106 protein-coding genes, 5 tRNA genes and 2 pseudogenes (2 of these 113 cut by a window edge) are annotated in these 112,790 nt (G+C 70.8%); 24 read left to right on the forward strand and 89 right to left on the reverse strand.

All coding sequences use genetic code 11. The features are described from left to right. The 9 genes from ACZ32T_RS17285 to ACZ32T_RS17325 all read right to left on the reverse strand — a co-directional run. Positions 1–973, reverse strand: the 5' portion of a protein-coding gene (locus tag ACZ32T_RS17285) for a proline--tRNA ligase (RefSeq protein WP_467270662.1). 728 nt of this gene lie to the left of the window's left edge; only the first 973 of its 1,701 coding nucleotides appear in the window; it begins with the start codon at positions 971–973; the stop codon falls past the left edge of the window. Positions 974–1,045: 72 nt separating this feature from the next. Next, the gene (locus tag ACZ32T_RS17290) at positions 1,046–1,621 is read right to left on the reverse strand and encodes a GNAT family N-acetyltransferase (RefSeq protein WP_467367645.1); all 576 of its coding nucleotides are present in this window, start codon (positions 1,619–1,621) and stop codon (positions 1,046–1,048) included. Positions 1,622–1,650: 29 nt separating this feature from the next. Continuing rightward, a complete protein-coding gene (locus ACZ32T_RS17295; protein WP_467270657.1) occupies positions 1,651–2,496 on the reverse strand; it encodes a GNAT family N-acetyltransferase in 846 nt (281 codons plus the stop codon). A 144-nt stretch (positions 2,497–2,640) separates the two neighbouring features. Continuing rightward, positions 2,641–3,798, reverse strand: coding sequence for a flavodoxin-dependent (E)-4-hydroxy-3-methylbut-2-enyl-diphosphate synthase (gene ispG, locus ACZ32T_RS17300; RefSeq protein WP_404102869.1), 1,158 nt, complete (start codon positions 3,796–3,798; stop codon positions 2,641–2,643). A gap of 181 nt (positions 3,799–3,979) precedes the next feature. After that, positions 3,980–5,290 carry a M50 family metallopeptidase gene (locus ACZ32T_RS17305; protein WP_467270654.1) on the reverse strand — a complete coding sequence of 437 codons (1,311 nt, stop codon included), beginning with the start codon at positions 5,288–5,290 and terminating at the stop codon, positions 3,980–3,982. Further along, entirely contained in the window at positions 5,287–6,549 is a 1,263-nt protein-coding gene (gene dxr, locus ACZ32T_RS17310) for a 1-deoxy-D-xylulose-5-phosphate reductoisomerase (RefSeq protein ID WP_467367647.1), read from the reverse strand. Before dxr ends, ACZ32T_RS17305 begins: the two co-directional genes overlap by 4 nt. Positions 6,550–6,697: 148 nt before the next feature. Continuing rightward, positions 6,698–7,192 carry a nucleotidyltransferase domain-containing protein gene (locus ACZ32T_RS17315; RefSeq protein ID WP_467367649.1) on the reverse strand — a complete coding sequence of 165 codons (495 nt, stop codon included), beginning with the start codon at positions 7,190–7,192 and terminating at the stop codon, positions 6,698–6,700. 63 nt (positions 7,193–7,255) lie between these two features. Continuing rightward, positions 7,256–8,497 (reverse strand): 3-phosphoshikimate 1-carboxyvinyltransferase, encoded by a 1,242-nt coding sequence (gene aroA / locus ACZ32T_RS17320; RefSeq protein ID WP_467367650.1) that lies wholly within the window; start codon positions 8,495–8,497, stop codon positions 7,256–7,258. Positions 8,498–8,576: 79 nt separating this feature from the next. Further along, positions 8,577–10,523 carry an acyl-CoA dehydrogenase family protein gene (locus tag ACZ32T_RS17325; RefSeq protein ID WP_467367652.1) on the reverse strand — a complete coding sequence of 649 codons (1,947 nt, stop codon included), beginning with the start codon at positions 10,521–10,523 and terminating at the stop codon, positions 8,577–8,579. 506 nt (positions 10,524–11,029) lie between these two features. On the opposite strand from ACZ32T_RS17325, the gene ACZ32T_RS17330 reads away from it, so the two are divergent. Further along, positions 11,030–11,188 carry a hypothetical protein gene (locus ACZ32T_RS17330; protein ID WP_467367654.1) on the forward strand — a complete coding sequence of 53 codons (159 nt, stop codon included), beginning with the start codon at positions 11,030–11,032 and terminating at the stop codon, positions 11,186–11,188. Between the two features lie 7 nt (positions 11,189–11,195). Here the strand turns inward: ACZ32T_RS17330 and ACZ32T_RS17335 are convergent, their stop codons facing one another. The 6 genes from ACZ32T_RS17335 to ACZ32T_RS17360 form a co-directional block, all read right to left on the reverse strand. Then, a complete protein-coding gene (locus ACZ32T_RS17335; protein ID WP_467367656.1) occupies positions 11,196–11,681 on the reverse strand; it encodes an SUKH-3 domain-containing protein in 486 nt (161 codons plus the stop codon). A 320-nt stretch (positions 11,682–12,001) separates the two neighbouring features. Next, a complete protein-coding gene (locus tag ACZ32T_RS17340; protein ID WP_467368049.1) occupies positions 12,002–12,160 on the reverse strand; it encodes a hypothetical protein in 159 nt (52 codons plus the stop codon). 183 nt (positions 12,161–12,343) lie between these two features. Next, a complete protein-coding gene (locus tag ACZ32T_RS17345) occupies positions 12,344–13,024 on the reverse strand; it encodes a GmrSD restriction endonuclease domain-containing protein (RefSeq protein ID WP_467367658.1) in 681 nt (226 codons plus the stop codon). A gap of 209 nt (positions 13,025–13,233) precedes the next feature. After that, positions 13,234–14,679, reverse strand: coding sequence for an aldehyde dehydrogenase family protein (locus tag ACZ32T_RS17350; protein WP_467270639.1), 1,446 nt, complete (start codon positions 14,677–14,679; stop codon positions 13,234–13,236). A 164-nt stretch (positions 14,680–14,843) separates the two neighbouring features. Next, positions 14,844–16,421: a PucR family transcriptional regulator gene (locus ACZ32T_RS17355; RefSeq protein ID WP_467367660.1), complete on the reverse strand. Its 1,578-nt coding sequence runs from the start codon at positions 16,419–16,421 to the stop codon at positions 14,844–14,846. Between the two features lie 153 nt (positions 16,422–16,574). Further along, positions 16,575–18,944, reverse strand: coding sequence for an ATP/GTP-binding protein (locus ACZ32T_RS17360; protein ID WP_467367662.1), 2,370 nt, complete (start codon positions 18,942–18,944; stop codon positions 16,575–16,577). A gap of 244 nt (positions 18,945–19,188) precedes the next feature. On the opposite strand from ACZ32T_RS17360, the gene gabT reads away from it, so the two are divergent. Together gabT and ACZ32T_RS17370 are read left to right on the forward strand one after the other, a co-directional pair. Further along, the gene (gene gabT / locus ACZ32T_RS17365; RefSeq protein WP_467367664.1) at positions 19,189–20,529 is read left to right on the forward strand and encodes a 4-aminobutyrate--2-oxoglutarate transaminase; all 1,341 of its coding nucleotides are present in this window, start codon (positions 19,189–19,191) and stop codon (positions 20,527–20,529) included. 399 nt (positions 20,530–20,928) lie between these two features. Then, positions 20,929–21,465 carry a phosphatase PAP2 family protein gene (locus ACZ32T_RS17370; protein WP_467270632.1) on the forward strand — a complete coding sequence of 179 codons (537 nt, stop codon included), beginning with the start codon at positions 20,929–20,931 and terminating at the stop codon, positions 21,463–21,465. On the opposite strand, the gene ACZ32T_RS17375 is transcribed toward ACZ32T_RS17370, so the two are convergent. Both ACZ32T_RS17375 and ACZ32T_RS17380 read right to left on the reverse strand, forming a co-directional pair. Further along, positions 21,450–23,282 (reverse strand): chitinase, encoded by a 1,833-nt coding sequence (locus ACZ32T_RS17375; RefSeq protein ID WP_467367666.1) that lies wholly within the window; start codon positions 23,280–23,282, stop codon positions 21,450–21,452. The genes ACZ32T_RS17370 and ACZ32T_RS17375 overlap by 16 nt on opposite strands. Before the next feature lie 81 nt (positions 23,283–23,363). Continuing rightward, a complete protein-coding gene (locus tag ACZ32T_RS17380; RefSeq protein WP_467367668.1) occupies positions 23,364–23,825 on the reverse strand; it encodes a hypothetical protein in 462 nt (153 codons plus the stop codon). A 236-nt stretch (positions 23,826–24,061) separates the two neighbouring features. Between ACZ32T_RS17380 and ACZ32T_RS17385 the strand changes: the two genes are divergently transcribed. Beyond that, positions 24,062–24,484 (forward strand): hypothetical protein, encoded by a 423-nt coding sequence (locus ACZ32T_RS17385; RefSeq protein WP_467367670.1) that lies wholly within the window; start codon positions 24,062–24,064, stop codon positions 24,482–24,484. Here the strand turns inward: ACZ32T_RS17385 and ACZ32T_RS17390 are convergent. The 7 genes from ACZ32T_RS17390 to ACZ32T_RS17420 form a co-directional block, all read right to left on the reverse strand. Beyond that, positions 24,463–25,242: a helix-turn-helix domain-containing protein gene (locus ACZ32T_RS17390; protein WP_467367672.1), complete on the reverse strand. Its 780-nt coding sequence runs from the start codon at positions 25,240–25,242 to the stop codon at positions 24,463–24,465. The two genes, ACZ32T_RS17385 and ACZ32T_RS17390, sit on opposite strands and share 22 nt — an antisense overlap. 99 nt (positions 25,243–25,341) lie before the next feature. After that, complete coding sequence (locus ACZ32T_RS17395) at positions 25,342–26,757, reverse strand: NAD(P)/FAD-dependent oxidoreductase (RefSeq protein WP_467270622.1); 1,416 nt, start codon at positions 26,755–26,757, stop codon at positions 25,342–25,344. A gap of 20 nt (positions 26,758–26,777) precedes the next feature. After that, positions 26,778–27,581, reverse strand: coding sequence for an ABC transporter permease (locus ACZ32T_RS17400; RefSeq protein ID WP_467270620.1), 804 nt, complete (start codon positions 27,579–27,581; stop codon positions 26,778–26,780). After that, positions 27,581–28,504: an ABC transporter permease gene (locus tag ACZ32T_RS17405; protein ID WP_467270619.1), complete on the reverse strand. Its 924-nt coding sequence runs from the start codon at positions 28,502–28,504 to the stop codon at positions 27,581–27,583. The genes ACZ32T_RS17400 and ACZ32T_RS17405 overlap by 1 nt, the downstream gene beginning before the upstream one ends. Then, positions 28,501–29,652: an ABC transporter ATP-binding protein gene (locus tag ACZ32T_RS17410; RefSeq protein WP_467270617.1), complete on the reverse strand. Its 1,152-nt coding sequence runs from the start codon at positions 29,650–29,652 to the stop codon at positions 28,501–28,503. The genes ACZ32T_RS17405 and ACZ32T_RS17410 overlap by 4 nt, the downstream gene beginning before the upstream one ends. A 46-nt stretch (positions 29,653–29,698) precedes the next feature. Further along, the gene (locus tag ACZ32T_RS17415) at positions 29,699–30,946 is read right to left on the reverse strand and encodes a polyamine ABC transporter substrate-binding protein (protein WP_467270616.1); all 1,248 of its coding nucleotides are present in this window, start codon (positions 30,944–30,946) and stop codon (positions 29,699–29,701) included. A 48-nt stretch (positions 30,947–30,994) separates the two neighbouring features. Beyond that, a complete protein-coding gene (locus ACZ32T_RS17420) occupies positions 30,995–32,509 on the reverse strand; it encodes a gamma-aminobutyraldehyde dehydrogenase (protein ID WP_467270614.1) in 1,515 nt (504 codons plus the stop codon). A gap of 218 nt (positions 32,510–32,727) precedes the next feature. On the opposite strand from ACZ32T_RS17420, the gene ACZ32T_RS17425 reads away from it, so the two are divergent. Further along, positions 32,728–33,267, forward strand: a complete 540-nt coding sequence (locus ACZ32T_RS17425) for an NADAR family protein (protein WP_467368036.1) — start codon at positions 32,728–32,730, stop codon at positions 33,265–33,267. 73 nt (positions 33,268–33,340) lie between these two features. On the opposite strand, the gene ACZ32T_RS17430 is transcribed toward ACZ32T_RS17425, so the two are convergent. Then, positions 33,341–34,045, reverse strand: coding sequence for a DUF4190 domain-containing protein (locus ACZ32T_RS17430; protein WP_467270613.1), 705 nt, complete (start codon positions 34,043–34,045; stop codon positions 33,341–33,343). A gap of 118 nt (positions 34,046–34,163) precedes the next feature. Between ACZ32T_RS17430 and ACZ32T_RS17435 the strand changes: the two genes are divergently transcribed. From ACZ32T_RS17435 to ACZ32T_RS17445, 3 genes are read left to right on the forward strand one after another with little or no spacing between them, the layout of a single operon-like run. After that, positions 34,164–35,198 (forward strand): adenosine deaminase, encoded by a 1,035-nt coding sequence (locus ACZ32T_RS17435; RefSeq protein ID WP_467270611.1) that lies wholly within the window; start codon positions 34,164–34,166, stop codon positions 35,196–35,198. A 23-nt stretch (positions 35,199–35,221) separates the two neighbouring features. Continuing rightward, positions 35,222–35,926, forward strand: a complete 705-nt coding sequence (locus tag ACZ32T_RS17440) for a glycerophosphodiester phosphodiesterase (protein WP_467270609.1) — start codon at positions 35,222–35,224, stop codon at positions 35,924–35,926. 52 nt (positions 35,927–35,978) lie between these two features. Further along, on the forward strand, positions 35,979–36,785 hold the full coding sequence (locus tag ACZ32T_RS17445; protein WP_467367674.1) for an SAM-dependent methyltransferase: 807 nt from the start codon (positions 35,979–35,981) through the stop codon (positions 36,783–36,785). A gap of 63 nt (positions 36,786–36,848) precedes the next feature. Here the strand turns inward: ACZ32T_RS17445 and ACZ32T_RS17450 are convergent, their stop codons facing one another. Both ACZ32T_RS17450 and ACZ32T_RS17455 read right to left on the reverse strand, forming a co-directional pair. Beyond that, positions 36,849–37,355, reverse strand: coding sequence for a hypothetical protein (locus tag ACZ32T_RS17450; protein WP_467270606.1), 507 nt, complete (start codon positions 37,353–37,355; stop codon positions 36,849–36,851). A 147-nt stretch (positions 37,356–37,502) separates the two neighbouring features. Then, positions 37,503–38,942, reverse strand: a complete 1,440-nt coding sequence (locus ACZ32T_RS17455) for a gamma-aminobutyraldehyde dehydrogenase (protein ID WP_401619660.1) — start codon at positions 38,940–38,942, stop codon at positions 37,503–37,505. A gap of 177 nt (positions 38,943–39,119) precedes the next feature. Here ACZ32T_RS17455 and ACZ32T_RS17460 point away from each other — a divergent pair, with 177 nt between their 5' ends. The 5 genes and pseudogenes from ACZ32T_RS17460 to ACZ32T_RS17480 all read left to right on the forward strand — a co-directional run bounded on the left by ACZ32T_RS17460 (position 39,120) and on the right by ACZ32T_RS17480 (position 44,236). Beyond that, entirely contained in the window at positions 39,120–39,611 is a 492-nt protein-coding gene (locus ACZ32T_RS17460; protein ID WP_467367676.1) for an Lrp/AsnC family transcriptional regulator, read from the forward strand. Next, positions 39,596–40,975 (forward strand): aspartate aminotransferase family protein, encoded by a 1,380-nt coding sequence (locus ACZ32T_RS17465; RefSeq protein ID WP_467270601.1) that lies wholly within the window; start codon positions 39,596–39,598, stop codon positions 40,973–40,975. Before ACZ32T_RS17460 ends, ACZ32T_RS17465 begins: the two co-directional genes overlap by 16 nt. Before the next feature lie 309 nt (positions 40,976–41,284). Beyond that, a pseudogene (locus tag ACZ32T_RS17470) lies at positions 41,285–41,938 on the forward strand (ABC transporter ATP-binding protein); the annotation flags it as partial. Beyond that, entirely contained in the window at positions 41,920–43,083 is a 1,164-nt protein-coding gene (locus ACZ32T_RS17475; protein ID WP_467270600.1) for a hypothetical protein, read from the forward strand. The pseudogene ACZ32T_RS17470 and the gene ACZ32T_RS17475, both read left to right, overlap by 19 nt. Positions 43,084–43,117: 34 nt before the next feature. Next, the gene (locus tag ACZ32T_RS17480; protein ID WP_467367677.1) at positions 43,118–44,236 is read left to right on the forward strand and encodes an LOG family protein; all 1,119 of its coding nucleotides are present in this window, start codon (positions 43,118–43,120) and stop codon (positions 44,234–44,236) included. 15 nt (positions 44,237–44,251) lie between these two features. On the opposite strand, the gene ACZ32T_RS17485 is transcribed toward ACZ32T_RS17480, so the two are convergent. The 10 genes from ACZ32T_RS17485 to rpsB all read right to left on the reverse strand — a co-directional run bounded on the left by ACZ32T_RS17485 (position 44,252) and on the right by rpsB (position 54,685). Then, positions 44,252–44,704, reverse strand: a complete 453-nt coding sequence (locus ACZ32T_RS17485) for an SRPBCC family protein (protein WP_467270596.1) — start codon at positions 44,702–44,704, stop codon at positions 44,252–44,254. 72 nt (positions 44,705–44,776) lie between these two features. Beyond that, positions 44,777–45,799 carry an ABC transporter ATP-binding protein gene (locus ACZ32T_RS17490; protein WP_467270594.1) on the reverse strand — a complete coding sequence of 341 codons (1,023 nt, stop codon included), beginning with the start codon at positions 45,797–45,799 and terminating at the stop codon, positions 44,777–44,779. Between the two features lie 2 nt (positions 45,800–45,801). Next, positions 45,802–47,451, reverse strand: a complete 1,650-nt coding sequence (locus ACZ32T_RS17495; RefSeq protein ID WP_467270700.1) for an ABC transporter permease — start codon at positions 47,449–47,451, stop codon at positions 45,802–45,804. A 44-nt stretch (positions 47,452–47,495) separates the two neighbouring features. Further along, positions 47,496–48,590: a thiamine ABC transporter substrate-binding protein gene (locus ACZ32T_RS17500; RefSeq protein ID WP_467270592.1), complete on the reverse strand. Its 1,095-nt coding sequence runs from the start codon at positions 48,588–48,590 to the stop codon at positions 47,496–47,498. Positions 48,591–48,898: 308 nt separating this feature from the next. Then, positions 48,899–50,005: a dual-specificity RNA methyltransferase RlmN gene (rlmN, locus tag ACZ32T_RS17505; RefSeq protein WP_391775887.1), complete on the reverse strand. Its 1,107-nt coding sequence runs from the start codon at positions 50,003–50,005 to the stop codon at positions 48,899–48,901. A 104-nt stretch (positions 50,006–50,109) separates the two neighbouring features. Further along, positions 50,110–51,195 carry a phosphatidate cytidylyltransferase gene (locus ACZ32T_RS17510; RefSeq protein ID WP_467270588.1) on the reverse strand — a complete coding sequence of 362 codons (1,086 nt, stop codon included), beginning with the start codon at positions 51,193–51,195 and terminating at the stop codon, positions 50,110–50,112. Further along, positions 51,195–51,752 carry a ribosome recycling factor gene (gene frr / locus ACZ32T_RS17515; protein ID WP_031100531.1) on the reverse strand — a complete coding sequence of 186 codons (558 nt, stop codon included), beginning with the start codon at positions 51,750–51,752 and terminating at the stop codon, positions 51,195–51,197. The genes ACZ32T_RS17510 and frr overlap by 1 nt, the downstream gene beginning before the upstream one ends. A gap of 115 nt (positions 51,753–51,867) precedes the next feature. Beyond that, the gene (gene pyrH, locus ACZ32T_RS17520) at positions 51,868–52,641 is read right to left on the reverse strand and encodes a UMP kinase (protein ID WP_467270586.1); all 774 of its coding nucleotides are present in this window, start codon (positions 52,639–52,641) and stop codon (positions 51,868–51,870) included. Between the two features lie 158 nt (positions 52,642–52,799). Next, positions 52,800–53,636 carry a translation elongation factor Ts gene (gene tsf, locus ACZ32T_RS17525; RefSeq protein WP_356713615.1) on the reverse strand — a complete coding sequence of 279 codons (837 nt, stop codon included), beginning with the start codon at positions 53,634–53,636 and terminating at the stop codon, positions 52,800–52,802. Positions 53,637–53,740: 104 nt separating this feature from the next. After that, the gene (rpsB, locus tag ACZ32T_RS17530; protein ID WP_467270585.1) at positions 53,741–54,685 is read right to left on the reverse strand and encodes a 30S ribosomal protein S2; all 945 of its coding nucleotides are present in this window, start codon (positions 54,683–54,685) and stop codon (positions 53,741–53,743) included. A 277-nt stretch (positions 54,686–54,962) separates the two neighbouring features. Here rpsB and ACZ32T_RS17535 point away from each other — a divergent pair. Then, positions 54,963–55,415: pseudogene (locus tag ACZ32T_RS17535) on the forward strand (peptidoglycan DD-metalloendopeptidase family protein); the annotation flags it as partial. A gap of 155 nt (positions 55,416–55,570) precedes the next feature. Here ACZ32T_RS17535 and ACZ32T_RS17540 read toward each other — a convergent pair. The 17 genes from ACZ32T_RS17540 to ACZ32T_RS17620 all read right to left on the reverse strand — a co-directional run bounded on the left by ACZ32T_RS17540 (position 55,571) and on the right by ACZ32T_RS17620 (position 68,385). Then, positions 55,571–56,128, reverse strand: a complete 558-nt coding sequence (locus ACZ32T_RS17540) for a TetR/AcrR family transcriptional regulator (protein WP_398964586.1) — start codon at positions 56,126–56,128, stop codon at positions 55,571–55,573. 97 nt (positions 56,129–56,225) lie between these two features. Then, positions 56,226–57,062: an RNA polymerase sigma factor WhiG gene (whiG, locus tag ACZ32T_RS17545; protein ID WP_467270583.1), complete on the reverse strand. Its 837-nt coding sequence runs from the start codon at positions 57,060–57,062 to the stop codon at positions 56,226–56,228. Positions 57,063–57,323: 261 nt separating this feature from the next. Beyond that, positions 57,324–58,496: a DNA-processing protein DprA gene (gene dprA, locus ACZ32T_RS17550; RefSeq protein ID WP_467367679.1), complete on the reverse strand. Its 1,173-nt coding sequence runs from the start codon at positions 58,494–58,496 to the stop codon at positions 57,324–57,326. Further along, positions 58,493–60,115, reverse strand: coding sequence for a YifB family Mg chelatase-like AAA ATPase (locus ACZ32T_RS17555; protein WP_467367681.1), 1,623 nt, complete (start codon positions 60,113–60,115; stop codon positions 58,493–58,495). The genes dprA and ACZ32T_RS17555 overlap by 4 nt, the downstream gene beginning before the upstream one ends. Continuing rightward, entirely contained in the window at positions 60,115–60,474 is a 360-nt protein-coding gene (locus tag ACZ32T_RS17560) for a YraN family protein (RefSeq protein WP_467270576.1), read from the reverse strand. Before ACZ32T_RS17560 ends, ACZ32T_RS17555 begins: the two co-directional genes overlap by 1 nt. Before the next feature lie 132 nt (positions 60,475–60,606). Beyond that, positions 60,607–60,915, reverse strand: a complete 309-nt coding sequence (locus ACZ32T_RS17565) for a DUF2469 domain-containing protein (RefSeq protein ID WP_003965949.1) — start codon at positions 60,913–60,915, stop codon at positions 60,607–60,609. A gap of 63 nt (positions 60,916–60,978) precedes the next feature. Then, entirely contained in the window at positions 60,979–61,467 is a 489-nt protein-coding gene (locus ACZ32T_RS17570; protein ID WP_467270574.1) for an NUDIX hydrolase, read from the reverse strand. Beyond that, positions 61,457–62,230 carry a signal peptidase I gene (lepB, locus tag ACZ32T_RS17575; RefSeq protein WP_467367683.1) on the reverse strand — a complete coding sequence of 258 codons (774 nt, stop codon included), beginning with the start codon at positions 62,228–62,230 and terminating at the stop codon, positions 61,457–61,459. The genes ACZ32T_RS17570 and lepB (ACZ32T_RS17575) overlap by 11 nt, the downstream gene beginning before the upstream one ends. Positions 62,231–62,279: 49 nt before the next feature. Then, on the reverse strand, positions 62,280–63,161 hold the full coding sequence (gene lepB, locus ACZ32T_RS17580) for a signal peptidase I (RefSeq protein ID WP_467270697.1): 882 nt from the start codon (positions 63,159–63,161) through the stop codon (positions 62,280–62,282). After that, positions 63,079–64,137, reverse strand: coding sequence for a signal peptidase I (gene lepB / locus ACZ32T_RS17585; protein ID WP_467270571.1), 1,059 nt, complete (start codon positions 64,135–64,137; stop codon positions 63,079–63,081). The genes lepB (ACZ32T_RS17580) and lepB (ACZ32T_RS17585) overlap by 83 nt, the downstream gene beginning before the upstream one ends. Then, positions 64,130–64,903, reverse strand: coding sequence for a signal peptidase I (lepB, locus tag ACZ32T_RS17590; protein ID WP_467270569.1), 774 nt, complete (start codon positions 64,901–64,903; stop codon positions 64,130–64,132). The genes lepB (ACZ32T_RS17585) and lepB (ACZ32T_RS17590) overlap by 8 nt, the downstream gene beginning before the upstream one ends. A 45-nt stretch (positions 64,904–64,948) precedes the next feature. Beyond that, complete coding sequence (rplS, locus tag ACZ32T_RS17595) at positions 64,949–65,299, reverse strand: 50S ribosomal protein L19 (protein ID WP_033304056.1); 351 nt, start codon at positions 65,297–65,299, stop codon at positions 64,949–64,951. 124 nt (positions 65,300–65,423) lie between these two features. After that, on the reverse strand, positions 65,424–66,245 hold the full coding sequence (gene trmD / locus ACZ32T_RS17600) for a tRNA (guanosine(37)-N1)-methyltransferase TrmD (RefSeq protein WP_467367685.1): 822 nt from the start codon (positions 66,243–66,245) through the stop codon (positions 65,424–65,426). Next, on the reverse strand, positions 66,245–66,856 hold the full coding sequence (gene rimM / locus ACZ32T_RS17605; RefSeq protein ID WP_467270566.1) for a ribosome maturation factor RimM: 612 nt from the start codon (positions 66,854–66,856) through the stop codon (positions 66,245–66,247). Before rimM ends, trmD begins: the two co-directional genes overlap by 1 nt. A gap of 97 nt (positions 66,857–66,953) precedes the next feature. Next, positions 66,954–67,193, reverse strand: a complete 240-nt coding sequence (locus ACZ32T_RS17610; RefSeq protein WP_014153811.1) for an RNA-binding protein — start codon at positions 67,191–67,193, stop codon at positions 66,954–66,956. A gap of 2 nt (positions 67,194–67,195) precedes the next feature. Then, on the reverse strand, positions 67,196–67,636 hold the full coding sequence (gene rpsP / locus ACZ32T_RS17615; protein WP_356713593.1) for a 30S ribosomal protein S16: 441 nt from the start codon (positions 67,634–67,636) through the stop codon (positions 67,196–67,198). 155 nt (positions 67,637–67,791) lie between these two features. Continuing rightward, positions 67,792–68,385 carry a hypothetical protein gene (locus ACZ32T_RS17620; RefSeq protein ID WP_003965961.1) on the reverse strand — a complete coding sequence of 198 codons (594 nt, stop codon included), beginning with the start codon at positions 68,383–68,385 and terminating at the stop codon, positions 67,792–67,794. A gap of 519 nt (positions 68,386–68,904) precedes the next feature. On the opposite strand from ACZ32T_RS17620, the gene ACZ32T_RS17625 reads away from it, so the two are divergent. After that, positions 68,905–69,765, forward strand: coding sequence for an SAM-dependent methyltransferase (locus ACZ32T_RS17625; RefSeq protein WP_467270563.1), 861 nt, complete (start codon positions 68,905–68,907; stop codon positions 69,763–69,765). A 69-nt stretch (positions 69,766–69,834) separates the two neighbouring features. Here ACZ32T_RS17625 and ffh read toward each other — a convergent pair whose 3' ends face one another. The 5 genes from ffh to nsdA all read right to left on the reverse strand — a co-directional run bounded on the left by ffh (position 69,835) and on the right by nsdA (position 77,489). Further along, positions 69,835–71,382 carry a signal recognition particle protein gene (gene ffh, locus ACZ32T_RS17630; RefSeq protein ID WP_393763906.1) on the reverse strand — a complete coding sequence of 516 codons (1,548 nt, stop codon included), beginning with the start codon at positions 71,380–71,382 and terminating at the stop codon, positions 69,835–69,837. 121 nt (positions 71,383–71,503) lie between these two features. Next, the gene (locus tag ACZ32T_RS17635; protein ID WP_467270561.1) at positions 71,504–73,954 is read right to left on the reverse strand and encodes a [protein-PII] uridylyltransferase; all 2,451 of its coding nucleotides are present in this window, start codon (positions 73,952–73,954) and stop codon (positions 71,504–71,506) included. A 32-nt stretch (positions 73,955–73,986) separates the two neighbouring features. Further along, the gene (locus ACZ32T_RS17640; protein WP_014048583.1) at positions 73,987–74,325 is read right to left on the reverse strand and encodes a P-II family nitrogen regulator; all 339 of its coding nucleotides are present in this window, start codon (positions 74,323–74,325) and stop codon (positions 73,987–73,989) included. Further along, entirely contained in the window at positions 74,322–75,674 is a 1,353-nt protein-coding gene (locus ACZ32T_RS17645) for an ammonium transporter (RefSeq protein WP_467270559.1), read from the reverse strand. Before ACZ32T_RS17645 ends, ACZ32T_RS17640 begins: the two co-directional genes overlap by 4 nt. A gap of 339 nt (positions 75,675–76,013) precedes the next feature. After that, positions 76,014–77,489 (reverse strand): transcriptional repressor NsdA, encoded by a 1,476-nt coding sequence (nsdA, locus tag ACZ32T_RS17650; protein ID WP_467270557.1) that lies wholly within the window; start codon positions 77,487–77,489, stop codon positions 76,014–76,016. Between the two features lie 422 nt (positions 77,490–77,911). Between nsdA and ACZ32T_RS17655 the strand changes: the two genes are divergently transcribed. Further along, a complete protein-coding gene (locus ACZ32T_RS17655; protein WP_467270555.1) occupies positions 77,912–78,559 on the forward strand; it encodes a bifunctional DNA primase/polymerase in 648 nt (215 codons plus the stop codon). 76 nt (positions 78,560–78,635) lie between these two features. Here the strand turns inward: ACZ32T_RS17655 and ftsY are convergent, their stop codons facing one another. After that, positions 78,636–79,841, reverse strand: coding sequence for a signal recognition particle-docking protein FtsY (gene ftsY / locus ACZ32T_RS17660; RefSeq protein ID WP_360368679.1), 1,206 nt, complete (start codon positions 79,839–79,841; stop codon positions 78,636–78,638). A gap of 110 nt (positions 79,842–79,951) precedes the next feature. Between ftsY and ACZ32T_RS17665 the strand changes: the two genes are divergently transcribed. Continuing rightward, positions 79,952–81,343 (forward strand): purine-cytosine permease family protein, encoded by a 1,392-nt coding sequence (locus tag ACZ32T_RS17665; protein ID WP_467367689.1) that lies wholly within the window; start codon positions 79,952–79,954, stop codon positions 81,341–81,343. A 109-nt stretch (positions 81,344–81,452) separates the two neighbouring features. Here ACZ32T_RS17665 and ACZ32T_RS17670 read toward each other — a convergent pair whose 3' ends face one another. From ACZ32T_RS17670 to ACZ32T_RS17685, 4 genes are all read right to left on the reverse strand, one after another. Then, positions 81,453–82,871, reverse strand: coding sequence for a sugar porter family MFS transporter (locus ACZ32T_RS17670; RefSeq protein ID WP_467270549.1), 1,419 nt, complete (start codon positions 82,869–82,871; stop codon positions 81,453–81,455). Between the two features lie 253 nt (positions 82,872–83,124). Next, a complete protein-coding gene (locus tag ACZ32T_RS17675) occupies positions 83,125–86,841 on the reverse strand; it encodes an AAA family ATPase (protein ID WP_467367691.1) in 3,717 nt (1,238 codons plus the stop codon). 309 nt (positions 86,842–87,150) lie between these two features. Further along, positions 87,151–87,363 carry a hypothetical protein gene (locus ACZ32T_RS17680; RefSeq protein ID WP_033304037.1) on the reverse strand — a complete coding sequence of 71 codons (213 nt, stop codon included), beginning with the start codon at positions 87,361–87,363 and terminating at the stop codon, positions 87,151–87,153. Positions 87,364–87,799: 436 nt separating this feature from the next. After that, on the reverse strand, positions 87,800–88,081 hold the full coding sequence (locus tag ACZ32T_RS17685) for an acylphosphatase (RefSeq protein WP_073745712.1): 282 nt from the start codon (positions 88,079–88,081) through the stop codon (positions 87,800–87,802). Between the two features lie 156 nt (positions 88,082–88,237). On the opposite strand from ACZ32T_RS17685, the gene ACZ32T_RS17690 reads away from it, so the two are divergent. Further along, positions 88,238–89,182 (forward strand): CAP domain-containing protein, encoded by a 945-nt coding sequence (locus tag ACZ32T_RS17690; RefSeq protein WP_467367693.1) that lies wholly within the window; start codon positions 88,238–88,240, stop codon positions 89,180–89,182. Between the two features lie 48 nt (positions 89,183–89,230). Here the strand turns inward: ACZ32T_RS17690 and mutM are convergent, their stop codons facing one another. From mutM to ACZ32T_RS17735, 9 genes are all read right to left on the reverse strand, one after another. Further along, complete coding sequence (mutM, locus tag ACZ32T_RS17695; protein WP_467270540.1) at positions 89,231–90,088, reverse strand: bifunctional DNA-formamidopyrimidine glycosylase/DNA-(apurinic or apyrimidinic site) lyase; 858 nt, start codon at positions 90,086–90,088, stop codon at positions 89,231–89,233. Between the two features lie 74 nt (positions 90,089–90,162). After that, positions 90,163–90,984, reverse strand: coding sequence for a ribonuclease III (gene rnc / locus ACZ32T_RS17700; protein ID WP_467270538.1), 822 nt, complete (start codon positions 90,982–90,984; stop codon positions 90,163–90,165). A 19-nt stretch (positions 90,985–91,003) separates the two neighbouring features. Next, positions 91,004–91,177 (reverse strand): 50S ribosomal protein L32, encoded by a 174-nt coding sequence (gene rpmF, locus ACZ32T_RS17705; RefSeq protein WP_003965982.1) that lies wholly within the window; start codon positions 91,175–91,177, stop codon positions 91,004–91,006. 2 nt (positions 91,178–91,179) lie between these two features. Beyond that, positions 91,180–91,845, reverse strand: coding sequence for a YceD family protein (locus ACZ32T_RS17710; protein ID WP_467270536.1), 666 nt, complete (start codon positions 91,843–91,845; stop codon positions 91,180–91,182). Positions 91,846–91,982: 137 nt separating this feature from the next. Further along, complete coding sequence (locus ACZ32T_RS17715) at positions 91,983–93,089, reverse strand: ATP synthase subunit B family protein (protein WP_467367695.1); 1,107 nt, start codon at positions 93,087–93,089, stop codon at positions 91,983–91,985. 97 nt (positions 93,090–93,186) lie between these two features. After that, complete coding sequence (coaD, locus tag ACZ32T_RS17720) at positions 93,187–93,666, reverse strand: pantetheine-phosphate adenylyltransferase (protein ID WP_467270695.1); 480 nt, start codon at positions 93,664–93,666, stop codon at positions 93,187–93,189. Positions 93,667–93,692: 26 nt separating this feature from the next. Further along, complete coding sequence (gene rsmD, locus ACZ32T_RS17725) at positions 93,693–94,277, reverse strand: 16S rRNA (guanine(966)-N(2))-methyltransferase RsmD (protein WP_467270532.1); 585 nt, start codon at positions 94,275–94,277, stop codon at positions 93,693–93,695. An 87-nt stretch (positions 94,278–94,364) separates the two neighbouring features. Then, positions 94,365–97,601, reverse strand: a complete 3,237-nt coding sequence (locus ACZ32T_RS17730) for a helicase-related protein (RefSeq protein ID WP_467367697.1) — start codon at positions 97,599–97,601, stop codon at positions 94,365–94,367. Between the two features lie 51 nt (positions 97,602–97,652). Beyond that, positions 97,653–99,275, reverse strand: a complete 1,623-nt coding sequence (locus ACZ32T_RS17735; protein ID WP_467270528.1) for a DAK2 domain-containing protein — start codon at positions 99,273–99,275, stop codon at positions 97,653–97,655. Positions 99,276–99,529: 254 nt separating this feature from the next. On the opposite strand from ACZ32T_RS17735, the gene rpmB reads away from it, so the two are divergent. Next, the gene (rpmB, locus tag ACZ32T_RS17740) at positions 99,530–99,715 is read left to right on the forward strand and encodes a 50S ribosomal protein L28 (protein ID WP_003965989.1); all 186 of its coding nucleotides are present in this window, start codon (positions 99,530–99,532) and stop codon (positions 99,713–99,715) included. Positions 99,716–99,794: 79 nt separating this feature from the next. Here rpmB and thiD read toward each other — a convergent pair whose 3' ends face one another. Continuing rightward, positions 99,795–100,604 carry a bifunctional hydroxymethylpyrimidine kinase/phosphomethylpyrimidine kinase gene (thiD, locus tag ACZ32T_RS17745; protein ID WP_467367699.1) on the reverse strand — a complete coding sequence of 270 codons (810 nt, stop codon included), beginning with the start codon at positions 100,602–100,604 and terminating at the stop codon, positions 99,795–99,797. 10 nt (positions 100,605–100,614) lie between these two features. Next, positions 100,615–101,586 carry a thiamine-phosphate kinase gene (locus ACZ32T_RS17750; RefSeq protein ID WP_329233286.1) on the reverse strand — a complete coding sequence of 324 codons (972 nt, stop codon included), beginning with the start codon at positions 101,584–101,586 and terminating at the stop codon, positions 100,615–100,617. A 320-nt stretch (positions 101,587–101,906) separates the two neighbouring features. Here ACZ32T_RS17750 and ACZ32T_RS17755 point away from each other — a divergent pair, with 320 nt between their 5' ends. Further along, entirely contained in the window at positions 101,907–102,140 is a 234-nt protein-coding gene (locus tag ACZ32T_RS17755; RefSeq protein ID WP_069170487.1) for an Lrp/AsnC family transcriptional regulator, read from the forward strand. 20 nt (positions 102,141–102,160) lie between these two features. Beyond that, positions 102,161–102,646 (forward strand): DUF3515 domain-containing protein, encoded by a 486-nt coding sequence (locus ACZ32T_RS17760; RefSeq protein ID WP_467270522.1) that lies wholly within the window; start codon positions 102,161–102,163, stop codon positions 102,644–102,646. 32 nt (positions 102,647–102,678) lie between these two features. On the opposite strand, the gene ACZ32T_RS17765 is transcribed toward ACZ32T_RS17760, so the two are convergent. From ACZ32T_RS17765 to ACZ32T_RS17775, 3 genes are read right to left on the reverse strand one after another with little or no spacing between them, the layout of a single operon-like run. Further along, positions 102,679–103,863: a D-alanine--D-alanine ligase family protein gene (locus ACZ32T_RS17765; protein WP_467270521.1), complete on the reverse strand. Its 1,185-nt coding sequence runs from the start codon at positions 103,861–103,863 to the stop codon at positions 102,679–102,681. A gap of 34 nt (positions 103,864–103,897) precedes the next feature. Beyond that, positions 103,898–104,908, reverse strand: a complete 1,011-nt coding sequence (locus tag ACZ32T_RS17770) for an NAD(P)H-dependent glycerol-3-phosphate dehydrogenase (RefSeq protein ID WP_467270519.1) — start codon at positions 104,906–104,908, stop codon at positions 103,898–103,900. After that, positions 104,905–105,657 (reverse strand): lysophospholipid acyltransferase family protein, encoded by a 753-nt coding sequence (locus ACZ32T_RS17775; RefSeq protein ID WP_467270517.1) that lies wholly within the window; start codon positions 105,655–105,657, stop codon positions 104,905–104,907. The genes ACZ32T_RS17770 and ACZ32T_RS17775 overlap by 4 nt, the downstream gene beginning before the upstream one ends. A 148-nt stretch (positions 105,658–105,805) precedes the next feature. Here ACZ32T_RS17775 and cofC point away from each other — a divergent pair, with 148 nt between their 5' ends. Both cofC and ACZ32T_RS17785 read left to right on the forward strand, forming a co-directional pair. Continuing rightward, the gene (gene cofC / locus ACZ32T_RS17780) at positions 105,806–106,489 is read left to right on the forward strand and encodes a 2-phospho-L-lactate guanylyltransferase (RefSeq protein WP_467367702.1); all 684 of its coding nucleotides are present in this window, start codon (positions 105,806–105,808) and stop codon (positions 106,487–106,489) included. A gap of 10 nt (positions 106,490–106,499) precedes the next feature. Then, positions 106,500–106,703, forward strand: coding sequence for a hypothetical protein (locus ACZ32T_RS17785; protein WP_467367704.1), 204 nt, complete (start codon positions 106,500–106,502; stop codon positions 106,701–106,703). A gap of 82 nt (positions 106,704–106,785) precedes the next feature. Here the strand turns inward: ACZ32T_RS17785 and ACZ32T_RS17790 are convergent, their stop codons facing one another. The 4 genes from ACZ32T_RS17790 to leuC form a co-directional block, all read right to left on the reverse strand. Continuing rightward, on the reverse strand, positions 106,786–107,433 hold the full coding sequence (locus ACZ32T_RS17790) for an HU family DNA-binding protein (RefSeq protein ID WP_467265714.1): 648 nt from the start codon (positions 107,431–107,433) through the stop codon (positions 106,786–106,788). 142 nt (positions 107,434–107,575) lie between these two features. Beyond that, complete coding sequence (locus ACZ32T_RS17795) at positions 107,576–107,803, reverse strand: SCO5555 family protein (RefSeq protein WP_033303999.1); 228 nt, start codon at positions 107,801–107,803, stop codon at positions 107,576–107,578. A 104-nt stretch (positions 107,804–107,907) separates the two neighbouring features. Next, positions 107,908–108,501: a 3-isopropylmalate dehydratase small subunit gene (gene leuD / locus ACZ32T_RS17800; RefSeq protein WP_467265716.1), complete on the reverse strand. Its 594-nt coding sequence runs from the start codon at positions 108,499–108,501 to the stop codon at positions 107,908–107,910. A gap of 5 nt (positions 108,502–108,506) precedes the next feature. Next, positions 108,507–109,931 (reverse strand): 3-isopropylmalate dehydratase large subunit, encoded by a 1,425-nt coding sequence (gene leuC / locus ACZ32T_RS17805; RefSeq protein WP_467265718.1) that lies wholly within the window; start codon positions 109,929–109,931, stop codon positions 108,507–108,509. A 173-nt stretch (positions 109,932–110,104) separates the two neighbouring features. Between leuC and ndgR the strand changes: the two genes are divergently transcribed. Continuing rightward, complete coding sequence (gene ndgR, locus ACZ32T_RS17810) at positions 110,105–110,818, forward strand: IclR family transcriptional regulator NdgR (protein ID WP_325750019.1); 714 nt, start codon at positions 110,105–110,107, stop codon at positions 110,816–110,818. Positions 110,819–110,953: 135 nt separating this feature from the next. Here ndgR and ACZ32T_RS17815 read toward each other — a convergent pair. From ACZ32T_RS17815 to gltX, 7 genes are all read right to left on the reverse strand, one after another. Further along, positions 110,954–111,026, reverse strand: a tRNA-Glu gene (locus ACZ32T_RS17815). 20 nt (positions 111,027–111,046) lie between these two features. Then, positions 111,047–111,118 (reverse strand) — tRNA-Gln (locus ACZ32T_RS17820). A gap of 8 nt (positions 111,119–111,126) precedes the next feature. Beyond that, positions 111,127–111,199: transfer RNA gene (locus ACZ32T_RS17825), tRNA-Glu, on the reverse strand. A 60-nt stretch (positions 111,200–111,259) separates the two neighbouring features. Then, a tRNA-Glu gene (locus ACZ32T_RS17830) sits at positions 111,260–111,332 on the reverse strand. Between the two features lie 19 nt (positions 111,333–111,351). Beyond that, positions 111,352–111,423 (reverse strand) — tRNA-Gln (locus ACZ32T_RS17835). A gap of 85 nt (positions 111,424–111,508) precedes the next feature. Further along, positions 111,509–112,228 (reverse strand): HAD family hydrolase, encoded by a 720-nt coding sequence (locus tag ACZ32T_RS17840; protein WP_467265720.1) that lies wholly within the window; start codon positions 112,226–112,228, stop codon positions 111,509–111,511. 86 nt (positions 112,229–112,314) lie between these two features. Continuing rightward, a protein-coding gene (gene gltX, locus ACZ32T_RS17845) for a glutamate--tRNA ligase (protein ID WP_467265722.1) crosses the window boundary here: on the reverse strand, positions 112,315–112,790 show its final stretch. Its footprint extends 997 nt past the window's final position; 476 of the gene's 1,473 nt are visible here — the last part of the coding sequence; its start codon lies off the right edge, out of view; its stop codon occupies positions 112,315–112,317.

Genomic DNA, 112,790 nt, shown 5'->3' on the forward strand with positions numbered 1-112,790 from the left:
AGTCCTCGGCGGTGACGAGCTCGACGACGGCCGGGGCGAGGTGCTCACCGAGCTTGCCGAGGTCGACCTCGCGGTCGCCGGGCACACCCACGGCCACGATCTCGCCGTCGACCTTGACCAGGAGGTTCTTCAGGGTGGCGGAGGCCTCGACGCCGAGGTGGGCGGCGAGGGTCTCGATGGTCGGGGTGTCAGGGGTGTCCAGCTCCTCGACCGGGCCGGTCGCCGAGGCGTCGGCGGCGGTGGCCTTGAAGGTCACGGCCTCGGTGTTGGCGGCGTAGTCGCAGTTCGGGCAGTCGACGAAGGTGTCCTCGCCGGCGGGCGCGGGGGCGAGGAACTCCTCCGAGGCGGAGCCGCCCATGGCACCGGAGACGGCGGAGACGATGCGGTGGTCGAGGCCGAGGCGCTCGAAGATCCGGATGTACGCGGCGCGGTGCAGCTGGTACGCCTCGGCCAGGCCCTCGTCGGTGGTGTCGAAGGAGTACGAGTCCTTCATCTGGAACTCGCGGCCGCGCAGCACACCGGCGCGGGGACGGGCCTCGTCGCGGTACTTGGTCTGGATCTGGTACAGGATCACGGGCAGGTCCTTGTAGGACGAGCACATGTCCTTGACGACCTGGGTGAAGATCTCCTCGTGGGTCGGGCCGAGGAGGTAGTCGGCGCCCTTGCGGTCCTTGAGCCGGAACAGCAGGTCGCCGTACTCGTCGTACCGGCCGCTCGCCTCGTACGCCTCCTTGGGGAGCAGCGCGGGGAGCAGGACCTCCTGGCCGCCGATGGCGTCCATCTCCTCGCGGACGACGCGGGTGATGTTCTCCAGGACCTTCTTGCCGAGCGGCAGCCAGGACCAGATGCCGGCCGCGGTGCGGCGTACGTAACCGGCGCGGACGAGGAGCTTGTGGTTGAGCGTCTCGGCGTCCGCCGGGTCGTCGCGCAGTGTCTTGATCATCAATCGGGACATGCGCTGGACCTGGGCCATGATGAACTCCTGCTCGGAAGGGTGGTGAGCCCGAGGTTAGCCGGGGGTCCCGTGCGGGCGGAAATCCATTCCTCAGCCGCGGAGCAGCGGAAGGGGCGCGCCCATCACCGCGTACGGCTTGGGCGCGCTGGGGAAGAGCACCTGCCGGGCCAGGTCCCGGTAGCCAAGGGCGCGGTAGAGACCGCGGGCGGGGCTCTCGGTGTCGATCGCGGAGAGGATGGAACGGGGCAGGTCGACGGCGTCCGTGATGGTGGTGATCAGGCTCCGGCCGATGCCGCGCTGCTGGAACTCCGGGTGGACGTGGAGTTCGGTGATCACGAACGAGTCGTCGAGCCAGCGCTCGGAGCCGGTGGCACGCAGATACGGTTCGACGACGGTGGACCACCAGTGCGTCCGGTCGTTCGGCAGTCCGTAGACGAATCCGGCGAGCCGTCCGTCGGCGGTGGTGGCGCCGAGCGCGCGTGCCTGCGGATGGTCGAGGTGCCGCAGCACGATGTGGCGGCGTACGTCGATCTCGTCCTGGGAGAGGCCGAAGGCGAGGGCCTGCACGGCGAGGGCCTCGTCGACGCGGTCGGTGAGGTCGAGCGGTCCGACCACGATGCCGGGGGTCCCGGAGCCCCGTGGGGGCGTGGGGGTTGCTGCTGCCATGCGCGAACCCTACTGGCCGTACCGTCCGGTCAGAACAGCACGCTCATGAAGGCGCCCGTCTCGCGGAAGCCGACGCGGCTGTAGGCCCTGCGCGCGGCGGTGTTGTAGTCGTTCACGTACAGGCTGACGACGGGGGCCACGTCGCTGAGCGCGTAGCGCAGGACGGCCGCCATGCCCGTCTCGGAGAGTCCCCGGCCGCGGGCCTCGGGGGCGACCCAGACGCCCTGGATCTGGCAGGCCCGGGGGGTGGCCGCGCCGATCTCGGCCTTGAAGAGGACCTTGCCGTCCTCTATGCGTGCGAAGGACCTGCGGGTGGTGATCAGTTCGGCGACCCGGGCCTGGTAGAGGAGCCCTCCGTCGCCGGCCAGCGGGGAGACGCCGACCTCCTCGGTGAACATGGCCACGCAGGCCGGCATGAGGACGTCCATCTCCTCCTTGCGGACCCTGCGCACGAGCGGGTCGGCCGCCACCTCGGCCGAGGGGCGGTCGGTCACCATGAGCGGCTGGTTGGGCCGGACCTCGCGGGCGGGACCCCAGCTCGGTTCCAGGAGGCGCCACAGCTGGGCCGTGGGACCGGCCGGACCGACGATCGAGGAGCAGCGGCGGCCGGCCCGCCGGGCACGGTCGGCGAAGGCCCTGACGGCCTCGGGGGTGGCGCAGATGGGCACGAGATTGGCCCCGGAGTAGCAGAGCGAGCGGAGCCGGCCGTCGGCGTACCAGCCCCACATCTCGCCGCCGAGCCGCCATGGATCGAGCCCGGCGACCTGGACGCGGGAAGTCACGAAGGCGTTCTCGACGGGGGCGCTCTCAAGGATGGCGAGTGCGGCGGGGAGCTCGCCGGGGTCGAGGACCCGGGTAGTGGTCTGCGTCAACACTGGGGCCTCACCAAACGGTCTACTGATGTCCGCACTGTACCCAACAAGGCTGTGGGGTGCGCCCCGGGCAGGGAAGGCCGACGGGCGGGGAAACGCGGCTGTGCCCCGCAGGACGGAGCCTGCGGGGCACAGCGGGGTGCAAGGTCAGCCGGCGATGGAGACCTGGGGCTCGCCCGAGGCGATGCCGTCCTTCTCCATCTGCTCCGCGATCTTCATGGCTTCCTCGATGAGGGTCTCCACGATCTTCGACTCGGGGACGGTCTTGATGACCTCGCCCTTCACGAAGATCTGACCCTTGCCGTTGCCGGAGGCCACACCCAGGTCGGCCTCACGGGCCTCACCCGGGCCGTTCACGACGCAGCCCATGACCGCGACCCGCAGCGGGACCTCCATGCCCTCCAGGCCCGCGCTGACCTGGTCGGCGAGCTTGTACACGTCCACCTGCGCACGCCCGCACGACGGGCACGACACGATCTCCAGCCGGCGCTGCTTCAGGTTCAGCGCCTCAAGGATCTGCAGACCGACCTTGACCTCCTCGGCCGGCGGCGCCGACAGCGAGACCCGGATCGTGTCCCCGATGCCCTCGGAGAGCAGCGCCCCGAACGCCACCGCGGACTTGATCGTCCCCTGGAACGCCGGACCCGCCTCCGTCACACCCAGGTGCAGCGGGTAGTCGGACTGCGCGGCCAGCTGACGGTAGGCGTTCACCATCACGACCGGGTCGTTGTGCTTCACCGAGATCTTGATGTCCCGGAAGCCGTGCTCCTCGAAGAGCGAGGCCTCCCACAGCGCCGACTCCACCAGAGCCTCCGGCGTCGCCTTGCCGTACTTCTTCAGCAGCCGCGCGTCCAGCGAGCCCGCGTTCACGCCGATACGGATCGGGGTGCCCGCGTCGCCCGCCGCCTTCGCGATCTCCTTGACCTTGTCGTCGAACTGCTTGATGTTGCCGGGGTTCACCCGGACCGCCGCGCAGCCCGCGTCGATCGCGGCGAACACGTACTTCGGCTGGAAGTGGATGTCCGCGATCACCGGGATCTGCGACTTCCTCGCGATGGTCGCCAGCGCGTCCGCGTCGTCCTGGGTGGGACACGCCACCCGCACGATCTGGCAGCCCGAGGCCGTGAGCTCCGCGATCTGCTGCAGCGTCGCACCGATGTCCGACGTACGCGTCGTCGTCATCGACTGCACCGACACCGGTGCGTCCCCGCCGACCGCCACCGTCCCGACCTGGATCTGGCGGCTGACCCGCCGGTCGGCGAGCTTGGTCGGAACGTCCGGCATTCCGAGAGAAATCGCAGTCATGCGCTGAGCATCCCCAAGGTGTGGATCGGTGTGGATCGAGGTCCCGAGAACGGCGGGCTCCAGGCTTCGAGGTTACGTCACCGGAGGAGAACGGAGCGCACCCGTGCCGCCAAACCGCTCGATGGTGGGCGACCGGACACCACCTGTGTGACCGGCCGCCATCCATGGGACGTGTGTGGCGTCAGGTGATCTTCACCGGGTTCACGATGTCCGCGACCAGCACCAGCAGCGTGAAGCAGATGAAGATCCCCGCCACCACATAGGCGACCGGCATGAGCTTCGCCACGTCGAACGGCCCGGGGTCGGGCCGCTTGAAGACCTTGGCCACATTCCGGCGCAGGGCCTCCCAGAGGGCGCCCGCGATGTGTCCGCCGTCCAGCGGGAGCAGGGGCAGCATGTTGAAGAGGAAGAGCGAGAGGTTGAAGCCGGCCAGCAGGAACAGCATCATCGCGATCTGGTTCTGGGCCGGGACGTCGAGGTTCATCACCTCGCCGCCGATCCGGGCCGCGCCGACCACGCCGACCGGCGAGTCGTCCGCGCGCTCGCCGTCGCTGAACGCCGCGTTCCACAGATCGGGGATCTTGGAGGGCAGGGCGATGATCGAATCGACGCCGTTCTCGATCATGTCGCCCATGCGGACGACCGAGTCACCGAAGGAGAGCGGCAGGATCTCGGTCCTCGCGGCGAAGCCGAGGTAACCGGCGTCGACGAACTTGCCGGGTACGACCTCGCCGTCCCCGTCCTTCTGGGCGACGGCGTTCTTCTTCAGCACCGCGTTCAGGGTCTGTTCACGGCCGTCCCGCTGCACGGTGACGGTGGCGGGGCCGATGGTCTTGCGGATCTCGTCCGAGAGGGTGGCCCAGTCGTCGATCTTCTTCCCGTTGAAGGCGACGATCTTGTCGCCCTCCAGCAGGCCGGCGGCCTTCGCCGGTGAGACCGGGTCGGACGCCTTGCACGTGTCGCGCTTCTCGCTCTGCGCGATCGTGCACTTCTGGACGCCCGCGACCTCGGTGGTCTGGGTCTGGAAGCCGAAGGTCATGGCCACGCCCATGAAGATCGCGACGGCCAGCACCAGGTTCATGAAGGGGCCGGCGAACATCACGATCACGCGCTTCCACGGCTTGCGCGTGTAGAAGAGGCGCGTCTCGTCGCCCGGTTCGAGCTCCTCGAAGGCGGCGGACCTGGCGTCCTCGATCATGCCGCGCCACGGCGAGGTGGAGCGCGCTTCGATCCGGCCGTCGGGCCCCGGGGGGAACATGCCGATCATGCGGATGTAGCCGCCCGCCGGGATGGCCTTGATGCCGTACTCCGTGTCGCCCTTCTTGCGCGACCAGAGGGTCGGCCCGAAGCCGACCATGTACTGCGGCACCCTGATGCCGAAGAGCTTGGCCGTCGACAGGTGGCCCAGTTCGTGCCAGGCGATGGAGAACAGCAGACCCACGGCGAAGATGGCGATTCCGAGAATCGTCATCAGGATCGTCGTCATGCTCATGCGTGCGCCTCCGCTGTCGCTTCCGCCGAGAGTTCGCGGGCCCTGGACCGGGCCCAGGTCTCCGCTTCGAGGACGTCCGCGACCGTCAGTGAAGTTCCCGTGGCGGGGGTGCCGTGTTCGGCCACCACCGCTGTGACCGTATCCATGATGCCGTTGAAGGGCAGCCGTCCCGCCAGGAACGCCTCCACGCACTCCTCGTTGGCGGCGTTGAAGACCGCGGGCGCGGTACCGCCCAGGGTGCCCACGTGCCGGGCGAGCCCGACGGACGGGAACGCCTCCGTGTCGAGCGGGAAGAACTCCCAGCTGGAGGCCTTCTTCCAGTCGAAGGCGGGGGCCGCGTCCGGGACACGCTCGGGCCAGCCGAGACCGATGGCGATGGGGCCCCGCATGTCGGGCGGGGTCGCCTGCGCGAGGGTGGAGCCGTCGGTGAACTCCACCATCGAGTGAACGTACGACTGGGGGTGGACCACGACCTCGATCCGGTCGAACGGGATGTCGTAGAGGAGGTGCGCCTCGATGACCTCCAAGCCCTTGTTGACCAGGGTCGCGGAGTTGACCGTGATGACCGGGCCCATGGCCCAGGTCGGGTGCGCCAGGGCCTGCTCCCGCGTGACATCGGCCAGCTCCGCGCGCGTGCGCCCGCGGAACGGGCCGCCGGAGGCGGTCACGACGAGCTTGCGGACGTCGGTCCGCTTCCCCGCGGCGAGGGCCTGGAAGAGCGCGGCGTGCTCGGAGTCGACCGGGATGATCTGGCCGGGGGCCGCCAGGGCCTTCACCAGCGGGCCGCCGACGATCAGCGACTCCTTGTTCGCCAGGGCGAGCGTGCGGCCCGCCTTCAACGCGGCGAGCGTGGGGGCGAGCCCGATCGAGCCGGTGATCCCGTTCAGCACGGTGTGGCAGGCGCTCGCCGCGAGTTCCGTGGCGGCGTCGGGGCCGGCCAGGACCTCCGGGAGCGGCTCCCCCGCCCCGTAGACCTCGCCCAGGGCCTCGCGGAGCGCGGGCACCTTGTCCCCGTCGGCCACCGCGACCGTACGTACGCGAAGCTGCCGCGCCTGCTCGGCGAGGAGCCGGACCCTGCCGCCGGCCGCGGAGAGCGCGGTGACGCGGAACCGGGCGGGGTTACGCAGGACCAGGTCGATGGCCTGGGTACCGATGGACCCGGTGGAGCCGAGGATCACCAGATCCCGGCGGCCTTCCGCCGCGTCGAAGACGAGATGCGGATCGGCGAGGGGTGCGGGGCTGTCGCTCATGGCCCCCATTGTTGCCGCATCCGCTGTGCGTCGTGACAGCGCGCCCCGATCGGCGCGCGTCTCAGGCCCGCGTGGCACGGAATTTCTTCCGACGGAATTTCTTCCGGGAACCTTGTCCCGAAATCGGGCCGAGGCCCGATCGTGCGGCATCGGGAGGTCAGAAGTGCGTATCGATGCCGAACTTCTCCGCCAGCCGCCGCATGTCCGCCACATCGCGCTCGGCCGGTTCGTAGCCCTGGTGGAACAGCGCCTGCTGCTCGGCCGAGACGCAGCGGACGGTGGTCGTCCCGATGGTGCCGGTGACGAAGCAGGCGGCCGGGTAGTGGAAGGACTCCGCCGGGTCGAGCGAGGACTGGACCGCGGACCCGTCGGCGGCGAACTCCAGCGGGTGCAGGTCGATCTCGGGCCCTGCCGGATGGCTGAGCACGAAACGGGCGGGGCGCCAGTCCAGCGTCTCGGTGTATCCGGCGGTCTCCAGGGCGGCCACGACGGCGGTCTCCTGCTCACGGCGGTGCAGGAGGTCGAGATCCCGGTGCTCGCGGGTCTCCTCGCCGAGCAGGGCGTCGACGCCCCAGCCTCCGGCGATCACCACGTCGGCACCGGCCTCGCGCAGCAGGGCGAGGACGGACAGGACATCGTTCCGGGACATCATGCGGGGACCGTAGCGGGCCCTGCCGCCGGGCGCACGGCCTTTTACGGTTGCGCGGTCCTCGCCCTACGGCTGCGCGGTCCTCGCCACGAAGTCCGCGAACTCCTCGTGGAAGCGGGGGAACGTCTTCCGTACGCAGCCGGGGTCGTCGTAGCTGATCCCGGGGGTGCGCAGTCCGGCGACGGCGAACGACATCACGATGCGGTGGTCGCCGTGGGTGACTATCTCGGTGGGGCGGGGGGTGCCGGGGTGGATCTCGATCCAGTCGGGTCCGGTGTGGACGGTGACGCCCATGTTCCGCAGGTTCTCGGCGCACGCCTCCAGCCGGTCGCACTCCTTCACCCGGGTGTTGGCGACGTCCTCGATCCGCACGGGAGAGCCGGCGAACGGCGCGATGGCGGCGAGGGTCGGCATGGTGTCCGAGATGTCGCGCATGTTGACCGTCAGGCCGGAGAGCCGGCCGGAGGACCGTACGGTCGTGGCCCCGGCGGTCGTGGTGACCTCGGCTCCCATGCGGCGCAGCACGTCGGTGAAGCGCAGGTCGCCCTGGAGCGCGCCGGTTCCGAGACCGGGGACGGTGACCTCACGGCCGGTGAGGGCCGCCGCGGCGAAGAAGTACGAGGCGGTGGAGGCATCGGGTTCGACGGCGTAGGTGGTGGCGCGGTAGCCGCCGGGAGGAACGGTGAAGGTGTTCCCCTCCCGGACGACCTCGGCCCCGAAGCCGCGCATCATCGCGAGGGTGATCTCGATGTACGGCGCCGAGACGAGCTCGGTGACCTCGATCCGCAGGCCCTCGGCGGTGAGCGGGCCGAGCATGAGCAGGGCGGTGAGGTACTGGGACGACTCCCCCGCGTCCAGGGTCAGTTCGCCGCCCTTGACGCCGGACGCCTCGATGGTGAGCGGGTGGTGGCCCTCCGCTCCTCCGTGGCGCAGGTCGACGCCGAGGGTCCGGAGTGCCCGGGTGAGGGGCGCGAGAGGGCGGCGGCGCATCTGCGCGGAGGCGTCGAAGCGGTACGTGCCGGAGGCCGCGGCGGCGGCCAGCGTCGGCAGGAACCGCGCGGTGGTGGCCCCGTCGCGGCAGTGGACCTCGGCGTCCGCCTCTGCGGGTCCCGAGGGGCGCCCCTCGATGTGCCATCGGTCCGCCTCGCGGGTGACCTCGTATCCGAGGCGGGTCAGTCCCTCGGTGAACCCCTCGGTGTCGTCCGAGTACAGGGGGCGCAGCAGGGTGGTGGTGCCGTCCGCGGCGGCGGCCAGGAACAGGGCGCGGGCGGTGACGGACTTGGAGCCGGGGATGTCTATGACGGTCACGGGCGCCCATTCTGCCGTGCGGCGGGCGTGCCCGCGGGGCGCGTCCAGGCAGTGGACGCGCCCCACGGGTGTGCCGGGTTCAGCGGACGGTGCGGTGGACGTCCTCCCCTGTGGCCGGGCCGGGGGTGGCGTCGGCGATCCAGGGGCCGTCGCCGCTGGGGTCGATGACCCCCTCCTCCAGCCAGGTGTAGGTCCCGGAGAGGACACCGTCGACGACACGCCTGTCGATGTCGTCGGTGTTGGACCACAGCCGGTTGAAGAGCTCCTCCACCCGGATGCGGGCCTGCCGGCAGAACACGTCGGCGAGCTGGTACGCCTCGCGGCCGTGGTCGTCGTCGGCCCGCAGGTGCTCGGCACGGACACAGGCGGCGCTCATCGCGAAGAGTTCGGCGCCGATGTCGACGATCCTGCCGAGGAAACCCTGCTTGGTCTCCATGCGGCCCTGCCAGCGGGACATCGCGTAGAAGGTGGAGCGGGCCAGCTTGCGGGACGCGCGCTCGACGTACCGCAGGTGCGCGGAGAGGTCGGGGTGTCCGGGGACGCGGAACTCCCCGTAGGCGTTGGGCAGCTGACCGGGCCCGCTGACCAGCTTGGGGAGCCAGCGTGCGTAGAACCCGGCGGCGTTGGCGCCCGCCTTCGCCTTGTCGGAGAGCGGCTTGTCGGGGTCGATGATGTCGCCGGCGACCTTGAGGTGGGCGTCGACGGCCTCACGGGCGATCAGCAGGTGCATGATCTCCGTGGAGCCCTCGAAGATCCTGTTGATCCGCATGTCGCGGAGCATCTGCTCGGCGGGCACGGCGCGTTCGCCGCGGGCCGCGAGCGAGGCCGCGGTCTCGAAGCCGCGTCCGCCGCGGATCTGGACGAGCTCGTCGGAGATCAGCCAGCCCATCTCGGAGCCGTACAGCTTGGCCAGCGCGGCCTCGATGCGGATGTCGTTGCGGCTCTCGTCGGCCATCTGCGAGGAGAGGTCCACGACCGCTTCGAGGGCGAAGGTGGTGGCGGCGATGAAGGAGATCTTCGCGCCCACCGCCTCGTGCCGGGCGACGGGCCTGCCCCACTGCTCACGGACCGCCGACCACTCGCGGGCGATCTTCAGGGACCACTTGCCGACGCCGACGCACATGGCGGGCAGCGAGAGGCGGCCGGTGTTGAGCGTGGTGAGGGCGATCTTGAGCCCTGCACCCTCGGGGCCGATCCGGTTCGCCGCGGGGACCCGGACCTGGTGGAAGCGGGTGACACCGTTCTCGATGCCGCGCAGTCCCATGAAGGCGTTGCGGTGCTCCACGGTGATGCCCGGGGAGCCGGCCTCCACGACGAAGGCGGTGATGCCGCCCTTGTGGCCCTCGGCCCCGGGGACCCGGGCCATGACGACGAGCAGGTCGGCGACGACTCCGTTGGTCGTCCAGAGCTTCACACCGTCCAGGACGTAGTCGTCGCCGTCCGGGACGGCCGCGGTCGCGAGCCGTGCCGGGTCGGAGCCGACGTCGGGTTCGGTGAGGAGGAAGGCGGAGATGTCCGTGCGTGCGAGGCGGGGCAGGAAGGTGTCCTTCTGCTCCTGCGTACCGAACATCTTCAGCGGCTGCGGTACGCCGATCGACTGGTGGGCGGAGAGCAGCGCACCGATCGAGGGACTCGCCGAACCGGCCAGCGCCAGCGCCTTGTTGTAGTAGACCTGGGTCAGTCCGAGACCGCCGTACTTGGTCTCGATCTTCATGCCGAGGGCGCCGAGCTCCTTGAGGCCGTTGATGACCTCGTCGGGGATCCTGGCCTCACGCTCGATGAGGGCGCCGTCGACGTGGGCCTCGCAGAATTCGCGCAGCCGGGCGAGGAAGGCCTCACCGCGCCGCACGTCGTCCGGGGCCGGCAGGGGGTGGGGATGGATCAGGTCCAGCCGGAAGCGTCCGAGGAAGAGTTCCTTGGCGAAGCTCGGCTTGCGCCAGTCCTGTTCACGGGCGGCCTCGGCCACCTGCCGCGCTTCGCGCTCGGTGACTTTGGGGGCCTGGGGAATGTCGGATGGGGCGGACATGAGGAGCTCACCTCGCCGCGAGTCGGGATATGGGTCGGGCCGTACGCGTTCCGATCGGTACCACTCGTCCGTATCTACCCGATCTGCGTCGACCCCACCACCCTGCGCGGGGCTCCCGGATGCGTGTGACCGGCCCTCGCCGGCTGGCGGGGGCCGGTTCACGGTGCCGTTCCCCGGCACGGGCGGGGCCCGTCCGGCTCGCATGGGGCGCTCCGGGCCGGGCGGGGGCGGCTCCGCCGGTCGGGCGACCCCGGGCGGCCGTGCCGGGCCGGATCCCCGGCGGACACGACCTGAGGGCTCTTCGCTGCTCGCGCAGGCCCTGGCCGGCCGTCCGGCCCGCGTAGCGGCCCAGATACCTGACGCACCCCTGGACGGCCTCCCATGACAGGCCGAGCGCCGTCGCCTCCCGGACCGTGTCGCCGAGCGTCACCTCGGTGCCCGCCGCGACGGGGCGCGGCGTCAGCCCGAAGTACTCCCGCAGCGCCCCAACACGGACGGGGTGGTGCGTGTTACGGGTACCCGTGCTCACGGGGCTCGCACCGGTCGACGGGCAGCGCCTCGACGAGGGCCTGCGCGGCTGGGTGGAGCTGAGGCGTCCTGTCCCCGGCCAGATCGGTATGGCTGACGGTCACCCCCTGGACGAGCAGGGAAGTCGCCACACCTGACGCCACGTCAGGCGAAGTACGCCTCCGCGTCTTCCTGGTCGCCGGTCATCAAACTGGAGAGGGCCTGGGTGGCGTTGCCGCCGAGGAAACAGGGCCCGGTGTGGTGCAGGTAGAAGAAGCGCCCCGCGTCGTCCAGCAGGACGATGCCGTTCTCGGACGTCTCCCAGCCCACGGGGAAGAGCTGGTGCCCCAGGTTCTGCGCCAGTTCGACGACGAGCTCGGCGTCCCCTTCGTAACCGAACGTGGGATCGGCTCGGAACTTCCTCTCCGGCGCCAAGGGCATGGGGAACTCAAGACCGACGTAGGACGAGACGAAACGGTGCACCTCGCCCCATGGCCGCAGCGGATGTCCCTGGCCGGCGGACCCGCTGACACGTGCCGCGATCAGCCGCTCGGCCTCCGCCTGGTTCTGGGCCTCGTCCTCTCGCCCCGGATACCAGCCGTTGTCCCGCAGCCAGGCGTCGAGCTCCTCCCCGAGGGGTGGCGGTCTCATCCTGTTCCTCGCTTCGGGGAATCGACGGTCCGCAGGTCAGCTGCACGGACCGACTCCTGGGGAGTCCAGCACGAAACCGCAACTCCGGCAGAGTGGCAGGTACGAGCCGTCGTTGTCGAACTGCTCGCCGATCGCGCCGCAGGCCGAAGGAACGATCTTGACCGGACAGCCGTCGTCAGCGTCCGGAGAAACACCGCGAGGTCCGCAGAGACACCCTCACCGGCCTGATCACCAGCATGCGCCGGCACATCGTTCCAGACACCCGAACCGCGGAGACCGCAGGCCGCCCGGGGCGTTGGCGGCCTGCGGGAGGAGGCTGCTCAGTCGAAGACGTACGTGGTGCCCAGGACCGCCGCGTGCTCCAGCACGTCCTCCAGGGGGTCGTCGATCTGCCCGGTCTGGATGAGAGCGAAGTGGGGCGCGTTGTGCGCGTCGGTGTGCGTCTCGTCGGCGTACGCCGCACCGGTGGAGAGCCCCACGGCCATGAGAGCAGCCCCGCACCCGAGGGCGCATCGCGACAGGGAACGCGTCCGGCATGACTTCACTTGGTGACCTCGTCTTCTTCTCATCGGATGTGTCCACCCGCTGATCGACTCAACGGGTGAACGGGGCCGAGGTCACGCAAGATCATCCGTACAGGTCGGACAGGCGCCGGCGCACGGTCACGAGGCGGGCTTGTACTGGACGACGGCGTCCTCGCAGGGTCCTTCGGCGAACACCTTCAACGCCTCCATCTCCGTGTTGTCGGCGGTGAGTTGCCAGCGGAGCTTCGCCGTCACCCACTCGCCCACGTAGCGGCAGTGCGCTTCCGGCACCGGCGGGAGCCACTCGGCCGGGTCCTGGTCGGCCTTCTGCCGGTTCACGCGAACCGTCACCGCGACCAGCGACGCCGACGAGCCCTGGTCGTTCGCGTACGCCTCACGGCGGGCAGCGCTCCACGCGGAGGCACCGGAAGCCCACGCCTCCGCGAGCGGCACGGTGTGGGCCACGGCCAGGGCGCCCGGACCGGTCACCTCCTGACCGTCGTAGTACGACTGCCACGTTCCGCCGGTCAGCTTGCATCCGGCCTGCACGACGGGGGCCTTGACCGCCTCGTCGAGCAGCACCTCGTTTCGGGTGTCGCACCCGTCGGAGGGGAGACCGCCCGCGTTCCAGTGCTTGAAGCGCGAGGGGGCGTAACCGGTCCGGTCCTCCTCGACGACCTTGACCAGGCCGACGGCGTCGGCGAGCGTGGTCACGACGGCGGCCTCCGGCGTCGGGGCGGCATGTGCCGCAGGGGAGTCGAGGACCGGGACGAGAGCGAGGGTGAACGCGCCGAAGGCGCGCAGCAGGTTCTTGATCACCCCCGCGTTCTACCGGGCACCCGCCCCGGGCGGGTGCCCGACGGCGGGCTCTCACCCGCACGGGCGTGGACGTTCACCGCAGGAACGATTCGCGGCGGCAGCCGGCCGGGAGCGGTGCCGGTCGGTCGTCCGCCGGACCGGTCCGGGACGGACGCGAGCGGCCGGAGCCCCCGCGCAGTGGGCTCCGGCCGTTCGTCACGGGGTCCGGGCTACAGGGCCAGGCCGGTGAGGACGAGGACCCGCTCGTAGGTGTAGTCGTCCATGGCGTAGCGCACGCCCTCGCGGCCCACTCCGGACTGCTTGGCGCCGCCGTACGGCATCTGGTCGGCGCGGTAGGAGGGCACGTCGCCGATGACCACGCCGCCCACCTCCAGGGCGCGGTGGGCCCGGAAGGCCGTCTGCAGGTCGTGGGTGAAGACGCCCGCCTGCAGCCCGTACTTGGAGGCGTTGACGGCGGCGAAGGCCTCGGCCTCGCCCTCGGTCCGCCGGACGTACAGCACCGGGCCGAAGATCTCCTCGCAGGCGAGCGTCGCGGTGTCCGGCACGTCGGTGAGGACCGTCGGGGCGTACGTGGCGCCGTCGCGCCTGCCGCCGGTCAGCAGGGTGGCGCCGGCGGTGACGGCCTCGTCGACCCAGGACTCGACACGGAGGGCGGCGTCCTCGCTGACCAGCGGGCCGACGTCGGTGGCCGCGTCGGAGGGGTCGCCGGTCACCAGGGCCTCGACGGCCGCGACGATCTTCGGGACGAGCCGGTCGTACACGGAGGCGTCGGCGATGACGCGCTGCACCGAGATGCAGGACTGGCCACCCTGGTAGTTGGAGAAGGTCGCGATGCGGCTCGCGGCGTGGTCCAGGTCCGCCTCGGAGGACCAGTCGCCGAGCACGACGGCCGCGCCGTTGCCGCCCAGCTCCAGGGTGCAGTGCTTGCGCGGCACCGACTCCATGATCGCGTAGCCGACCGGGCCGGATCCGGTGAAGGAGATCACCGGCAGCCGCTCGTCCTGGACCAGGGCGGGCATCTTGTCGTTGGGCACGGTCAGCACGGACCAGGACCCCGCCGGGAGGGCCGTCTCGGCCAGCAGCTCGCCCAGGATCAGGGACGAGATCGGCGTGGCCGGGGCCGGCTTGAGGATGATCGGCGCGCCGACGGCGATGGCCGGGGCGACCTTGTGGGCGCTGAGGTTGAGCGGGAAGTTGAAGGGCGCGATGCCGAGGACGGGACCGCGCGGGAAGCGCCGGGTCAGCCCGAGACGGCCGGTCCCGCCGGCGTCCGTGTCCAGCCGCTGGGCGTCGCCGCCGTTGAAGCGGCGCGCCTCCTCGGCGGCGAACCGGAAGACGGAGACGGCGCGGCCGACCTCGCCGCGGGCCCACTTGACCGGCTTGCCGTTCTCGGCGGAGATCAGCTGGGCTATCTCCTCGGTGCGCTCGGTGAGGCGGCGTACGACGTGGTCGAGGGCGGCGGCCCGTACGTGCGCCGGGGTCGCGGCGAACTCCTCGCGCACGGCGTACGCGGCGGCGACGGCCTCCTCGACCTGGGCGTCGGTCGGCACGGCGACCGTGCCGACGAGACGGCCGTCCCAGGGATTGGTGACGTCGAAGCTGTCCTCGCCGGTGGCCTGGCGGCCGGCCAGCCAGAAGGCGTGGGTGGAAGTCATGGCGGTACCGGCCCTTCGGGGGTGGTGAACGACGATCGCCGGGCGCCACGAGGGCACCCGTCGGCCCCACCGTAGGGCGGTCAGGCGCGGATGAGGCTTGTCCGCGGTGGAGTGGAGCGCGGGGCCGGTACGCCGGTTTGTCGTAGCCGGACGGCCGGGAGGAGTTACCGGTCCCCCGAGGAGGCGGCCGTCGCCTTGAGGGCGAGCCACAGCTCCATCCGGACGTCCGGGTCGTCGAGCGAGCGGCCCAGGATCTCCTCCACCCGTCGCATCCGGTAGCGCAGGGTGTGGCGGTGGACGCCCAGATCGGCCGCGGCGGCGTCCCACTGGCCGTGCCGGGAGAGCCAGGCGCGGAGGGAGGCGACCAGATCGCCGCGGCCCTTCGCGTCGTGTTCCTGCAGCGGCCGGAGCATCCCGTCGGCGAAGGCCCGTACGGCGTCGTCGGCGAGGAGCGGCAGGACGGAGCCGGCCGCGAGCTCCTCGTGCTCGACCATGGTCCTGCCGCGGCGGCGGGCGACCGAGAGCGCCTGTTCGGCCTGCTTGTACGCGGCGGAGACGGCGATCGGACCCGAGGGGGCGGACATGCCGACGACCACGTCGGTGTCGTCGGTGCCCGGTTCGCGGGCCGGTGCGTCGCCCGCGGCCCTGGCGTGGGCCGCGCCGGCTTCGACGGCCGCGCCACCGTCCGCGGCCAGCACCACGAGGCGTTCGCCCTCGGGCACCATCAGGAGGGTCTCGCCGGACCGGGAGGCGGCGGCCTCCATCGCCTCGGCGAGCAGCTCCGTCCCGGCGGGCGCCGGCGACTCCGCGATCAGGACCCGGAAGGGGGCGTCCAGCAGCCCGCCGTACAGGTCCCCGGCGACGGCCCGCGCGTGGTCCGGCTCCCCCGCCAGCAGCATGCGCAGGATCGCGGCGCCGAGGCGCTGCTCCGCGCCCTGGAGTGCGCGGGAGCGGGCCGTGGTCAGGGTCAGCAGGGCGACCGCGGAGTGCACCGCGTAGCGCTCGGCCGTGCCGAGCGCCGCCCCCGTACCGACGGCGAGCGCACCGCGGTTGCGGCGGCCGGCGCCGAGGGACTGGAGCTCGACCCGGTCGTCGCTCTCGCTGTCGCCGACGACCGCGCTGGCCGGGGCGGGGCGGTCCCTGAGCCGCTCCACCTCGGGGGTGAGCCGGGCGGCGCGGCGTGCCGCCCAGTCGGGCGCGGCGGCGACGACGGCGCCCGAGGAGTCGTAGAGGGCGGCCCATCCGTCGACGTGCGCGGCGAGGCGGGTGAGCAGCTCCGCGGGGCCGTCCCCGGCGACCGCGGCCCGGGTCAGCTCCCGCTGGGCGTCGAAGCCGGCCGTGACCGAGCGGTACTGGTCCGCGGCAATCGCGGCGGACACCGCCTTGCTGATGGCGAGGAACGGTGTGCGCCGGGGGACCTCCAGGAGCGGCAGGCCGGCCTCCTCGGCGGCGTCCACCAGCGCCGGCGGGATCTCGTCGTAGGTGACCCCCACGGCGAAACCGATGCCCGCGACCCCCGCGCCGGCCAGCCGCTGTACGTACCGGCGCATGGTCCCCGGGTCCCGGGCGTCGAGGTTGGTCGCCGTGACGAGGAGCAGCTCGCCGCCGTCCATGTACGGGACCGGGTCGGCGAGCTCACTGGCGTGCGCCCAGCGCACGGGGGTCGCGAGCCGGTCGGCACCGGCCCTGACGGTGAGCTTGAGGGCCGGGTGCTGGACGAGGGAGGCGAGAGTGGGTGGCATGGGACCGCCGGACCTCTGGAGTCGATGGCGCCGCCCGGGCGGGCGGCTCGCTGGCGCCGCCCTGTGCGAACGGCTCGAATGCGCCGTCCCGTACAGACGGACGGGGCCGATTCTGCCAGGGCGGCAGGGTCCCCGTAACCTCGTGGCCACCGCTCAGCCGCCCAGCTCCACCAGGAGCGGCGGCGCGTGCTCGCCGTCCACCGTCGTCAGCGAGAGGACCGCGTGGCCCGCGGGCAGCTCGTACGCCAGTTGCGAGGCGGACCAGCGCTCCCGCTCGACCCGCCGCACGGTCACGGCGTCCCTGGTCACGGCCTTGCCGGTGACGAGCTTGCGCAGTCCGTGCAGGGCGCGGGTGAACGGCTGGTCCGCGAAGACCGCGTGCTGGGCGACCTCGCGGGTCTCCACCCACTCCTTGCCCCAGGCCTCCGAGAAGCGCTTGCCGTCCCAGGTGGTGATCCCGCTGAAGGCCATGCAGCAGCCGACCGCGCCGAGGAGCGCGGTGTGCAGCCCCTCGGGGACGTCGTCGACGGTGCGCAGGGTCAGGACCGCTCCGGCGTTGACCGAGCGCAGCCGCCGGATGCCCCGGACGGTCTCCGCGGTGACGGCCTGCGTGGCGTCGTCCAGCACCAGGCAGACGAAGAGCGACCGGTCGGCGCGGGCGGCGGCGATCGCGGTGAACTGGGCGAGGACCAGCCGGGTGAGCAGCCGTGACGCCTCGGCGTGCGCCCGCTCCGGAAGGTCGATCCTGACCCGGAGGGGCAGCTGTTCGAGGGACCTGAGCGAGAAGGGCCTGGCCCCCGCACCGGTGGCGAAGAACGGTGCGAACGCGGGCCGGTCGAGGAGTGCGATCCGGTCGGCGAGCACCGGCCCGGGGTCCCCCGCTCCGCCCTTCTGCCGGGTCCGGGCCTCCAGCTCGCGCAGCATGGCCTGGTGGCCGCCTGCCCGGAGCGTCTCGCGCAGCGCGTCGACCGCGGCGGCGTCGCCGTCCAGGAGCTCGCGGAGCGCCGGCACCCCGGGGAAGTGCCCGTGGACCGCGCGGTAGGGGCCGAGGAGCTGGGCGAGCACGGTGGCGGCGCGCCTGCTGTCCAGGTGGGTCACATCGCCGACCAGCCCTTCCGCGAGCACGCTCGCGGCCTCGTCGGGGTCGGTCGTGCCGCCGTAGAGGTCGAAGTCGTGCGCGGAGGCCGGGTCACCGATCCGCACCAAGACGTCGAAGGCGTCGTCCGGACCGAGCTCGGCCCCGGCGGCTCCGACGGCGAGCACCGCGGCCCGGCCGGCGAGTGCCTGGAGGGCGAGCGACTCGACGACCGGCCGCACCAGCCGGGCGGACTTGCCCGCTCCGGGCGGCCCGACCGCGAGCAACGAGGTGCCGAGCAGCGCCGGTTCCAGGGCGAGTCCTGAGCCGCGCCTGGCGTACGGGTTGCGCGGGTCGTCGGCGCAGCAGCCGAGGCGGACCTGCCCGGTCAGCAGGTCGTGCCGGGCGGTGCGACGGGGCAGGTCCCGGGCACCCGAGGGGTGGAGCGCGGCGGCTCCGCCGGTGCGCAGGACGGCCTCGGTGAGCGCGGCGAGACGCTCCGGGTGCCCCCGGCCGACGGTCCAGGCGTGGCGCAGGCGGGCGACGTCGACGTCGTTCATACGGCCGGTGCGCACCTCGGCGGTGAGGGCGTCGGCGGCGTCCGTCCGGCCTGCGGCGCGGAGGTCGGGCCACTGCTCGGGAGAGGGGGCGTCCGGGGGTGCGGAGGGGGCCTCGGGGATCGTCGAGGTGCGCTTCCCGAACCGGTCGGCCAGGAGCCGGCGCCAGTGGCCCAGGCGGGCGAACGGCCAGAGCACCCCGATCGCGATGAGCGTGTAGATCACGTTGACGACGGCCTGGCTCTGGTAGATCTCGCCCCCCGCGACCGAGGCCACGAGGATCAGTACCGGCCGGACGAGCGGCACGGCGTCCTTCCACACGAGGAGCTCGGCCAGGGCCGCTCCGGCGGCGGTGGCCAGCCCGAGGAAGGGCTGCCCCCGGCCCGCGACGTGGCGCCGGAAGATCTCTGACCAGTTGCCCAGCCGCGCGCAGCCGTAGACCAGCAGCCCGAAGAGGACGGCCTCGTAGACCGTGAGGGCGTCGGCGCCCTCGATCGTCCGGGGCCCGCCGAACGTCCCCGCGTACCACCAGTCGCCCGGGGTGAACAGCTTGAGCGGGACGAGCCGGTAGGGGATGTACCCGTTGCGCCACAGCGACCAGAGGAGCAGTCCGCTGAGTACGGAGATGAGCACCCCGACCAGCAGCGAGCGGTCGGACACCCCTTCGGGCTTCTCGGGCGGGCGCGGGGTGTGCCCGTAACGCCATACGCCGGGTTCCCGGACGGGGCGCGGGGTGCGCAGCCATTCCTCGACACCGCCGTCCGCGGCGGGCGGGCGCCGGGGGTGCGGGGCATGGGCGGGGGGTGGTGGCGCCGTGGGTGGTGGCCCAGCCGGCCGGGGCACCCGGTCCGCGCCCGTGCCGCGTGCGTCGTACGTGCCTTCGGTGTCCATGAACCGCTGCCCCCTGACCAGCCAGGTCCCGCCTTCTGCACGGCCAATCTAGTGCCAGGGCACGGGGAGTTCAGCCATGCGGCCGGATGACCCGGTGGGGGCGTCGCCGGTGACGCCCCCGGGCCATCTGTCCGCCGCGGACAAGGACACACCCCCACCACTCCCGATCGGAGCATGACCGCTGCCCGCACCCGCCCCTAGCCTGCAGAAACAGAAGCGTCCGAAACACCCCCAGGAGCCCCGCATGTCCGACATCCCGCAGGAGCGCCGCGTCGTCACCGCCATCCCCGGCCCGAAGTCGGCCGAGCTGCAGGCCCGCCGTGTCGCGGCGGTCGCCGCAGGTGTGGGCTCCACGCTGCCGGTCTTCACCGCCCGGGCGGGCGGCGGAATCATCGAGGACGTGGACGGCAACCGGCTGATCGACTTCGGTTCCGGTATCGCCGTGACCTCGGTGGGCGCCTCCGCCGAGGCCGTCGTCCGCCGCGCGTCGGCGCAGCTCGCCGACTTCACCCACACCTGTTTCATGGTCACGCCGTACGAGGGTTACGTCGAGGTCTGCGAGCAGCTCGCCGAGCTGACGCCGGGCGACCACGCCAAGAAGTCGGCGCTCTTCAACTCGGGCGCCGAGGCCGTCGAGAACGCCGTGAAGATCGCCCGCGCGTACACCAAGCGCACCGCGGTCGTCGTCTTCGACCACGGCTACCACGGCCGGACGAACCTCACGATGGCGCTGACGGCGAAGAACATGCCGTACAAGCAGGGCTTCGGCCCGTTCGCGCCCGAGGTGTACCGGGTGCCGGTGGCGTACGGCTACCGCTGGCCGACCGGCGCCGAGAACGCCGGTGCCGAGGCGTCCGCGCAGGCCATCGACGAGATCACCAAGCAGATCGGCGCGGACAACGTCGCCGCGATCATCATCGAGCCGGTCCTCGGCGAGGGCGGCTTCATCGAGCCGGCCAAGGGCTTCCTCCCGGCGATCGCGCGGTTCGCGAAGGAGAACGGCATCGTCTTCGTCGCGGACGAGATCCAGTCGGGCTTCTGCCGCACCGGCCAGTGGTTCGCCTGCGAGGACGAGGGCATCGTGCCCGACCTGATCACCACGGCCAAGGGCATCGCGGGCGGCCTCCCGCTCTCCGCGGTGACCGGCCGCGCCGAGATCATGGACGCCGCCCACGCCGGCGGCCTCGGCGGTACCTACGGCGGCAACCCGGTGGCCTGCGCGGGCGCGCTCGGGGCCATCGAGACGATGCGTGAGCTGGACCTGAACGGGAAGGCCAGGCGCATCGAGGAGGTCATGAAGGGCCGCCTCGCCGAGATGCGGGCGAAGCTCCCGAACGGCGACGTCATCGGGGACATCCGCGGCCGTGGCGCCATGATCGCGATCGAGCTGGTGAAGTCCGGCACGAAGGACCCCGACGCGGCCGCCGCGGGGGCACTGGCCAAGGCCTGCCACGCGGAGGGCCTGCTGGTCCTGACCTGCGGCACCTACGGCAACGTCCTGCGCTTCCTGCCGCCGCTCGTCATCGGTGAGGACCTGCTGAACGAGGGCCTGGACATCATCGAGCAGGCGTTCGCGACCCTCTGACCCGTACGAAGCACGCGGGCGCCGGGGAGAGGACGACCGGCGCCCCGGTGCAGGCGTGTGAAGAAGGTGTGCGGGGGCGATGGCGGGATACCGTTGCCACTTCCGGTGCCTCCTTCCTCTGACGTACGGTTTCCCCAGATGAGAGAAACACCCCGCCCGCAGGGGACTGCGGGTGATGCCGGGCCGGGGCTCCCCCAGCGCCGTACCGGCCGTGCCATCGCGCACACCGCTGGAGCTTCGGGCTCCGGGACTCCTCACCGATCGGATGGCCGCTCGCCCCACACCCCCCGGGGCGCGCGGCAAACCGGTCCGACCGGCCACCTCGGAACAATCCCCCCTGTTCCCCGGTGGCCGGTTCTTCTCTTTCCCGCCGCCGGTGCGCTGCTGGCGCTCTTCCTGGTGATCACCTGGCAGGTGCTGGCCGACGGCCCGCTGCTCGGTCCCGACGAGCGGCTGGGTCTGGAGCTGGCCGGGCGGGGACCGGCACCGCTGACGGACCTCTTCGCCGATCTCGGCAACATGCAGGTCGCCCTTCCCGTGCTGGCGTGCGCGGTCCTCTTCGCCTGGTTCCGCCGCGCCCGGCGCGCGGCGGTGTACGCCGTGGTGACCATGGCGGCCGTCCCTGCGCTCGTCGTCCCGCTCAAGCTGTGGACGGACCGTCAGGGGCCGCTGACCGAGGCGACGGGTTACTACCCCTCGGGTCACACGACGACGGCGATGGTGGCGTACGGGGCCGCGGCCCTGCTGCTGGCCCCGCATCTGAAGCGGTCATGGGTGACGCTCGTCGCCGCCGTCCTGCTCACGGCGGCGACGAGCGTCGGTCTGGTGCTGCGCGGCTACCACTGGCCGCTGGACGTGGCGGCCGGCTGGTGCCTGAGCGGGGTGCTGCTGCTCGCCCTGTGGGCGGGCGGCAGGCGCGGTCAGCCCCCGAAGTAGGCGTCGAAGTTCTTCGAGAACTCCCAGTTGTTGAAGCGGTCCCAGTTGATGGACCAGGTCATCAGCCCGCGCAGTCCCGCCCAGGTGCCGTGCGTCCGGTACGAGCCGCAGTCGGTCTTCTTCGTCAGGCAGTTCAGCGCCTTGGTGACCTCGGCCGGTGAGGTGTGCCCGTTGCCCGCCTGGGTGGAGGCCGGGAGGCCGAAGGCGACCTGCTCGGGACGGAGCGCCGGGAAGACCTTGGCCTGGTCACCCGCGACCGGGAAGCCGGTGAGCAGCATGTCGGTCATGGCGATGTGGAAGTCGGCGCCGCCCATGGAGTGGTACTGGTTGTCCAGGCCCATGATCGAACCCGAGTTGTAGTCCTGGACGTGCAGCAGGGTGAGGTCGTCGCGCAGGGCGTGGATGACGGGCAGGTAGGCGCCGGCGCGCGGGTCCTGGCCGCCCCACGGGCCGGATCCGTAGTACTGGTAGCCGAGCTGCACGAAGAAGGTCTCGGGGGCCATGGTGAGGACGAAGTCGTCGCCGTACTTGGCCTTGAGGGACTTCACCGCGGAGATCAGGTTCACGATCACCGGGGACGTGGGGCTCCGGAAGTCGGTGTCACCGGTGTTCAGCGAGAGCGAGTGGCCCTCGAAGTCGATGTCCAGCCCGTCGAGTCCATAGGTGTCGATGATCTTGGACACGGAGGAGACGAAGGTGTCGCGGGCGGCGGTGGAGGCGAGCTGCACCTGCCCGTTCTGGCCGCCGATCGAGATCAGCACCTTCTTGCCGGCGGCCTGCTTGGCCTTGATGGCGGCCTTGAACTCCGCCTCGCTCTCCACGCCGGGGCATTCGGTCACGGGGCAGAGCGAGAAGCGGATGTCGCCGGATGTCACGGACGTCGGCTCGCCGAAGGCGAGGTTGATGACGTCCCACGAGTCGGGGACGTCGGCCATCCGCGTGTATCCGGAGCCGTTGGCGAAGCTGGAGTGGAGGTAGCCGACGAGGGCGTGGTCAGGGAGACCGGCGTCGCCTCCTCCGCCACCGCCCGCGGCCGTGGTGACACTCACGGCCGCCGACTTCGCCGACTCACCGGCGGCGTTGACGGCACTGACCTGGAAGCTGTACGCGGACGAGGCGGTCAGCCCGGTGACGGTCGCCGAGGTTCCGGTGGTGTCGAGGATCTTCGTACCGTCACGGTGGACGCGGTAGCCGGTGGCTCCCGCGGAGGGGGTCCAGGTCAGCGGGACGGAGGACGCGGTGGCCGTGCCGGCCCGCAGTCCGGTGGGGGTGGCGGGCACGGTGACGGGGTCACCGCCCGGGCCGGTCAGGGTGACGTCGTCGGCGTAGTAGGCGGGGGTGCCGTACCAGCCGTGGGTGTAGACCGTCACCGATGTGGTCGCGGGGCCGGTGCGGAAGCTGGTGGTGAGCTGCTTGTACGCACCGGCGGACTGGGTCCAGGTGGAGACGTCGGTGGTCCCGGTGCCGGACGCCCCGAGGTAGACGTAGCTGCCCTGCACCCACGCGCCCAGCGTGTAGGCGGAGTCGGGTTTCACGGTCACCGTCTGGGAGCAACGGGCGTTGTCGCTGCCCGCCGGTGTCGCCTTGAGCGCCGAAGCACCGCTGTGCACGGGGGTGCTGACGGCCGCGCCGCTGCCGCCGCTGCAGCTCCAGCCGTCCAGCCCCGCCTCGAAGCCGCCGTTGCTCGCCAGATCCACGTCGGCCGCTCCGGCGGCCGGCGCCGTGGCGACCAGGGCACCGGCGGCGAGCAGGGCGGCCGAGAGGACCGCGGTGAGCGCGGAGAGGCGGACGGGTGGTCTGGATCGGGTGCGTTCCACAACAGCCTCCGTGCAGGGGGGAATTGAGTGGTGCACAACATGGTCCAGACCAATCAGGTTGTCAAGACCTCTGGCGGCACCTCACCTTCCGCCGTCGCGCGCGCCCCTTGCCGCCGCGGCCTCGTGCAGGGCCAGCTCCAGGAGGGTCGCGTCGGTGAGCGTGCCCGAGCCGTCCGGCGGGATCAGCCATCGCACGCCGCCGACGGAGCCGCCCGGCCGGGGGACGACGATCCACGTCCCCCCGCCGACCCCGCGGATACCCGTCCCGACCCAGCGGGCCGCCGTCCCGGGCGGCACGAAGAACCCCATCCGGGACTCGCCGAAGTCCGCGAGGACGGGGCCCGGCTTGTCGAGGAGCCGGGTGAGGACATCGAGCGTCGGATAGCCGAGCTCCCCCGGGACGATCAGCACGTCCCAGCGCTTGCCTGCGGGAAGGAGCGCCATCCCCCGTGGGTCGCGCTCCCATTCCCTCCGGCAGGCCCCGGGATCCGGTGCCACCGATGCCAGCCAGACGACCGCGGCTTCCGCCCCCGTGCGGGTCATGGGCTTCCTCCTTCTCGTCGTGGACACCGGCAGGGATCCGCCGGTGCGTCCGAGGGAGAGAGCGCGCGGGAGCCGGATCATGACGCGGGTCGGGCCGACGGATGGGAGTGACCTCGGTCACGCCGGCGCATCGTCCGTGGAGGGGACGCCGCCCCCATTCCCCGGGGGGAATTGTCCGTCGCCGCCGCCCACCGCAGGATCTGGTCCCGAAGCACTCGCCCGGCAAGGAGAAGGACATGATCGAGATCGATCCGCAGCACCTGGCCGACCGCTACCTGGCCCAGTGGACCGAGCCCGACCCGGCCGTACGCCGCGCGGCCGTCGAGCGGCTGTGGGCCGAGAAGGCCACGCACATCCTCCGGCCGCCCCTGGAGATACGGGAGATCGCCGCGGAACTCGGCTTCACACACACGACACTGGAGGCACAGGGCCACGACGCGATCGAGTCCCGGGTCACCCGGAGCCACGAGCAGTTCGTCGAGAAGAAGGGGTTCACCTTCAGGCGCCGGGGCGATGCGATACGCCTCCACGAGGTCGTCAGGTTCGACTGGGAGACGGTGGCCGGCGAAACCGGCGAGATCGTGGGCGGCGGCTCGGAGTTCCTGGTCCTGGACGGTGACGGCCGGATCGAGGCCGACTACATGTTCCCCGGGGTCTGACCGGCCGCAGCCGGTTCCCTCGGCCCGGCCGCCGCCCGCAGCGCCTCGGCCGTCTCCTCGTCGGCGGGCAGGAACGCCTCGAGCTTCAGCTCGGCGAGCGTGACGTCGACGGCGGTGGCGAAGGTCGTCACCGTGGTCATCAGGCGCAGCTCACCGTGCGAGGAACGGAGCCGGAGCGGGACCGCGAAGCCGAGCTGTCCGCAGGACGGCCCGAGTGAGGGGACGTAGCCGGAGAGCTCGGCTCGCAGTTCGGGCAGATGGTCGAGGCGCGCCAGGATGTGGCGCGCCCATTCCGCCAGGTTGCGGATGCGCGGAGCCACACCGCCGGGGTGCAGTGCGAGGCGGTAGACGTTCGTCCCCGGGCCCACCAGCTCCGGCGCGGCGCCCTCGGAGATCAGGCCGAACGCGGTGTTCGCGGCGATCAGGTCACCCTTGCTGTCCACGACCAGCGCCGGATAGGGCTGATACCCGCGCAGGATGTGGTCGATGGCCGTACGGACGGGGGCGAGCACCGGGTCGTCCAACGCGCTCTCGGGGTAGACCGGTGCGTATCCGGCGGCCAGGAGCAGCTGGTTGCGCTGCCTCAGCGGCAGCTCCAGCGATTCGGCCAGGCGCACCACCATGTTCCGGCCGGGAACCGACCGGCCGGATTCGATGAAGCTGAGATGCCGCTGGGTGGTGCCCGCCCGCAGCGCCAGGTCCAGCTGGCTGACGTGCAGGCGGGTGCGGCGTTCGCGAAGCTCACGGGGAAAGTCCACGCACCTGTTGTAGCGGCGGGCGCGCCCCCGGGCCATTCCCTGCGGGGAATGACCTGCCCACCGTCCGCGGTCCCGCGGCGGTGGGGCAGGTCACCCCGCTCAGCTGTCGAAGCCGAGCCCCAGCCGGTCCATGGTCCGCAGCCACAGATTGCGGTGCCCGCCATGACTGTCCGCACGGGCCAGGGACCTCTTGGTGAGCTCGATCCCGGTCCAGGCGAACGGCTCCGGCGGGAAGGGCATCGGTCTGGTGCGGACCATACCGAGCGCGGTCCGCCCGGTCTCCCGCCCCGACAGCAGATCGAGCATGACCTCGGCCCCGAAGCGCGTGGCTCCGACGCCCAGTCCGGTGTACCCGGCGGCGTACGCGACCCGGCCGCGGTGCGCCGTGCCGAAGAAGGCGGAGAACCGGGAGCAGGTGTCGATCGCACCGCCCCAGGCATGACTGAAACGTACGCCGGACAGTTGGGGGAAGCACTCGAAGAACTGCCCGGCGAGCTTCAGGAAGGTCTCCGGCCGCTGGTCCAGCGACGCGTCCAGCCGGCCGCCGTACGGATAGACGGCGTCGTATCCGCCCCACAGGATCCGGTTGTCCGCGGAGAGCCGGAAGTAGTGGAACTGGTTGGCGCTGTCCCCCAGCCCCTGGCGGTTGTGCCAGCCGACCGAGGCGAGCTGGTCCGCGCTCAGCGGCTCCGTCATCAGCGCGTAGTCGTACACCGGGACCGTGTACGGGCGCACCCGCCTCACCAGCGACGGGAAGGCGTTCGTACCGAGCGCGACGTCCCGCGCGAACACCCTGCCGTACGGGGTGCGGACCGCCGTGGCCGCGCCCGACCGGGCGATGCCGAGGCCCGGGGTGCGCTCGTAGATCCGTACGCCGAGACCCAGGCATGCCTCCTTCAGGCCCCAGGCGAGCTTCGCCGGGTGCAGCATGGCGACGCCGCGCCGGTCCAGCAGCCCGCCCAGGAATGTCGGCGAGTCGACTTCCGCGCGCACCTGGTCGCGGTCCAGGAATTCGAGGCCGCCGAGGCCGAGGTCCCCGGCCCGGCGGTGCCATTCCCGCAGCTCGTCGAGCTGGTGGGGCCGGGTCGCCACATCGATCTCGCCGGTGCGCTCGAACTCGCAGTCCAGGGAGTAGCGGGTGACGGCCGCCTCGATGGCGTCGAGGTTGCGCGCGCCCAGCTCCTCCAGCTTCCCGATCTCGTCCGGCCAGCGCTCCAGGCCGTTGGCCAGGCCATGGGTCAGCGAGGCGGCGCAGAAACCGCCGTTACGGCCCGAAGCGGCCCAGCCCACCTCATGGCCCTCGATGAGGACGACATCGCGCCCGGGGTCCCGTTCCTTGGCGATCAGCGCGGTCCACAGTCCGCTGTAGCCGCCGCCGACGACCAGGAGATCGCACCGCTCGTCGCCGGTCAGGGCGGGTCGGGCCTCCGGCTTTCCCGGGTCGTCGAGCCAGTAGGACAGGGGGCGCGCTTCGGAGAGTGAGTGTGCGGCAGTACGCATGGCATCCGGCGCCATGGTTTCCAACTCCTTCGTTTTCACTTTCCCGCGTTGCTCCTGCGCCGGTTGGCGATGAGCTGTCCGACGAGAACGACCGCCACGGCGATGACGAACATGGCCGTGCCGATGACGTTGATCTGCACAGGCGTTCCACGCTGCGCCGAGCCCCACACGAACATGGGGAACGTCACCGTGGAGCCCGCGTTGAAATTGGTGATGATGAAATCGTCGAAGGAGAGCGCGAAGGCGAGCAGCGCTCCCGCGGCGATTCCCGGGGCGGCTATCGGGAGCGTCACCCGGACGAACGTCTGCACGGGGCCCGCGTACAGATCGCGGGCGGCTTCCTCCAGCCTCGGGTCCATCGACATCACGCGCGCCTTGACCGCGGTCACCACGAAGCTGAGGCAGAACATGATGTGGGCGATGAGGACGGTCCAGAAGCCGAGTTCGGCGCCCATGTTGAGGAAGAGCGTCAGGAGCGACGCCGCCATGACGACCTCGGGCATCGCCATCGGCAGGAAGATCAGGGAGTTGATCGCACCGCGCGCCCGGAAGCGGTAGCGCACCAGCGCGAACGCGATCATCGTGCCGAGCACGGTGGCCCCGACGGTCGCCCAGACCGCGATCCGCAGCGAGAGCGAGAGCGAACCGCAGAGGTCGGCGACGCCGCAGGGGTCCTTCCACGCGTCCAGGGAGAACTCCTGCCAGGCGTAGTTGAAACGCCCCACCGGCCGGTTGAAGGAGAAGACCATCACGACGATGTTCGGCAGGATCATGTAGGCCAGGGTCAGCAGACCCGCGATCACGACCAGGTTCCGGCGGAGCATGCGCAGTACGGACATCAGACCAGGTCCTCCGTCCCGGAGCGGCGGATGTAGACGGTGACCACGAGCAGGACGACCGCCATGAGGATGAAGGAGAGCGCGGCCGCCGTCGGGTAGTCCAGGACCCGCAGGAACTGGGTCTGGATGACGCTGCCGACCATCTTGGTGTCGGTGGAGCCGAGCAGTTCCGCGTTGACGTAGTCACCGCTGGCCGGGATGAACGTCAGCAGGGTGCCGGAGACGACACCGGGCATGGACAGGGGCAGCGTCACCTTGCGGAAGGTGGTGGCGGGGGTGGCGTACAGGTCGCCGGCGGCCTCGTGGAGCCGGCCGTCGATCCGTTCCAGCGACGTGTAGAGCGGAAGGATCATGAACGGGAGGAAGTTGTACGTCAGACCGCAGACGACGGCCATGGGGGTGGCCAGGACCCGGTTGTTCTCGGTCCAGCCGAGCCAGGCGGTGACGTCCAGGACGTGCAGGCTGTCGAGCACGCCGACGACCGCGCCGCCGTCCGCGAGGATCGTCTTCCAGGCCAGCGTCCGGATCAGGAAGCTGGTGAAGAACGGCGCGACGACCAGGACGAGCACCAGGTTGCGCCAGCGGCCCGCCTTGAACGCGATCAGGTAGGCGAGCGGGTAGCCGAGCAGCAGGCACAGGAGCGTGGCGGTGCCGGCGTAGAGCAGGGACCGGACGAACTGCGGGTAGTAGTCGGCCAGGGCGTCCCAGTACGTCCGGAAGTGCCAGGTGACCTCGAAGCCCTTCTCCAGGGATCCCGTCTGGACGGAGGTCGACGCCTGGTAGACCATCGGCAGCGCGAAGAACACGACCAGCCACAGGATGCCGGGGAGCAGCAGCCAGTAGGGGACGAGCCGCCTGCGGGTGGACGGCTTGCGGACCTCGGCCTCCGCGGCGGGCGCGGGTGGCGCCTTCGTGACGCTCACGCCACCTCCTCCAGGCCTTCCGTGCCGGCGTCGATGGCCTGGTCCGCGTCGAGTCCGAAGGTGTGCTCGGGGTTCCAGTGCAGGACGACGTCGGCGCCGGGTACGAGCCGGCTGTCGCGCTCGATGTTCTGCTCGTAGACCTGGAGCGCCGTGCCGGCCGGGCTCTCGACGACGTACTGCGTGGAGACTCCGATGAAGCTGGAGTCGGTGATGCGGCCGGTGACCTGGTTGCGGCCGTCGGGTATCGCGGCCGCGTCGGCGGTGTGGGTGAGGGAGATCTTCTCGGGGCGGACGCCCACGAGCAGCTTGTCCCCGCTCCGGGCGGAGGACGCGCACCGCCCGCCGGGCAGTCCGAGCTTCCCGCCGCCGGCCGTGACGACGACGTCCGTGCCCGTGGAGACGACCACCCCCTCGATGAGGTTGGAGGTGCCGAGGAAGTTCGCCACGAAGGTGGTCCGGGGGTTCTCGTAGAGGTCGGCGGGGGCGCCGAGCTGTTCGACCCGGCCGCCGTTCATCACCGCGACGGTGTCGGCCATGGTCATGGCTTCCTCCTGGTCGTGGGTGACGTGGACGAACGTGATGCCGACCTCGGTCTGGATCCGCTTGAGTTCGAGCTGCATCTGGCGCCGCAGCTTGAGGTCGAGGGCGCCCAGGGGCTCGTCGAGGAGGAGGACCTGGGGGTGGTTGATGAGCGCGCGGGCCACGGCGACGCGCTGCTGCTGCCCGCCGGAGAGCTGGTGCGGCTTGCGGTGGGCGAAGTCGCCGAGCTGGACGAGTTCGAGCATCTCGCCGACCTGCTTCTTCACGGACCTGATGCCGCGGCGGCGCAGTCCGAAGGCGACGTTCTCGCTGACGTCGAGGTGCGGGAAGAGCGCGTAGCTCTGGAAGACGGTGTTGACGGGCCGCTTGTAGGGGGGCAGGCCGGTGATGTCGCGGCCGCCGAGCGAGACCGTGCCGGTGGTCGCCTCCTCGAGGCCCGCGATCATGCGCAGGGTGGTGGTCTTGCCGCAGCCGGACGCGCCGAGCAGCGCGAAGAAGGAGCCCTGCGGGACGGTGAGGTCGAGGGGGTGCACTGCGGTGAAGGAGCCGTAGGTCTTGCTGATCCCGGTGAGACGGACGTCGCCGCCCTCTGTCTGCTGCTGTGTCATGGGTCGCGGTCCCAGTGGTGTCGGGGGAGAACGGGGGGCGGGCCGGTCAGGCGCCGATGAGCTTGGCGAACTTCTCCTCGTACGCCGTCTCTTCCTCGGAGCTGAGGGAGCGGAAGGCCCGCGACTTCGCGGCCATCGCCTTGTCGGGGAGGATCAGCGTGTTGGAGGCCATCGACTCGTCGATCTTCGCCAGTTCGCCGGCGACTCCGTCCACCGGGCAGACGTAGTTGATGTAGGCGGCGAGCTGGGCCGCGACGGGGAGCTCGTAGTAGTAGTCCATGAGCTTCTCGGCGTTCGTCTTGTGACGGGCCTGGGCCGGGACCAGCATGTTGTCGCTCGACGTGATGTAACCGGCGGACGGGATGGAGAACTTGATCGCCGGGTTGTCCGCCTGGAGCTGGATGATGTCGCCCGCCCAGGCGACGCAGGCCGCGATGTCGCCCTTGCTCAGGTCCGCGGTGTAGTCGTTGCCGGTGAAGCGGCGTATCTGCTTCGTGTCGACACCCTTCTGCATCCGGCCGATCGCCGCGTCGAAGTCGGCGTCGGTGAAGGCGCCCGGGTCCTTGCCCATGTCGAGGAGCGTCATGCCGACCGAGTCGCGCATCTCGGAGAGGAAGGAGACCTTGCCCTTGAGCCGGGGGTCGTCGAGCAGTTGGGTGACGGAGTCGACCTTCCGGCCGCCGGTCGCCTTCTCGTTGTAGGCGATGACGGTCGGGATGCCGGTCCACGGATAGGAGTAGGCGCGTCCCGGGTCCCAGTCGGGCCTGCGGAACTGGGCCGACAGGTTGGCGAAGGCGTGCGGGAGGTTCGCGTGGTCGAGCTTCTGCGCCCAGCCGAGCCGGATGATGCGTGCGGCCAGCCAGTCCGTCACGATGATCAGGTCACGGCCGGTGTCCTGGCCCGCCGCGAGCTGCGGCTTGATCTTCCCGAAGAACTCGACGTTGTCGTTGATGTCCTCGGTGTACTTGACCTTGATCCCGGTGCGTTTCGTGAACGCGGCCAGGGTCGGACGGCTCTTCTCGTCCTCGCCGACGTCCATGTACTCGGTCCAGTTGGAGAAGTTGATCTGTTTCTCCGCCGCCGAGTGGTCGTCGGAGGCCGCGGCGTCCCCTTCCCGCTCGGCGGGCGGGATGCCGCACGCGCTCAGCGCCCCGAGGCCGCCGAGTGCGAGGGCTGCCGTGCCCGACGCCCGGAGGAGGGAACGGCGGGTGAGGGCGCCCCTGCCGTCTCTGAGGCTGCGCCTCATGGCGGCCAGCTGGGGCGCGGAGAGGCGCTCGGGCTCGTACTGCTCCATACGCGTGTGCCCTTCCGGGTGGGTGGGACCGCCGGCCGGCGGCCGCTGCTATCGGTCCCCGAAGACGGTGCGGTGCCAGTCCTTCCCGGCCGCCGCGGTGTTGTCGTACATGACGTGCTTGACCTGCGTGTACTCCTCGAAGGAGTACGACGACATGTCCTTGCCGAAGCCGCTGGCGCCGTAGCCGCCGTGCGGCATCTCGCTGATGATCGGGATGTGGTCGTTGATCCACACGCAGCCCGCCCTGAGCTCACGGGTGGCGCGGTTGGCCCGGTACAGCCCGGTGCTCCAGGCGGAGGCGGCCAGGCCGTACGGGGTGTCGTTGGCGAGGCGGATTCCCTCGTCGTCGGTGTCGAAGGGCAGCACGACCAGGACGGGGCCGAAGATCTCCGAGGTGACGATCTCGCTGTCCTGGGCCGCGCCGGTGATCAGGGTCGGCCGGTAGTAGGCGCCGTCGGCGAGTCCGCCTCCGGGAGCCTCGCCACCCGTGACGACGGTGGCGTAGGCACGGGCCCTTTCGACGAATCCGGCGACCCGGTCACGCTGCTGATGACTGATCAGTGGCCCGAGGTCGGTCGCCGGGTCGAAGGGGTCACCGAGCCGCACGCTCTCCATCAGGGTGGCGACCCCGCTCACGAACGCGTCGTAGAGGGGACGCTGGACGTAGGCGCGGGTGGCGGCCGTGCAGTCCTGGCCGGTGTTGATGAGGGCTGCGGCGACCGCTCCGTGGACGGCGGCTTCGAGGTCGGCGTCGTCGAAGACGAGGAAGGGCGCCTTGCCTCCGAGTTCCAGGTGGAGGCGCTTGACGGTGGAGACGGCGAGCGCGGCGACCCGCTTGCCCACGGCGGTGGAGCCGGTGAAGGAGGTCATCACGACGTCGGGGTGGCTCACGAGGTGCTCTCCCGCGTCCCGGCCGGCGCCGGAGACGATGTTGATCACACCGTCGGGGACGCCCGCCTCCGTGGCGGCCTGGGCGAACATCAGCGAGGTCAGCGGCGTGATCTCGGCGGGCTTCAGCACGATGGTGTTGCCCGCCGCGACGGCCGGGAGGATCTTCCAGGCGGCCATCTGGAGCGGGTAGTTCCAGGGCGCGATCGAGCCGATGACGCCGAGCGCCTCCCGGCGCACGTAGGAGGTGTGGTCGCCGCTGTACTCCCCGGCCGACTTCCCTTCGAGGTGGCGGGCGGCCCCGGCGAAGAACGAGGCGTTGTCGACCGTGCCCGGGACGTCGAACTCGGTGGAGAGCTTGACCGGTTTTCCGCACTGCAGGGATTCGGCGTACGCGAACTCGTCGGCCTGCCCGTCGAGTACGGCGGCGAAGCGGTGCAGCGCCTTCGACCGCTCGCCCGGGGTCAGCCCGGACCAGCCGGGGAACGCGTCCCGGGCGGCGGCCACGGCCGCGTCGACGTCGTCGGTGCCCGCGAGTTCGTAGCGCAGGACCGTGCTGCCCGTCGCGGGGTCCACCACGTCCTGATGGCGTCCCGAGGTCCCGGGACGCAGCCGTCCGCCGATGTACTGCGCACCCTCGGCGAAGCGGTCCCGCACCTGGAAAGCGTTGCCCATGACGTTCTCCTCCGCTGCCCCCGTGACCAGGGGCGGCGTAGCTTCTTGTCGAATTGAGTGCCGATCCTGACAGAGAGCACCTCCACCAACAAGTGATTCCGTTGTTTCCTTTTGGTTACGCGACGGAATCTGTCGACGATGTGTCTCGTGCGTACGGAAATCCCTGTACGGGCTGTCAGTGGCGGATGCCAGACTCGGCTGCCATGGGACAGGAACACATGGACGACCTCCTGGCGCGCACGGCCCGCGGGGAGAGCGTGAAGTACCTGCCGTTCTGGGGGCATCGGCCCCGCTCGGACGGCAGGCTGGGGGAGAGCTGCCTCAGCCAGTGGTGGCCCGCGCCGTTCACGGTCGACGCGGTCACCTACGCCTCGGCCGAGCACTGGATGATGGCCGGCAAGGCGAGGCTCTTCGGGGATGCCGGGGCCGAGGCCCTGGCCGTGTCCGCGAGCAGCCCGGGGGCGGCGAAGAAGGTGGGCCGGCTGGTCAAGGGCTTCGACGACGGCGTATGGGCGCGGGAGAGATTCGCCCTGGTCGTGGAGGGAAGCGTCCACAAGTTCGGCCAGGACCCGGCGCTGCGGGCGTATCTGCTGGGGACCGGTGAGCGCGTCCTCGTCGAGGCCAGTCCGATGGACCGGATATGGGGCATCGGGCTCACCAAGGACGATCCGCGCACCGCGGACCCGGCTTCCTGGCGAGGTCTGAATCTGCTGGGCTTCGCCCTGATGGAGGCCCGGACGCGGCTGCGAGCGGAGTGATACGGCGCGTGGCCGGGCCCCGGGACACCTGTCCGGTCCCCGGGCCCGGCCACGGACAGCCGTGCGCCGCCGGTCAGCGGGAGGTGCCGACGACCAGGGACGTGGCGTAGGGGTCGTCGTAGTCGTAGCTGCTGCCCGACTCGTCGTTGGCGACGGCCCAGATCAGGAATCCCAGGAAGACCGCGCTGACGACGATCGAGACCGATCCCAGGATGATCCCGGCGAGGGCCATGCCCCCGTTGGTCGCCTCACCGCGCTTGGCGCGGCCCCGGCCGATGATTCCGAAGATGAGGGCGAGGATGCCCAGGATGATGCCGAACCCCCACATGCAGAAGCCGGCCACCGCGATGATGCCGAGGACCATCGCCGCGGTCCCCAGCCCGTTCGCGGGCGACGGGCCCCAGGGCGGCTGGCCGCCGTAGCCGGGGTATCCCGGGTAGCCGTACGAGGGCGCGGGGGGAGCGGCCGGGTAGCCGTACGCCGCGGACGGCGCGGCGGGGGCGGCCGGATAGCCGTACTGCCCGGGTTCCCCCGGCCCGTTCGGTCCGACCGGCGGGGCCGGGACGGGGGGCTGCTGGGGGCCGAAGGTGCCGGCCGGGCCGGGTATGGGCCCGGTGCCCGGGTCGGCGCCCGGCATGGACGTGACCGTGGGCTGGTTGTGCACAGCGGGCGGAACGGCGTCCGCGGGCTGCTTGCCGAGCTCGACCCTGCTGTCCGGCGGAGCCCACGGATCGCGCGGCGCGCCCTCGCCCCCGGGCTGCTGTGTGTTGTCTGACATGGGCCTCCCCCATCGTGGTCCCGCCATGCTACGGCCCGGCATCCGCCCGCAGGGCCCCGCCTACGATGATCGGTGCAGCCGGTACGCCCGGCCCACATCAGAGATCCGGGAGTATCCGATGAACGACCTGCATCCCTTCATCGCGGGGCTGCCCAAGGCCGAGCTCCACGTCCACCACGTGGGGTCGGCCTCGCCGCGCATCGTGGCCGAACTGGCGGCCCACCACCCCGACTCCAAGGTCCCCACGGATCCGGAGGCGCTGGCGGACTTCTTCACCTTCACCGACTTCGGGCACTTCATCGACGTCTATCTCTCGGTCGTGGACCTGGTGCGCACCCCGGAGGACGTCCGGCTGCTGACCTTCGAGATCGCCAGGGACATGGCACGGCAGAACATCCGGTACGCGGAGCTGACCGTGACCCCGTTCAGCTCGACCCGCCGGGGTATCCCTGAGCAGGGCTTCATGGAGGCCATCGAGGACGCCCGCAAGGCGGCCGAGTCCGAGCTCGGCACCGTGCTGCGCTGGTGCTTCGACATTCCGGGCGAGGCCGGTCTGGAGGCGGCAGAGGAGACCACCCGGCTCGCTGTCGACCTGCGGCCCGAGGGGCTGGTCTCCTTCGGCCTGGGCGGGCCCGAGGTCGGCGTGGAACGCCCGCAGTTCAAACCGTACTTCGACCGGGCGATCGCCGAGGGCCTGCACTCCGTTCCGCACGCCGGGGAGACCACGGGCCCGGGAACCGTCTGGGACGCGCTGACCGCGCTGCGCGCGGAGCGCATCGGCCACGGCACCAGCTCGACGCAGGATCCGGAGCTGCTGGCGCATCTCGCCGAGCACCGCATCGCCCTGGAGGTCTGTCCGACGTCGAACATCGCCACCCGGGCCGTCGCGGACATCGACCGGCACCCGATAAGGGAGATGGCCGAGGCGGGCGTCCTCGTCACGGTGAACAGCGACGACCCGCCGATGTTCGGCACCGACCTCAACAACGAGTACGGGGTGGCGGCCAGGCTCCTCGGCCTGGACGAGCGCGGAGTGGCCGATCTGGCGAAGAACGCCGTGGAGGCATCCTTCCTGGACCCGGCCGGCAAGCGGACGCTGGCCGCCGAGATCGACACGTACACGACGAACTGGCTGGGGGCTCCCGGCCGGTGACCCCGGCCGGACACAATGACCCCATGACCACCACCGTCACCGCCGTGGCACACCGCGGCGATCCTTACCGTGCCCGCGAGAACACCCTCCCCTCGATCCGGTCCGCCGTGGAACGGGGGGCGGACGCGGTCGAGATCGATGTCCGCGTCACCCGGGACAGGGTGCCCGTGCTGCTCCACGACTCCACGCTGGAACGGCTGTGGGGCCACGACGTCCGCCTCGACCGGCTGGACCAGCGGGAGCTGAAGGAGAGGACCGGCGGCGGGGTGCCCGCCCTGCGCGAGGCGCTGTCCGCCGCCGGCGACCGGCGGATCATGGTCGACCTGCCCGGCGCGACCGACGCCTCCGTGAAGGAGGTCGTCGGTGTCGTGCGGGAGTGCGGGGCGCAGGACCGCGTGTACTACTGCGCGGACACGCACGCGATGCTGAAGGTGCGAGCGGCCGATCCGTCGGCCGAGATCGCCCTGACCTGGACGACGTCGGCGCCCCCGCGCGCCGTACTGCTGGAGGCGGTGCGGCCGCGCTGGCTGAACTACCGGTTCGGGCTGCTGAGCCGCGAGCTGGCCGACCGTGTCCACGCCGACGGGCTGCTGGTCTCCGCCTGGACGGCGGACACCCGGCGCACCATGCGCCGGCTGCTCGCGTGCGGGGTCGACTCCATCACCACCAACCGGATCGATACACTCCGGTCCCAACTGGCGAACTCCCCTCGCTCCGGCGCTTCTTGATCGGTCCGGCATCATGGGCGGGTCCGTACCGTCCGTGATCCCAGGAGCAGACGTGACCGAGCCCGGCCGCCCCACCGCACCCCCCCGTGTACGTTCCGACATCGCCCACAACGCCCGGGTGTGGAACCACTGGCTGGGTGGCGGCGACAACTACCCCGTCGACCGCGCGGTGGGCGACCGGGTCACCGGCATGTATCCGAGCATCGGCGAAGTGGCGCGCGCCGACCGGGCGTTCCTGGGCCGGGTGGTGCGCCATCTGGCCGGTGACGCGGGGATCGGCCAGTTCCTGGACATAGGCACCGGGCTGCCGACCGCGGACAACACCCATGAGGTCGCCCAGCACACCGCGCCCGACGCACGCGTCGTCTATGTCGACAACGACCCGATCGTCCTGGCGCACGCGCGCTCCCTGCTCAGCAGTTCGCCGGAGGGCGCCACCGAGTACGTCGACGCGGACGCCCGGGATCCGGAGCACATCCTGCGCGCGGCCGGACGGACCCTGGACCTGAAGCGCCCGGTCGCGGTGATGATGCTGGGCATCCTCAACTTCGTCCTGGACACGGACGAGGCGAAGGGCATCGTGACCCAGCTGATGGACGCCCTGCCGTCCGGCAGCCATCTGGTGCTCACCCATCCCACACTGGAGCTGGGCGGCGAGGGCAACGAGGCCGCGATGCGCTTCTGGAACGAGAACGCCACCCCGCCGATCACGGCCCGCAGCCGTTTCGAGTTCGCCTCGTTCCTCGACGGCCTGGACATCCTGGAGCCGGGCATCGTGTCCTGCTCCCGCTGGCGGGCGGGCCCCGCGGGCCGGAATCCGGAGGTCGCCCAGTTCGGCGCGGTGGGCCGCAAGCCCTGACGAGCGCCACGGGGCGGCGGACATCGCGGCGGCGGTCCTCGGGGGTCCGCCGGCCGGTGGGCGTCACGCCGTCGCGGTCGCCGTCTCCAGACGCTTGATCAGGCGGCGGACGACGAACAGCGGGATGATCCCGAAGACCCCGAAGGACATGTCGATGACGGACCACCAGAAGGGGATGTCCCGGATGGGCCCGCAGATCAGGGCGAGCGGGATGATCCCGGCACAGGCGATCATCCCGAACTCGATCACCCAGATGTTGCGGACCGGGTCGCGGTAGGGGCCGTAGAAGGCGACCGCGATGACGAGGTGGGCGAAGGCCAGCCAGTCGGTGCCGTACAGCACGAAGGGGTGGTTCGCGTCGGCCTCGTCGAGGCCGGTCCGGACCCGGGTGACCCACTCCGCCAGGGCCGGGAAGTGCTCAGGGACGGGAGAGGCGGAGGACTGCAACAGGTCCTCCGCCCAGCGGAGTTCGGTGACCAGCGGGAAGGCGGTCAGCCCGCTCAGCACCAGACAGACGATGAAGACGACCAACCACACGCGTATGCGCCGCAAGAGGGCTCGCTCGCTCATGGCCGCAGCGTACGCCCATCATGAACACGTTCAAAAAGCGGGGCGCGGGTGCGCTTCCCCCGGAGGCGCTGGCACCCGGGCGGAGGGACGCGGCACGCGAACGGCCCCGGGTGAGGGCCCGGGGCCGTGGTCGTCGACGTACGCGGATCAGTCGTCCAGCGACGTCATGACGTGCTTGATCCGGGTGTAGTCCTCGAAGCCGTACGCGGAGAGGTCCTTGCCGTAGCCGGACTTCTTGAATCCGCCGTGCGGCATCTCGGCGACGAGCGGGATGTGGGTGTTGATCCACACGCAGCCGAAGTCGAGCTTCTTGGACATCCGCATCGCACGGGAGTGGTCCTTGGTCCACACCGAGGAGGCCAGGGCGTATTCCACGCCGTTGGCGTACTCGACGGCCTGGGCCTCGTCCGTGAAGGACTGGACGGTGATGACGGGCCCGAAGACCTCGTGCTGGACGATCTCGTCGTCCTGCCGGAGGCCCGAGACGACGGTCGGGGCGTAGAAGTAGCCCTTGTCGCCGACCCGGTGGCCGCCCGCCTCGACCTTGGCGTGCGCGGGGAGCCGCTCGATGAACCCGCTGACCTGCGCCAGCTGGTTGGCGTTGTTGAGCGGGCCGTACAGCACGTCCTCGTCGTCCGGGAGCCCGGTCTTCGTGTCGGCCGCGGCCTTGGCGAGTGCGGTGACGAACTCGTCGTGGACGGACTCGTGGACCATGACGCGGGTCGCGGCCGTGCAGTCCTGGCCGGCGTTGAAGTAGCCCGCGACGGAGATGCCCTCGACGGCCTTGGCGATGTCGGTGTCCTCGAACACGACGACGGGCGCCTTGCCGCCGAGCTCCAGGTGGACCCGCTTGACGTCCTTGGCCGCGGACTCGGCGACCTGCATGCCGGCCCGCACCGAGCCGGTGATGGAGGCCATCGCCGGGGTGGGGTGCTCGACCATCGCGCGGCCGGTCTCGCGGTCACCGCAGATGACGTTGAAGACGCCCTTGGGCAGGATCTGCCCGATGATCTCGGCGATCAGCACGGTCGAGGCCGGAGTGGTGTCGGACGGCTTGATGACGACGGTGTTCCCCGCCGCGAGCGCCGGGGCGAACTTCCACACGGCCATCATCAGCGGGTAGTTCCACGGCGCGACCTGGGCGCAGACGCCCACCGGCTCGCGGCGGACGATGGAGGTGAGGCCCTCCATGTACTCACCGGCCGAACGGCCTTCGAGCAGCCGGGCGGCACCCGCGAAGAAGCGGATCTGGTCGACCGCCGGCGGGATCTCCTCCGTACGCGTGAGCCCCAGCGGCTTGCCGGTGTTCTCGGACTCCGCCGCGATCAGGTCCTCGGCCCGCTCCTCGAAGGCGTCCGCGATCTTCAGCAGTGCCTTCTGGCGCTCGGCGGGCGTCACGTCGCGCCAGGCGGGGAACGCGGCGGCGGCCGCGGCCATGGCGGCGTCGACGTCGGCCTGCCCGGAGAGCGGCGAGGTCGCGTAGACCTCTTCCGTCACCGGGTTGACCACGTCGATCGTCCGCCCGTCCGCGGCGTCCCGGAACTCTCCGTCGATGTAGTTGCGCAGACGGCGCACCTCGGTGGTCACAACCACCCCTCCTGTCGGCTGTCCGATGGGTGAGACTCCCACACTAGACGGTTGGGTGACGCTTTCGGCATACCCACCCGCCACGAACTTCGGATTCAGTGAGATTGAGACTCCCAGACAACGAATTTCATCGGTTCGGGCTTGCCAGACAGACGAGGCGCGGTGCAGAGTGGAGATGTGGCCAGTCGCAGCGCAGACTCCAGGACCGGGAACGGATCGGCACCAGCGGTCGATGCCGTCTCCCTCGCAATCATCGAGCAGCTCCAGGAGGACGGACGCCGGCCGTACGCCGCGATCGGCAAGGCCGTGGGCCTCTCCGAAGCCGCCGTACGCCAGCGCGTCCAGAAGCTGCTGGACCAGGGCGTGATGCAGATCGTCGCCGTCACGGACCCGCTCACCGTGGGTCTGCGGCGTCAGGCGATGGTCGGGATCAACGTCGAGGGCGACCTCGACCCCGTGGCCGAGGCCCTGTCGGCCATGGCCGAGTGCGAGTACGTGGTGATGACCGCGGGCTCCTTCGACCTCATGGTGGAGATCGTCTGCGAGGACGACGACCACCTGCTGGAGACGATCAACAAACGCATCCGGGCCATTGCCGGAGTGCGCTCCACCGAGAGCTTCGTCTACCTCAAGCTCAAGAAGCAGACCTATATGTGGGGAACCCGATAGCCGTGAGCAAGGACCTCAGCCGGACCGCGTACGACCACCTGTGGATGCACTTCACCCGCATGTCGGACTACGAGAACGCGCCCGTTCCCACCATCGTGCGTGGCGAGGGCACCTACATCTACGACGACAAGGGCAAGCGCTACCTCGACGGCCTCTCCGGCCTGTTCGTCGTCAACGCCGGACACGGCCGCCACGAGCTCGCCGAGACGGCGTACAAGCAGGCGCAGGAACTGGCCTTCTTCCCGGTGTGGTCCTACGCCCACCCCAAGGCCGTCGAGCTCGCCGAGCGGCTCGCCGACTACGCCCCGGGCGACCTCAACAAGGTCTTCTTCACCACCGGCGGCGGTGAGGCGGTGGAGACGGCCTGGAAGCTGGCCAAGCAGTACTTCAAGCTCAAGGGCAAGCCGACCAAGTACAAGGTCATCTCGCGTGCGGTCGCCTACCACGGCACCCCGCAGGGCGCCCTGTCGATCACCGGACTGCCCGCGCTCAAGGCCCCGTTCGAACCGCTGGTGCCGGGCGCGCACAAGGTGCCGAACACCAACATCTACCGCGCGCCGCTCTTCGGTGACGACCCGGAGGCCTTCGGCCGCTGGGCCGCCGACCAGATCGAGCAGGAGATCCTCTTCGAGGGCCCGGACACCGTCGCCGCGGTCTTCCTGGAGCCCGTGCAGAACGCCGGCGGCTGCTTCCCGCCCCCGCCCGGCTACTTCCAGCGGGTCCGCGAGATCTGCGACAAGTACGACGTGCTGCTCGTCTCCGACGAGGTCATCTGCGCCTTCGGCCGCCTCGGCACGATGTTCGCCTGCGACAAGTTCGGCTACGTGCCGGACATGATCACCTGCGCCAAGGGCATGACCTCGGGCTACTCCCCCATCGGTGCCTGCATCATCTCCGACCGGCTGGCCGAGCCGTTCTACGAGGGCGACAACACCTTCCTGCACGGCTACACCTTCGGCGGCCACCCGGTCTCCGCCGCGGTCGGGCTCGCCAACCTCGACATCTTCGAGCGCGAGGGTCTCAACCAGCACGTCCTGGACAACGAGAACGCGTTCCTGACTACGCTGCAGAAGCTGCTCGACCTGCCGATCGTCGGCGACGTCCGCGGCAACGGCTTCTTCTACGGCATCGAGCTGGTGAAGGACAAGGCCACCAAGGAGACGTTCACCGACGAGGAGACCGAGCGCGTCCTGTACGGCTTCCTCTCCAAGGCGCTGTACGAGAACGGCCTCTACTGCCGGGCCGACGACCGCGGCGACCCGGTCGTCCAGCTCGCTCCTCCGCTGATCTCCGACCAGTCGACCTTCGACGAGATCGAGGGCATTCTGCGCGGCGTCCTGACGGAGGCCTGGGCGAAGCTCTGACCGACACCGGCTGCCACTCCCAGAGCTTCCGGCAGTCATTTCATACGGACCACACGCGGCCCGGATGCACCCGTTCGAGTGAGAAGCGGGGCGTCCGGGCCGCGTACTGTCCCGACACCTCGCTCCGGCTGCCTAGCGTGCCGGGTGACCGATCGGCTTTTTTCTCGTTGTATTCGTCCCCCGTTACCGGGGACAGGAAATCTGATCCGAACCGAGGTGTACGCCATGGTGGCCCCGCCCGACAACGACGTGATCTGGGCACGTTCCCTGCACCACTCCCACAACGGATCACCGGGGCTCGGCGGTGTCTCCCTCGGTGTCCGCGACGGCGAGGTCCTCGCCGTGTCCGGGCCTCGCGGGTGCGGGAAGTCCACGCTGCTGCACTGCCTCTCCGGACAGCTGGTGCCCGAGCAGGGCGAGGTCTGGTTCAACAGCGTGCCCGTGCACACCATGGGCCCCAGGATGCGCGAACGGCTCCGCCGGGAGAGATTCGGCTGGATCGCGGCCGAGCCGCAGCTCGTGCCCGAGCTCAGCACCTGGGAGAACGCCGCCCTGCCGCTGCTGCTGCGGGGCGTCTCGCACCGGGCGGCGAAGAAGGCCGCCATGGAGTGGCTGGAGCGCCTGGACATCGGGCCGCTCGCCAGGAAGCGGCCGCACACCCTGCTCCAGGCACAGCGTCAGCGGATCTCCGTGGCCCGCGCGCTCGCCGGGTCGCCGTCCGTGATCTTCGCGGACGAGCCGACCGCGACGCTGCACCACGCCGAGCGCACCCAGCTCCTGCGCACCCTCACCACGGCGGCACGGTCGCACGGGATCACCGTCGTGCTCGCCACCCACGACGCGGAGATCGCCCGGCTCGCCGACCGTGTGGTCGGCCTGCTGGACGGCCGCCGCGTCACCACCGTCTCCCTGCCCGCCGCGTCCGATACGGAAGGCCGCTCGGCGTGCTCGCTCTCCGTCTGACCCGCGGCTCGCACCCCCTGGTCCTGATGCGGCGGCTGCTCCTCGCCGCCGCGTCGGCGGGGGTGGGCTTCCTGCTCCTGTGCACCCTGGGGTACGCCTCCGGGCATCCGGCGCACACGTCGAGCTCCGTGCTGCGGCTGCTGTGGTGCGCCGTTCCCCTCGCGGCGACCGTGCAGTTCGCGGTGGCGGTCGCGCGTACGGACCCGAGCACCCGCCCTCGGCCCGGGCTCTTCGCCGCGGGCCTCGGACCGGCGCGGCTGGCCCTGCTGGCGGCGATCTCGACGGCGGTGTCCACCACGCTGGGTTCGGTGGTGGCGCTGCTCTTCTTCCTCCACCTGCGCGGCGACCTGACCGGCCTGCCGTTCGACGGCGGCGCGGCCGAGTTCCTGGGCGCGGGCACCCCGCTGCCCCTCGCCGCGGCCCTCACCCTGCTGGCCCTGGTGCCGCTGGCCTCGTCCGCGGCAGGTGGGCTCGCGCTCCGCTCCAGGCCGGTCGCCCCGTCCGACGCCCAGGAGGCCGAGGAGGACCTCGCGCCCGCCCCGGTGCCGAAGGGGCTGCCGTGGGGGGTCGCGCTCACCGCGGCCGGGCTCGCGGTCGAGGCGTACGCGAGCCGGGGCTCGGCGGGCAGCCCGTTTCCGCTGCCGGGCCGGCTCGACTCCACCCCCGCGGCCGTGCTCGCGGGCTGGATCCTCACCGCGATCGGCCTGGCCATGGCGGGGCCCGGTCTCACCCATCTGTGCGGGCGGCTGCTCCAGGCGGTGCGCCCGGGTGCCGTACGGCTGCTGGCGGGCCGGGTCCTGATGGACGAGGCGGGCAGGATCGGCCGCCCGCTGGGAATCGTCTGCGCGGTGCTGTCCGGGGTGATCGCGGCCTCCGTGCTCTACACCGACGGGCCCCGCCCCTTCGGTCCGCTCACCGCGCTCGGCGCCGTACTCGTCATCGGCTGCACCGTGGCGACCCTGCTGACCACCGCGCTCGAAGCACGGCAGGCCCGTGCCCGTACGGCCAGGACCCTGCTGCGGCTCGGCGCCCCGGCCTCCTCGCTCCGCCTGGCCGCCGCCCTGCGGGCGCTGGTGCTGCTGGCCGTCTTCGCCCCGCTGACCTGGGCGATCGCGGAGCTGGCGGCACTGCCTCTGACGGAGTGACCCCGGCCGCCGGAGCGGTACGTAGCATGGCGGCGTGGAGAAACCGGACGAGTACACCTACGCACCCGGCGTCGAGATCGAGACGCTCACCGCATTCGACCAGGCAGTCGCGGCAGGAACCCTGGCCGGCCACCGGGTCCAGGCCGTCGACCTGACGGACCGGAGCGACGCGCTGCTCGCGACCGGCACCCGGGGCGCCGTCTTCCTCGGCTGTCGCATGGAGCCGCGCGCCGACGCGAAGATACGCGCCGACGGAGCCTTCGTCTTCCCGCCGGTGCCCGGCCTCCCCTTCGACCCGTACCGCGGGCTGCTCTACACCCCCGACGCCCTGTACGAGGGCCTGGCGGAGGGGGCTTACGCCGCGACCCCCGACGCGCGGGCGTACGGCTGGTTCCAGCTGACCAAGGCCAACGGCGACGTCTTCGCCTCGATGCTGCGGGCGCTCCACGACGACGCGGTCTCCGACGCGCTGGACGAACACCTCGCCGGCGCCCGTGTGGTGGGCGTGATGGGCGGCCACGCGATGGCCCGCGGCTCCGAGGAGTACCGCGGCGCGGCCACCCTCGGCAGGGATCTGGCGCGCAGCGGTCTGACCGTGGCGACGGGCGGCGGGCCCGGCGCCATGGAGGCCGCCAACCTCGGCGCGTACGCGGCTCCGCACTCCGACGCCATGCTGGTGAAGGCCTGCGAACTCCTCGCCTCGGCGCCGTCGTTCAGCCCGTCGGTCACCGACTGGGCCATGGCCGCCTTCGCCGTGAGGGAGCGCTGGCCGGACGGAGGGTCCTCGGTCGCGATCCCCACCTGGTTCTACGGCCACGAGCCGCCGAACGCCTTCGCCGACCACGTCGCCAAGTACTTCGCGAACGCGGTGCGTGAGGACGGGCTGCTGGCCCGCTCGACCGCGGGTGTGATCTTCCTGCCGGGGGCCGCCGGGACGGTGCAGGAGATCTTAGACAACGCGACGCCGAACTACTACGAGTCGCGTTCCGCGCCCACGCCGATGGTCCTGGTCGACCGTGCGCACTGGACGGAGAAACTGCCCGCCTGGCCACTGCTGAGCGCGCTCGCGGCGGGCCGGGCGATGGAGTCCCGCATCGCGCTCGTCGACACGGTGGAGGAGGCGGCCGGGGCGCTCGCCCGGCTGACGGGCTGAGCCGCTCCGAGGGGCTCAGCGGGCGGCGAGCCGGACGTCGAGCGCGTCGAAGAACGCCTCCCAGCCGTCCTCGGCCGCCGCGTACTGCTCGGGGGTGAGATGGCCGCCCCGTTGCCGGAAGACCATCTCGGTGGACTTCCGGCTCCTCTCCGTGAGAGTGACCGTGACGGTCTCCCCTTCGGTGTCCGCGGGCGCGCTCCTGTCCTTCAGCGTGAAGACGAGCCGCTCGGGGGCGGCCACCTCCTGGTAGACGCCGTGGAAGGGCATCTCCGCACCGGGCACCACGATGACCAGGCTCCATTCGCCGCCGGGCGTGACATCCATCGACACCCGGTCGAGCGGCACGTCCGCGTCGCCCCCGTACCAGGCGGCGAAGTCCTCGGGGTCCGTCCAGGCCTCGAACACACGGTCGCGGGGCGCCGCGACGACGCGGGTGATGTCGATGCCCTCGCGCGCTGAGTCAGCCATGGCCCCTGGTTCCTTTCCCGGATGTCCCTGTCCAGAGGATCAGGCTCCGGGAGTGCCCGCCACCCGGAGGGTTCAGGCCGGGGGAAGGACCACCGTCTCCGCCGGATCGAAGGTCACGCCCACGGCGGCTCCCTCCTCCGGGGTGTCCCGCAGGGAGCACTCCGCCTCCAGGGGCGGCCCGTCGTCGGGGTGCAGGGTGACGCTGACATGGTGGCCGCGGAAGGTGCGTACGCCCACCGTGCAGCGCAGGCCTTCCTCGGGGCCGCCGGTCCGGACGCCGCCCGGCCGCACGAGCAGCTCGCACGCGCCTTGGGGGGAATCCTCGGGCACCGGGACCTTGCCCCAGACGGTGTCGGCGGCCGTGCCCGTGACCGTGGCGTCCACCAGGTTGTCGAAGCCGAGGAAGCGGGCGACGAACGCCGACGCGGGCTGCTGCCAGACCTCCAGCGGGGTGCCCGCCTGGGCGATCCGGCCGTCCCGCATGACCACGACCCGGTCGGCGAGCGCGAAGGCCTCGCCCTGGTCGTGGGTGACGGCGAGCACCGTGGTGCCCAGTCGGCCGAAGAGGGTGCGCAGTTCGCCGACGAGCCGTTCGCGCAGGCTCCGGTCCAGCTGGCCCAGCGGTTCGTCCAGCATCAGCAGCTTCGGGCGTGGTGCCAGGGCCCGGGCGAGGGCCACCCGCTGCTGTTCGCCGCCGGACAGGGCGGCGACGGCCCGCCGCCCGGCCCCGGGCAGGCCGACCAGGTCCAGGAGCTCACCAGCTCTGCGGTCGCGCTCCTGGCGGGGGACGCCGTGCATCCGCAGTCCGAAGGCGACGTTGGCGCCGACGTCCCGGTGGGGGAAGAGCTGGTGGTCCTGGAACATCAGGCCGAGCCCGCGCCGGTGCACCGGGAGCCGTGCCTGGTCCGCGCCGTCCAGGAACACCCGCCCGCCGTCCAGGGGCTGGAGCCCGGCCACGGCCCGCAGCAGCGTCGACTTGCCGCTGCCGCTCGGGCCCAGCACGCAGACGATCTCGTGGTCGGCGACCTCCAGGTCCACCGCGTCCAGAGCGGTCCGCTTCCCGAACCGCACCGTGGCCGACTCCACTGTCAGCATCTCTAGAACTCCCCGGATCGGTCGGTACGGATACGTTCGAGCAGGAGCAGCGACACCGCGCAGACCAGCATCAGGATCGTGCTGAGGGCCATCGCCTGCCCGTAGTTGAGCTCGCCCGACCGCCCCAGCAGCCGGGCGACGGCGACCGGCAGGGTGGGGTTGTCGGGGCGTGCGATGAACACGGTCGCGCCGAACTCACCGAGCGACACGGCGAAGGCGAAGCCTGCGGCCACCAGCACCGCCCGCCGCACCAGCGGCAGGTCGACCTCCCGCCAGGCCCGCAGTGGCGAAGCGCCGAGCACCGCCGCGGCCTCCCGCAGCCGGTCGTCCACCGCACGCAGGACGGGCAGCATGGTCCGTACGACGAAGGGGACGCCCACCAGCGCCTGGGCGAGCGGCACGAGGATCCAGGACGTACGCAGATCGAGCGGCGGCTCGTCGAGCGTGATGAGGAAGCCGAAGCCGACGGTGACGGCGGACACTCCGAGCGGCAGCATCAGCAGGGCGTCGAAGCCACGCACCAGGGGACCCGCGTGCGGGTACCGCCCGCTCGAGCGAAGCCGAGAGTGGGGGAGGGTCAGGGCCGCCGCGGCGAGGCCCCCGACCACGAGCGCGATCAGGGTGGCGACCAGCGCGTAACGCAGGGAGTTGCCGATGGCGTCGAGCGGCGGGACCAGGAAGGTGGAGCCGCTCGCGTCGGCCGACTGCAACGCGCGGTAGAAGCCGAAGCCGTAGCCGCCCGCGGTGTCCAGAGAGCGTTCGACCAGCACCCCGAGCGGCACCACGATCAGCAGCAGGACGGTCATCAGCACCCCGCCGAGCAGCGCCCACTGCCCTGCTCCGTGCGGGCGGCGGGAGGTCTGCGCAGGATCGACGAGCTTCAGCGCGGTCTCACGGCGCCGTACGGTCCACGCGTGGACGGCGAGGATCCCGCCGACTGCGGCGAACTGCACCAGCGTCAGCACGGCGGCCGTCGGCAGGTCGAGCAGCTGGGCGGTCTGCCGGTAGATCTCCACCTCCAGCGTGGAGTAGGCCGGACCGCCGAGGATCTGGACGACCCCGAAGGAGGTGAAGGTGAAGAGGAAGACCATCAGGGCCGCCGCGGCCACGGCCGGGGCGAGCGCGGGCAGGGTCACGCGCAGCCAGGCGGCGAGGCGGCCGGCCCCGAGCACCCGGGCTGCCTCCTCCTGGCGGGGGTCGAGCTGGGACCACAGGCCGCCGACGGTCCGTACGACGACCGCGTAGTTGAAGAACACATGGGCGAGCAGGATCGCCCACACGGTCGTGTCGAGGCGGACCCCCCAGAGCTCGTCGAGGAACCCGCCGCGTCCCAGCAGCGCCAGGAACGCCGTGCCCACGACGACGGTGGGCAGGACGAACGGCACGGTCACGAGGGCACGCAGCAGTTGCTTGCCGGGGAAGTCGAAGCGGGCGAAGACATAGGCGCCGGGCAGCGCGACCAGCAGGGTGAGAGCGGTCGAGGCGAGGGCCTGCCAGGTGGTGAACCAGAGGACGTCGATGATGTCCGGCCGGCTCAGCACCGTGCCGATCCGGCCGAACTGCCAGCCGCCGTCCGTCTTCAGGCCCCGGCCGACGATCGCGACGACCGGGTAGGCGAAGAACAGCGCGAAGAACGCGACGGGCACGGCCATGAGACCGAGCCGCACCGCGTTCCCCCTCCACGGGGACCGCGCGACTACTTCACGACGAGCGAGGACCACGACTGGACCCACTGCTCACGGTTCTTGGCGATCTTCTCCGGGGCCACGGTCGCCGGCTCGTCGACGACCGCGCCGAACTTCGTGAAGAGCTCCGGCAGCTTCGCGTCCTTCACCACCGGGTTCACGAACATGTTCAGCGGCATGTCCTCCTGGAACCGCTTGCTGATCAGGAAGTCCAGCAGTGCCTTGCCGCCGGCCTCGTTCTTAGCACCGTCCAGCAGACCGGCGAACTCGATCTGGCGGAAGCAGGTACCGGTGGCGACACCGGTCGGGGCCTCGCTGGGCTGCGGATCCGCGTACAGCACCTCGACGGGCGGGCTGGAGGCGTAGGAGACGACGAGCGGGCGGTCGGCCTTGGCCTTCCTGCCGCCCGCGGAGCCGGAGAACTCCTCGTTGTAGGCCTGCTCCCAGCCGTCGACGACCTTGACGCCGTTGCTCTTCAGCTTCTTCCAGTAGTCCTGGTACCCGGTCTCGCCCTGGCTGGCGACGGTGCCGAGGAGGAAGCCGAGGCCCGGCGACGACGTCGCGGCGTTCTCGGTGACGAGGAGGTTCTTGTACGCGGGCTTCAGCAGGTCGTCGAAGGAGTTCGGCGGGTCGAGCTTCTTGTCGGCGAAGTACTTCTTGTCGTAGTTGACGCAGATGTCGCCCGTGTCGACGGGCGTGACCCGGTGCTTGTCCGCGTCGAGCTGCGTGTCGGCCGCGACGCGGTCCAGGCCCTTCGCCTCGTACGGCGTGAACAGGCCGTTGTCCAGGGCTCGGGAGAGCAGGGTGTTGTCGGCGCCGAAGAACACGTCGCCGCGCGGGGAACCCTTGGTCAGGATCTCCTGGTTGAGCGCTGCCCCGGCGTCACCGCTCTTGAGTACCTTGACCTTGTAGCCGGTCTCCTCGGTGAACGCCTTCAGGACGGCGTCCGAGGCGTTGAACGAGTCATGGCTGACGAGGGTGACGGTCTTGGAGCCGGCTCCCGTGTCGTCGGAAGCCTCGCCCTCGGAGCCGCCGCAGCCCGCGAGCGCGGTGACGCCGAGTGCGGCGGCGAGCGCGGTCGCCGCGTACTTCGTCGTGGTGTTCATGATGATGTCCTCCTGGAGGTGACCAGGAAGAGACGCGGCCCTGCCCGCTCGGCGAGCGGGCAGGGCGCAACAGCTTGAGTAAGGTCCGAACTTCCTACCCGGAATGACCCGGGCGAGGTTCAGAGGGTCTGCGGCCGACCTGTCCTCGGTGCCGCACTCTCAGCGCTGTGGCGCTCCCCTGTCGGAATATGAAGTTGATTTCCCGGCCAGGCTACACCGGCCGGATCACGCCGGACCGGCCGGATCCTGCCCGTACGCGCCCGTACGCGCCCGTACGCGGTCAGGATCCCGGCCTTGCGCCGACCGCCTCAGCGCTCGGACGCCGCCAGCTGCCCGCAGGCGCCGTCGATCTCCTGGCCGCGGGTGTCCCGGACGGTGACCGGCACACCATGGGCGGCGATCGCCTCGACGAACGCCTTCTCGTCCTCGGGCCGCGAGGCGGTCCACTTGGACCCGGGCGTCGGGTTCAGCGGGATGAGGTTGACGTGGACCCGCTTGCCCTTGAGCAGCCGGCCCAGCCGGTCGCCCCGCCAGGCCTGGTCGTTGATGTCGCGGATGAGCGCGTACTCGATGGAGATGCGGCGGCCCGACTTCTCCGCGTACTCCCACGCGGCGTCCAGGACCTCACGGACCTTCCAGCGGGTGTTCACGGGGACGAGGGTGTCGCGCAGCTCGTCGTCCGGGGCGTGCAGCGAGACCGCGAGGCGGCACTTGAAGCCCTCGTCGGCGAAGCGCAGCATCGCCGGCACCAGACCCACCGTGGACACGGTGATCCCGCGCTGCGACAGCCCGAGGCCGTCCGGCTCCGGGTCGGTCAGCCGGCGGATCGCCCCGACCACGCGCTTGTAGTTGGCCAGCGGCTCGCCCATGCCCATGAAGACGATGTTGGACAGCCGGGCAGGCCCGCCCGGGACCTCGCCGTCGCGCAGGGCCCGCATGCCGTCCACGATCTGGTGCACGATCTCGGCGGTCGACAGATTGCGGTCGAGCCCCGCCTGCCCGGTGGCGCAGAACGGGCAGTTCATCCCGCAGCCGGCCTGTGACGAGATGCACATGGTCACCCGGTCCGGGTAGCGCATGAGGACGGACTCGACGAGCGTGCCGTCGTGCAGCTTCCAGAGCGTCTTGCGGGTGGTGTCGTCGTCACAGCTGATGTGGCGCATCACCGACATCAGGTCGGGGAACATCGCCTCGGCGAGCTTGTCCCGTGAGGCGGACGGGATGTTGGTCCACTCCGCCGGGTCGTGCGCGTACCGCGTGAAGTAGTGCTGCGACAGCTGCTTGGCACGGAAGGGCTTCTCGCCGGTCGCGGCGACTGCTTCCTTGCGCTCGTCGGGGGTGAGGTCGGCGAGGTGCCGCGGCGGCCGCTTGGCTCCACGGGGCGCGACGAAAGTGAGTTCTCCGGGCTTAGGCATGGTTCTTCCAGTGTCGCAGACATACGAGCGAGGGCCCGCCGCCCTGTGGACAACGGACCCTCGCTCGAAAAGACGCAGGTCAAGCGGTGTGGGTGGAGACCTGATCAGCCGGATCCGACGAACAGCACCAGCAGCAGCCAGACGACCGGGGCGCTCGGCAGCAGGGAGTCGAGCCGGTCCATGATGCCGCCGTGGCCGGGCAGCAGCGTGCCCATGTCCTTGATCCCCAGGTCCCGCTTGATCATGGACTCGCCGAGGTCCCCCAGCGTGGCGCTGGCGGCGACGGCGAGGCCCATCAGCAGGCCCTGCCACCAGCTGCCGCCGTCGATCAGGAACTCCATACACAGGGCGCCGGCCACCATCGCGAAGCCGACCGCGCCGAACAGGCCCTCGCGGGTCTTCCCGGGGCTGATGCGGGGGGCCAGCTTGTGGGTGCCGAAGCGCCAGCCGACGGCGTACGCGCCGGTGTCGCTGACCACGGTCAGCAGGAGGAAGGTCAGCACGCGCCAGGCACCGTCGTCCGCGGTGAGCATCATCGCGACGAACGTCGCGAGGAACGGCACGTAGAACACGGCGAAGACGCCCGCCGTGACGTCCTTGAGGTACCCCTCGGGCGGCTCCGTCATCCGCCACACGAGCACCGCGAGCGCGGTGAGCGCCATCGCGACCCAGGCGCCCTCCGCCTCCCGCACATAACCGGCGACCACCATCGCGGCACCGCCCACGGCGAGCGGCACGAGCGGAGCGTTGATGCCCTTGCGCTCCTTGAGGCGGGACGTGAGCTCCCAGAGGCCGACCACCACCGCCAGCACGACCACGCCGACGAAGACCGCCTTCACGATGAACAGTGAGCCGACCACGAGGGCACCGAGCCCGAGACCGACCCCTATGGCGGCACGCAGATCACGCCCCGCACGCTTCTTGGGCGGCTGGGAGGGCAGCGGGGTGGACATGGGCTCCTGCGGCTTCTCGTCACGGAACAGGGGGCCGCTGACGCGCGCGGCGTCCCCGCTCCGGTCGTCGCGGTCGTCAGCGTCTCTACCTGCGTCGGGAACGTCCGGCACGATGGGCATGGGCCGAGTCTGCTGGGCGCCGTGCACATCGTATGCAGGACCCGCCGGAGCGCCCCCCATCTCGGGCGCGCTCCAGTAGCCGGCTCCCTGCGGGGCGCCCCAGGAAGAGTCGTTCATCAGACTTCGAGCAGCTCGGCTTCCTTGTGCTTGAGCAGCTCGTCCACCTGCGCGACGTACTTCGCGGTGGTGTCGTCGAGCTCCTTCTCCGCGCGGCGGACCTCGTCCTCGCCGGACTCCTTGTCCTTGACGAGCTTGTCGAGCGACTCCTTGGCCTTGCGGCGGATGGAGCGGATCGAGATCTTGGAGTCCTCGGCCTTGGTCTTGGCGACCTTGATGTACTCCTTGCGGCGGTCCTGCGTGAGCTCGGGGAACGTCACGCGGATGATGTTGCCGTCGTTGCTCGGGTTGACACCGAGGTCGGAGTCGCGGATCGCCTGCTCGATGTTGCGCAGTGCCGTCTTGTCGAACGGGGTCACCACGGCCATCCTCGGTTCGGGAACCGAGAACGAGGCGAGCTGGTTGATCGGGGTCAGCGCGCCGTAGTAGTCGGCGACGATCTTGTTGAACATCGCCGGGTGCGCGCGGCCGGTCCGGATCGCGGCGAAGTCCTCTTTCGCGACCACGACGGCCTTCTCCATCTTCTCCTCGGCCTCGAGGAGGATTTCTTCGATCACCACGTGCTCCTGCGTGTCTTGAGCGGACCCGGCATCGTCGGGTCCTGCGGATCCTGCGTCGCGTCCTCACCTGCACGGTGTCCGACCGGCAGGCCGTTGTCCATCTTCTGGGCCGTCAGGCCCGGGTGCTCCGGTCGCTCACCAGCGTGCCGATCTTCTCACCCTTCACCGCGCGGGCGATATTGCCCTCCGTGGTGAGCTCGAAGACCAGGATCGGGAGCTGGTTGTCACGGCAGAGTGTGATGGCGGTGGCGTCGGCGACCTTGAGGTCCCGGGCGATCACCTCGCCGTACTCCAGGGCGTCGAACTTCACCGCGTCGGGGTTGGCCTTCGGGTCGGAGTCGTAGACCCCGTCCACACCGTTCTTCCCCATCAGCAGCGCTTCGGCATCGATCTCCAGGGCGCGCTGCGCGGCGGTCGTGTCGGTGGAGAAGTACGGCATGCCCATACCTGCGCCGAAGATCACGACGCGTCCCTTCTCCAAGTGCCGCACGGCACGGAGCGGGATGTACGGCTCCGCGACCTGGCCCATGGTGATGGCCGTCTGGACGCGCGAGTCGATGCCTTCCTTCTCCAGGAAGTCCTGCAGCGCCAGGCAGTTCATGACCGTGCCGAGCATGCCCATGTAGTCGGACCGCGCCCGGTCCATGCCGCGCTGCTGGAGCTCGGCGCCACGGAAGAAGTTGCCGCCGCCGATGACGACCGCGATCTCCGCTCCGTCGCGTACGACCGCGGCGATCTCGCGGGCGATGGCGTGCACGACGTCGGGGTCGACCCCGAGTCCTCCGCCCCCGGCGAAGGCCTCGCCGGACAGCTTCAGCATGAAGCGCCCGGAAACCGCGTCGTCGCGCTTGTGGTCACCCTGTGTGGCGTCCGCGCCCTTGTTCATGGAGATTCTCCTCGTGCACATACGAAGAAGGCCATTGCCAGTGGGTCTGTTGTCCCTCAGCGGCAATGGCCTCCTCGTCAGATCTGCGGTCGTCCGGCTGAGTGCGGCCGTCGACTGCACCAGACCCTATCGGGGTCCACCGTTGTTCGCGGACGGACTCAGATGCCGACCTTGATACGCGTGAAGCGCTTCAGGGTGACACCGGCCTCGTCCAGGACCTTCTGGACGGACTTCTTGTTGTCCAGCGCGTACGGCTGGCCCAGGAGGGTGGCCTCCTTGAAGAAGCCGTTGACGCGACCCTCGACGATCTTCGGGAGCGCGGCCTCGGGCTTGCCCTCGGCACGCGTGGTCTCCTCGGCGACGCGGCGCTCGGCCTCGACGACCTCGGCCGGGACGTCCTCGCGGGAGAGGTACTTCGGGGCGAAGGCGGCGATGTGCTGGGCGATGCCCTTGGCCAGGTCGGCGTCGGCCTTGTCCAGCTCGACCAGGACACCGATCTGCGGCGGCAGGTCGGGCATGGTGCGGTGCATGTACACGGTGACGTAGTCGCCGGTGAACTGCGCGAAGCGGTCCAGGACGATCTTCTCACCGAGGTTGGCGTTGGCCTCGTCCACGTACGCCTGGACGGTCTTGCCGGCCTCGATCTCGGACGCGAGGAGCGCCTCGATGTCGGCCGGGGAGGTCGCGGCGACGTGCGCGGCCAGCGTGTTGGCGACGGCCTGGAACTTGTCGCCCTTGGCGACGAAGTCCGTCTCGCACTTCAGCTCGAGCAGGACGCCGGACGTCTTGTCCTCGGAGACGAGGGAGACGACGGCACCGTTCTCGGCAGAACGGCCTTCGCGCTTGGCGACGCCCTTCTGGCCCTTGATGCGGAGCGCCTCGACGGCACCGTCGACGTTGCCGTCGGCCTCGTCGAGCGCCTTCTTGCAGTCCATCATGCCGGCGCCGGTGAGCTCGCGGAGCTTCTTGACGTCAGCGGCGGTGTAGTTCGCCATGAGTCTGTTTCTCTCTCGAAGTCTGAAAGATCTACGGGTGAACGGCGGGGGCGGTGCCGGTGCACCGGCCCCCGCCGTCATTCAGCCGTGACTGACGGGTGTCGTCAGGCCTGCTCGGCGTCCGCGGCCGGAGCCTCGGCGGCGGGGGCCTCGGCAGCCGGGGCCTCGTCCTGCTCGGCGGCGACGGCGGCCGGCTTGGCGTCCTCGTCGGCGTCCTTCTCGGTCTCGACCGAGGACTGGACCTCGGCCGTGGCCTCGGCTTCGTCCTTCTTGTCGCCCGCGAGCAGGTCACGCTCCCACTCGGCGAGGGGCTCGCCGGCGGCCTTCTCGCCCGGCTTCGAGTCACCGGTGGCGGCACCGGAACGGGCGATGAGGCCCTCGGCGACGGCGTCGGCGATCACGCGGGTGAGCAGGGTGACGGAGCGGATCGCGTCGTCGTTGCCCGGAATCTTGTAGTCGACCTCGTCGGGGTCGCAGTTGGTGTCGAGGATCGCGACGACCGGGATGTGGAGCTTGCGCGCCTCACCGACGGCGATGTGCTCCTTCTTGGTGTCGACGATCCAGACGGCGCTCGGCACCTTCTGCATCTCGCGGATACCACCGAGGGTCTTCTCCAGCTTGGCCTTCTCGCGGGAGAGGACCAGGAGCTCCTTCTTGGTGAGGCCGGAGGCGGCCACGTCCTCGAAGTCGATGAGCTCGAGCTCCTTCAGACGCTGAAGGCGCTTGTAGACGGTGGAGAAGTTGGTGAGCATGCCACCGAGCCAACGCTGGTTGACGTACGGCATGCCGACGCGCGTCGCCTGCTCGGCGATGGCCTCCTGGGCCTGCTTCTTCGTACCCACGAACATGATGGAGCCGCCGTGGGCGACGGTCTCCTTGACGAACTCGTAGGCGCGGTCGATGTACGACAGCGACTGGAGCAGGTCGATGATGTAGATGCCGTTGCGCTCGGTGAAGATGAAGCGCTTCATCTTCGGGTTCCAGCGACGGGTCTGGTGACCGAAGTGGACGCCGCTTTCCAGCAGCTCCCGCATCGTGACGACGGCCATGGCCGTACTCCTTGAGGTACTCGGTTTTCGCGACCGCAGGATTGCTGTCGCGCCTGACGCCCCGACGCGCCGTGCCACGAGGGACCGAGGAGCGCGGCCACCGTCCGCAGAGAGGGAGGTGGCGGGGCGTGCGAAGTCGACCCGGTGACCCGGATCGCCAGAAGAAGTGTACGGGACCCGCCGGGTCCAGGGTGACGGCGATGTCCACAACCTCTCGGCCGTCCACAGATCCGGGTCATGATCCCCACGGAACGGGCCTCCGGGAGATCGTTGCGTCATGTGCCGCTCACCTGGAGGAACCACCGGCCGGCCGCGTGCCGCGCGGGTGGCCGTCCCTCTCGCCCTACTGCCCGCCGCGCTGCTCGCCGTCCTGCTGGGTCCGGCCTCCACGAGAGCCTGGGCGGCGCCGCCTCCGGGCGGCGACCGCGTCTGGCCGCTCGCGGGCCGGCCCCTGGTCGTACGGGGCTGGGAGCCGCCCGCCGGTCCGTACGCACCGGGTCACCGCGGGGTCGACCTCGCCGCCCCGCCGGGCACCCCTGTTCTGGCGGCGGCCCCTGGCCGGGTCGCCTTCGCGGGGCCGGTCGCGGGGCGCGGGGTGGTCTCCGTCGACGTGGCCGGCAGCGGGGAGCCGCCGCTGCGCTTCACCTACGAGCCGGTGCCGGCGCGGGTCTCCGAGGGCGACGAGGTGGTCGCGGGACAGGTGGTGGGGGTGGTCGGGCCGGAGCCGTCCCACTGCGCCTCCGGCTGTCTGCACTGGGGGCTGCGGCGCGGAGACGTCTATCTCGATCCGTTGTCGCTGCTTCCTCCGTCACTGCTGCGACGGGGGCCCTCCAGACTGCTGCCGGTGTTCGGCGTGCCGCTCCCGGAGGCGGACCGGAGGCGCGCTCAGCCCCGGACACCTCGCAGGACCATGGCCACGGCCGTGTCCGCCACGGTGCCCGGCTCCTCGGCCGCGCCCAGCTCGATCCTGCGAACCGCGGCGTCGACCGAGCCCTGCAGGAGCATGGCCGCGAGCCTCGGTTCGGTGTGGCCCAGGTCGGCGAGCGCCTCGACGATCATGGCGATCAGCCCGCCGTGCGCGGCACGGATCTTCTCCCGGGCTCCGGCGTCCAGTTCGCTCGCGGAGATCGCCACGACAGCGCGGTGCCGCCGGTCCCCGACGAGGTCGAGCTGCCGGCGCACATAGGCCTCGATCTTGGCCTCGGGCGTACCGGCCCGCTCCATCGCGTTCTCGACCTCGGCGGCCCAGACCGGGAAGTCGACGGCGCAGAGCTCCTCGACCACGGCCGCGCGGGAGCGGAAATACTCGTAGACGGAGGACCTGGCGAGGCCGGTGCGCTCGGCGAGGGCGGGGAAGGTCAGCGCCTCCGTACCGCCCTCGGACAGCAGGGAGCGTGCGGCGTCCAGGAGGGCGCCGCGCTGCATGGTCCGGTGCTCGGCCACGGAGGCCGCTCGAATCCTGGGCACCCCTCCACTCTACGGCGGCGGCAGTTCGAAGGGGGGTGCGCGTCGGCGGCCGGTTGGCCGAACCGGCTTCCGCTCAGCGTCCGGCGTCGGCCAGCTTCGCCCGGAGCTGCAGCACCGACTTGGTGTGGATCTGACTGACCCTGCTCTCGGTGACGCCGAGGACGTTGCCGATCTCGGCGAGGGTGAGGCCTTCGTAGTAGTAGAGCGTGACCACGGTCTTCTCCCGATCGGGGAGTGTGTTGATGGCGCGGGCGAGCAGCCGTCTGAGCTCGCGGTCCTCGGCGACCTCGACCGGGTTGTCGGCCGCGGTGTCCTCGAGGGTGTCCATCAGGCTCAGCCGGTCGCCGCCCTCCCCGCCGACATGCAGCAGCTCCTCCAGCGCCACCACGTTGGCGAGCGACAACTGGCTGAAAACCGCGTGCAGTTCCTCCAGGGCGACACCCATCTCCGCGGCGACCTCGGCCTCCGATGGGGTCCGCCGCAGCTGCGCCTCCAGCGTGGCGTAGGCGCGCTCGACGTTGCGTGCCTTCTGCCGCACGGACCGCGGAATCCAGTCCAGCGCCCGGAGTTCGTCGATCATCGCGCCGCGGATCCTGGTGATCGCATAGGTCTCGAACTTGATGGCCCGCTCGATGTCGAACTTCTCGATGGCGTCGATCAGCCCGAAGACACCGGACGAGACGAAGTCCGCCTGCTCCACGTTGGACGGCAGCCCCACGCTGACCCGGCCGGCGACGTACTTCACCAGCGGTGAGTAGTGCAGGATCAGCTGCTCCCGCAGCCTCTCGTCACCGGTGGTCTTGTACGAACGCCACAACTCGTCGAGGGAGGAGGGCGCGGGAGGACGCACAGTGCCACGCGCAGCCGGTGGTACTGCCGCGCGGTCAGACCCGGAGGTGTGCTGGGGCATGTGGTGCCTTGAGCCGTTCTGCTGTGAAGTGCTGGGACGTGTCTCTGGGGCGGAATCCTTGTGAGCGTAGCGTGACTGAAGCGTTGCGGTGTGCGCAGGACAAGGGAACCGTGTGGTGCGATTGCGTGCCAAATCCCTTGCCGTTCTCCCTCCAGCTGACAGGGGTGACGACGGGGACCGGCACCGCTCACGCCGCCCCCGGAGGCCTGACCGGGCGCCTCCGAGGTCATCTGCATCACCTTTTCACCCGAATGCTCCGGGTCAAGTACCGCCTCGCCGCGCGTCCCCATTGCGTGTCCGTCCCCGCGTCAACCGCCATCCGTCGCCCTCCCGTTCGACGAACCCCAGTGAGTGGAGTTCGTACAACCGCCCGAGGGCTTCATCCGTGGACGCTCCGGCGCTCCTGGCCACGGCGCGCCCCTCCATCGCGCCCGTCCCCGGCAGCGCGTCCAGCACCCGCGCCAAGGCGTCGTCGAGGAGGTCCCTGGGCAGGACGGGGCCGCTTCTTGCCGGGGCCAGTTCACCGATGTCCCCCACCAGTTCGGAGATCTCGGCGGCGTCGGTGACCAGGACGCCCTCACCGCGGAGGAGTTCATGCACGCCCGCCGAGAGGCCGCTCGTGGCGGGGCCGGGGACCCCCATCGTGAAACGGCCCAGCCGTTGCGCGTTCCTCGCGGTGACCAGCGAGCCGCTGCGGTATTCGGCTTCCACCACCACGGTGCCCCTGGTGAGTGCCGCGATCACCCTGTTCCGGAGGATGAATCTGCTGCGCGTCGGATGGGCCCCAGGCGGCAGCTCGCCCATGACCACGCCCTGTTCCACGATGCGTCCGATCAGCTCTGCGTGGCCCCGGGGGTAGGCCACGTCGACCCCGCAGGCCAGCACCGCCATGGTGGCGCCGCCCGCGGCCAGCGCCCCGCGATGGGCGGCTCCGTCCACCCCGAACGCCGCGCCGGAGACCACGACCCAGCCCCGCTCCGCCAGCCCTGCGGCGAGGGTCGCCGCCATGTGCGCCCCGTAGGACGTGCAGGCCCGGGCGCCCACGAGCGCGACGGAACGCAGCGCCCAGAGGCGCAGGTCGGACCGGCCGCGCACCCAGAGGCCGATCGGGCGCGCGTCCCCCAGGTCGTCGAGCTGGCTCGGCCACTCCCGGTCACCGGGACAGACGAAACGCCCTCCGATCGCGGCGATCTCCGCCAGGTCCCTTCCAGGGACGGCACTCGACGCCCGCAGGCGGTACCCGGCGAGCCGGGTCGCCGTCATCCCCTCCAGCGCCTGCGCGGTTGCGTCCGTGCCCGCCAGACGCCGTATCAGCTCGACGGAACCGATCTCACGGATCCAGCGCCCGGCGCGCTCGTCCCCGGGCTCGAACACCCTGGTGAGGGCGGCGCGTGCCAGCCGCTCGGGCTCGCCAGGGGCCGGCAGGGCGTTCACCGGGCTCCCGCCTGCATGGGGACCCCCCGCTGGATACCCGTCCGCAGCTCCAGTGCCACCGCGATGTCCGACGCGTCCGGGCGGTCGGCGGCCCTCAGGTCGGCCACGGTCCAGGCCACGCGCAGGACCCTGTCGAGGCCGCGAGCGGTGAGGATTCCCCGCTCCATGTCCCGCTCGGCCGCCATCAGGGCGCCGGGGGCCGCGACCAGTCTGGTCCGCAGTTCGTGCCCGGGCACTTCGCTGTTGGTGGTCCAGGGGGTGCCCGCGAGCCGCTCGGCGGCGCGCTCCCTTGCCGCCCGCACCCGGGCGGCCACCTCGGCGGACGACTCCCCGCGGCCGCCGCTCCCCATGAGGTCGGCCCTTCCGACGGGCTCGACCTCGACGCGCAGATCCACCCGGTCGAGCAGCGGGCCCGACAGCCGTGCCTGGTAACGGCGGACCGCCGACGGCGGGCATTCACAGCCCGCCCCGGCCAGGGTGTGCCTGCCGCACGGACAGGGGTTGGCGGCAAGGACCATCAGGAAGCGCGCGGGCAGCCGGACGACCCCGGCCGCGCGTGCGACCACCACATGTCCGGACTCCAGGGGCTGGCGCAGCGCGTCGAGGGCCCGCCCGGAGAACTCCGGGGCCTCGTCCAGGAAGAGGACGCCCCGGTGCGCCAGGGACACGGCTCCCGGCCGCGGCAGGCCGTTGCCACCGCCCACGAGTGACTGCATCGTCGCCGAGTGGTGCGGGGCGCAGTACGGCGCTCTGCTGATCAGGGGTTCGCCCGGCGGGAGGATGCCCGCGACCGAGTGCACCGCCGTCACCTCGAGGGACTCCTGCCGGGAGAGCGGCGGCAGGATCGCCGTGAGCCGCTCGGCCAGCATGGTCTTCCCCGCCCCGGGCGGGCCGGAGAGCAGCAGGTGGTGTCCCCCTGCCGCCGCCACCTCCAGGGCCTTGCGCGCCCGGCCCTGGCCCGCGACGTCGGACAGATCGGGCCGGTGCGCCGTGCCGTCGGCCGTCAGCGGGGCCAGCCCCGTGCCCAGGCCCGCTCCGGGCACCATCAGCCCGGCCAGCATCGTGTCGGGGCGCCCCCGGTCGGCGGCCGGCTCCTCGGGGACGGGTTCGTCGCCGAGGACGGCGATCAGCTGGCGCAGGCTCCGTACGCCGAGGACGGAGACGCCCGGCACGAGCGCGGCCTCCCCCGCGGTCTGCTCCGGGACGACAACGTGCCGGTACCCCGCTTCGGCCGCCGCGAGGACCGCGGGCAGCACCCCGCGCACCGGGCGCACCCTGCCGTCGAGCCCCAGCTCCCCGATCATGACCACATCGGCGATGGCCGCGGGGTCGATCCGCTCGGCCGCACCGAGGACCGCACACGCGACGGCGAGATCGAAGCCCGAACCACTTTTCGGTACCGAGGCGGGGGAGAGTCCCACCGTGAGCTTCTTCTGCGGCCACTCCGCACCGGAGTTGACGACCGCGGCCCTGACCCGGTCCCGGCTCTCCACGAGGCTCTTGTCCGGCAGCCCCACGAGCGTGAACGCCGCCACGCCTGGCTCCAGATCGGCCTGGACCTCCACCACGACGCCCTCGACGCCGACCAGCGCCACCGAGCATGCCCGCGCGAACCCCATCAGGCCACGCCCCGCACATGCTCGGCGACCGGGGCGCCACGCCTGGGCAGGATCACGCCGATCAGATCGATCCGGACCCCACCTGGCGGCGGACCGCCGTGCCGTCCGAGCCAGATCTCGGCGAGCCTGCGCAGCCGCTCCGCCTTGGCCGGTGTGACGGCTTCCATGGGATGCTCGAAGGAGCCCGCCCTGCGGGCCTTCACCTCGCAGACGACCACCGCGTCGCCGTCCCTGGCGACGATGTCGATCTCTCCCGCCCGACACCGCCAGTTGCGCTCGATCACAGTCATGCCGGCGTCGGCCAGCAGCCGTGCCGCCAGATCCTCGCCGTACCGCCCGAGTGCCCCCCGTGCGTTCATATCGGCACCACCTCCGGCACCGACTGTGACGTGCCCCGTCCGATCTATTGGATCTTGGTGGACAACCAGGCCGATGTGGATATCCCGGCCACTCGGACGAGTGAACCGGGATATCGGGGGAGCAGGCCGGGGTCAGCCGCCCGGGAGTTCGAGATCGCTCTTGTTGAGTTCCTCGATGTTCACGTCCTTGAACGTCAATACGCGGACCTGCTTGACGAACCGGGCGGGCCTGTACATGTCCCAGACCCACGCATCCGCCATGGAAACCTCGAAAAAGACCTCACCCTGGACCGAGTGCACCTGCATCTCGTAATCATTGGTGAGGTAGAAGCGCCGTTCGGTCTCGATCACATATTTGAACAGACCGACGACATCGCGGTACTCCCGGTAGAGCTTCAGCTCCATCTCGGTCTCGTACTTCTCGAGGTCCTCGGCACTCATGGCATGTTCCCCTTCAGCCGTGCGTCCCCCTATTGTGCGTCAGCCCCACGCACCCCTGGCCGATTAGACGATTTCGGGGGCGAGAACCAGCGGAACACTCGGGGGACCCTCGTCGAGCAGCGTGCGCAGCAGCCCGGCGAGCCTGGTCGGATACACCGTCTCACGCGTGGCGAGAAGTTCGGCGGAAGTCCACCACCTCAGACCGGCGACACTGCGCAGCTCCAGCTCGGTGAGCCCTTTCTGGTCGGTCGCGGTCTGTGACGTACGGGCGAGGAAGTACCACTCGTCCTGGTCCCAGCGCCGCCCGTCGAACGGAAAGGAGCAGGCCCTCGTCCACAGCAGGGGACCGAGGCAGACGTCCGTGATCCCGGTCTCCTCGGCGAGCTCCCGCAGGGCGGCCTCCTCGCGGGTCTCGTCGCCCTCCAGGCCGCCGCCCGGGGTGAACCACCAGCTCTCGGCCGGGTCGGCGGGCTCGAAGCCGTGCAGCAGCAGGATCCGGTCGTCCGGGTCGAGGAGCACCACCCGGGCGACCTTGCGTGCCTCAGTGAGCACCGGCGGACGCCTTCGGCCTCTTGCTCCCCCGGGCGGAACGCGCCGACAGCGGGCCGTAGGCGGATCCTCCCAGGATGAGCACCAACCCCACCACGAGGGCACCCACCTGCAGCGGCAGCGGGCCCTCGGACGACACGCCGCCGGGCAGGGACGCGAAGGCCTCGGGGCGGCCGATCATGCCGTTCACGGGCCAGGCGACGGCGTCCACCCGCGCCTGGACGGCACTGCGCGGCACCGAGCCCTGACCCGGGTCCTCCAGGTGCACCCGGGAGTCCAGTGAGGTGCTGCGCTCGTCGCCGAGGAGGAAGAGCTGGCCCTCGGGCACATCGGCCGTGAAGTTCTGGGGCGAGGCCGGGGCGAGGCCGTCCGCCGGGATGAGGGACGAGGCGCCCTCGGCGCGCAGATACGGTTCTTCGATCGGCTTGCCGTTGACGGTGAGCCGGCCTTCCTTGTCACAGCACGCGATCTTGTCGCCGCCGACGCCCACGACCCGCTTCACCATGGGCACGTCACCCCACGTCGAGTCGGTGAAGACGACCACGTCTCCGCGCCGCACGTCGCCGCCGTCTATCCGCTCCGCGAGGACCCGGTCGCCGGCGTTCACCGTCGGCGTCATCGAGTCGGTCGGCACGGTGTACGGCTTGTACACCAGCGCCCCCCAGGCGAAACCGCCGAGGAAGAGCACACAGCCGACGGCCACGGCCAGGTTCGACAACACGTTGCCGAGCCGGCCGCGGCCGTCGTCACGTTCTGATCCACTCATCCCAGCGCTCCCCCATCGGAGATCGACAATCGCTGATCCGAGCGGCACCCTACCCGGCGGTATGCCCGCGGGTCAGCCTGCGGCGACGCCAGAACACGAGGGGCAGCGCTCCGGCTACACCGAGTGCTCCGGGAACCGCCGCCGAGGCGACCGCGTTCAGTCCGGGCTGGTCGAACGTCTTCGGCACCGGAAGCGTCGCCCAGCGGTTGATGGGCCACGCCACGACCACGGCCCGTCCGACCACCTCGTCCGTGGAGACCGTGCCCTGGCCGGGAAGCTCCTGGTGGTAGCGGGAGTCCAGCGAATTCTGCCGGTGGTCGCCCATCACCCAGATCCGGCCCTCGGGCACATGGATCGGCCCGAACGGCTCGTCGTCACACGCGCTGTTGCCCTCGAAGATGAACGACTTGTCGTCCAGCGCCTTGCCGTTGACCGTCACCGGCCCGTTCTTCTTGCACTGGACGGTGTCACCGCCGACGGCGACGACCCTCTTGATCAGGTCCTTCTCCTCGGCGGACGGCATCAGTCCGATGAAGCTCAGGAACTTCTGCACCGCGTTGGGCTCGGGCGTCGCGGTGTCCTCCAGCCAGCCGCCCGGGTCGTGGAAGACCACCACCTCTCCACGCTCGGGCTCCGAACCGAACCACGGGGTCAGCTTGTCGACCAGCACCCGGTCACCCCGTTGCAGGGTGTTCTGCATGGAGTCCGAGGGGATCGAGAACGCCTGCACCAGGAACGTCTTGATCAACAGCGCGAGAACGAGCGCGATGCCGACGAGGAGCGGCAGCTCCTTCCAGAACGAGCGGGGTTTCTTCACCGCCGAACTGCCACCGTCCGGGGACGTGCCGTCACTCTCCGCCTCCACCGGGACCCCGTCGCTCGAAGGCCGGTCCTCGGGTTCGTCGTGTCCGGATCGTGCGCCGACCGCCAAATCCCCCACATCCACTCCTCACTCCGTGCCACCGCCCGCGCCCGATTCGGCGCAGGCCCACCACTCCCATAACGAGCGGGAGTTCCGCAGGGGTCGGGAGCAGGACCATTCCGTTGCGATCCTGGGAGGACACACTATTCGACGGGGCCTTCGCAGCGGTCGCTCCGACGCCCCCCTCAGGAACGGAGGCATACGTTCCGGGCTCTTCCAGCCTGCGCCAATGACCGAACGGCCACGCGATCACCACGGCCCGCCCCACGACCTCGTCCTCCGAGACCGTGCCGTTACCCGGCTTGTCGAGATGGAATCGCGAGTCGGCGGAATTCGACCGGTGGTCGCCCATCACGAAGATACGGCCCTCTGGAACCTCTACCTCGAATTCGAGGGTGGAGGGCACATCGCCGGGATTGAGGTACGGCTCGTCGAGCGCCACGCCGTTGACCGTGACCCTGCCGTCGGCGCCGCAGCACTTCACGGTGTCGCCCCCGACCGCCACCACGCGCTTGATCAGGTCCTGCTCGTCCTCCGAGGGCAGCAGTCCGATGAAGGTCAGCAGTTCCTTGACCTGTTTGACGCCTGCGGGCGGTTCCTCGGCGGCTGCGGCCTCCTGCTGCAGCCAGCCGCCCGGGTCCTTGAAGACGACCACGTCGCCGCGCTGCGGTTCGGAGCCGAACCAGGGCGTCAGCTTGTCCACCAGCACCCGGTCGCCGATCCGGATCGTCTGCTCCATCGACCCGGAGGGAATCACGAAGGCCTGGACGAGGAAGGTCTTGAGTACGAGCGCGATCAGCAGCGCGACCAGGACGAGGAGGGGTATCTCCTTGATCGCGGACCGGCGCCGGCGGCGTTTCACCTTGCGGGCCAGCTTGCGGCGCTCCGCCCGCGTGGGCAGTGAGCGGCTCGTGGCGGGCCTCGATCCGGTGGGCAGCGGCGCGCCGTCGTCCGGCACTCCCCGCCCTCGCCCCCTGTTACCCATGGGCCGCGTCCGCCGGCCGTATACCCGTGAAGGCGTCGGTGCCCTCCAGGGAGCCGATTCTGCCCAGCGGCCAGCCGAGCCAGTCGACCCGTCCTGTCACCCGCTCCACGGGCACCATGCCGCCCCCCGGCTCCCCCAGGTGGTCCCGGGAGTCCCGCGAGCTGCTGCGGTGGTCGCCCATCACCCACAGCCTGCCGTCGGGCACGACGATGTCGAAGGGGACGTCGGACGGATGGTCACCCGGGTGCAGATACTCCTCGTCCACCGGAGCGCCGTTCACCTCGAGCCTCCCCCGCTTGTCGCAGCAGACCACACGGTCGCCCCCCACGCCCACCACCCGCTTCACGAAGTCGGACCCGGCGGGTTCGGCCAGACCCAGGGACGCGGCCGCCCCGTGCAGCAGCGCGCCGACGGCGTTCCCGCCGGACGACGTCTCCCGCACGAAGGATCCGGTGCCGTCGAAGACCACCACGTCGCCGCGCCGGGGCTCCGAGCCGAAACGGTACGCCAGTTTGTTGACGAGGACCCGGTCCCCGACGCGCAGCGTGGGCTGCATCGAGCCGCTGGGGATGAGGAAGGGCTGCAGCACGAAGGCGCTGAAGAGCAGCAGGGCGACCGTGCAGAGCATGCCCAGAAAGACGGTCCGCCCCCAGGTGATCGACCCGGCCGGCCGGTCCCGGACATGCGTGGAGCGCGACCCCTCCTCCGCCCCTTCTGCGGGGCCGGAGGAGAGATCGCGCTCCATGTGCTGTGCTTCCGTGTCCATCGGGGCCGAATCCTATCCGGCCGCGCTGTGGACGCCGGAGGTGAATCAGCGGTCGCGCTTCTCCTTGATCTTCGCGGCCTTGCCGCGGAGCTCACGGAGGAAGTAGAGCTTGGCGCGACGGACGTCACCGCGGGTGACGAGCTCGATCTTCTCGAAGATCGGGCTGTGCACCGGGAAGGTGCGCTCGACGCCGACGCTGAAGGAGACCTTGCGGACCGTGAAGGTCTCGCTGATGCCCGAGCCCTGGCGACGGATGACAATGCCCTTGAACTGCTGGATACGGGAGCGGTTGCCCTCGATCACGCGCACGTGGACGTTGACCGTGTCACCCGGGCGGAACGCCGGGAGGTCGGTACGGAGCGAAGCGGCGTTGACGCCATCGAGCAGGGAAGTCATGTTGTCTGCTTTCTTCGCCGATGCCACAGGTCATCGACGGGAGAGAGTGAAGTTCGGATGCTGATCACGTCGGGCGGGCGTCTGTCCCCCTGTGGCAGGGGCGCACGCCGGACGTACAGCGGGCCTATTCTTCCACGGCCTCGGGCCTGCGCCAAAATCGCCCGTCGGGCCCCGGGGACCAGCCGAGGATGGAGAGCATCTCGCGGTCCTTCTTGTCGAAACCCGAGGCCTCGCATCGCTCGATCAGGTCGGGCCTGTTGGCGGCGGTACGACGGAAGGCCTCGTCCCGGCGCCAGCGCGCGATCCGGCCGTGGTGGCCGCTCAGCAGCACCTCGGGGATGCCACGTCCGCGCCACTCGGGGGGCTTCGTGTAGACCGGCCCCTCGAGCAGGTCGGCCATGGCCCCGGGCGCGAAGGAGTCGTCGCGGTGCGACTCGGCGTTGCCGAGCACCCCGGGCAGCAGCCGGGCCACGGCCTCGGTGATCACCAGGACCGCGGCTTCACCGCCCGCGAGGACGTAGTCCCCGATGGACACCTCGATGACCGGCATCCGGGTCGCGTACTCGTCCATCACCCTGCGGTCGATGCCCTCGTAGCGGGCGGGGGTGAAGATCAGCCACGGCCGTTCCGAGAGCTCGACGGCCAGTTCCTGGGTGAAGGGCCTGCCGCTGGGCGTGGGCACCACGAGCACCGGGGAGTGCGCCCCGGCCTCGTACCCGTCGGCCAGCGCGTCGTCCAGGGCGTCACCCCAGGGCTCTGTCTTCATGACCATGCCGGGGCCACCGCCGTAAGGGGTGTCGTCCACCGTGTTGTGCCGGTCGTACGTCCAGTCGCGCAGGTCGTGGACGTGTACGTCGAGGCGTCCCCGGGTGCGCGCCTTGCCGACGAGCGAGACGTTCAGGGGGTCCAGGTACTCGGGAAAGATCGTGACGACGTCGAGCCGCATCACGCGTCGCCCTTCCCGCCGCCGTCCGCCGCGTCCCTCTCGACGGCGTCCTCGTCAGGCGTGGAGCCGTCCTCGTCGCGCGTGGAGGCGATCACCGCCTCGCTCTCGTCGATCAGACCCGGCGGCGGCGTGATGACGGCCCGCTGCTCCTCCAGGTCGATCTCGGTGACGATCTCCTCGACGAACGGGATCATCACCTCGCTCCCGTCCGGCCGTTCCACGATGAACAGGTCCTGCGACGGCAGGTGCGTGATCTCGGTGATGCGGCCGATCTCCGTGCCGTCGGTGAGGACGACGTCGAGGTCCATCAGCTGGTGGTCGTAGAACTCCTCGGGATCCTCGGGCAGTTCCGCCGGGTCGACCTCGGCGATCAGCAGGATGTTGCGCAGCGCCTCGGCGGCCGTACGGTCGCGCACGCCCTCGAACCGCAGCAGCAGCCTGCCGCTGTGCACCCGGCCGGTCTCGATGGTCAGCGGCCCGGCATGGGCGGGCTCCGTGGCCAGTACGGCCCCGGGTCCGAGCCGGAGCTCGGGCTCGTCGGTGCGCACCTCGACGGTGACCTCGCCCTTGATGCCATGGGCGCGACCGATCCGCGCAACTACCAACTGCACGCTACTTCTCCCGGTGATCTCTTACTGAGGTGTACGGACGACAAAGGCCGGGGACGGCTCGAAAGCCCTCCCCGGCCCCGGCCGGTGTTCAACTCTTTCAGCGAACCTGGTCCACATCGACGAGGTCGACACGGATTCCACGGCCGCCGATGGCACCCACGACGGTACGCAGGGCGCGTGCGGTGCGGCCGTTGCGGCCGATCACCTTGCCGAGGTCGTCGGGGTGTACCCGGACCTCGAGAACGCGTCCACGGCGCAGGTCACGCGAGGCGACCTGCACATCGTCGGGGTTGTCGACGATGCCCTTCACGAGGTGCTCAAGAGCCTCCTCGAGCATGCTCAGGCCTCGGTCGACTCGGTGGACGCGGCAGCGTCAGCCGCCTCGTCCGCCTTCTTGTCCGACTTCTTGGCCTTCTGGGTGATGGCCTCACCCTTGGCCTCGTCGCCATCCGTGGCCAGGGCCTCGAACAGGGCGCGCTTGTCAGCCTTGGGCTCCGGCTGCAGCAGCGGCGCGGGGGCCGGGAGGCCCTTGTGGGCCTGCCAGTCACCGGTGAGCTTCAGGATCGCGAGGACCGGCTCGGTCGGCTGGGCGCCGACGGACAGCCAGTACTGCGCGCGCTCCGAGTTGACCTCGATGCGGGACGGGTTCTGCACCGGGTGGTACAGACCGATCTCCTCGATGGCCCGGCCGTCGCGGCGGACGCGGGAGTCGGCGACGATGATGCGGTAGTGAGGCGAACGGATCTTGCCCAGACGCTTCAGCTTGATCTTGACTGCCACGGAAGTGGTGTCTCCTGGTCTCTGACGTGGTTGGGCACAAAAGATGCCACGTGGGGTTGCGGTACTCGGGTGCCCGATGGACGCGTCAGCCGGAGGAGAGAGGGGTCCTGTGCGACTGTCGAGTACAGCGACCTATTGTGCCACACCGCGCCGGGTCACCCCACCGCGACCGCCGCTTCCGGGATGCGGAAGGGCTTGCCGCAGCCCCCGCAGACGATCGGGGCCTGCGCGAGGACTGAGGGCACGACGCGGACGTTGCGTCCGCAGTCGCAGACGGCCTTGACCCGCACCCCTCCCCCGGACGAGCCGTGCCGCGCGGCGGGACCACGGAACGAGCGCTTGGTGTCCGCCGCGGTGGCCACGGTGTGCGCCTTGAGCGCCCGCTGCAGACGTTCGGTCGTCGGGCGGTATCTGCGTTTGGCCTCGGGATTAAGCGTCACCAGCGAGAATCCGCTGCTGGGGTGGGGTTCCTCGGCATGATCGAGGCCCAGCTCCTCGGCGATCGCGAGGAAGCGTCGGTTGTGGTAGCGGCCGGCCCGGGAGGTGTCCCGGACACCTCTCGCGGCAGCGATGCCGTGGACTGCCTCGTGGAGCAGTCGTTCGAAGGAGAGCTCGGCGCCACAGGCGGACGAGGACTCTCCGATCAGGGACTCTGGCGCGGCAAGATCGGGCAGCTCGGGGTGGTACCGCTGAATGTCGGCCCACGCCTGTGCCAGCTCTGCGGCAAGTACAGGTGGTGTCGTGCTCACGTCGTGACAACGAGCCTGAGTGCTCCGGTGTTCCTATTACGGGGCATCTCAAATAATTTGCACGTACCAGTCAGTTGCCCTTGATGCGTCCGGACGAGGGCGGGTGCGCAGATCAGCGGAGAAGCCTCACAGCTCGCACCAAGCCGGTACGTAGCAACGCGTACGCACCGGCGTGGACGGGCGCCCCGCGGGTGACAGTACCCGGCACGGAGCGACGGCCGCACGCCGGTCGTGACCGGCGGCCGGGGCGCTCGACGTGCTGCGCCCCGCGTGTCGGGTAAGACTGTGAGGAAGCGAGCATCAGGCGCGCTGTTCCCGGCGCCCGCGTCCGCAAAGGCGCGCCCGGGGGCGCACGGCCGGAGCACGTGAGCAATGCCATCCCACCCCGTCCCACCTCTGGACGGGACCGCCGATGCGGAGTTCTCTGACATACGGGGGCTGTGGGCGCGCACACAGCACATAGACATGGGGGACCTCACTCGGGCACGACCGACCTCACGGCGGATTGGGGCGCATTCCATGACACCTACGCTCGTCCGGCACCACAGGTACGCGGATTCGTCCGCCCCGGTGGACGCCGGTACCCGCGCCCGTGACTGGGCCGAGATCCAGGAGCGCATGCTGGCACCGCTCTACGAGGCGGTGTACGAGCGCCTCGAAGTCGGAGGCGGTACGCGGATGCTCTCCCTCGGCTGCGGTTCCGGGCTCGCGCTGCTGATCGCGGCCTCACGCGGGGCCCGCGTCACCGGCGTCGACACCGACCACGAACGGCTCGCCCTGGCCCGCGAGCGCCTCGCCTCAGGCCCGGGGCAGGACGCGGACCGTACGGAGCCGCGGGCGAGGCTCGTCGACAGCGTCCCGGCGGCCGCCCCCGACGGCGGTGCGCCGTACAACCTGCTGACCGCCTTCCAGCCGATCGGCTGCGCGGCCGGGGACTCCGAGGGGCTCGCGCCCGCTCTCGCCTCCGCCGTACCGCTGGCCGTGCGGGGGGCCACGGTGGTGCTGGCCGGCTGGGGGCCGCCGGAGCGGTGCGCCACGGCTCCGGTGCTGAGGGTGGCGGCCCGGCTCACGGAGTCGGCGCGGGCCCCGCGCTCCGGAAGCGGCTGGCGGCCCGCGCTGCGGGACGACCTGGAAGAGGTGGCGGCGCGGGCCGGGCTCAAGCCGGACGGCTCGGGCCGGGTGTCCTGCCCGTTCGGTTACGCGGACGTGGACAGCGCGGTGCGCGGGCTGCTGTCGACCGGGCTGTTCGACACGGCCATACGGGCGACGGACCGTACCCAGGTGGAGAAGGAGGTCGCGGAGGCCCTGCATCCGCATCTGCGGCCCGACGGCACGGTGTGGATGCCGAACGTCTTCCGCTACCTGGTGTGCGTGTCGTAGCGGTCGTCACGGGACAGCGAAGGGGCGCCCCGCCGGGCGGGGCGCCCCTTCGTCCGTGTTCCTGGCCGGTCAGCCCATGAACTTCTTGAACTCGTCAGGGAGTTCGAAGTTCTTGTCCTCCTGGGCGGGCAGACCCAGCGCGCCACCCTGCGCCGCCTGCTCGCGGCGGGCCGCCGCTGCCTGCTCCTCGGCCTTGCGCTTCATCGGGTTGCCGCTCTTGCGCTTGCCCTTGGCCTGCTTGACCTGCTTCTTCTGACGGCCGGGGCCGCCGCCCATGCCGGGCATCCCCGGCATCCCGGGCATGCCACCGCCCTGCGCCATCTTCGACATCATCTTGCGGGCCTCGAAGAACCGCTCGATGAGGCCCTTGACCGCGGAGACCTCGGCACCGGAGCCCTTGGCGATACGGGCCCGGCGCGAGCCGTTGATGATCGTCGGCTCGGCGCGTTCCTTCGGGGTCATCGACTTGATGATCGCGGCCATGCGGTCGACGTCACGCTCGTCGATGTTGTTGATCTGTTCCTTGATCTGCCCCATGCCGGGCAGCATCCCGAGCAGCTTGGAGATGGAGCCCATCTTCCTGACCTGCTCCATCTGCGCCAGGAAGTCGTCGAGCGTGAAGTCCTTGCCCTTGCTCGACGCCAGCTTGGAGGCCATTTTGGCGGCCTCTTCCTGGCTGAAGGTCTTCTCCGCCTGCTCGATCAGGGTGAGCAGGTCACCCATGTCGAGGATGCGGGACGCCATGCGGTCGGGGTGGAAGGCGTCGAAGTCCTCGAGCTTCTCACCGTTCGACGCGAACATGATCTGCTTGCCCGTGACGTGGGCGATCGACAGGGCGGCACCACCGCGGGCGTCACCGTCGAGCTTGGAGAGCACCACGCCGTCGAAGCCGACGCCGTCGCGGAAGGCCTCGGCGGTGTTGACCGCGTCCTGGCCGATCATCGCGTCGACGACGAAGAGGATCTCGTCGGGGCTGACGGCGTCGCGGATGTCCGCGGCCTGCCGCATCAGTTCCTCGTCGATGCCGAGGCGGCCGGCGGTGTCGACGATCACGATGTCGTGGACCTTGGCCTTGGCGAACTCGATGGAGTCCTTGGCGACCTTGACCGGGTCCCCCACGCCGTTGCCCGGCTCCGGCGCGTACACCGCGACACCGGCGCGGTCGGCGACGACGCTGAGCTGGTTGACGGCGTTGGGGCGCTGGAGGTCACAGGCGACGAGCAGCGGGGAGTGGCCCTGGCTCTTGAGCCAGAGACCGAGCTTTCCGGCGAGGGTGGTCTTACCGGCACCCTGCAGACCCGCGAGCATGATCACGGTGGGCGGGTTCTTGGCGAACCGCAGCCGCCGTGTCTCGCCGCCCAGGATGCCGACGAGCTCCTCGTTGACGATCTTGACGACCTGCTGGGCGGGGTTCAGCGCCTGGGAGACCTCGGCGCCGCGCGCCCGCTCCTTGATGTTGGCGATGAACGCGCGGACCACGGGGAGGGCGACGTCGGCTTCGAGCAGGGCGATACGGATCTCGCGAGCCGTGGCGTCGATGTCCGCCTCGGACAAGCGGCCCTTGCCCCTGAGGTTCTTGAAAGTCGCGCTAAGGCGGTCGGAGAGAGTATCGAACACGGCGCTCGTCGGTCCTCAGGGTCGGGGGCGTGGCAGGTCAGTCGCTCTCCAGGGTATCCGGACCCCGGAGAACGCAAAGCCCTCGCCCGTTTCTCGTGACGAACGGGCCTGGGGCGGGGGCTCAGCCCAGCTCCTTCTCGACCTCCCTGGCCACCTCGGCGGCCCGCTCCGGAGCCAGCGGCTCACCGTCACCGTCCGTGACGTAGAAGGCGTCCACGGCGTTCGCTCCGAGCGTGGACACATGGGCGCTGCGCACCCGTACGGCGCTCCGCTCCAGGGCCCGGCCGATCCGGTGCAGCAGCCCGGGGGCGTCCTGGGCGCGGACCTCGATCACGGTGGCCAGGCGGGAGCCCGCCGCCGCTACGGACACCCTGGGGGGCGGGGCCTTCACCCCGCGCCTGCGCGGATAGGCGGCCTCGCGTTCGGCGAGCCTGGCCCGGATGTCCAGGGAGCCGTCCAGGGCGCGTACGAGGTCGGCGCGCAGCCGGGTGGCCTGCGGGAGCGAGCCGTACTCGGCGGCGACCCGCCAGCTGAGCACCAGCAGTCCGGCGGTCTCGTCCATCTCGGTGGGGAGCTCGACGGCGCGCAGGTCGGCGGCGCGCACGGTGAGGCGGTGCAGCGCGAGCACTCCGGCAGCGGCGGGCAGGACGCCGGGGCGGTCGGGCAGGGCGATGAGGAGTTCGACGCCGACGGGTTCCGGTCCGCCGTCCTCGGGGGCCGGCTCGGGCCGGGTGTGCAGGGAGAGGACGGGCCCACCGGTGCGGAGCGCCTCGACGGCGAGGCGTTCCTGCTCGGCGCTGGGGGCGAGCGGCTCGGGTGCGGGCGGCTCCTCCCCTGCCAGGAGCGCCGCGACGCGTTTGACCAGGTCGGCGACGAGGGAGGCGCGCCAGGAGCTCCAGGCGGCGGGCCCGGTGGCCAGGGCGTCGGCCTCGGTGAGCGCGTGGAGGAGTTCCAGGGTGGAGGCGCTGCCGACGGCCGTGGCGACGGAGCGGACGGTCGCCGGGTCGTCGAGGTCACGCCGGGTGGCGGTGTCCACGAGCAGCAGGTGGTGGCGCACCAGGGTGGCTACGACGCCCACGTCCTGCTGGTCGAAGCCGATACGGGCGGCCATGTCGCGGGCGATGACCTCGCCCGCGACGGAGTGGTCCCCCGGCCAGCCCTTGCCGATGTCGTGGAGCAGGGCGGCGATCAGCAGGAGGTCGGGGCGGCCGACGCGGCGGGTGAGGTGGGAGGCGCGGACGGCCGTCTCGACGAGATGGCGGTCGACGGTCCAGGTGTGGACGGGGTTGCGCTGCGGCCGGCAGTGGACCCGCTCCCAGTCGGGCAGCAGGCGGGTGATGATGCCTTCCGACTCGAGGGCTTCCCACACCTCCACGGTCGAGGCGCCGGCACCGAGCAGGGTGACGAGCTCCTCGCGGGCCTCGGCGGGCCAGGGCACGGGCAGCGGCTGGGCGGCGGTGCCCAGATGGCGTACGAGGTGGCGGGAGAGCGGCAGCCCGGCCTCGGCGGCTGCGGCGGCGGCCCTGAGCGTGAGCAGGGGATCGCGTTCGGGGCGGGCGGTGCGCGCGAGGACCACCTCGCCGTCGGCCTCGACCACGCCCTCGGCGAGCGGGGTGCGTTCCGGTGCGGCCTTGGCGCCGCCGAGGATCGTGCGCAGCCGTGGCCGGGCGGAGCGTGCGCGCAGGACGCGGTTGACCTCGCGCCAGGTGACGTCGGTGGCGTACGAGACGGTCCTGGCGGCCTCGTACACCTGGCGCAGCAGGGCGTCGGCGTCGAGGAGGCCGAGGGCGCCGGCGACCTGGTCCTGTTCCTGGAGGGCGAGGCGGTCGGTGGCCCGGCCGGTGGTGAGGTGGAGCGCGTCGCGTGCGTCGAGGAGCGTGCGCCGGGCCTCCGCGAGCCCTTCACGGGGCGCGTCCGCGACCCAGGACGCGGCGACGGCACGCAGGGCGGTGGCGTCGCGGAGGCCGCCGCGGGCCTCCTTGAGGTCGGGTTCCAGAAGGAACTGGAGCTCGCCCATGCGTTCGGCCCGCTCGCGGCAGAGTTCGTCGAGGGCGGGGAGGCGCTTGGGGGCCTGGTTGCGCCAGTCGGCGAGGATCGCGGTCCGCAGTCCGGCGACGAGGCCCAGGTCTCCGGTGACGGGGCGCGCGTCGAGCAGTCCGAGCTGGACCTTGAGGTCCTCCCCCGCGGTCCTGCGGGCTTCGCCGGGCGTGCGTACGGAGTGGTCGAGGGCGAGGCCGAGGTCCCAGACGGGGTACCAGATGCCGTCGGCGAGCGCGGCGACCGCTGCGGCGTCGGCGGTGCCGTCGTGCAGGAGCAGGAGGTCGAGGTCGCTGCGCGGGGAGAGCTCGCCGCGCCCGTATCCGCCGACGGCGACGAGGGCGGCGCCCCGGACACCCGCGCGCTCGGCGGCCGCGGTGAAGAGCCCGGTGAGCCAGTCGTCGGTGAGCCGGGCCAGGGCCGCACGGCGCGGCGGCCCGGACCGCGTCTTCTCCTGGAGAAGACGCAGCCGGGCCGCCGCGTAGCCGCTGGGTCCCGAGTCCTCGGATTCGGTGGTCACTTCGGTGCTCGTCACCCAGCTGCCTTTCCGTTCACAGGGACCGCGGGTCAGAGTGCGTCCGGGCCGCGTTCGCCGGTCCGTACGCGGATGGCTGTCTCGACCGGGACGCTCCAGACCTTGCCGTCACCGATCTTGCCCGTCCGGGCGGCCTTGACGACCACGTCGATGAGCTGTTCGGCGTCCTCGTCCTCGACGAGGACCTCGATACGGATCTTCGGGACGAGGTCGACGGTGTACTCGGCACCGCGGTAGACCTCGGTGTGTCCGCGCTGACGCCCGTAACCGCTGGCCTCCGTGACCGTGAGGCCCTGGACGCCGAAGGCCTGGAGGGCCTCCTTGATCTCGTCCAGCCTGTGCGGCTTCACGACTGCGGTGATGAGCTTCATGCGTCCACCTTCTTGTTCGTCGGGGCTGCCGGGGTGCCGGGGGCCGGTCCCGTGGTGCGTTGTGCCGCGCCGCCGCCGGCGCCGCTGAAGTCGTATGCGGTCTCGGCGTGCTCGACCTGGTCGATGCCGGAGATCTCGTCGTCCTCGGAGACGCGCATCCCGATCGTCCTGTCCAGGATGAGGGCGAGGACCGCGGAGACCACCAGGGAGTAGGCGAGGACCGCGAAGACTCCGACGGCCTGCTTGCCGAGCTGGTCGAGCCCGCCGCCGTAGAAGAGGCCCTTGGCGTCGGACTGCACACCGCCGGTGGCGAAGAAGCCGACGAGGAGCGAGCCGATGATGCCGCCGACGAGGTGGACGCCGACGACGTCAAGGGAGTCGTCGTAGCCGAACCTGTACTTGAGGCCGACGGCCATGGCGCACAGGACACCGGCGATCACACCGACGGCGATGGCGCCGAGCGGACTGACCGCACCGCCCGCGGGGGTGATGGCGACGAGGCCCGCGACGGCGCCGGACGCGGCGCCCAGGGTGGTGAAGGAGCCGTGGCGGATCTTCTCGTAGGCGAGCCAGCCGAGGACCGCCGCACCCGTGGCGACCTGCGTGTTGACGAACATGACGGCACCGACACCGTCATCGTTGCCGAGCCACGAGCCGGCGTTGAAGCCGAACCAGCCGAACCACAGGAGGGCGGCACCGAGCATGACGAGCGGCAGGCTGTGCGGCCGCATCGGGTCCTTCTTGAAGCCGACCCGCTTGCCGATGACGAGGATCACGCCGAGTGCCGCCGCACCCGCGTTGATGTGGACGGCCGTACCGCCGGCGAAGTCGATGACGCCCAGCTCGAAGAGCCAGCCGCCCGCGCCCCACACCCAGTGGGCGACGGGGAAGTAGACGACGGTGACCCAGAGCGTGATGAAGAGGGCCCAGGAGGTGAACTTGACCCGGTCGGCGAGGGCGCCGCTGATGAGGGCCGGGGTGAGCACGGCGAACATCAGCTGGAAGACCGCGAAGACGTAGGTCGGGATGGTGTAGCCGTCCCAGAGCTCGGTCACGCCGATTCCGCTGAGGCCGACGAAGTCCGAGCTCCAGCCGATGACGGAGCCGACGTCGGAGCCGAAGGCGAGGCTGAATCCGTAGAGCACCCAGAGGACCGTGACGATCCCGAGGCTGATGAAGCTCATCATCAGCATGTTCAGGGTGCTCTTGACGCGGACCATGCCTCCGTAGAAGAAGGCCAGACCCGGGGTCATGAGCATCACCAGCGCGGAGCAGATGAGCATGAACCCTGTGTTGGCGGCAGACAGCTCGGGGGCGTCTGCGGCAAGCGTCGTGATGCCTGGGGGCATCGGCGTCTCCTCGTCGTCGGTGCGGCCACGTGCGGGGGTGCGGGACCACGGTGAAAAGGTGCGGGCCGGTTATGCGCCATGAGATTCGCGCAGCGCGGTTTCCACGGATGCCGCACGGTGTTTCACCGCAGTGACGGCTGGGCCCCGCGTGTTACGTACCGATGAACCAGGGGTGTCGGACCCGGTGTGCTGCCTACCATGCTGCCTGCGCCGCATACGGAGCGGCCGGAGCGGCCGGGAACGTGAACCGGCCACGACGGCTCCCCGCTGACCGGGCGATGGGGGAGCCGGGTCGGGTGGTGCGGGGGCGGCCGTCGTGGCCGGTGGCAGGAGTGCCGGTCAGACCGCTTCGGCGGTCTCCGGAAGCTGCTCGGTGAGCAGGTCGGTGAGCCGGGCGACCTCGGGGATGTCACCGAAGTCCCTGGCAGCGGTGTCGACGGTCTTGCGGAGCCTCGTGTTGACGCGCTCCGACCTGACCTTCTTGGCGATCTTCAGGGCCCTGGTGGCCAGGACCGTCGACTCCTCCGGTTCGCGCTTGAGGAGGTGCACGGTGGCCATGCCGATCAGATTGAGCGCGTAGGACCGCTGGTGCTCGTCGTCCTCACCGAAGAGCTCGACGGCACGGGTCATGACGGGCTCGGCGAGCGAGGCGTAGGTGGGGCTGCGGCCGGCGACATAGGCGAGGTCACGGTAGGAGTGGGCGTTCTCGCCGTGGAGCTCGGCGTCGGAGAAGAAGCGGATCCAGTCGGGCTCGGGCTCGTCGTCGAGGACGGCGTCGGCGAAGGTGTCCTCAGCCATCCGGACCGCCCGCTTGCACTTGCTCGGCTGGCCCATGTTGGCGTAGGCGCGTGCCTCCATCGCATACAGCATGGCCTGGGTCCGGGCGGTGGCGCAGTCACGGCTGCCGTACTGGGCGAGGTGGATGAGTTCGAGTGCGTCGTCGGGCCGGCCGAGGTGGATCATCTGACGGCTCATGCTGGAGAGGATGTACGAACCCAGCGGCTTGTCCCCGGCCTCCTTGGAGGCGTGCAGGGCGAGCACGAAGTACTTCTGGGCGGTGGGCTGGAGGCCCACGTCGTAGCTCATCCAGCCCGCGAGCTCGGCCAGTTCGGCCGCGCAGCGGAACAGACGCCTGGCGGTGGCCTGGGGCTGCGGTTCCTGCAGCAGGTCGGTGACTTCGTGGAGCTGGCCGACGACGGCCTTGCGGCGCAGCCCGCCGCCGCACTGGGCGTCCCACTGACGGAACATCGCCGTGGTGGACTCCAGCAGGTCGAGCTCGGGACCGGAGAGGCGTGAGGGGCGGCTCTCCGCTGTCGGCAGCTCGGGTTCCGGCTGCCCCTGGCGGGTGACGGGCACCAGCCAGCGCTGCATGGGCTCGATGAGGGTGGGTCCGGCGGCCAGGGCGAGGGAGCTGCCGAGGAAGCCGCGCCGGGCGAGCATGAGGTCGCTGCGGGAGAACTCGCTGAGCAGTGCGACGGTCTGCGGTCCGGCCCAGGGCAGGTCGACCCCCGCCACCGAGGGCGCCTGGTGGGCGGCGCGCAGTCCGAGGTCCTCGACGGAGACGACGGTGCCGAAGCGCTCGGAGAAGAGCTCGGAGAGGATGCGCGGGATCGGCTCGCGGGGCTGCTCGCCGTCGAGCCAGCGGCGCACCCGGGAGGTGTCGGTGCTGATGTGGTGGGCACCGAGCTGGCGGGCGCGCCGGTTCACCTGGCGGGCGAGCTCGCCCTTCGACCAGCCGCTCCGCACGAACCACGATCCCAATGGCCCGTTGGGGCGCTTTCCGGCATTCGTCTCGCCTGCGCCGCTGCCACTCACTGGAACGCCCCCATCCCGCTGAAACCTGTCGCGCGAACCTCTATCAGAATGCCGCGCCTCGGTGCTGCCCGTACGCCCGTTGCGCCCCATCGAACAGATCGGCGAATTGCCATCGGCATACTCAACTGCAGATGCAATTGCAGCTTCGAGTACCCACGGTAATCCTACGATCACCGCTGCGGCGAGGGCCGTTGCAGAAACGCCACCATTCGCCACCCCTTCGGATGAACCCGTCCGGCACGGTCCGCGATTCACTTGACAGGCCACGATCAGCAGCGAGCGGAGTGAAGCATTCAGGGGCGCGCGCAGCACCTCGCGCACCCCTGTGACGCGACCCCCGCGCTCCGGCGGATCGGCGGCGACGGAGGACGTCCGGTGCTCCGGGTCGTAACCACCGGTGAGTCGGACCCGTTGGAGGGGGCATGGGCTTCACGATCGGCGGCATCCGGGAGATGCGGTCCGGCACGCGGCGGCGCGGCCGTGCGGCCGGGGCGACCGCGGTGGCCGAATACACAGGACTCTGGGGCTGGGCGGTGGCTCCGGGCGCGCGTGCCGCGGCGGGCGTCTGCTCCTGCGGCGACCCCGCGTGCGCCGCCCCCGGCGCGCATCCGCTGGACTTCGCCCGCGAGGTGCCGCCGGGCGCCACCCTGGGTATGGCCTCGGACGCCTGGGCCGAGGTGCCGGGCGCCTCGATGCTGCTCCCCGCCGGCCGTTCCTTCGACGTCCTCGATGTTCCCGAGGCGGCGGGGAGGCGCGCGCTGGTGCGGATGGAGCGGATGGGACTGCCCCTGGGCCCGGTGTCGGTGACACCGACCGGCCGTACACAGTTCTTCGTCGCGCCGGGGGCGGCGGCCGGGCTTCCCGGGCTGCTCTACCGGATGGGCTGGGACGACGCGGTTCTGGACCTGCGCGCCCTGGGCCGTGGCGCGTACGTCACCGCTCCCCCGTCGGACCTCGGAGGCCTCGGACCGGTCCGCTGGCTGCGCCCGCCGGTGCCGGACACCGCCGCCGCGCCCCCGCAGGCCCGGCTGCTGCTGGGCACGCTCGCCTACATATGCCACCGGTGGTGAACGCCGAAGGGCGGTGAACCCCTGCCGGGTCCACCGCCCTTCGCGCGTACGAGTGCGTACGCGTGCGTACGGCCGGTCAGTCGCCGATCAGCGCGTCGACGAAGGCACCCGGCTCGAACGGGGCGAGGTCGTCGGGACCCTCGCCGAGGCCGATGAGCTTCACGGGGACGCCCAGCTCACGCTGGACCGCGATCACGATGCCACCCTTGGCGGTGCCGTCCAGCTTGGTGAGCACGATGCCGGTGATGTCGACCACCTCGGCGAAGACCCGCGCCTGGACGAGGCCGTTCTGTCCGGTCGTGGCGTCGAGGACGAGCAGGATCTCGTCGAGCGGTCCGTGCTTCTCGACGACCCGCTTGACCTTGCCGAGCTCGTCCATCAGGCCGGTCTTGGTGTGCAGCCGGCCCGCGGTGTCGATGAGCACCACGTCGGCGCCCTCGGCGATGCCCTCCTTCACCGCGTCGAAGGCGATCGACGCGGGGTCGCCGCCCTCGGGGCCGCGCACCGTACGGGCGCCGACGCGCTCGCCCCAGGTCTGGAGCTGGTCGGCGGCGGCGGCGCGGAAGGTGTCCGCGGCACCGAGCACGACGCTGCGGCCGTCGGCGACGAGGACCCGGGCGAGCTTGCCCGTCGTGGTCGTCTTGCCGGTGCCGTTGACCCCGACGACCATCACGACGCCGGGGGTCGCCTCGCCGCCCTCGGTCTTCACCGTGCGGTCGAAGTCGGGCCCCAGCAGGGTGACGAGCTCTTCGCGCAGCAGGGTGCGCAGCTCGTCGGGCGTACGGGTGCCGAGGACACGGACCCGCTCACGGAGCCGCTCCACCAGCTCCTGGGTGGGGGCGACGCCGACGTCGGCGGTGAGGAGGGTGTCCTCGATCTCCTCCCAGGTGTCCTCGTCGAGGTTGTCGCGGGACAGGAGCGTGAGCAGCCCCTTGCCCAGGGAGTTCTGCGAACGGGCGAGCCGGGCGCGGAGCCGCACCAGGCGGCCCGCGGTGGGCTCGGGTACTTCGAGCTCAGGGATCTCCGGCTCGATGACGACGGGGGTTTCCTCGACGGGGGTCCCGGCGCCGGGGAGACCGACCTCCTCGATGGTGCGCCGCGCTTCGTCGCGCGGCGTCTCGGCCTCCTCGCCGACGCGGGGCTCGGCGGGAGGAGTGAGGGTCGGCGTGCTCGACGGCGCCGAGGGCGGCAGCTGCTTCTTCTTGCGGCTGCTGACCACGAGCCCGCTGATCAGGCCGACCGCGACCAGGGCGATGACTACAGCAAGGATGACGATTTCCATAACGCGTCCAGTATCGGCCACAGCCACGGTCCGGCGCGGCCCTGGCGGGCGCCGGGTGTCGACCGCATGGTCGGTATGCCACGTTTGGGGGTAAAGGTACGCTGCTGCCCGTGGAGAACCGCGGCCTGGATCCCGTCCCCGACGACGAGCGCACCGGCCGGGTCCGGGCCCTCTTCCCCACCTGGGTGACGGCGAACATGACGGTGCTGCTGCTCACCGTGGGGGCCGGGCTCACCGTCTTCAACGGGCTGAATCTCTGGCAGGTGCTGGCCGTGGCGGTGACGGCCCCCGTGATCTCGTTCGGGCTGGTCGGCCTCGTGTCGATCGCGGGCAAGCGCGGCGGGGCGCCCGGGATGGCACTGTCCAGGGCGGTTTTCGGACAGCGCGGCAACCTCCTCCCCGGAGCCCTGCTGTGGGTCGCCCGCTGGGGGTGGGAGACCGTGAACGCGGTCACCGGTTCCTACGCCCTCCTGGCCGTACTCGATCTGTTGTTCGGCATCCGGCGTACCCACGCGCTGACCCTGGTCGTCCTGACGGCCTTCGTCGCCGCGGGCTTCCTCGTCTCGGGGCTCGGGATCAGAGCGCTCCGCGTGGCCTCCTGGGTCTCCGTCCGGCTCTTCGGGGCGGCGAGCCTCCTGGTCCTGGTCCAGCTGATCGGCTCGATCCCGTGGCGGACCGTCCTGGAACGGCCGCCGGGCCCGGCGGCGGCGATGGTCGCGGGGATCGGCACCCTGGCCGCCGGGGGCATCAGCTGGGCCCCCTCCGCACCGGACTTCGCCCGCTACCTGCCGCGCTCAGCGTCCGGCCGGGCGATGGTCGGCGCGACCGTGGGCGGGGCGCTGGTCACGGTGGCGCCGCTGGTGATGACGGGTGCGCTCATGGCGGTGAGCTCACCGGACCTGGCCGTCACGAAGGATCCCGTGGCGTTCATCGGCGAGCTGCTGCCGAAGTGGATCTCGGTGCCCTGCCTCCTGACGGCCGTCGTCGGCATGGTGCTGATCAACGCGATGTCGATGTACTCCGCCGGATTCACCGCGCAGACCCTCGGCTTCGCGGTGCCCCGCGCCTGGGCCGTGGGGGTGAACGCGGCGATCAGCCTGCTCCTGGGCGGGGCCCTGATGATGGTGGCGAGGAGTTTCATCGACACCTTCCTCTCGTTCCTGACCCTGCTGGGTGTGACGTTCTCCGCCTGGATCGGGGTCTTCGGTGTCGATCTGCTGCGCGGCCGTACGTACGACGCCGAGGCCCTCATGGACACCACTCCGCGCAGCGGTTACTGGTACGCCGGGGGGTTCAGCCGACAGGCCATGGGGGCTTGGGGAGCCGCGCTGGTGACCGGGCTGCTGTTCACCGATGTCGAGTGGTTCACAGGCCCGCTCGCCGGCTGGTGGATCGGGCGTCACGGCCTGGGCTGGGCGGCCACGATCCTCGTCGCGGCGGGGGTGTACACGGCACTGCCGCGCGCGGCGGACGGGACGGACGGCGCGCCGGCGCGGTCCTGACGGCGGACCGGCGGACCGTCTCCACACATGTCCGGGCACGACAGAACGCTGCCCCGGGCCGGCATGGGCCGGACCGGGGCAGCGGGGTCGAGGAGAGGGGCAGCGGGGATCAGCCCATCTCCTCCAGCGCCTTGCCCTTGGTCTCCTTCACGAACTTGAGCACGAAGGGGATGGAGAGCACGGCGAAGCAGGTGTAGATGATGTAGGTGCCCGACAGGTTCCAGTCGGCCAGGCTCGGGAAGCTCGCGGTGATGGCCCAGTTGGCGATCCACTGTGCGGAGGCGGCGACACCGAGTGCGGCGGCGCGGAGCCGGTTCGGGAACATCTCGCCGAGGAAGACCCAGACCACGACACCCCACGACAGGGCGAAGAAGAGCACGAAGACGTGGGCCGCGACCAGCGCCACGACACCCTGCGTGCTCGGCAGCTTGCCGTCCACGAGATCCGCGGAGAAGGCCCACGCCTCGAACGCCAGGGCGATGGCCATGCCGGTGGAGCCGATGAGCGCGAGCGGCCGACGGCCCACCCGGTCCACCAGGATCATGGCGATCACCGTGCCGATGATGTTGATGATCGACGTGGTGAAGGAGTAGAAGAACGAGCCGGACGGGTCGATGCCGACGGACTGCCACAGCGTCGCCGAGTAGTAGAACGCCACGTTGATGCCGACGAGCTGCTGGAAGACCGACAGACCGATACCGACCCAGACGATCGGCAGGAAGCCGAAGCGGCTTCCGAGCAGGTCGCTGAACTTCGACTTGTGCTCACGGCGCATGGCCGTCTCGATCTCGTTCACACGCGCGTCGAGATCGACGTTCTTGCCCTCCACCTCTTCGAGGATCTTCCGGGCCCGGTCCCTCTTCCCGACGGAGATCAGGAAGCGCGGCGACTCGGGGATCGCGAAGGACAGCAGTCCGTACAGGATCGCCGGCACGACCATCACGCCGAGCATCCACTGCCAGGCCTCGAAGCCGCCGATCTTGCCGCGCTGGTCGCCGTCGGCGAGCTGCAGGATGCCGTAGTTGACCAGCTGGGAGATGGCGATGCCGATGACGATGGCGGCCTGCTGGAAGGAGCCGAGGCGGCCGCGGTAGGCGGGCGGCGAGACCTCGGCGATGTAGGCCGGGCCGATGACGGAGGCCATGCCGATCGCGAAGCCGCCGATGACCCGCCACATGGCGAGGTCCCAGAGGGCGAACGGCAGCGCGGAGCCGACGGCGCTGATGGTGAAGAGGACCGCCGCGATCTGCATGCAGCGGATACGCCCGATCCGGTCGGCGATGCGCCCCGCCGTCGCCGCGCCGATCGCACAGCCGATCAGCGCGATGGCGATCACCTGCGCGAGCGTCCCCGACCCGATCTCGTAGCGGTGCCGGATGGCCTCGACGGCGCCGTTGATCACGGAACTGTCGTAGCCGAAGAGGAAGCCGCCCATCGCTGCGGCTGCGGTGATGAAGATGACATGGCCGAGATGGTCCGGGTGGGCCTCCCGGGCTCCGGACTCCGGTCCGCGCGCTGTGCTGGTCACATGAACTCCTGGTACCTGGCCGCAACGTCAGGTGTGGGGGGTGAGCCCTCCTAGTGGCGCACAACTTTCGGCCGACCACCACTTGAAGGTAAAAACAACATTGCTGAGGTTATGCGTTCAAGTTTCGAAGTCAAGACTCGGGTTCGAGTCAAGAGGTGCCTCACGAGTACCCAGAAGTGCCCAGAAGGTGCGTTGAAGTGTCGAAGATTACGTGAAGGTGGTGTGACCACCCGTCAGCCGATGTACGCAGGCCTCAGCGAAGCCGCTGGCTGATCACCTTGGAGACTCCGTCGCCCTGCATCGAGACCCCGTACAGCGCGTCGGCGACCTCCATCGTCCGCTTCTGGTGCGTGATGACGATGAGCTGGGAGCTCTCCTGGAGCTCCACCATGATCCGGATCAGCCGCTGCAGATTGGTGTCGTCGAGCGCCGCTTCCACCTCGTCCATGACGTAGAACGGGCTCGGCCTGGCCTTGAAGATGGAGACCAGCAGGGCAACGGCCGTAAGGGATCGCTCGCCGCCGGACAGCAGGGAGAGCCGCTTGACCTTCTTGCCGGGCGGCCTGGCCTCGACGTCGAGACCGGTCGTCAGCATGTTGTCCGGGTCGGTGAGGATGAGACGGCCCTCGCCGCCGGGGAAGAGCCGGGAGAAAACGCCTTCGAACTCGCGTGCGGTGTCCCGGAACGCCTCCGTGAACACCTGCTCGACCCGCTCGTCGACCTCCTTGATCACCTGCATCAGATCGGCCCGGGTCTTCTTCAGGTCTTCGAGCTGCTCGGAGAGGAACTTGTGCCGCTCCTCCAGCGCCGAGAACTCCTCCAGGGCGAGCGGATTCACCTTCCCGAGTTGCTGATACGCCCGTTCGGCCGCCTTCAGCCGCTTCTCCTGCTCGGCCCTGACGAACGGCTTCGGCTGGTTGCGCGGGTCCTCCGGATCCGCCGGGAGCTCCTCGCCCTCCGCGGCGGGCGACGGCGGCACCAGCTGTTCCGGACCGTACTCGGCGGCCAGGCCGGCCGGCTCGACGCCGAACTCCTCCAGCGCCTTGGCCTCCACCTGCTCTATGCGCAGCCGCTTCTCCGCGCCGAGCACCTCACCCCGGTGCACCGAGTCGGTGAGCCGGTCCAGCTCGCTCTTGAGGTCACGGCCGCGGCCGCGTTCGGCCGCCAGGTCCCGCTCACGCTCGGCCTTCGCCGCCTCGGCCCGGGTCCGTTCCTCGTCCGCCCGTACGACCGAGACCTCGACGTGGGCGAGCAGCTGCCGCGCGCCCGAGGCCACGGCGGTGGCCACGGCCGCCTCGTGGCGCAGCCGGGCACGGCGCTGCTCGGCACGGGTGCGCGCCTCACGCTCGGCCCGGGCCCCGCGGTCGAGGGCGTCGGCCCGTCCGGCGAGCGCCTTGACCCGCTCCTCGTGCGTACGGGCCTGGAGGCGGGCCTCCATCTCGGTCTGGCGTGCGTTGGCCCCGTCGGCGGCGAGGCGGTCGCGTACGGAGGTGTCGGGCTCCTCCTCGACCGGGGTCTCCTCCGCGACCTGCAGTCGTTCCGCCAGCTCCTCGGCCTCCTCGGTGGCACGCTCCAGCGCCTCCTGGGCCCGGGCGGCGGACGCGGTCATCCGCTCGGCCTCTCCCGCGGCGCCACGGGCCTGCCCGGCCAGCCGCCCGAGCTGCTGAGCCACCCCCGACTTCTCCCGCTCGGCCGCCCGGCGCCGGTCCGCCAGCTCCTCCACCCGGGCGGCGGCCTCGCCGCGCCGTGCGGCCTCGGCGCGCTGGGCCGAGGCGAGTTCCTCGCAGCGCACGGCGAGCTCGGCGAGCTCGGCTGCGGCCTCGTCGACGGACGCCTGGACCTCCAGGAGGCTGGGTGCCGCGGCGGATCCGCCGTGGGCGAAGTGGGCGCCCAGCACATCGCCCTCGGCGGTGACGGCGATCAGCCCAGGGTGGGCGGCGACCAGCTCCTCGGCGTCCTCCAGGGTGCCGACGACGACCATGTCACGCACCAGCCGCCGCACGGCCGCCACCAGTTCGGCGGGCCCCCGCACCAGGCTCGCGACGGCGGGCGCGGGGGGTCCCCCGACGGCGACGGCCGGGTCCGCCGATGCCGTACCGGAGACCGCGACGGCCGTGGGGTCCTGCCCGGAGAGCGGGACGGTCCGAGGGTCCTGCTCCGGCCCGGACGTCTGCCCGGGCACCTGTACCGCGGGGCCGTCGAGGGGGTCCAGCGCCGGCTCCGTACCCTGCGCGGGCACCTGCCCGCCCGCCGCTCCGCCGGTCACCAGCGCCGCGCGCCCCGCGTCCTGCTTGCGCAGCAGGCGGATGGCGTCCGCCGCGGTGGCTGGCCCCGTCACAGCGACGGCGTCGGCGGCCGCACCCAGGGCGGCGGCCACCGCGACCTCGTGTCCCGGGGCCACCGTGAGCAGCTCCGCTACCGGTCCGAGCAGCCCGGCGAGCCGGTCCCCCGCACCGAGCAGCGCCCCGGTGCCGTCCTTGCGGCGGAGGCCCATCGACAGTGCCTCGTGCCGGGCGGAGACCGCCGCGCGGCTGCGTTCCGCCGCGGTGAGCGCCTCGCGCGCCGCGCTCAGGGCCGTCTCCGCCCCGGCGAGTTCCCGTCTGGCCGCCTCGTGCTGCTCCGCCAGCTCGGCATCGCCCGCGTCCAGCCCTTCGACCTCGGCCTTGAGCTGCTCGTACTCCTCCTGGGCCACGACCGCCCGCTCCTGCGCCTCGTCCCGCGACGCGGCCAGCCGGTCGATCTCGGCCTGCGCCGAACCCGCCCGGCTGCGGGCGGCATTGACCTGGCCGGTGAGCCGTGCGAGTCCTTCGCGCCGGTCGGCGATGGCCCGGGCCGCGTCCCGGAGCCTGCGCTCCTCGGCGGCCAACTCCCGCTCCAGTTCGGTGCGGTGGGCGGTGGTGTCCTCCAGGGCGTGCTCGGCCGCTTCGAGCGCGGCCTCCAGCTCCGCCTCCTGCTCACGGATGCGGGCGGCCTCACGCTCCATGTCCTCGGGGTCCCGCCCCCGCCGCTCCTCCTCCGGTGCGGCGGTGGCGCTCTTCACCCGGGCGTCGGCGAGCGAGATCGTGCCCCGCACGCGTTCGGCCAGCTGGGAGAGTTCGTACCAGGTCTGCTGGGCCCGCTGCAGCCGTGGCGCGAGCCGGCGCACCTCGTCCTCCAGGTCCGCCTCGCGGGCGAGCGCCGTCCTGAGGTCGGCCTCAGCAGCCTCCCGGCGCTGCTTGAGGGCCGCTTCGTCGGCGATCTCGCCGCGCAGCGCCTCCCTCAGCCGCACCAGGTCGTCGGCGAGCAGACGCAGCCGGGCGTCCCGCAGATCGGCCTGGATGACAGCGGCCCGCCGGGCCACGGCTGCCTGCCGGCCCAGCGGTTTGAGCTGGCGCCGGAGTTCGTCGGTGAGGTCCTGGACGCGGGCGAGGTTGGCACCCATCGCCTCCAGCTTCCGCAGCGCCTTCTCCTTGCGCTTACGGTGCTTGAGCACACCCGCCGCCTCCTCGATGAAGGCGCGGCGCCCCGTCGGATCGGCGTGCAGGACCGAGTCCAGACGGCCCTGGCCGACGATGACGTGCATCTCGCGGCCGATACCGGAGTCCGAGAGGAGTTCCTGGATGTCGAGCAGCCGGCAGGTGTCGCCATTGATCTGGTATTCGCTGCCGCCGTTGCGGAACATGATCCGGGTGATTGTCACCTCGGCGTACTCGATGGGCAGCGCGCCATCGGAATTGTCGATGGTCAGCGACACTTCCGCACGGCCGAGAGGCGGCCTTCCCGTGGTGCCGGCGAAGATCACGTCTTCCATCTTGCCGCCGCGCAGGGATTTGGCTCCCTGCTCCCCCATGACCCAGGAGAGGGCGTCCACCACATTGGATTTACCCGACCCGTTGGGTCCGACGACACAGGTGATCCCCGGCTCGAACCGAAGGGTGGTGGCGGAGGCGAACGATTTGAAACCACGGAGGGTCAGGGCCTTGAGGTGCACGCCGCCGGACTCTACCTTTCACTCTCGGTTTCGCTGATGAAGGTGCAGGGCACATCAGACGGTAAGCGGAGAGCGATAGGCCGACGACGGCCCGGGGGGAAAGAAAGAAGGGACGCCGGAGCGTCCCTTGTGAATCCTGCACGGTGCTGCTGTGCAGTCGTCCGAGCACAGTCTTGCGTTACGGATCGCTGGCGAACCGGATCACGAGCAGTCCTCGGTGTTCCAGGACGACGATCCGTGACGAAGACTTCGGTGGTTGATCCCGAGCGGCTGGCGTGTGGCCCGACCGGCCCCGGCAGGGCCGTGGGGTCAGGTCAGCGCGGGCTCCGCCTGGGGTACGTCGATGTCGATGCTGTCGAGCAGCGACTCCTGGTGCTGGGCGGCGGCGTTGAGCGCGTCGTTCTCGTCCTGGATCCGTACGAGCTCGGATTCCAGGTCCTGGACGCGCTTCTGGAGCCGTCGCATCTCGGCGAGGAGTCGCGGATCGGAACCGCCGACGTAACCGAGAAGCGCCTTTGCCATGATGAAAGGTCCTCCACACTGAGTGACCGACCGATGCGGTGTGGGTCGTGAGGGAATCGCACCCGCGGTCTCGGCAGTGCTGTGAATTCACTGCTGTTCTGCTGTCACCAGCTCTGCCGAACAGCTAAGGTGCGCGGGGTTTTCAGCGTCTCACCAAAAACTTTGACGGTCAACACGATCACACGCCGGTGGGCCGGGTGTCCCGGGGGCGCGCGGCCTGACGATCATGCGGCGCGACTCTCCTGCGGGTTCCCGAGGGGTGTGGAGATCTTCGTCAATGCCGCAGCCTGGCACGGCGCGCCGCTCTTGGCAACCATGTCCGGATGCCGGCTTCCCCCGCAGGTCATTTCGGGTGCGAGGTCTTCCCCGGCCCTCTGTTCACCGCTCGCCTCCATCCGTACGCACAGCGCGTCCGGCCCGCTTCTCCCGGCCGTGATCAGCGGATCGCGAACCCCTCGTATCCACCGCGGGGCGTGTCCCAGATCTCAGTGACGCCGTCCACGCGCCCGGGTGTGTCGTCGGAGCCGAGCCAGTCGAGCAGACGGTGGCAATTCTCACGCGGCCCTTCGGCCACCACCTGTACCCGGCCGTCGTCGAGATTGAGGGCGAAACCGGTGAGGTTTCCGATCTCCAAAGCATTTGCCCTGGTGAACCAGCGGAACCCTACTTGCTGTACTCGGCCGCGTACCCATACGACGAGTCGTGCATCTTCGTTCATGCCCGAACGCTAACCGTCCAATTGCTCAAGGAGCACGCCGCCCCAATCCGCCATGGCGTAAGGTCCCCTCGCAATAGCCTCACCCGAACGGGTGAGTTTGATCTTTGATGCGGTGACGTCTGAAAGACGCCCCGGACCACGAGGAAGGCACAGCGCATGGGACGGCATCGACGCGCAGGCGCGGCCCCCGCCGCTGAGCAGCACGCGGCGGACGCGGAGAACGGCCCCCGGGGCGCGCGCCGGAAGAAGCGCGGAGCCCTACCTGTACGCGCCGGGCTCCTCGGCGTGTCCGCAGCCGTGGCCGTCGGAGCGGTCGCCGTGGCCTCGGGCCTGCTGCCCGGCGGTGACAGCTACAGCGTGAGCGGGAGCGGGGCGGCCGACCAAGTCCACGCCGGTGGTGCCCCCGACCTGCTGACCCAGGGCGAGTCGTCCGCCGAGCCGACCGGCCGCACCTCCGCCTCCGCGTCCGCCGAGGCGGACCGGGGTGCCGGCCGTTCGGCCGCGCCCTCGAAGTCCGCTTCGGCCACCCCGGGCGAGAAGCCGTCCAAGAAGCCGTCCGCCACCGCGACGAAGCCGGCGACGAAGGCTCCGGAGCGGACGCAGGCTCCTGCCCCGAAACCGAAGAAGACGACGACGTCCAGCCCCGCGGACGACAAGCCGGCGGCTCCGAAGACCTCGTCCGCCGCCCCGAGCCGCGAGGCCACCGCCCCGGCGAGCCCGTCCGCCACCACCGCTCAGGCCACCGTGCTCGGTTTGGTCAACCAGGAGCGCGCGAAGGTCGGCTGCAGTCCGGTCACCGCGAGCGCCTCGCTGACCGCGCTCGCCCAGGACTTCAGCGAGGACATGGCGGCCCGTGACTTCTTCGGCCACACCGACCCCGACGGAGCGACCCCCTGGGACCGTGCCGCCGCAGCCGGTGTGCAAGGTCTGGGCGGCGAGAACATCGCCCGGGGCCAGGCCGACGCACAGGCCGTGATGGACGCCTGGATGAACAGTGACGGCCACCGCGCAAACATTCTCAACTGCGATTACAAGACGCTCGGCGTGGGGGTCCACCTCGGCTCAGGCGGCCCCTGGTGGACGCAGGACTTCGGCTTCTGAGCCGTCCGCGCGGCCGGCGACGACCGCGCGGCGGACGGGCCGGCCAGGTCAGGAGATCCGCGGCGGACGCTGGCAGCGCGGGCAGAAGTAGCTGGAGCGGTTCATCCACGGGCGGCGGCGCATCGGCGTACCGCAGCGGTGGCAGGGTTCGTCCTCGCGTCCGTAGGCGTCCAGCGACCGGTCGAAGTAGCCGGATTCCCCGTTCACGTTGACGTACAGGCTGTCGAAGCTGGTGCCGCCCTGGTCGAGGGCTTCCCGCATCACGTCCCGGACGTGGCCGAGCAGTTCCGCCGTCCTCGGGCGGGTCAGGGTCGCCGTCGGCCGCTCGTAGTGCAGCCGGCTGCGCCAGAGCGCCTCGTCGGCGTAGATGTTTCCCACGCCGCTGATCAGGGACTGGTCGAGCAGCGCCCGCTTGACCGTCGTACGGCGCAGGCGCAGGGCCAGGTGGAAGGCGGTGTCGTCGAAGGCCGGGTCGAGGGGGTCGCGCGCGATGTGCGCGATCACGTCGGGCAGGCCGTCGGGGGTGTTGTCGTGCAGCGAGAGCCCGCCGAAGGTCCGCTGGTCGACGAAGCGCAGCTCGGTGCCGAGCGCGTCGTCGAAGCGGACCCTGATCCTCAGGTGCTTCTCGTCGGCGGCCTCCTCGGGCTGCACGAGCAGCTGACCGCTCATGCCGAGGTGCCCCAGGAGCGAGGACTCCGCCCCGACGAGGGGGACCCAGAGGTATTTGCCGCGGCGCATCGCCGTGCCGAAGCGCAGACCGCGGAGCCGGGCCGCGAAGTCCGGTCCGCCCGCGAGGTGCCGGCGCACCGCACGCGGATGCAGCACCTCGACGTCCTCGACGGTGCGGCCGGCGGTCCAGCGCTCCAGACCCCGCCGCACGACTTCGACCTCGGGCAGTTCGGGCACGGTGACTCCTTCGCGCAGGGGTGAGACAGCGAGAGCCCCCCGGTGCACCAGGCACCGGGGGGCTCTCGGACGGTTCAGGCAGGAGCCGCGTCCGAGTGCGGCGACGGGTCGGCAGGGATGTCGGCGATCCCTCCGTCGGCTACGGCCTTGGCCGCGGCCTCCCGTGCTTCCGCGGCGGCGCTGATCTCGCGCCAGGCGGACTCGGCGGCCTGCTGCTCCGCTTCCTTCTTGCTACGGCCGGTGCCGGTGCCGTACGAGACACCACCGACGCGAGCGGCAGCAGTGAAGGTCTTCTCGTGATCGGGGCCGGTCTCCGTGACGAGGTACTCGGGGACTCCGAGGCTCTCGCTCGCGGTGAGCTCCTGGAGACTGGTCTTCCAGTCCAGGCCGGCTCCGAGGTTGGAGGACCTGTCGATCAGCGGGTCGAAGAGCCGGTGGACCAGCTCCGAGGCCGCGCCGAGGCCCTGGTCGAGATAGACGGCGCCGATCACCGCTTCAAGGGTGTCGGCGAGGATGGAAGCCTTGTCCCGGCCACCCGTGCCCTCTTCACCACGGCCGAGCCGGATGAAGGAGCCGAGTTCGAGGCCGCGGCCCACTTCCGCAAGTGCACGCGAGTTGACCACCGCGGCCCGCAACTTGGCCAGCTGGCCTTCGGGCAGGTCGGGGTGGGTGCGGTACAGCGTGTCCGTGACCACCAGGCCGAGCACCGAGTCCCCGAGGAACTCCAGCCGCTCGTTGGTGGGCAGACCGCCGTTCTCGTACGCGTACGAGCGATGGGTCAGCGCACGCACCAGAAGGGCGGACTCGAGGTGATACCCGAGCCGCCCTTCCAGAAGCGTGTGGGACGAGGCTGTGTTGATGTTGTCTGTCTTCTTGGAACTGGACAACTCAGACATCGGGCCTCTCACCAGCCGCTCAGACCTCGAGGACCTGGCGCTTGTTGTAGGTGCCGCAGCTCGGGCACGCAATGTGCTGGAGCTTCGGCTCCTGGCAACGCTCGCACGAAACCAGGGTGGGGACCGCAGCCTTCCACTGCGACCGGCGGTGGCGCGTGTTGCTGCGCGACATCTTCCGCTTCGGAACAGCCACGGCTACTTCTCCTGCTTCTCGTCGACGCCCGGTTCGGCGCCGCCCATGTTGTCCTTCTCGCCGTCCTGAACGGTCTCGGCGAGTCCTTGCAGTGCCGCCCAACGTATGTCGGCGACGTCGTGGTGGTGGTCCGGATTCTCGTCCAGCCTGATTCCGCATTCGGAACACAGACCGGCACAGGTCTCCTTGCACACCGGCTGCAGCGGCAGTGCGAGCACCACCGCGTCACGCAGCACAGGCTCGAGGTCGAACGAGTCGTCCTCGAGAAAGAACCTGTCCTCGTCGTCCTCGGCGTCGTCGACCGGGTCCGCGGTCCTGCTGCGGTTCCGGTCATCGGCGTCAGGGTACGAGAACATCTCCTGGAAGTCCGCTTCGACCTCGAGGGCCAGCGGCTCCAGACACCTTACGCACTCCCCCTCGGCCGTCGCACGGGCGGTGCCTGTGACGAGCACCCCTTCCATGACCGATTCGAGGCGGAGGTCCAGCGCCAGGGGCGCGTTCTCCTGCACACCGATGACCCCGTCGATACCGAGGTCCTTCGGAGCTTCCACCGTGCGGGTCAGCCGCTTCATGGCACCAGGACGCCGACCCAGCTCGCGCGTATCGAACACGAGAGGGCTGCGGTGGTCGAGATGGCCGTTCAGGGCTTTTCCTGCTTTCGAGATCATGTGCGTGGTGCGGCTTCGGGAGGGCCGCCCCTGTCCTTACGGAAAGAGGGCAGCCGGGATCGCGGACATACACGCGACCGAAGAGCCAGGATACTGGACGTACCGCCCAGCTCCCAATCCGGTACGGCCCGCTCCGGTCAGCGGCCCTGTTCGTAGCGGCGCAGCTGTTCCAGGTCGATCATGCTGGTGTCGAAGAGGCTGGTCTCGTCGAGCGCGCTCTCGCCCTGCTGCGCGGGCACCTGGCCCTGCTGCGGCCAGTACTCCTGCTGCTGGTTCGGGTCGTACGGCTGCTGCTGGTAGGCGCCGTACGGGTCCTGCTGCTGGTAGCCGTAGCCGTCCTGGGGCTGCTGGTTCTGGTAGCCGTACGTCTGCGCGTACTGCGGCTCGGGCTGCCCCTGGACCGGGAAACCGCTCTGCGCGGGATCCTGGTAGCCGGCGGCCGGCGTGTAGTCCGGCTGTGCGGGCTCCGCGTAGGACGGCTGCTGGGGGCTCTGCCGCGGCTCGGGGGTGGAGAGCTCGGCCAGGCCCGCCCAGTGGTCCTCGTCGCTGGTGTGCAGGTGGCCGCCCGCCGCGTCCTGTGCGGCCATGTGCGCGCCGAGCTCGTCGGTGGCGACCCGGCCGTGCAGCTTCTGGCGGCCCCGGCCGACGGCCTCCAGGGTCTTGGCCAGGACGGCCTCGAAGGCGCCGAGCTTGGTGTCCACGTAGTCGTCGGCGCGGCGGCGGAGCGTCTCCGGGTCGGCGCTGCGCTCCGGAGCCTCGGCGTAGTCGGGGTCCTCGTAGCCCTGCTCGTCGAGGCCTTCGCTCCGGCCCAGGAGCTTCTCGCGGCCCCGGTCGACGGAGCCGATGGTCTTGGTGAGGACGACCTCGAAGTTGGCGAGCTTGCTGTCGACGTACTCGTCGGCCTCGCCGCGGACCTCGTCGGCCTCCCGGCGGGCCTCGGACAGGATGCGGTCCGCCTCGGCCTGGGACCGCTGGGCGATCTCGGTGCCGGAGATCAGCGAGCCGCGTTCCGCGCGGGCCGACTCGATGATCCGCTCGGCCTCCTGCCGGGCCTGCTCGACGAGCTGCTCGCGCCCGCCGATGAGCTCCTCGGCGTGGGCCAGCGAACCGGGCAGGGCCTCACGGACCTCCTCCAGCATCGCGAGCAGTTCGGCCCGGTTGACCACGCAGGACGCCGACATGGGCATGGAGCGGGCGTTCCCGACCGTTTCGACGATCTCGTCGAGCTTCTTCTGCACGTCCACCGTGTGCTCGCCACTCTCTGCTGCTGTTGGAGACGGACGGGACGACTGTAAGGCCAGTCGCCTCCCGTCCGACACCTGGTGACGGCCGGTCAGCGCATCACTTCTCGCCGAGACGCTCCACGAGGGCCTCGTGGACCGTCGGCGGCAGCAGGTGCGCCACATCGCCGCCCCAGGTCGCGACCTCCTTGACCAGGGAGGACGACAGGAAGCTGTAGGTCGGGTTCGTCGGCACGAAAAGCGTCTCGACCCCCGAGAGGCCGTTGTTCATCTGGGCCATCTGCAGCTCGTAGTCGAAGTCGCTGACGGCCCGCAGGCCCTTCACGATCGCCGGGATGTCGCGCTGCTTGCAGAAGTCCACCAGCAGGCCGTGGAAGGACTCGACCTCCACGTTGCCGAAGTCCGCCGTGACCTCGCGGATCAGGTCGATCCGCTCGTCGACGGTGAACAGGCCCTTCTTGGACTGGTTGATCATCACGGCGACGTGCACGACGTCGTACAGCTTCGAGGCTCGTCCGATGATGTCGAGATGTCCGTTGGTGATGGGGTCGAACGACCCCGGACAGACGGCGCGGCGCAACGTGGTTCCCTCGCTCTCCGGTGCGGTCATCGTGCGTCTTCGCACGTAGAGGCGGCGCGACCGTACCAAAACGTGGCTTCGCCGTACCGACGGGCCCGCTGTGGCTCGAATCCTTCGGGCCAGCTGAATTCTCCGCCTCTGGTGCTCCGTTCCACCGTGACGAGGGCGTCGCCCGTGAGCCACCCCTGGGCACGGAGTGTGAGCAGGATCTCCCCAAGATCGCCGTCGGTGACGGCGTACGGCGGATCGAGGAAAACCACGTCGTACGGGTCCGAGGGTGCCGGTCCCGTGACGATCTGTTCGGCTTTGCCCGCACGGAGTTCGGCGCCGGGCAGGCCGAGGGAGCGGATGTTGTCGCGGACGGTGCGCGCGGCCCTGGCGTCGGCCTCCACGAGCAGGGCGTGGGCCGCTCCGCGCGAGAGCGCCTCCAGGCCCACGGCGCCGGAACCCGCGTAGAGATCGGCGACCCGGACGCCGTCGAGGGTGCCCAGGAGCGCTTCCCAGGTGGAGAACAGGGCCTCGCGCGCACGGTCGGATGTGGGGCGGGTGCCGGTGCCGGGCGGGACGGCCAGGCGCCGTCCGCCGGCCGAGCCGGCGATGACGCGGGTCATGGGTCTGTTCCTCGGGTCGCGGGCGGCACACCGGACGGGACGTGCGCCGTGCTCCCCACGATATGGCGTCGCCGGGGATCCGCCCGGTCACCCCTTGTCGAGATACTCCTCCCGGTCCTTGTCGAGCAGGGCGTCCAGCGCCGTGCGCAGCTCCGGCAGGCGATCGAGGCCGGGGTCGTCCGCGACGACTCGGACGGCCTCCTCGCGGGCGGCCGCGATGACCTCCTCGTCGTCGATGACGCTGAGCACGCGCAGGGAGGAGCGGACACCGGACTGGGCCTGGCCGAGGACGTCGCCCTCGCGCCGCTGTTCGAGGTCGATGCGGGAGAGCTCGAAGCCGTCGAGGGTGGCGGCGACCGCGGAGAGCCTGGCCCGGGCGGGGCTCGCCTCGTGGGCCTCGCTGACCAGCAGACAGAGGCCGGGGGCGCTGCCGCGTCCGACGCGGCCCCTGAGCTGGTGCAGCTGGGACACCCCGAAGCGGTCCGCGTCCATGATCACCATCGCGGTGGCGTTGGGGACGTTCACCCCGACCTCGATGACGGTGGTGGCGACCAGGACGTCGACCTGGCCGGCGGCGAACCGGCGCATGACGTCGTCCTTGTCGTCGGGTGGCATCCTGCCGTGGAGGACCTCTACGCGCAGGCCGGCCAGCGGGCCCTCGGCGAGCTGCTCGGCGATGTCCAGCACGGCCAGCGGCGGCCGCTTCTCCGCGTCGTCCTCGGGAGCGGCCTTCTTCTTCTCCTTCTTCTTCCCGGCCTCGTCGGCGTCGTCCCCGATGCGGGGGCAGACCACGTACGCCTGGTGGCCGTTCTCCACCTCCTCGCGGACGCGTTCCCAGGCGCGGCTGAGGAAGTGCGGCTTGTCCTTGGCGGGGACGACGTGGCTGGCGATCGGTGAGCGGCCGGCGGGGAGCTGGTCCAGGACGGAGGTCTCCAGGTCGCCGAAGACGGTCATGGCGACCGTACGGGGAATGGGGGTGGCCGTCATGACGAGCAGGTGGGGCGGCTGTTTGCCCTTGGAGCGCAGCGCGTCGCGCTGTTCCACGCCGAAGCGGTGCTGTTCGTCGACGACGACGAGGCCGAGGTCGTGGAACTGGACCTTGTCCTCGATCAGCGCGTGGGTGCCGATGACGATCCCTGCCTCGCCCGTCACGAGGTCGAGCAGCGCCTGGCGGCGGGCCGCCGTGCCCATGGAGCCGGTGAGCAGGACGACCTTCGTGCCGAGGTCGGAGCCTCCGAGCATGCCGCCTTCGGCCAGCTCGCCCATCATCTCGGTGATCGACCGGTGGTGCTGCTGGGCCAGCACCTCGGTGGGGGCGAGCATCGCCGCCTGGCCGCCCGCGTCGACGACGGTCAGCATCGCGCGCAGGGCGACCATCGTGTTGTGGGTGACCGTGAAGTGATCGGTGATGTACGCGTGACTCGGGTGGGCGACACTGATGCACTGCACCGGCTTTCGCCCGACGTACTCGACCGAGCGAATTCCACGCCGGAACGTGTTGTACTTCGGTCGGGTCCGCATGCGTGAGGCCTTGCGAGTGAGCCGGAACGGCACGTACTCGGCAGGCATGGCGATCGACACGTTGAAGGCCGCCTGTTTCGGATGCACCCGGGCGCGCCCACCGAGTGAACGAACAAGCCAGGCCACGTCGTCGGCCAACTGCCGCGAGGCCGAGCAGAACGAAACACACATCCCTTGAGCGTCCACGGTCCCGTCCGTGTCCATGAGCCCTTGCAGGACAGCAAGCCGATGCTTGATCGTCGTGTTCATGAATACCGGTGGGACGAATTTGTGGTGCGACGTAGCCCCCCACAGATGCAGCGCACGCAGCACGCCGATGACCGGGTTACTTCGCGATCCGCTCCTGGCCCCCGTCATCCGGATGGTGTAGTCACACGTCGAACCTGGCACGGGTACCAGCTCGCAGTCCGGTCCCAGTACGGATCGCGCTGCCATCAGGATCTCGTCGTCGGCCGTGGACAGACGCAGGTTGTGACGGAACGAGCCGTCCCCGAGAAGCAATCCGAAGACATAGGGGTCGAGGGGCGGCTCCGACCCCGATGTGAGATCCGTCGGTGTGGCGGACGGGAGATACCACTTGGACGACCCGTTGGCCTTGCACGTGTCCATCCTGATCTCGCGGGTCGTCATCACCTTGGGCGTTTCCCCGCGGGCCCAGGCACAGCTGGTCCCGACGATCCACAGATGCTCGTCATCGGCTTCGACCACTGTGTCGTCGGACAGGACAAGCCGCCAGACATCCCGCTCCCCCTGGGGAAAGACCCCGTCGACTACGGCGACTTCCCCCGTGGGAACCACTACCTCGTCGCCCTGCACGACGGTCCCCATGGGCTTGTAGCCCTCGGGGGTCAGAACCAGCGCGTCGAGCGGCTGCGCTTTACCCGAGCCCACCTCTCCCTGGAGCAGCCGGTGCATCGGGTGTTCCGTCGCCAGGTCGCCGAAGATCTCCCCGGTGACCTTCTGCTGGCCGTCGGTGAGGGTGAAGGGCAGCTTGGCGTCGAAGGCGTCGAGCAGTCCACCGGGGACGGACCTGCGGGCCACCGCGGGAAGCTGGGTGTCGGCGTAGCGGCGGCGGGCGAGCGCGACCTGGAGGACGAAGGCCTCGTCCCAGCGCAGCCGGTCCCGCGCGGCGGCGACGTCCGCCTTGGTGTGCGGCCGGTGGATCCTGAGCAGCGCCTCGGGCAGGGGGAGGAAGCCGCGCCCTTCGCGCAGTGCCGGGGGCAGCGGGTCCACCGCCTCCCGCGCGCTGGGCAGGACCGTGTCGACGGCCTTGGCGATCCGCCAGGAGTCGAGCTGCTTGCAGGCGGGGTAGATCGGCAGCAGCTGCCCCGCGAAGGCGTCGACGGCCTCGGTCACCTCGGCCGGGTCGTCGTCGTCCCTCGCGTCCAGGAGCTGGTACGTGGGGTGGGCCAGCTGCATCTTCCTGTTGAAGACGGAGACCTTGCCCGCGAACATCGCCCGCCGGCCGGGCAGGAGTTCCTTGTGGGGCTTGTGGACGCCGTGCCCGAAGAAGACCAGCTGGAGCCGGCCGCTCCCGTCGGTGAGGGTGACCTCGAGCCGCTTGCCGCGGCCGTTGTTGAACATCATGATCCGTGCGTCGGCGACCTGGGCGACGACCGTCACGTGCTCGTCGAGCGGGAGCTCGGTGAGCGCAGTGAGCCGGCCCCGCTCCTCGTAGCGCCGCGGGTAGTGGTGCAGCAGATCACCGACCGTGTGCAGGTCGAGGTGTTCGGCCATCACCTTCGCGGTGGCTCCGCCGAGCAGCTTCTTCAGGGGTTCATCGAAAGCGGACACGCGGTCCATTGCACACCACGCCACTGACAGATGTCCCGGTGCGCCGCCCCGTCCGACGTGTCACTCGACGCCGATGAGCAGGGGCGCCGCCTGGTGGCCGCCCCGGTAGACGACCGTGTCGACGGCGAGGTAGCCCTCCCGGACGTGCTCGCCCAGCTCGTCGGCGAGGCCGTCCGGCACGTCCTCCCCCAGGACCAGGGTGACGAGTTCGCCGCCCGCCGACAGCATCCGGTCCAGGACGGTGCGGGCCGTGCCGACGACGTCCTGACCGATGACGGCGACGTCCCCGTCGATCAGGCCGAGGATGTCGCCGGCCTGGCAGATGCCCGCCATGGTCCACGACTGCCGTTCGGCGACGGCCAGTTCGGCGTACCGGGTGGCGCCGGCCGCCGACGTCATAGCGACGACGTCCTCGTCGAAGCTGCGGCCGGGTTCGTGGACGGCGAGCGCGGCGATGCCCTGGACCGCGGCGCGGGTGGGGACCAGGGCGACGCGGATCCCTTCGCCCCTGGCCTGTTCGGCGGCAGCGGCGGCGGTGTGGCGCAGCTGTGCGTCGTTCGGCAGCAGGACCACCTCCCGGGCGTGGGCCCGGCGGATGGCGTCGACCAGTTCGCCGCTGGCCGGCGGCTCGCCGGGACGTGCCAGCACGGTGGTCGCCCCGGCCTCCGCACACAGGCCGGAGAGCCCGTCACCGGGTACGACCACGACGACCGCGCGCTGGGCGGGTTCACGGTGGGCCGCGCCCCGGTCGGCGGCGAAGTGGGTGATCCGGATCCGGTAGGGCCGGCCGGCCTCGACCCCGGCTTCGACGGCCGCTCCGGCGTCGTCGACATGGACGTGGACGTTCCACAGGCCGTCGCCGCCGACCACGACGAGTGAGTCCCCCAGGGCGTCCAGCCGGCTCCGCAGCCGGGCGACGGCGTCGTCGGGGGCCTCCAGGAGATAGATGACCTCGAAGGCCGGTCCTCCGGCCGGGCCCGCGTCCGCGCAGTCGCCGGTCAGCGGCAGGACGTCGGGGGCGGGGGTGACGGCGCGCTTCCGCACACGTCCGCCGACCGCTTCCAGAAGTGCGCCGAGCACGGTCACCAGGCCCTGCCCTCCGGCGTCGACGACGCCCGCGCGGCCGAGGACGGCGAGCTGGCCCGGGGTGGCCGCCAGGGCGGTGCGCGCCCCTTCGTACGCCGCCTCGGCGACCTCGGTGAGACGGGCGCTCCCGGCGGTGGCCCCGGCCGCCTCGGCGGCGGCGGTGGCTACGGTGAGCACCGTGCCCTCGACGGGATGGGCCACGGCCAGCCGCGCCGCCGCGGCGGCCTCCGTCAGCGCGGTCCGCAGGTGACGGGCGTCACCCGATTCGGCCAGGACGGAGGCCATGCCGCGCAGCAGCTGGGCCAGGATGGTCCCGGAGTTGCCCCGTGCCCCGATCAGCGCGCCGTGCGCCATGGCCCGCACGGCGTCGGCGGGGCCGGGCACGGTGGAGCCGGTCTCATGGGCGGCGAAGACCGCCTCGACGGCGGCGGCGGCCGACTCGACGGTGAGATACAGGTTGGTGCCGGTGTCCCCGTCGGCGACGGGATAGACGTTGATGGCGTCGATGGCCGCCCGCTCACGCCCCAGGGCCTCCAGCGCCAGTGAGCACCAGGTGCGCACCGCGACGGCGTCGAGATCGTCGGGCGGCTGCGGCACCGTTGGTCCTCCTTGAGCGGCCGTGGGGGGCTGGCTGCACCGCAGGGTAGCCGTCATGCGCGGGCCCGGCGGGCGCAGGTGCGGGACGGAGCCGTCGGGGAGCCGTGGTAGTTTCGTATCTCCGACGCAGCCGTTGTATGCTGCTTCGGTTGCCCGACGAAAGCCGGGCCAATCCCTCCGGTACCGCCACTTCAGCAATGATTCCGGCGCGCCGGAATTCACTGTAAGTGCATCTGAAGTCTTTGGAGTGACCCGTGGCTGCCAACTGCGACGTTTGCGGCAAGGGGCCGAGCTTCGGCAACAGCATTTCGCACTCGCACCGCCGTACGTCCCGTCGCTGGAATCCCAACATCCAGCGCGTGCGTGCCGTGGTCGGTCGGACGCCGAAGCGGCTCAACGTCTGCACCTCGTGCATCAAGGCCGGCAAGGTCGCGCGCTGACGTCTCGTCGTAGCGCAGCCTTCCGGTTGCCCAAAAAGCCGGTCCACCTCGGTGGACCGGCTTTTTGCTGTGCTCCGCGTCAGCGGGCCGGGCGTACGAGCCAGCCGTGATCGACGGGGCCGATCCCGCTGCCCAGCGCGAAGCCGCCCCGGATCGCGCCGGTGACGTACTCCTTCGCGCCCCGTACGGCGGTCGGGACGTCCTGGCCGCGGGCGAGTCCGCAGGCGATGGCGGAGGCGAGGGTGCAGCCCGTGCCGTGGGTGTGCCGGTTGTCGAGCCTCGGAGCACGCAGCCAGTGTTCCTCGCTGCCGTCCGTCAGCAGGTCCACGGCGTCGCCGGGCAGATGGCCGCCCTTGATCACCACCCAGCGCGGTCCGTGGCCGAGGATCTCGGCGGCTGCTCTGCGCATCCCCGGTTCGTCGGTGACGGTGACGCCTGTGAGCTGGGCCACCTCGTCGAGGTTCGGGGTGGCGACCGTGGCGACGGGCAGCAGCTTCGTGCGTACGGAGTCGAGGGCTTCGGCGGCCAGCAGGGCGTCCCCGTGCTTGGACACCCCGACGGGGTCGACGACGACGGGTGCGCCGGTCCCCGCGAGGAGTTCCGCGACGGTGTCGACGAGCGCGGCCGAGGACAGCATGCCGGTCTTGATCGCCTGGACGCCGATGTCGTCGACGACGCTGCGGTACTGGGCGCGTACGGCGTCGGCCGGCAGCTCCCAGGCTCCCTGCACGCCCAGCGAGTTCTGGGCGGTCACCGCGGTCAGCACGCTCATGCCGTGGGTGCCGAGGGCCAGCATCGTCTTGAGGTCGGCCTGGATGCCCGCACCGCCGCCGGAGTCGGATCCGGCGACGGTGAGGACACGGGGCGGTACGGGGGCAGGTGCGGTCATGCCCGGGAATCTACTGGGCATCCTCGATGGATCCGAAATGGTCCCAGCCGCCCTTGCTCGTCCAGGGCGCTCCGTCGACGGTGACCTGGGGCAGCGCCGACGGGTTGAGGACCTCTCCGATGACCTTCCAGCGCGCGGGGAGCTTCACGTCGGCGGGGAACGTCGCCACGATCGCGTGGTCCTCTCCCCCGGTCAGCACCCACTGCAGCGGGTCGACCCCGACGGCCTGCCCGATGTCGGACATCTGCGAGGGGATGTCGATGAGCCCGGAGCGCAGGTCTATGCGGACCTTGCTGGCCTCGGCGATGTGCCCGAGGTCGGCGACGAGTCCGTCGCTGACGTCGGTCATGGCCGTGGCGCCGAGCCCGGCGGCCGCGGGGCCCGCGTGGTACGGCGGTTCGGGGCGCCGGTGGGCCTCGACGAAGGCGCGCGGCGAGCGGAATCCCCGGGAGAGCACGGCGAATCCGGCGGCGGACCAGCCGAGCCACCCGGTGACGGCCACGACGTCGCCGGGCCGGGCGCCGGACCGGGTGACGGGTTCGTGGTTGCGCAGGTCGCCGAGCGCGGTGATCGCGACGGTGATGGTGTCGCCGCCGACGACGTCGCCGCCGACCACGGCCGCGCCGGCGACCTGGCACTCGTCACGCAGTCCGTCCATGAGCTCGGCGGCCCAGGTGACCGGCAGGTCGGCCGGTACGACGAGACCGAGCAGCAGCGCCGTGGGCACGGCGCCCATGGCGGCGATGTCGGCGAGGTTCTGGGCGGCGGCCTTGCGGCCGACGTCGTACGCCGTCGACCAGTCGCGGCGGAAGTGCCGCCCTTCCAGCAGGATGTCCGTACTGGCCACGACCCTGCGGTCGGGAGCGGCCACGACCGCGGCGTCGTCGCCGGGTCCCAGCCGTACCGCCGGAGTGGTGGTGAGCCGGGACGTGAGCTCTCTGATGAGCCCGAACTCCCCCAACTCGCCCACGGTTCCCTTCACCGAGTCTCACCTCTCATCTATCGCACCGGACACCTGTCCGGGCTGCTTCAGCGGCCGGAGGTCCGGACCGTGGACGGACGGCCCACGGGAGCCGGTGGCCCCGGGGCGTACGGGCGTCGCTGTCGCCCTTCCGCACCGGTGGGCTTGCGGTCGCGAGCCCCAACTGCTGTCGGTACCGTCAAGAGATACGTCAACTTCTGTGGTGCGTACGCCACGCTGTGGGCGTCAACCGGCCCGCAGGTCTCCCCGCGGCCCCGGGCAACGCGATAACGTGGCGTCCCTTTCCCCCACATGATCCTCGTGGCCGCCCTGGAGGTTCCGTGGTACAGGCGTACATCCTCATCCAGACCGAGGTGGGCAAGGCGTCGTTCGTCGCCGAGACCATCGCAAAGCTTCCGGGAGTGATCCAGGCAGAGGACGTCACAGGCCCCTACGACGTGATCGTGCGCGCACAGGCCGACACGGTCGACGCCCTCGGCCGCATGGTGGTCGCCAAGGTCCAGCAGGTGGACGGCATCACACGTACCCTGACCTGCCCGATCGTCCACCTCTGACCCCTGTCTACGCTGGTCCGGTGACTCACACCCGCCGCCGGTCCCCCCGTTCCCGTGTTCTCGCCCCGTCCGCCGCTCTGTGCGTGCTCGCCGTGGCGGGCTGTTCCGGCGGTGACCAGCCCTCGGTGGCGGTTCCCACGCCGTCGTCGGAGGCCGCCGCGTACTGCGAGGAACTGCACAAGGAGCTGCCGGAGACCGTCGACGACCTGGAGCGGAGTGATCCCTCACCGGATTCGGACCTGACCGCCGGCTGGGGGGACGGGGCGATCGTACTGCGCTGCGGTGTCCCGCGGCCCGCGAGGATGGATGATTCCCAGGCGAAGGCCGTCGACGCGGACGGCGTCAACTGGCTGCTGGAGCAGCCCGATGACGCCGGCCCGCGGTTCACGACCACCTACCGCAAGGCGTATGTCGAGGTGACGCTCGGGACGGAGTACGCCCATGACATCACCCCGTTGTCCGCGTTCGCGGTGCCCGTGAGCAGGACGGTCCCCGACAGTCTCTGAAGGGCTGTCCGCGCGGGACAGCCCTTGACGGCTCAGCGCAGGCCGGTGGAGCGGTTCAGCGCGGAGGTGATCAGCCGGTCGACCAGCTCCGGGTACTCCACGCCGCTCGCCTGCCACATGCGGGGGAACATGGAGATCGGGGTGAAGCCCGGCATGGTGTTGATCTCGTTGATGACGAACGTGCCGTCCTCGGTGAGGAAGAAGTCGGCGCGCACGAGGCCCTCGCAGGAGGCCGCCTCGAACGCCTCGACGGCGAGCCGCCGCACCTCGGCGGTCTGCTCCTCGGTGAGCGGTGCGGGCACCAGGCCGGCCGCCGAGTCGATGTACTTGGCCTCGAAGTCGTAGAAGTCGTGCGCGGTGACGGGCGGGATCTCGGCGGGCACGCTGGCGCGCGGTCCGTCCTCGAACTCCAGCACGCCGCACTCGATCTCCCGGCCGCGCAGCAGGGACTCCACGAGGAACTTGGGGTCGTGCCGGCGGGCCTCCTCGATCGCCTCGTCCAGCCCGGCCGCGTCGTCGACCTTCGTGATGCCCATGGAGGAACCGCCGCGGGCGGGCTTGATGAAGAGGGGCCAGCCGTGCTCGGCCGCGAACTCCATGACGCGCTTGCGGGCGGCGGGCCGGTCCGACTCCCATTCCCGGGGGCGGACGACCTCGTACGGGCCGACCGGCAGTCCGAAGGAGGTGAACACCCGCTTCATGTACTCCTTGTCCTGGCCGACGGCAGAGGACAGCACACCGGCGCCGACGTAGGGGACGCCGGAGAGCTCCAGGAGCCCCTGGAGGGTGCCGTCCTCGCCGTAGGGGCCGTGCAGCATGGGGAAGACGACGTCGACCTCGCCCAGGACCGTGGGCACCGCACCGGGTTCGCTGACGACGACGTCACGGTTGCCGGGGTCGACGGAGAGCGTCACCGCGCCGTGCGTGGAGTCGGCCAGCTGCTCCACGTCGGGGACCTGCCGGTCCGTGATGGCCATGCGGGCCGGGTCGTCGGACGTGAGGGCCCAGCGTCCGTCCCTGGTGATGCCGATCGGCAGGACGTCGTACTTCGTCCGGTCGATGGCGCTCATGATGGCACCGGCCGTGACGACCGAGATGCCGTGTTCGGAGCTGCGGCCACCGAACACGACGGCGACGCGCGGCTTGCGGCCCGGATCGGAGCTCTGCTCGGAGCTCAGCGGGCTCTCAGGGCTCTGGGGGAGGTTCTGGCTGCTCATATCGCGATGAGCGTACCTGCTGGTAGGGCTCGAGTCAGCGTCGCTCGGGCTTGGCGCTGCGCGACATCAGCTCCTTGAGGGCGACCACCGGCGGCTTGCCCTCGTGGACGATGCCGACGACCGTCTCGGTGATCGGCATGTCGACGCCGTGCCTGCGCGCCAGATCGAGCACCGATTCGCAGGACTTGACGCCCTCGGCGGTCTGGCTGGTGACGGCGACGGTCTCCTGGAGGGTCATCCCCCGCCCGAGGTTCGTGCCGAAGGTGTGGTTGCGCGAGAGCGGTGAGGAGCACGTCGCGACCAGGTCGCCGAGTCCGGCGAGTCCGGAGAAGGTGAGCGGGTCGGCCCCCATGGCGAGTCCCAGCCGGGTGGTCTCGGCGAGGCCGCGGGTGATGAGGGAGCCCTTGGCGTTGTCACCGAGGCCCATGCCGTCGGCGATGCCCACGGCGAGACCGATGACGTTCTTCACGGCGCCGCCGAGCTCGCAGCCGACCACGTCGGTGTTGGTGTACGGCCGGAAGTACGGGGTGTGGCAGGCGGCCTGGAGGCGCTGGGCGACGCTCTCGTCCGAGCAGGCGACGACGGCGGCCGCGGGGCGGCGTTCGGCGATCTCCTTGGCGAGGTTGGGGCCGGTGATGACGGCGATCCGGTCCGGGGTGACCTGGGTGACGTCCTCGATGACCTCGCTCATCCGCTTGGCGGTGCCCAGTTCGACGCCCTTCATCAGGGAGACCAGGACCGTGCCGGGCTCCAGATGCCGCGACCAGTCGGCGAGGTTGGCGCGCAGGGTCTGCGAGGGCACCACGAGGACGGCGAAGTCGGCGCCGCGCAGCGCCTCGGCGGCGTCGGTCGTGGCCCGGACCGATGCGGGCAGTTCGATGCCCGGCAGATAGCCCGGGTTGGTGCGGGTGGTGTTGACGGCCTCGGCGACCTCGGCGCGGCGTCCCCAGAGGGTCACCTCGCAGCCGGCGTCGGCGAGGACCATGGCGAAGGCCGTACCCCATGAGCCGGTTCCGAAGACGGCCGCCTTCGCGGGGTGCGTCACGTCGTTCCCTTTCCCTCTGCCCTGCGCCGCTGTTCGGCGCGGGCCTTGCGGTGATCGTAGAGCTCGGCGGGGGCCCTCTCGCCGCGTACGTCCTCGAGCTGGGCGGTGATCGCGGCCATGATGGTCTCGGTCGCCTGGCGCAGGACGTCGGGCGTCGGCTCCATGCCGTAGTAACGGGAGAGGTCGACCGGCGGACCGGCCTGCACCCGCAGGGTCTTGCGGGGGAACAGCCGGAGCTTGTCCTCCTTGGCGTAGGGCGGCATCGCCAGGTTGGCGCCCCACTGGGCGACGGGGATGACCGGGGCCTTGGTCATCAGCGCGACCCGGGCGGCGCCGGTCTTGCCGGCCATCGGCCACATGTCGGGATCGCGGGTGAGCGTGCCCTCCGGGTAGAAGGCGACGCACTCGCCCCGCTCGATGGCGTCCACCGCGGCGCGGAAGGCGTCGAGCGCGTTGGTCGTCTCCCGGTACACGGGGATCTGGCCGGTGCCGCGCAGAATCATTCCGACGAAAGGCGTCCTGAAAAGTCCGGCCTTCGCGAGAAGCCGCGGCACGCGTCCGGTGTTGTACTGGAAATGCCCGTACGACAGCGGGTCCAGATAGGAGTTGTGATTGACCGCGGTGATGAATCCGCCATCGGCCGGAATGTGTTCCATTCCCCGCCAGTCGCGCTTGAACAGAACCACCAGGGGCGGTTTTGCGATGACCGCCGCCAGGCGGTACCAGAAGCCGATTCTGCGGCGGGACACTCGGGTGCCTTCCTCTAGGAACTGAGCTGTGCGGGGCTCGGGCTCTGCTGCCTCGCCCCTGGGCCCCTGCTGTGTGGAGAACACCGTACGCCTCACCCGTGGGGGCGGACCTCCGGGTTGTCGTACCGGCAGGCGAGAATAAGGGCTGATGCGTACGGAGGGGGAGATCGCCACGAACACCGACCCGACCGGCCCCTGGTCCCTGGTCGTCCCGCTGAAACCGCTCGTACGGGCCAAGAGCAGGCTCGGCCGGGCGGTGGGAGGGGATCTGCGTCCGCGCCTGGCCCTGGCGTTCGCGCAGGACACCGTGTCCGCGGCTCTGTCCTGCCCGGCGGTGCGGGATGTGGTGGTCGTCACGGACGATCCGGTGGCCGGGGCGGCGCTGACGGCGCTCGGCGCGCGGACGGTGGCGGACACCCCGGCGGCCGGGCTCGACGCGGCGATGGAGCACGGGGCCCGGTCGGCGCGCGGCCGGCGCGGGGGTGCGGCGGTGGCCGTGCTCAACGCCGATCTTCCGGCCTTGCGTCCGGATGATCTGGCGCGGGTGCTCGAATTCGCCGCGGCTTTTCCCCGCGCTTTTGTCGGTGACGCGCAGGGAATCGGCACCACATTTCTTTCCTCGGCCCCGGGGGTGGAATTGCGGCCGTCCTTCGGCGGGGCGTCGCGGGCGCGGCACCTGGCGTCGGGGGCGGTGGAGATCTCGCTGCCGGGCATCGATTCGGTCCGCAGGGACGTGGACACGGGCGACGACCTGGAGGCAGCGCTGGCCCTGGGAGTGGGGCGGTTCACCGCCGCGCTCGCGGCCCCCGTGGTGCCCGCCGCGGACCGATAGGCTGCGGCTCATGCAGGCGACCTCGTTCACGTACGACTCCGATTCCCGCACCGGCAGCGTGCTTCTCGACGACGGCACCCCGGTGGACTTCGACGCGCCCGCGTTCGACGCGGGAGGGCTGCGGCTGCTGCGCCCCGGGCAGCGGGTGCGGATCGAGACCGAGGGTGAGGGCGCCGCGCTGCGGATCACCCTGGTGACGCTGCAGACGCTCTGAGGGCACCCCTGAACAGCCCGCGGGCCGGGCTCCCCGAGGGGAGCCCGGCCCGGCGCGTATGAGGAACGAGCGGTGCCCGGTCTCACTTCTTGCGTGCGGTGACCTTCTTGGCCGTGGTCTTGCGAGCCGTGGTCTTCTTCGCGGGCGCCTTCTTCGCCGTGGTCTTCTTGGCGGGCGCCGTCTTGGCGGCGGCGGTCTTCTTCGTCGCCGTCGTCTTCTTCGCCGGGGCCGCCTTCTTCGCCGCCGGCGCGGTCTTCTTGGCCGTCGCGGTGGTCTTCTTGGCGGTGGTCTTCGCCGGGGCCGTCTTCTTCGCGGCCGCCGTGGTCTTGCGCGCCGTGGCCTTCTTGGCGGTGGCCTTCTTCGCGGCCGCCTTCGCCGTCGTACGGGTGGAAGAACCGCCCGAGAGGCTGCCCTTGGGGGCCTTCTTCACGGCCACGTCGTTCTTGGGGAGCTTCTTGGAGCCGCTCACCAGGTCCTTGAAGCCCTGTCCCGCACGGAAACGGGGCACGGAGGTCTTCTTGACCCGTACGCGCTCGCCCGTCTGCGGGTTGCGGGCGTACCGGGCGGGGCGGTCGACCTTCTCGAACGAGCCGAAGCCGGTGACCGAGACACGGTCCCCGGCGACAACGGCACGGACGATCGCGTCGAGTACCACGTCGACAGCGTCTGCGGCCTGCTGACGGCCGCCGACCTTGTCGGCAATCGCTTCTACGAGCTGCGCCTTGTTCACGTCTTCCCCTTCGGAGACATTGCCGGAACGAAACTGTTCAGGCTTTTTCGCACGTTAGGCAGATATATACCGCAAATCAAACACGAAACGGGCTAATCACCCTAGTGCCGCAACGAAGTCGACCGCCGCGCTGTCCGCGGAGTCAGTCACCTTCGGGGAATCGGCCCTCGTCGAGGTCCTTCATCAACCGGTCCAGACGCCTTGCCGCGCCTGGGAGATCGTGCTTAGCCGCGGCCGTGACGACCAGCAGCTTCCGGGACAGCGCCATCCGTACGCCCTCCGGGACTTGCAGTTCGCGCACCTTTGCGTGTGCTTCTTTCAATCGGTCGGCGACTTGGCCATAGAGCTCGAGTTGGCTGTCGCGTTCCATGCACCGATTGTGCCATCTGGGGCGAGTTGTCGCCCGAGGGGGTCTCAACAAGCGACTGCGCCCCCTGCCTTCGGGCAGGGGGCGCAGTTCGGGAAAAGCGCTGCTCAGGCGTCAATCGTACGCGGCTTGTGGGACGGCCGGGCCGCCTCGTAAGTCGCAATGTCCGCTTCGTTCTGAAGAGTGAGGCTGATGTCGTCGAGCCCGTTCAGGAGGCGCCAGCGGGCGTTCTCGTCGAGCTCGAAGTCCGCCGTGATTCCGTCGCCGATGACCTGCCGCTTCTCCAGGTCGACCGTCACCTCGGCCGTCGGATCGGCCTCGGTGAGCTCCCAGAGGCTGTCGACGACCTTCTGGTCGAGAACGACGGTCAACAGACCGTTCTTCAGGGAGTTGCCACGGAAGATGTCGGCGAAGCGCGAGGAGATGACGGCCTTGAAGCCGAAGTTCTGCAGGGCCCAGACCGCGTGCTCACGCGAGGAGCCCGTGCCGAAGTCGGGACCGGCCACCAGGACCGAGGCACCCTTGCGCTCGGGGCGGTTGAGGACGAAGTTCTCGTCCTTGCGCCAGGCCTCGAAGAGCCCGTCCTCGAAGCCGTCGCGGGTGACCTTCTTCAGCCAGTGCGCGGGGATGATCTGGTCGGTGTCGACATTGCTGCGGCGCAGCGGGACGGCACGGCCGGTGTGTGCGGTGAATGCTTCCATGGCTCTCAGACTCCGGCGGGCGTACGGACGTCGGACAGATCGGCGGGCGAGGCCAGATGGCCCAGCACGGCGGTGGCGGCGGCGACCTGCGGGGAGACCAGGTGGGTGCGGCCGCCCTTGCCCTGCCTGCCCTCGAAGTTCCGGTTCGAGGTGGAGGCGGAGCGCTCACCGGGGGCCAGCTGGTCGGGGTTCATGCCGAGGCACATCGAGCAGCCCGCGTGCCGCCATTCGGCGCCGGCGGCGGTGAAGACCTTGTCCAGGCCCTCCTCGACCGCCTGAAGGGCGACCCGGACGGAGCCCGGGACGACCAGCATCCGTACGCCGTCGGCGACTTTGCGGCCGTCCAGGATCGAGGCCGCGTTGCGCAGGTCCTCGATGCGGCCGTTGGTGCAGGAACCTACGAACACCGTGTCCACGTTGATCTCACGCAGTGGCTGGCCGGCGGTCAACCCCATGTACTCCAGGGCCTTTTCGGCGGCGTGGCGCTCCGAGGCGTCCTCGTACGAAGCGGGGTCGGGGACGTTGGCCGACAGGGGCGCGCCCTGGCCGGGGTTGGTGCCCCAGGTGACGAACGGCGCGAGCTCGGCGCCGTCGATGAAGACCTCGGCGTCGAAGACGGCGTCGTCGTCGGTGCGGAGCGTCTTCCAGTACTCCACCGCCGCGTCCCACTCCTCGCCCCGGGGGGCGTGGTCGCGTCCCCGCAGGTAGTCGAAGGTGGTCTCGTCGGGTGCGATCATGCCCGCGCGGGCGCCGGCCTCGATCGACATGTTGCAGATGGTCATCCGGGCTTCCATCGAGAGCTTCTCGATGGCGGAGCCCCGGTATTCGAGGATGTAGCCCTGGCCGCCGCCGGTGCCGATCCGGGCGATGATGGCCAGGATGAGATCCTTGGCGGTGACGCTGTCGGGGAGTTCACCCTCCACCGTGATCGCCATCGTCCTGGGGCGGGCCAGCGGCAGGGTCTGGGTGGCCAGGACGTGCTCGACCTGGCTGGTGCCGATACCGAAGGCCAGCGCCCCGAACGCGCCGTGGGTGGAGGTGTGCGAGTCGCCGCAGACGACCGTGGTGCCGGGCTGGGTCAGACCCAGCTGGGGGCCGACCACGTGCACGACGCCCTGCTCGACGTCGCCCAGCGGGTGCAGCCGGACGCCGAAATCCGCGCAGTTCTTGCGCAGGGTCTCCAGCTGGGCGCGGGAGACCGGGTCGGCGATCGGCTTGTCGATGTCGAGGGTCGGGGTGTTGTGGTCCTCGGTGGCGATGGTGAGGTCGAGACGCCGCACCGGCCGGCCGGCCTGGCGCAGGCCGTCGAAGGCCTGCGGGCTGGTCACCTCGTGCAGCAGGTGCAGATCGATGAAGAGGAGGTCGGGCTCGCCATCGGCGCGCCGGACGACGTGGTCGTCCCAGACCTTCTCCGCGAGTGTCCTACCCATCGCTTTCCCTCCGGCCGGCGTCTTCGCCGGCCCAACTAGAGATTCGGGTGCCGCCGTCCTGACCCCCGGGCGGGGCGGTGGCCGCGGGCCGTTGTAAGGCCGCACGTACAGGTTCGCAACTTCCGGGGAAAATTGAACTTGCGTTTCACAGAGTGAGACGCGAGTATCGTCGTATGGACAACTCTAGCGGCGTCGGCGTTCTCGACAAGGCAGCTCTGGTATTGAGCGCCCTGGAGTCCGGTCCGGCCACCCTCGCCGGGCTGGTCGCAGCGACAGGGCTCGCACGGCCCACGGCACACCGACTGGCCGTGGCACTCGAACACCACCGCATGGTGGCAAGGGACATGCAGGGCCGTTTCATTCTCGGTCCCCGGCTCGCGGAGCTCGCGGCCGCGGCCGGCGAGGACCGCCTCCTGGCGACGGCAGGACCCGTACTCACACATCTGCGCGACATCACCGGCGAGAGCGCGCAGCTCTACCGCCGGCAGGGCGACATGCGGATCTGCGTCGCGGCGGCGGAGCGGCTGTCCGGACTGCGGGACACCGTGCCGGTCGGCTCCACGCTCACGATGAAGGCGGGTTCCTCCGCCCAGATCCTGATGGCGTGGGAGGAGCCGGAGCGCCTGCACCGGGGCCTGCAGGGGGCCCGTTTCACCGCGACGGCCCTCTCCGGCGTACGGCGGCGGGGCTGGGCCCAGTCGATCGGCGAGCGCGAGCCGGGCGTGGCCTCGGTCTCGGCCCCGGTCCGCGGGCCGTCGAACCGGGTGGTCGCCGCGGTGTCCGTCTCCGGGCCCATCGAGCGCCTCACGCGCCACCCGGGCCGGATGCACGCGCAGGCCATCATCGACTCGGCGGCGCGACTGAGCGAGGCCCTGCGCCGCGGCTGACCCACCATGCCCCTCTCTCCGGCCGCTCCAGCGTCGTGGCGGCCCAAGTCATCCGTCACGTAGCCGAGATGGGCGCTCGCGCGCATGCGAAAGGCCCTCCACCGAGGTGAAGGGCCTTGCCGTACTGCTGTGTTGTACCCCCGACCGGATTCGAACCGGCGCTACTGCCGTGAGAGGGCAGCGTGCTAGGCCGCTACACAACGGGGGCGTGATTACTGCTGACTTGCGCTGGGCTACCAGGACTCGAACCTAGAATGACGGTACCAGAAACCGTAGTGTTGCCAATTACACCATAGCCCATGGTGAAGTACCCCCGACCGGATTCGAACCGGCGCTACTGCCGTGAGAGGGCAGCGTGCTAGGCCGCTACACAACGGGGGCCCTAGCGATCCTGCATCGAGTACGTGGGTGCGACCCAGATGTTCTCGCGGGAAGGATCTGTACCCCCGACCGGATTCGAACCGGCGCTACTGCCGTGAGAGGGCAGCGTGCTAGGCCGCTACACAACGGGGGCTTGTTACTTCGGTCTTGCGCTGGGCTACCAGGACTCGAACCTAGAATGACGGTACCAGAAACCGTAGTGTTGCCAATTACACCATAGCCCACTGAAACGCAACCCCTTGGGGTTCTGTTTCTGTCTGCGCTTCCCGGCCGGATCTTTCGGCCCGCTCGGGCGGCGCAGGAAGAACATTACCTGAAGGTGTCCGGCGCTCCAAAACGGGTATCGCCCGCCAGCAGCCCGGGAAGCTCCTCCAGCCCGGTGATCCGTACGAGCTCGGGGCGTCCGCCCCGCCCCTCACGGTCCAGCCAGATGCCCGTCAGCCCGGCGGCCACCGCGCCGCCCGCGTCGATGTCGGGCTCGTTCCCGACGTACGCCACCTCGTGCGGGTCCAGGGACAGCGCCTCGCAGGCAGCGTGGAACGCCCCCGCGTCCGGCTTGGAGATCCCCAGCTCGACGGCGCACACCACGGCCTCGAAGCGGTCCCGCACCCCGAGGGCGCGCAGCTTGCGGTCCTGGTTGTGGATGCTGGAGTTGGACAGGACGGCATGGCGGAAGCTTCCCGCCAGCCGGTCCAGGACGGGCAGGGTGTCCGGGAAGAGTGCCCACGCGGCCTCGTAGTGGGTGGCGTGCCGGCCGAACCACTCGTCGGCCTCGGCATCGCTCAGCAGCCGCCCCAGGAAGGCCCGCACGCGCTCGCGCCGCTGTCCCTGGAAGTCGAGTTCCCCGGCGGCGAAACGGGCCCACTGGACGTCCGTGATGGCCTTCCAGGCGTCGAGGGCGCGCTCCAGCGTGGGGTACCCCTCGGGAAAGCCCTCGTTCGCCAGGTGTGCGCGCATGCCGGCACGGTCGGCTCCCGAGTAGTCGAAGATCGTGTCGTCGATGTCCCAGAGAACCGCTCGGATCGGCATGCCGGCCAGGTTACCGGGGCGGCCCGCGCATGACGACGGGGTGGCCGCCCCGGCTCGGGCGGCCACCCCGTCGTGTGCACCGGGCGCTACGCGGCGAGCTTCACCAGCGCGGCGTCGATGCGGGCGATCGTCTTCTCGCGGCCCAGGATCTCCAGGGACTCGAAGAGCGGGAGCCCGACCGTGCGGCCGGTGACGGCGACGCGGACCGGGGCCTGCGCCTTGCCGAGCTTCAGGCCGTGCTTCTCACCGGCGGTGAGGACGGCCGCCTTGAGCGCCTCGGCGTTCCACTCGGCGGCGAGCAGTTCGGCGCGGGCGGTGACGAGGAGCGCGTCGGAGCCCTCCTTCATCGCCTTCGTCCAGGACGCCTCGTCCTCGACGGGCTCGTCCAGGAAGAGGAAGTCGACGTTGGCCGTGATGTCCGAGAGAACCGTCACACGCGTCTGGGCGTGCGGGGCGATCTCGGCGAACTGCTCCGCGTCGAAGGACTCGGGCGCCCAGGGGGCGAAGGGGGCCTTCAGCCAGGGGCCGCACGCCTCGGTGAAGGTCTTCACGTCGAGCATGC

The sequence above is a fragment of the Streptomyces sp. NPDC023573 genome (assembly GCF_055559735.1).

Coding starts and splice junctions, on each gene's coding strand:
- ACZ32T_RS17290 (WP_467367645.1), bottom strand. CDS start 1,621: ATGGCAGCAGCAACCCCCACGCCCCCACGGGGCTCCGGGACCCCCGGC.
- ispG (WP_404102869.1), bottom strand. CDS start 3,798: ATGACTGCGATTTCTCTCGGAATGCCGGACGTTCCGACCAAGCTCGCC.
- ACZ32T_RS17305 (WP_467270654.1), bottom strand. CDS start 5,290: ATGAGCATGACGACGATCCTGATGACGATTCTCGGAATCGCCATCTTC.
- dxr (WP_467367647.1), bottom strand. CDS start 6,549: ATGGGGGCCATGAGCGACAGCCCCGCACCCCTCGCCGATCCGCATCTC.
- ACZ32T_RS17315 (WP_467367649.1), bottom strand. CDS start 7,192: ATGATGTCCCGGAACGATGTCCTGTCCGTCCTCGCCCTGCTGCGCGAG.
- ACZ32T_RS17325 (WP_467367652.1), bottom strand. CDS start 10,523: ATGTCCGCCCCATCCGACATTCCCCAGGCCCCCAAAGTCACCGAGCGC.
- ACZ32T_RS17335 (WP_467367656.1), bottom strand. CDS start 11,681: ATGAGACCGCCACCCCTCGGGGAGGAGCTCGACGCCTGGCTGCGGGAC.
- ACZ32T_RS17350 (WP_467270639.1), bottom strand. CDS start 14,679: ATGACTTCCACCCACGCCTTCTGGCTGGCCGGCCGCCAGGCCACCGGC.
- ACZ32T_RS17355 (WP_467367660.1), bottom strand. CDS start 16,421: ATGCCACCCACTCTCGCCTCCCTCGTCCAGCACCCGGCCCTCAAGCTC.
- ACZ32T_RS17360 (WP_467367662.1), bottom strand. CDS start 18,944: ATGGACACCGAAGGCACGTACGACGCACGCGGCACGGGCGCGGACCGG.
- gabT (WP_467367664.1), top strand. CDS start 19,189: ATGTCCGACATCCCGCAGGAGCGCCGCGTCGTCACCGCCATCCCCGGC.
- ACZ32T_RS17380 (WP_467367668.1), bottom strand. CDS start 23,825: ATGACCCGCACGGGGGCGGAAGCCGCGGTCGTCTGGCTGGCATCGGTG.
- ACZ32T_RS17385 (WP_467367670.1), top strand. CDS start 24,062: ATGATCGAGATCGATCCGCAGCACCTGGCCGACCGCTACCTGGCCCAG.
- ACZ32T_RS17395 (WP_467270622.1), bottom strand. CDS start 26,757: ATGGCGCCGGATGCCATGCGTACTGCCGCACACTCACTCTCCGAAGCG.
- ACZ32T_RS17400 (WP_467270620.1), bottom strand. CDS start 27,581: ATGTCCGTACTGCGCATGCTCCGCCGGAACCTGGTCGTGATCGCGGGT.
- ACZ32T_RS17410 (WP_467270617.1), bottom strand. CDS start 29,652: ATGACACAGCAGCAGACAGAGGGCGGCGACGTCCGTCTCACCGGGATC.
- ACZ32T_RS17415 (WP_467270616.1), bottom strand. CDS start 30,946: ATGGAGCAGTACGAGCCCGAGCGCCTCTCCGCGCCCCAGCTGGCCGCC.
- ACZ32T_RS17420 (WP_467270614.1), bottom strand. CDS start 32,509: ATGGGCAACGCTTTCCAGGTGCGGGACCGCTTCGCCGAGGGTGCGCAG.
- ACZ32T_RS17425 (WP_467368036.1), top strand. CDS start 32,728: ATGGACGACCTCCTGGCGCGCACGGCCCGCGGGGAGAGCGTGAAGTAC.
- ACZ32T_RS17430 (WP_467270613.1), bottom strand. CDS start 34,045: ATGTCAGACAACACACAGCAGCCCGGGGGCGAGGGCGCGCCGCGCGAT.
- ACZ32T_RS17435 (WP_467270611.1), top strand. CDS start 34,164: ATGAACGACCTGCATCCCTTCATCGCGGGGCTGCCCAAGGCCGAGCTC.
- ACZ32T_RS17440 (WP_467270609.1), top strand. CDS start 35,222: ATGACCACCACCGTCACCGCCGTGGCACACCGCGGCGATCCTTACCGT.
- ACZ32T_RS17450 (WP_467270606.1), bottom strand. CDS start 37,355: ATGAGCGAGCGAGCCCTCTTGCGGCGCATACGCGTGTGGTTGGTCGTC.
- ACZ32T_RS17485 (WP_467270596.1), bottom strand. CDS start 44,704: ATGGCTGACTCAGCGCGCGAGGGCATCGACATCACCCGCGTCGTCGCG.
- ACZ32T_RS17490 (WP_467270594.1), bottom strand. CDS start 45,799: ATGCTGACAGTGGAGTCGGCCACGGTGCGGTTCGGGAAGCGGACCGCT.
- ACZ32T_RS17495 (WP_467270700.1), bottom strand. CDS start 47,451: ATGGCCGTGCCCGTCGCGTTCTTCGCGCTGTTCTTCGCCTACCCGGTC.
- ACZ32T_RS17500 (WP_467270592.1), bottom strand. CDS start 48,590: ATGAACACCACGACGAAGTACGCGGCGACCGCGCTCGCCGCCGCACTC.
- rlmN (WP_391775887.1), bottom strand. CDS start 50,005: ATGCCTAAGCCCGGAGAACTCACTTTCGTCGCGCCCCGTGGAGCCAAG.
- ACZ32T_RS17510 (WP_467270588.1), bottom strand. CDS start 51,195: ATGAACGACTCTTCCTGGGGCGCCCCGCAGGGAGCCGGCTACTGGAGC.
- pyrH (WP_467270586.1), bottom strand. CDS start 52,641: ATGAACAAGGGCGCGGACGCCACACAGGGTGACCACAAGCGCGACGAC.
- tsf (WP_356713615.1), bottom strand. CDS start 53,636: ATGGCGAACTACACCGCCGCTGACGTCAAGAAGCTCCGCGAGCTCACC.
- rpsB (WP_467270585.1), bottom strand. CDS start 54,685: ATGGCCGTCGTCACGATGCGGGAGCTGCTGGAAAGCGGCGTCCACTTC.
- whiG (WP_467270583.1), bottom strand. CDS start 57,062: ATGCCCCAGCACACCTCCGGGTCTGACCGCGCGGCAGTACCACCGGCT.
- ACZ32T_RS17555 (WP_467367681.1), bottom strand. CDS start 60,115: ATGGGGTTCGCGCGGGCATGCTCGGTGGCGCTGGTCGGCGTCGAGGGC.
- ACZ32T_RS17560 (WP_467270576.1), bottom strand. CDS start 60,474: ATGAACGCACGGGGGGCACTCGGGCGGTACGGCGAGGATCTGGCGGCA.
- ACZ32T_RS17565 (WP_003965949.1), bottom strand. CDS start 60,915: ATGAGTGCCGAGGACCTCGAGAAGTACGAGACCGAGATGGAGCTGAAG.
- lepB (WP_467367683.1), bottom strand. CDS start 62,230: ATGAGTGGATCAGAACGTGACGACGGCCGCGGCCGGCTCGGCAACGTG.
- lepB (WP_467270571.1), bottom strand. CDS start 64,137: ATGGGTAACAGGGGGCGAGGGCGGGGAGTGCCGGACGACGGCGCGCCG.
- lepB (WP_467270569.1), bottom strand. CDS start 64,903: ATGGACACGGAAGCACAGCACATGGAGCGCGATCTCTCCTCCGGCCCC.
- rplS (WP_033304056.1), bottom strand. CDS start 65,299: ATGACTTCCCTGCTCGATGGCGTCAACGCCGCTTCGCTCCGTACCGAC.
- trmD (WP_467367685.1), bottom strand. CDS start 66,245: ATGCGGCTCGACGTCGTCACGATCTTTCCCGAGTACCTGGACCCCCTG.
- ACZ32T_RS17610 (WP_014153811.1), bottom strand. CDS start 67,193: ATGCTCGAGGAGGCTCTTGAGCACCTCGTGAAGGGCATCGTCGACAAC.
- ACZ32T_RS17625 (WP_467270563.1), top strand. CDS start 68,905: ATGACACCTACGCTCGTCCGGCACCACAGGTACGCGGATTCGTCCGCC.
- ACZ32T_RS17640 (WP_014048583.1), bottom strand. CDS start 74,325: ATGAAGCTCATCACCGCAGTCGTGAAGCCGCACAGGCTGGACGAGATC.
- ACZ32T_RS17645 (WP_467270559.1), bottom strand. CDS start 75,674: ATGCCCCCAGGCATCACGACGCTTGCCGCAGACGCCCCCGAGCTGTCT.
- ACZ32T_RS17655 (WP_467270555.1), top strand. CDS start 77,912: ATGGGCTTCACGATCGGCGGCATCCGGGAGATGCGGTCCGGCACGCGG.
- ftsY (WP_360368679.1), bottom strand. CDS start 79,841: ATGGAAATCGTCATCCTTGCTGTAGTCATCGCCCTGGTCGCGGTCGGC.
- ACZ32T_RS17680 (WP_033304037.1), bottom strand. CDS start 87,363: ATGGCAAAGGCGCTTCTCGGTTACGTCGGCGGTTCCGATCCGCGACTC.
- ACZ32T_RS17685 (WP_073745712.1), bottom strand. CDS start 88,081: ATGAACGAAGATGCACGACTCGTCGTATGGGTACGCGGCCGAGTACAG.
- ACZ32T_RS17690 (WP_467367693.1), top strand. CDS start 88,238: ATGGGACGGCATCGACGCGCAGGCGCGGCCCCCGCCGCTGAGCAGCAC.
- rnc (WP_467270538.1), bottom strand. CDS start 90,984: ATGTCTGAGTTGTCCAGTTCCAAGAAGACAGACAACATCAACACAGCC.
- ACZ32T_RS17710 (WP_467270536.1), bottom strand. CDS start 91,845: ATGATCTCGAAAGCAGGAAAAGCCCTGAACGGCCATCTCGACCACCGC.
- rsmD (WP_467270532.1), bottom strand. CDS start 94,277: ATGACCCGCGTCATCGCCGGCTCGGCCGGCGGACGGCGCCTGGCCGTC.
- ACZ32T_RS17730 (WP_467367697.1), bottom strand. CDS start 97,601: ATGGACCGCGTGTCCGCTTTCGATGAACCCCTGAAGAAGCTGCTCGGC.
- thiD (WP_467367699.1), bottom strand. CDS start 100,604: ATGACCGCACCTGCCCCCGTACCGCCCCGTGTCCTCACCGTCGCCGGA.
- ACZ32T_RS17765 (WP_467270521.1), bottom strand. CDS start 103,863: ATGAGCAGCCAGAACCTCCCCCAGAGCCCTGAGAGCCCGCTGAGCTCC.
- cofC (WP_467367702.1), top strand. CDS start 105,806: ATGCGTACGGAGGGGGAGATCGCCACGAACACCGACCCGACCGGCCCC.
- ACZ32T_RS17785 (WP_467367704.1), top strand. CDS start 106,500: ATGCAGGCGACCTCGTTCACGTACGACTCCGATTCCCGCACCGGCAGC.
- ACZ32T_RS17795 (WP_033303999.1), bottom strand. CDS start 107,803: ATGGAACGCGACAGCCAACTCGAGCTCTATGGCCAAGTCGCCGACCGA.
- leuD (WP_467265716.1), bottom strand. CDS start 108,501: ATGGAAGCATTCACCGCACACACCGGCCGTGCCGTCCCGCTGCGCCGC.
- leuC (WP_467265718.1), bottom strand. CDS start 109,931: ATGGGTAGGACACTCGCGGAGAAGGTCTGGGACGACCACGTCGTCCGG.
- ndgR (WP_325750019.1), top strand. CDS start 110,105: ATGGACAACTCTAGCGGCGTCGGCGTTCTCGACAAGGCAGCTCTGGTA.
- ACZ32T_RS17840 (WP_467265720.1), bottom strand. CDS start 112,228: ATGCCGATCCGAGCGGTTCTCTGGGACATCGACGACACGATCTTCGAC.